This window comes from Falsiphaeobacter marinintestinus, assembly GCF_007923355.1.
Classification (GTDB): domain Bacteria; phylum Pseudomonadota; class Alphaproteobacteria; order Rhodobacterales; family Rhodobacteraceae; genus Phaeobacter_A; species Phaeobacter_A marinintestinus.
In genome coordinates this window covers 279,688-393,333 of the sequence record NZ_VOGO01000002.1, presented here as the reverse complement: position 1 = coordinate 393,333, position 113,646 = coordinate 279,688, and the positions used below count along the sequence as shown (strand labels likewise).

The 113,646-nt window shown below is 59.3% G+C and carries 116 protein-coding genes, 1 tRNA gene and 3 pseudogenes (2 of these 120 cut by a window edge); 54 read left to right on the top strand and 66 right to left on the bottom strand.

Annotation, left to right across the window (positions count from 1 at the left end; all coding sequences use genetic code 11):
- On the top strand, positions 1-489 hold the final stretch of the coding sequence (locus FOY56_RS06230; protein ID WP_146344951.1) for an LVIVD repeat-containing protein. The gene continues 768 nt to the left of window position 1, outside the view; only the last 489 of its 1,257 coding nucleotides appear in the window; its start codon lies off the left edge, out of view; its stop codon occupies positions 487-489.
- Between the two features lie 63 nt (positions 490-552).
- Complete coding sequence (locus FOY56_RS06225; RefSeq protein ID WP_146344950.1) at positions 553-1,605, top strand: MBL fold metallo-hydrolase; 1,053 nt, start codon at positions 553-555, stop codon at positions 1,603-1,605.
- A 34-nt stretch (positions 1,606-1,639) separates the two neighbouring features.
- On the opposite strand, the gene FOY56_RS06220 is transcribed toward FOY56_RS06225, so the two are convergent.
- Positions 1,640-2,575 carry a hydroxyacid dehydrogenase gene (locus FOY56_RS06220; RefSeq protein ID WP_146344949.1) on the bottom strand — a complete coding sequence of 312 codons (936 nt, stop codon included), beginning with the start codon at positions 2,573-2,575 and terminating at the stop codon, positions 1,640-1,642.
- A 33-nt stretch (positions 2,576-2,608) separates the two neighbouring features.
- Positions 2,609-3,313 (bottom strand): cytochrome b561 domain-containing protein, encoded by a 705-nt coding sequence (locus FOY56_RS06215; RefSeq protein WP_146344948.1) that lies wholly within the window; start codon positions 3,311-3,313, stop codon positions 2,609-2,611.
- A gap of 316 nt (positions 3,314-3,629) precedes the next feature.
- On the opposite strand from FOY56_RS06215, the gene FOY56_RS06210 reads away from it, so the two are divergent.
- The gene (locus tag FOY56_RS06210; protein WP_186766259.1) at positions 3,630-4,502 is read left to right on the top strand and encodes a 1-acyl-sn-glycerol-3-phosphate acyltransferase; all 873 of its coding nucleotides are present in this window, start codon (positions 3,630-3,632) and stop codon (positions 4,500-4,502) included.
- A gap of 20 nt (positions 4,503-4,522) precedes the next feature.
- On the opposite strand, the gene FOY56_RS06205 is transcribed toward FOY56_RS06210, so the two are convergent.
- The 12 genes from FOY56_RS06205 to FOY56_RS06150 all read right to left on the bottom strand — a co-directional run bounded on the left by FOY56_RS06205 (position 4,523) and on the right by FOY56_RS06150 (position 17,466).
- A complete protein-coding gene (locus FOY56_RS06205) occupies positions 4,523-5,149 on the bottom strand; it encodes a GntR family transcriptional regulator (RefSeq protein ID WP_281288797.1) in 627 nt (208 codons plus the stop codon).
- Positions 5,150-5,348: 199 nt separating this feature from the next.
- Entirely contained in the window at positions 5,349-5,801 is a 453-nt protein-coding gene (locus tag FOY56_RS06200; RefSeq protein ID WP_146344945.1) for an SRPBCC family protein, read from the bottom strand.
- A gap of 104 nt (positions 5,802-5,905) precedes the next feature.
- Positions 5,906-6,676: an XdhC family protein gene (locus FOY56_RS06195; RefSeq protein WP_146344944.1), complete on the bottom strand. Its 771-nt coding sequence runs from the start codon at positions 6,674-6,676 to the stop codon at positions 5,906-5,908.
- Between the two features lie 11 nt (positions 6,677-6,687).
- The gene (locus FOY56_RS06190) at positions 6,688-7,878 is read right to left on the bottom strand and encodes a vWA domain-containing protein (RefSeq protein ID WP_146344943.1); all 1,191 of its coding nucleotides are present in this window, start codon (positions 7,876-7,878) and stop codon (positions 6,688-6,690) included.
- Complete coding sequence (locus FOY56_RS06185) at positions 7,878-8,729, bottom strand: AAA family ATPase (protein WP_146344942.1); 852 nt, start codon at positions 8,727-8,729, stop codon at positions 7,878-7,880. The genes FOY56_RS06190 and FOY56_RS06185 overlap by 1 nt, the downstream gene beginning before the upstream one ends.
- Positions 8,726-9,211 (bottom strand): RidA family protein, encoded by a 486-nt coding sequence (locus FOY56_RS06180; RefSeq protein WP_146344941.1) that lies wholly within the window; start codon positions 9,209-9,211, stop codon positions 8,726-8,728. Before FOY56_RS06180 ends, FOY56_RS06185 begins: the two co-directional genes overlap by 4 nt.
- A 57-nt stretch (positions 9,212-9,268) precedes the next feature.
- Positions 9,269-11,686, bottom strand: coding sequence for an aerobic carbon-monoxide dehydrogenase large subunit (locus FOY56_RS06175; protein WP_146344940.1), 2,418 nt, complete (start codon positions 11,684-11,686; stop codon positions 9,269-9,271).
- Complete coding sequence (locus FOY56_RS06170) at positions 11,683-12,177, bottom strand: (2Fe-2S)-binding protein (RefSeq protein ID WP_146344939.1); 495 nt, start codon at positions 12,175-12,177, stop codon at positions 11,683-11,685. Before FOY56_RS06170 ends, FOY56_RS06175 begins: the two co-directional genes overlap by 4 nt.
- 16 nt (positions 12,178-12,193) lie before the next feature.
- A complete protein-coding gene (locus tag FOY56_RS06165) occupies positions 12,194-13,057 on the bottom strand; it encodes an FAD binding domain-containing protein (RefSeq protein WP_146344938.1) in 864 nt (287 codons plus the stop codon).
- A gap of 138 nt (positions 13,058-13,195) precedes the next feature.
- Positions 13,196-14,308: an MHYT domain-containing protein gene (locus tag FOY56_RS06160; protein WP_146344937.1), complete on the bottom strand. Its 1,113-nt coding sequence runs from the start codon at positions 14,306-14,308 to the stop codon at positions 13,196-13,198.
- A 113-nt stretch (positions 14,309-14,421) separates the two neighbouring features.
- A complete protein-coding gene (locus FOY56_RS06155; protein ID WP_146344936.1) occupies positions 14,422-15,945 on the bottom strand; it encodes a malonate--CoA ligase in 1,524 nt (507 codons plus the stop codon).
- A gap of 54 nt (positions 15,946-15,999) precedes the next feature.
- Positions 16,000-17,466 (bottom strand): amidase, encoded by a 1,467-nt coding sequence (locus FOY56_RS06150; protein WP_146344935.1) that lies wholly within the window; start codon positions 17,464-17,466, stop codon positions 16,000-16,002.
- A gap of 218 nt (positions 17,467-17,684) precedes the next feature.
- Here FOY56_RS06150 and FOY56_RS06145 point away from each other — a divergent pair, with 218 nt between their 5' ends.
- The 5 genes from FOY56_RS06145 to FOY56_RS06125 all read left to right on the top strand — a co-directional run bounded on the left by FOY56_RS06145 (position 17,685) and on the right by FOY56_RS06125 (position 23,995).
- Positions 17,685-18,344 carry a GntR family transcriptional regulator gene (locus tag FOY56_RS06145; protein ID WP_146344934.1) on the top strand — a complete coding sequence of 220 codons (660 nt, stop codon included), beginning with the start codon at positions 17,685-17,687 and terminating at the stop codon, positions 18,342-18,344.
- Positions 18,345-18,612: 268 nt separating this feature from the next.
- Positions 18,613-19,617 (top strand): TRAP transporter substrate-binding protein, encoded by a 1,005-nt coding sequence (locus FOY56_RS06140; RefSeq protein WP_246139426.1) that lies wholly within the window; start codon positions 18,613-18,615, stop codon positions 19,615-19,617.
- 19 nt (positions 19,618-19,636) lie between these two features.
- Positions 19,637-20,164, top strand: a complete 528-nt coding sequence (locus tag FOY56_RS06135; RefSeq protein WP_146344933.1) for a TRAP transporter small permease — start codon at positions 19,637-19,639, stop codon at positions 20,162-20,164.
- The gene (locus FOY56_RS06130) at positions 20,161-21,450 is read left to right on the top strand and encodes a TRAP transporter large permease (RefSeq protein ID WP_146344932.1); all 1,290 of its coding nucleotides are present in this window, start codon (positions 20,161-20,163) and stop codon (positions 21,448-21,450) included. The genes FOY56_RS06135 and FOY56_RS06130 overlap by 4 nt, the downstream gene beginning before the upstream one ends.
- Positions 21,451-22,318: 868 nt before the next feature.
- On the top strand, positions 22,319-23,995 hold the full coding sequence (locus FOY56_RS06125) for a sulfatase-like hydrolase/transferase (RefSeq protein ID WP_146344931.1): 1,677 nt from the start codon (positions 22,319-22,321) through the stop codon (positions 23,993-23,995).
- Positions 23,996-24,320: 325 nt separating this feature from the next.
- Here FOY56_RS06125 and FOY56_RS23520 read toward each other — a convergent pair whose 3' ends face one another.
- The 11 genes from FOY56_RS23520 to FOY56_RS23515 form a co-directional block, all read right to left on the bottom strand.
- Complete coding sequence (locus FOY56_RS23520; RefSeq protein WP_186766258.1) at positions 24,321-24,494, bottom strand: hypothetical protein; 174 nt, start codon at positions 24,492-24,494, stop codon at positions 24,321-24,323.
- Entirely contained in the window at positions 24,484-24,672 is a 189-nt protein-coding gene (locus FOY56_RS06120; protein ID WP_146344930.1) for a hypothetical protein, read from the bottom strand. Before FOY56_RS06120 ends, FOY56_RS23520 begins: the two co-directional genes overlap by 11 nt.
- On the bottom strand, positions 24,669-24,902 hold the full coding sequence (locus tag FOY56_RS06115; protein ID WP_146344929.1) for a hypothetical protein: 234 nt from the start codon (positions 24,900-24,902) through the stop codon (positions 24,669-24,671). The genes FOY56_RS06120 and FOY56_RS06115 overlap by 4 nt, the downstream gene beginning before the upstream one ends.
- Positions 24,903-24,906: 4 nt before the next feature.
- Positions 24,907-26,292, bottom strand: coding sequence for a phage major capsid protein (locus FOY56_RS06110; RefSeq protein WP_186766257.1), 1,386 nt, complete (start codon positions 26,290-26,292; stop codon positions 24,907-24,909).
- On the bottom strand, positions 26,292-26,531 hold the full coding sequence (locus tag FOY56_RS06105) for a hypothetical protein (RefSeq protein ID WP_146344927.1): 240 nt from the start codon (positions 26,529-26,531) through the stop codon (positions 26,292-26,294). The genes FOY56_RS06110 and FOY56_RS06105 overlap by 1 nt, the downstream gene beginning before the upstream one ends.
- Positions 26,528-26,839 carry a hypothetical protein gene (locus tag FOY56_RS06100; protein WP_146344926.1) on the bottom strand — a complete coding sequence of 104 codons (312 nt, stop codon included), beginning with the start codon at positions 26,837-26,839 and terminating at the stop codon, positions 26,528-26,530. The genes FOY56_RS06105 and FOY56_RS06100 overlap by 4 nt, the downstream gene beginning before the upstream one ends.
- On the bottom strand, positions 26,836-27,390 hold the full coding sequence (locus FOY56_RS06095; protein WP_146344925.1) for a hypothetical protein: 555 nt from the start codon (positions 27,388-27,390) through the stop codon (positions 26,836-26,838). Before FOY56_RS06095 ends, FOY56_RS06100 begins: the two co-directional genes overlap by 4 nt.
- Positions 27,391-27,482: 92 nt before the next feature.
- The gene (locus FOY56_RS06090) at positions 27,483-27,776 is read right to left on the bottom strand and encodes a hypothetical protein (protein ID WP_146344924.1); all 294 of its coding nucleotides are present in this window, start codon (positions 27,774-27,776) and stop codon (positions 27,483-27,485) included.
- Positions 27,769-28,116: a hypothetical protein gene (locus tag FOY56_RS06085; RefSeq protein WP_146344923.1), complete on the bottom strand. Its 348-nt coding sequence runs from the start codon at positions 28,114-28,116 to the stop codon at positions 27,769-27,771. Before FOY56_RS06085 ends, FOY56_RS06090 begins: the two co-directional genes overlap by 8 nt.
- Positions 28,116-28,595 (bottom strand): hypothetical protein, encoded by a 480-nt coding sequence (locus FOY56_RS06080; protein WP_146344922.1) that lies wholly within the window; start codon positions 28,593-28,595, stop codon positions 28,116-28,118. The genes FOY56_RS06085 and FOY56_RS06080 overlap by 1 nt, the downstream gene beginning before the upstream one ends.
- A 282-nt stretch (positions 28,596-28,877) precedes the next feature.
- Positions 28,878-29,054, bottom strand: coding sequence for a hypothetical protein (locus tag FOY56_RS23515; protein WP_186766256.1), 177 nt, complete (start codon positions 29,052-29,054; stop codon positions 28,878-28,880).
- Between the two features lie 284 nt (positions 29,055-29,338).
- Here FOY56_RS23515 and FOY56_RS06075 point away from each other — a divergent pair, with 284 nt between their 5' ends.
- Positions 29,339-29,671, top strand: a complete 333-nt coding sequence (locus FOY56_RS06075; protein ID WP_146344921.1) for a hypothetical protein — start codon at positions 29,339-29,341, stop codon at positions 29,669-29,671.
- Positions 29,672-30,463: 792 nt separating this feature from the next.
- Here the strand turns inward: FOY56_RS06075 and FOY56_RS06070 are convergent.
- The 7 genes from FOY56_RS06070 to FOY56_RS06035 form a co-directional block, all read right to left on the bottom strand.
- A complete protein-coding gene (locus FOY56_RS06070) occupies positions 30,464-32,416 on the bottom strand; it encodes an AAA family ATPase (RefSeq protein WP_186766255.1) in 1,953 nt (650 codons plus the stop codon).
- A gap of 521 nt (positions 32,417-32,937) precedes the next feature.
- Complete coding sequence (locus FOY56_RS23510; protein WP_186766254.1) at positions 32,938-33,828, bottom strand: hypothetical protein; 891 nt, start codon at positions 33,826-33,828, stop codon at positions 32,938-32,940.
- Positions 33,825-34,136: a helix-turn-helix transcriptional regulator gene (locus tag FOY56_RS06055; RefSeq protein WP_146344918.1), complete on the bottom strand. Its 312-nt coding sequence runs from the start codon at positions 34,134-34,136 to the stop codon at positions 33,825-33,827. The genes FOY56_RS23510 and FOY56_RS06055 overlap by 4 nt, the downstream gene beginning before the upstream one ends.
- 83 nt (positions 34,137-34,219) lie before the next feature.
- Positions 34,220-34,786: a hypothetical protein gene (locus FOY56_RS06050; RefSeq protein ID WP_146344917.1), complete on the bottom strand. Its 567-nt coding sequence runs from the start codon at positions 34,784-34,786 to the stop codon at positions 34,220-34,222.
- Positions 34,779-35,819 (bottom strand): tyrosine-type recombinase/integrase, encoded by a 1,041-nt coding sequence (locus FOY56_RS06045; protein WP_146344916.1) that lies wholly within the window; start codon positions 35,817-35,819, stop codon positions 34,779-34,781. The genes FOY56_RS06050 and FOY56_RS06045 overlap by 8 nt, the downstream gene beginning before the upstream one ends.
- Before the next feature lie 222 nt (positions 35,820-36,041).
- Entirely contained in the window at positions 36,042-37,337 is a 1,296-nt protein-coding gene (locus tag FOY56_RS06040; RefSeq protein ID WP_186766253.1) for an FAD/NAD(P)-binding protein, read from the bottom strand.
- On the bottom strand, positions 37,334-38,359 hold the full coding sequence (locus tag FOY56_RS06035) for a TauD/TfdA family dioxygenase (protein ID WP_146344914.1): 1,026 nt from the start codon (positions 38,357-38,359) through the stop codon (positions 37,334-37,336). Before FOY56_RS06035 ends, FOY56_RS06040 begins: the two co-directional genes overlap by 4 nt.
- Positions 38,360-38,518: 159 nt before the next feature.
- On the opposite strand from FOY56_RS06035, the gene FOY56_RS06030 reads away from it, so the two are divergent.
- Positions 38,519-38,998 (top strand): MarR family winged helix-turn-helix transcriptional regulator, encoded by a 480-nt coding sequence (locus tag FOY56_RS06030; RefSeq protein ID WP_186766252.1) that lies wholly within the window; start codon positions 38,519-38,521, stop codon positions 38,996-38,998.
- Positions 38,999-39,160: 162 nt separating this feature from the next.
- Positions 39,161-39,829 carry an imm11 family protein gene (locus FOY56_RS06025; RefSeq protein ID WP_146344912.1) on the top strand — a complete coding sequence of 223 codons (669 nt, stop codon included), beginning with the start codon at positions 39,161-39,163 and terminating at the stop codon, positions 39,827-39,829.
- A 108-nt stretch (positions 39,830-39,937) separates the two neighbouring features.
- Here the strand turns inward: FOY56_RS06025 and FOY56_RS06020 are convergent, their stop codons facing one another.
- Positions 39,938-40,831, bottom strand: a complete 894-nt coding sequence (locus FOY56_RS06020; protein WP_146344911.1) for an AraC family transcriptional regulator — start codon at positions 40,829-40,831, stop codon at positions 39,938-39,940.
- A gap of 169 nt (positions 40,832-41,000) precedes the next feature.
- Here FOY56_RS06020 and FOY56_RS06015 point away from each other — a divergent pair, with 169 nt between their 5' ends.
- A complete protein-coding gene (locus FOY56_RS06015) occupies positions 41,001-41,954 on the top strand; it encodes an SDR family oxidoreductase (RefSeq protein WP_146344910.1) in 954 nt (317 codons plus the stop codon).
- Between the two features lie 413 nt (positions 41,955-42,367).
- On the opposite strand, the gene FOY56_RS06010 is transcribed toward FOY56_RS06015, so the two are convergent.
- The 3 genes from FOY56_RS06010 to FOY56_RS06000 are packed head-to-tail and all read right to left on the bottom strand — an operon-like array spanning position 42,368 to position 46,600.
- Complete coding sequence (locus FOY56_RS06010; RefSeq protein WP_146344909.1) at positions 42,368-43,927, bottom strand: indolepyruvate oxidoreductase subunit beta family protein; 1,560 nt, start codon at positions 43,925-43,927, stop codon at positions 42,368-42,370.
- Positions 43,924-46,074, bottom strand: coding sequence for a thiamine pyrophosphate-dependent enzyme (locus FOY56_RS06005; protein ID WP_146344908.1), 2,151 nt, complete (start codon positions 46,072-46,074; stop codon positions 43,924-43,926). Before FOY56_RS06005 ends, FOY56_RS06010 begins: the two co-directional genes overlap by 4 nt.
- Positions 46,075-46,090: 16 nt before the next feature.
- A complete protein-coding gene (locus tag FOY56_RS06000) occupies positions 46,091-46,600 on the bottom strand; it encodes a MarR family winged helix-turn-helix transcriptional regulator (RefSeq protein ID WP_146344907.1) in 510 nt (169 codons plus the stop codon).
- 218 nt (positions 46,601-46,818) lie between these two features.
- Between FOY56_RS06000 and FOY56_RS05995 the strand changes: the two genes are divergently transcribed.
- From FOY56_RS05995 to FOY56_RS05925, 15 genes are all read left to right on the top strand, one after another.
- On the top strand, positions 46,819-47,754 hold the full coding sequence (locus FOY56_RS05995; RefSeq protein ID WP_146344906.1) for a PDR/VanB family oxidoreductase: 936 nt from the start codon (positions 46,819-46,821) through the stop codon (positions 47,752-47,754).
- Positions 47,755-47,765: 11 nt separating this feature from the next.
- Positions 47,766-49,109, top strand: coding sequence for an aromatic ring-hydroxylating dioxygenase subunit alpha (locus FOY56_RS05990; RefSeq protein ID WP_186766251.1), 1,344 nt, complete (start codon positions 47,766-47,768; stop codon positions 49,107-49,109).
- A complete protein-coding gene (locus tag FOY56_RS05985; RefSeq protein ID WP_146344904.1) occupies positions 49,106-49,585 on the top strand; it encodes an aromatic-ring-hydroxylating dioxygenase subunit beta in 480 nt (159 codons plus the stop codon). The genes FOY56_RS05990 and FOY56_RS05985 overlap by 4 nt, the downstream gene beginning before the upstream one ends.
- A complete protein-coding gene (locus tag FOY56_RS05980; protein WP_146344903.1) occupies positions 49,582-51,204 on the top strand; it encodes an AMP-binding protein in 1,623 nt (540 codons plus the stop codon). The genes FOY56_RS05985 and FOY56_RS05980 overlap by 4 nt, the downstream gene beginning before the upstream one ends.
- The gene (locus FOY56_RS05975) at positions 51,201-52,373 is read left to right on the top strand and encodes a thiolase family protein (RefSeq protein WP_146344902.1); all 1,173 of its coding nucleotides are present in this window, start codon (positions 51,201-51,203) and stop codon (positions 52,371-52,373) included. Before FOY56_RS05980 ends, FOY56_RS05975 begins: the two co-directional genes overlap by 4 nt.
- A complete protein-coding gene (locus FOY56_RS05970) occupies positions 52,370-53,623 on the top strand; it encodes an SDR family NAD(P)-dependent oxidoreductase (protein ID WP_146344901.1) in 1,254 nt (417 codons plus the stop codon). Before FOY56_RS05975 ends, FOY56_RS05970 begins: the two co-directional genes overlap by 4 nt.
- On the top strand, positions 53,623-54,408 hold the full coding sequence (locus tag FOY56_RS05965) for a cyclase family protein (RefSeq protein WP_146344900.1): 786 nt from the start codon (positions 53,623-53,625) through the stop codon (positions 54,406-54,408). Before FOY56_RS05970 ends, FOY56_RS05965 begins: the two co-directional genes overlap by 1 nt.
- On the top strand, positions 54,405-55,130 hold the full coding sequence (locus tag FOY56_RS05960; RefSeq protein ID WP_146344899.1) for an SDR family NAD(P)-dependent oxidoreductase: 726 nt from the start codon (positions 54,405-54,407) through the stop codon (positions 55,128-55,130). Before FOY56_RS05965 ends, FOY56_RS05960 begins: the two co-directional genes overlap by 4 nt.
- 170 nt (positions 55,131-55,300) lie before the next feature.
- The gene (locus FOY56_RS05955; RefSeq protein WP_146344898.1) at positions 55,301-56,332 is read left to right on the top strand and encodes a LacI family DNA-binding transcriptional regulator; all 1,032 of its coding nucleotides are present in this window, start codon (positions 55,301-55,303) and stop codon (positions 56,330-56,332) included.
- A gap of 117 nt (positions 56,333-56,449) precedes the next feature.
- Entirely contained in the window at positions 56,450-57,754 is a 1,305-nt protein-coding gene (locus FOY56_RS05950) for an ABC transporter substrate-binding protein (RefSeq protein ID WP_146344897.1), read from the top strand.
- A 120-nt stretch (positions 57,755-57,874) separates the two neighbouring features.
- Positions 57,875-58,780, top strand: coding sequence for a carbohydrate ABC transporter permease (locus FOY56_RS05945; RefSeq protein ID WP_146344896.1), 906 nt, complete (start codon positions 57,875-57,877; stop codon positions 58,778-58,780).
- A gap of 10 nt (positions 58,781-58,790) precedes the next feature.
- Positions 58,791-59,621 carry a carbohydrate ABC transporter permease gene (locus FOY56_RS05940; RefSeq protein WP_146344895.1) on the top strand — a complete coding sequence of 277 codons (831 nt, stop codon included), beginning with the start codon at positions 58,791-58,793 and terminating at the stop codon, positions 59,619-59,621.
- 12 nt (positions 59,622-59,633) lie between these two features.
- On the top strand, positions 59,634-60,638 hold the full coding sequence (locus FOY56_RS05935; protein ID WP_146344894.1) for an ABC transporter ATP-binding protein: 1,005 nt from the start codon (positions 59,634-59,636) through the stop codon (positions 60,636-60,638).
- On the top strand, positions 60,635-61,408 hold the full coding sequence (locus FOY56_RS05930) for an L-iditol 2-dehydrogenase (protein ID WP_281288804.1): 774 nt from the start codon (positions 60,635-60,637) through the stop codon (positions 61,406-61,408). The genes FOY56_RS05935 and FOY56_RS05930 overlap by 4 nt, the downstream gene beginning before the upstream one ends.
- Positions 61,396-62,865: a mannitol dehydrogenase family protein gene (locus tag FOY56_RS05925; RefSeq protein WP_146344892.1), complete on the top strand. Its 1,470-nt coding sequence runs from the start codon at positions 61,396-61,398 to the stop codon at positions 62,863-62,865. The genes FOY56_RS05930 and FOY56_RS05925 overlap by 13 nt, the downstream gene beginning before the upstream one ends.
- A gap of 41 nt (positions 62,866-62,906) precedes the next feature.
- On the opposite strand, the gene FOY56_RS05920 is transcribed toward FOY56_RS05925, so the two are convergent.
- Complete coding sequence (locus tag FOY56_RS05920; RefSeq protein ID WP_146344891.1) at positions 62,907-63,293, bottom strand: YciI family protein; 387 nt, start codon at positions 63,291-63,293, stop codon at positions 62,907-62,909.
- 84 nt (positions 63,294-63,377) lie between these two features.
- On the opposite strand from FOY56_RS05920, the gene FOY56_RS05915 reads away from it, so the two are divergent.
- The 7 genes from FOY56_RS05915 to FOY56_RS05885 are packed head-to-tail and all read left to right on the top strand — an operon-like array spanning position 63,378 to position 69,241.
- Positions 63,378-64,241: a fumarylacetoacetate hydrolase family protein gene (locus FOY56_RS05915; protein ID WP_146344890.1), complete on the top strand. Its 864-nt coding sequence runs from the start codon at positions 63,378-63,380 to the stop codon at positions 64,239-64,241.
- The gene (locus FOY56_RS05910; RefSeq protein WP_146344889.1) at positions 64,238-64,903 is read left to right on the top strand and encodes a malonic semialdehyde reductase; all 666 of its coding nucleotides are present in this window, start codon (positions 64,238-64,240) and stop codon (positions 64,901-64,903) included. Before FOY56_RS05915 ends, FOY56_RS05910 begins: the two co-directional genes overlap by 4 nt.
- 7 nt (positions 64,904-64,910) lie before the next feature.
- Positions 64,911-65,366: an OsmC family protein gene (locus FOY56_RS05905; RefSeq protein ID WP_146344888.1), complete on the top strand. Its 456-nt coding sequence runs from the start codon at positions 64,911-64,913 to the stop codon at positions 65,364-65,366.
- Between the two features lie 31 nt (positions 65,367-65,397).
- Positions 65,398-66,471, top strand: coding sequence for a C4-dicarboxylate TRAP transporter substrate-binding protein (locus tag FOY56_RS05900; RefSeq protein ID WP_146344887.1), 1,074 nt, complete (start codon positions 65,398-65,400; stop codon positions 66,469-66,471).
- Positions 66,472-66,497: 26 nt separating this feature from the next.
- Positions 66,498-67,058 (top strand): TRAP transporter small permease subunit, encoded by a 561-nt coding sequence (locus tag FOY56_RS05895; RefSeq protein WP_146344886.1) that lies wholly within the window; start codon positions 66,498-66,500, stop codon positions 67,056-67,058.
- Positions 67,055-68,362, top strand: coding sequence for a TRAP transporter large permease (locus tag FOY56_RS05890; RefSeq protein ID WP_146344885.1), 1,308 nt, complete (start codon positions 67,055-67,057; stop codon positions 68,360-68,362). Before FOY56_RS05895 ends, FOY56_RS05890 begins: the two co-directional genes overlap by 4 nt.
- Positions 68,363-68,374: 12 nt before the next feature.
- Positions 68,375-69,241 (top strand): dioxygenase family protein, encoded by an 867-nt coding sequence (locus FOY56_RS05885; protein ID WP_146344884.1) that lies wholly within the window; start codon positions 68,375-68,377, stop codon positions 69,239-69,241.
- A gap of 6 nt (positions 69,242-69,247) precedes the next feature.
- Here FOY56_RS05885 and FOY56_RS05880 read toward each other — a convergent pair whose 3' ends face one another.
- Positions 69,248-69,946 carry a GntR family transcriptional regulator gene (locus FOY56_RS05880; RefSeq protein ID WP_146344883.1) on the bottom strand — a complete coding sequence of 233 codons (699 nt, stop codon included), beginning with the start codon at positions 69,944-69,946 and terminating at the stop codon, positions 69,248-69,250.
- A gap of 112 nt (positions 69,947-70,058) precedes the next feature.
- The gene (locus FOY56_RS05875; protein ID WP_146344882.1) at positions 70,059-71,300 is read right to left on the bottom strand and encodes an acyl-CoA dehydrogenase family protein; all 1,242 of its coding nucleotides are present in this window, start codon (positions 71,298-71,300) and stop codon (positions 70,059-70,061) included.
- Positions 71,301-71,407: 107 nt separating this feature from the next.
- Between FOY56_RS05875 and FOY56_RS05870 the strand changes: the two genes are divergently transcribed.
- Positions 71,408-72,304, top strand: coding sequence for a LysR family transcriptional regulator (locus FOY56_RS05870; RefSeq protein WP_146344881.1), 897 nt, complete (start codon positions 71,408-71,410; stop codon positions 72,302-72,304).
- Here the strand turns inward: FOY56_RS05870 and FOY56_RS05865 are convergent.
- Both FOY56_RS05865 and FOY56_RS05860 read right to left on the bottom strand, forming a co-directional pair.
- Positions 72,301-73,914 (bottom strand): long-chain fatty acid--CoA ligase, encoded by a 1,614-nt coding sequence (locus FOY56_RS05865; RefSeq protein WP_146345151.1) that lies wholly within the window; start codon positions 73,912-73,914, stop codon positions 72,301-72,303. The two genes, FOY56_RS05870 and FOY56_RS05865, sit on opposite strands and share 4 nt — an antisense overlap.
- A gap of 146 nt (positions 73,915-74,060) precedes the next feature.
- On the bottom strand, positions 74,061-74,810 hold the full coding sequence (locus FOY56_RS05860) for an SDR family NAD(P)-dependent oxidoreductase (RefSeq protein ID WP_146344880.1): 750 nt from the start codon (positions 74,808-74,810) through the stop codon (positions 74,061-74,063).
- 103 nt (positions 74,811-74,913) lie between these two features.
- On the opposite strand from FOY56_RS05860, the gene FOY56_RS05855 reads away from it, so the two are divergent.
- Entirely contained in the window at positions 74,914-75,318 is a 405-nt protein-coding gene (locus tag FOY56_RS05855) for a rhodanese-like domain-containing protein (protein WP_146344879.1), read from the top strand.
- 7 nt (positions 75,319-75,325) lie between these two features.
- Here FOY56_RS05855 and FOY56_RS05850 read toward each other — a convergent pair whose 3' ends face one another.
- A complete protein-coding gene (locus tag FOY56_RS05850; RefSeq protein ID WP_146344878.1) occupies positions 75,326-76,276 on the bottom strand; it encodes a LysR substrate-binding domain-containing protein in 951 nt (316 codons plus the stop codon).
- A gap of 4 nt (positions 76,277-76,280) precedes the next feature.
- Positions 76,281-77,069, bottom strand: a complete 789-nt coding sequence (locus tag FOY56_RS05845; RefSeq protein WP_146344877.1) for an aspartate dehydrogenase — start codon at positions 77,067-77,069, stop codon at positions 76,281-76,283.
- 169 nt (positions 77,070-77,238) lie between these two features.
- Between FOY56_RS05845 and FOY56_RS05840 the strand changes: the two genes are divergently transcribed.
- Positions 77,239-79,344, top strand: a complete 2,106-nt coding sequence (locus tag FOY56_RS05840; protein ID WP_146344876.1) for a xanthine dehydrogenase family protein molybdopterin-binding subunit — start codon at positions 77,239-77,241, stop codon at positions 79,342-79,344.
- Complete coding sequence (locus FOY56_RS05835; protein ID WP_146344875.1) at positions 79,341-80,294, top strand: dihydrodipicolinate synthase family protein; 954 nt, start codon at positions 79,341-79,343, stop codon at positions 80,292-80,294. The genes FOY56_RS05840 and FOY56_RS05835 overlap by 4 nt, the downstream gene beginning before the upstream one ends.
- Position 80,295: 1 nt before the next feature.
- Here FOY56_RS05835 and kynU read toward each other — a convergent pair whose 3' ends face one another.
- Together kynU and FOY56_RS05825 are read right to left on the bottom strand one after the other, a co-directional pair.
- On the bottom strand, positions 80,296-81,492 hold the full coding sequence (gene kynU / locus FOY56_RS05830; RefSeq protein WP_146344874.1) for a kynureninase: 1,197 nt from the start codon (positions 81,490-81,492) through the stop codon (positions 80,296-80,298).
- 90 nt (positions 81,493-81,582) lie between these two features.
- Positions 81,583-82,146, bottom strand: coding sequence for a 3-hydroxyanthranilate 3,4-dioxygenase (locus FOY56_RS05825; protein ID WP_146344873.1), 564 nt, complete (start codon positions 82,144-82,146; stop codon positions 81,583-81,585).
- 246 nt (positions 82,147-82,392) lie between these two features.
- Between FOY56_RS05825 and FOY56_RS05820 the strand changes: the two genes are divergently transcribed.
- Positions 82,393-84,642, top strand: coding sequence for a molybdopterin-dependent oxidoreductase (locus FOY56_RS05820; RefSeq protein WP_186766250.1), 2,250 nt, complete (start codon positions 82,393-82,395; stop codon positions 84,640-84,642).
- 9 nt (positions 84,643-84,651) lie between these two features.
- On the opposite strand, the gene FOY56_RS05815 is transcribed toward FOY56_RS05820, so the two are convergent.
- A complete protein-coding gene (locus tag FOY56_RS05815) occupies positions 84,652-85,353 on the bottom strand; it encodes an SDR family oxidoreductase (RefSeq protein WP_146344872.1) in 702 nt (233 codons plus the stop codon).
- A 246-nt stretch (positions 85,354-85,599) separates the two neighbouring features.
- Here FOY56_RS05815 and FOY56_RS05810 point away from each other — a divergent pair, with 246 nt between their 5' ends.
- Complete coding sequence (locus FOY56_RS05810; RefSeq protein ID WP_246139425.1) at positions 85,600-86,682, top strand: alcohol dehydrogenase family protein; 1,083 nt, start codon at positions 85,600-85,602, stop codon at positions 86,680-86,682.
- A gap of 7 nt (positions 86,683-86,689) precedes the next feature.
- On the opposite strand, the gene putA is transcribed toward FOY56_RS05810, so the two are convergent.
- On the bottom strand, positions 86,690-90,097 hold the full coding sequence (gene putA / locus FOY56_RS05805; protein ID WP_146344871.1) for a bifunctional proline dehydrogenase/L-glutamate gamma-semialdehyde dehydrogenase PutA: 3,408 nt from the start codon (positions 90,095-90,097) through the stop codon (positions 86,690-86,692).
- Positions 90,098-90,222: 125 nt separating this feature from the next.
- On the opposite strand from putA, the gene FOY56_RS05800 reads away from it, so the two are divergent.
- Positions 90,223-90,687 (top strand): Lrp/AsnC family transcriptional regulator, encoded by a 465-nt coding sequence (locus FOY56_RS05800; RefSeq protein ID WP_146344870.1) that lies wholly within the window; start codon positions 90,223-90,225, stop codon positions 90,685-90,687.
- A gap of 208 nt (positions 90,688-90,895) precedes the next feature.
- On the opposite strand, the gene FOY56_RS05795 is transcribed toward FOY56_RS05800, so the two are convergent.
- Complete coding sequence (locus FOY56_RS05795; protein WP_146344869.1) at positions 90,896-91,135, bottom strand: Lrp/AsnC family transcriptional regulator; 240 nt, start codon at positions 91,133-91,135, stop codon at positions 90,896-90,898.
- A gap of 167 nt (positions 91,136-91,302) precedes the next feature.
- Between FOY56_RS05795 and hisB the strand changes: the two genes are divergently transcribed.
- The gene (gene hisB, locus FOY56_RS05790) at positions 91,303-91,890 is read left to right on the top strand and encodes an imidazoleglycerol-phosphate dehydratase HisB (protein WP_146345148.1); all 588 of its coding nucleotides are present in this window, start codon (positions 91,303-91,305) and stop codon (positions 91,888-91,890) included.
- A 1-nt stretch (position 91,891) separates the two neighbouring features.
- A complete protein-coding gene (hisH, locus tag FOY56_RS05785; RefSeq protein WP_146344868.1) occupies positions 91,892-92,530 on the top strand; it encodes an imidazole glycerol phosphate synthase subunit HisH in 639 nt (212 codons plus the stop codon).
- Between the two features lie 7 nt (positions 92,531-92,537).
- On the opposite strand, the gene FOY56_RS05780 is transcribed toward hisH, so the two are convergent.
- Together FOY56_RS05780 and FOY56_RS05775 are read right to left on the bottom strand one after the other, a co-directional pair.
- Positions 92,538-92,912, bottom strand: a complete 375-nt coding sequence (locus FOY56_RS05780; protein ID WP_281288803.1) for a DUF2147 domain-containing protein — start codon at positions 92,910-92,912, stop codon at positions 92,538-92,540.
- Positions 92,913-93,006: 94 nt separating this feature from the next.
- Positions 93,007-93,405, bottom strand: a complete 399-nt coding sequence (locus FOY56_RS05775; protein WP_146344866.1) for a DUF2147 domain-containing protein — start codon at positions 93,403-93,405, stop codon at positions 93,007-93,009.
- Between the two features lie 133 nt (positions 93,406-93,538).
- Here FOY56_RS05775 and hisA point away from each other — a divergent pair, with 133 nt between their 5' ends.
- The gene (gene hisA, locus FOY56_RS05770; RefSeq protein ID WP_146344865.1) at positions 93,539-94,261 is read left to right on the top strand and encodes a 1-(5-phosphoribosyl)-5-[(5-phosphoribosylamino)methylideneamino]imidazole-4-carboxamide isomerase; all 723 of its coding nucleotides are present in this window, start codon (positions 93,539-93,541) and stop codon (positions 94,259-94,261) included.
- A gap of 72 nt (positions 94,262-94,333) precedes the next feature.
- On the top strand, positions 94,334-94,816 hold the full coding sequence (locus FOY56_RS05765; RefSeq protein ID WP_146344864.1) for a DUF2867 domain-containing protein: 483 nt from the start codon (positions 94,334-94,336) through the stop codon (positions 94,814-94,816).
- Here FOY56_RS05765 and FOY56_RS05760 read toward each other — a convergent pair.
- Complete coding sequence (locus FOY56_RS05760) at positions 94,813-95,259, bottom strand: DUF302 domain-containing protein (RefSeq protein WP_146344863.1); 447 nt, start codon at positions 95,257-95,259, stop codon at positions 94,813-94,815. The two genes, FOY56_RS05765 and FOY56_RS05760, sit on opposite strands and share 4 nt — an antisense overlap.
- A gap of 120 nt (positions 95,260-95,379) precedes the next feature.
- On the opposite strand from FOY56_RS05760, the gene hisF reads away from it, so the two are divergent.
- The 6 genes from hisF to FOY56_RS05730 all read left to right on the top strand — a co-directional run bounded on the left by hisF (position 95,380) and on the right by FOY56_RS05730 (position 99,719).
- Positions 95,380-96,141, top strand: coding sequence for an imidazole glycerol phosphate synthase subunit HisF (hisF, locus tag FOY56_RS05755; protein WP_146344862.1), 762 nt, complete (start codon positions 95,380-95,382; stop codon positions 96,139-96,141).
- Positions 96,138-96,446, top strand: coding sequence for a phosphoribosyl-ATP diphosphatase (locus tag FOY56_RS05750; protein WP_146344861.1), 309 nt, complete (start codon positions 96,138-96,140; stop codon positions 96,444-96,446). The genes hisF and FOY56_RS05750 overlap by 4 nt, the downstream gene beginning before the upstream one ends.
- 176 nt (positions 96,447-96,622) lie before the next feature.
- Positions 96,623-97,051: a hypothetical protein gene (locus FOY56_RS05745; protein WP_146344860.1), complete on the top strand. Its 429-nt coding sequence runs from the start codon at positions 96,623-96,625 to the stop codon at positions 97,049-97,051.
- A 1-nt stretch (position 97,052) separates the two neighbouring features.
- Positions 97,053-98,495, top strand: coding sequence for an MbnB/TglH/ChrH family RiPP precursor modification enzyme (locus FOY56_RS05740; protein WP_146344859.1), 1,443 nt, complete (start codon positions 97,053-97,055; stop codon positions 98,493-98,495).
- Positions 98,496-98,572: 77 nt separating this feature from the next.
- A complete protein-coding gene (locus FOY56_RS05735; RefSeq protein ID WP_146344858.1) occupies positions 98,573-99,286 on the top strand; it encodes a cytochrome c biogenesis CcdA family protein in 714 nt (237 codons plus the stop codon).
- 19 nt (positions 99,287-99,305) lie between these two features.
- Complete coding sequence (locus FOY56_RS05730; RefSeq protein ID WP_146344857.1) at positions 99,306-99,719, top strand: thioredoxin family protein; 414 nt, start codon at positions 99,306-99,308, stop codon at positions 99,717-99,719.
- 130 nt (positions 99,720-99,849) lie between these two features.
- On the opposite strand, the gene FOY56_RS23505 is transcribed toward FOY56_RS05730, so the two are convergent.
- The 6 genes from FOY56_RS23505 to rlmB form a co-directional block, all read right to left on the bottom strand.
- Complete coding sequence (locus tag FOY56_RS23505; protein WP_186766249.1) at positions 99,850-100,020, bottom strand: hypothetical protein; 171 nt, start codon at positions 100,018-100,020, stop codon at positions 99,850-99,852.
- A 207-nt stretch (positions 100,021-100,227) separates the two neighbouring features.
- On the bottom strand, positions 100,228-100,716 hold the full coding sequence (locus FOY56_RS05725; RefSeq protein ID WP_222434964.1) for a DUF3124 domain-containing protein: 489 nt from the start codon (positions 100,714-100,716) through the stop codon (positions 100,228-100,230).
- Positions 100,717-100,905: 189 nt separating this feature from the next.
- Positions 100,906-101,481 carry a hypothetical protein gene (locus FOY56_RS05720; protein WP_146344855.1) on the bottom strand — a complete coding sequence of 192 codons (576 nt, stop codon included), beginning with the start codon at positions 101,479-101,481 and terminating at the stop codon, positions 100,906-100,908.
- Positions 101,482-101,907: 426 nt separating this feature from the next.
- Positions 101,908-102,378 carry a CoA-binding protein gene (locus FOY56_RS05715; RefSeq protein ID WP_146344854.1) on the bottom strand — a complete coding sequence of 157 codons (471 nt, stop codon included), beginning with the start codon at positions 102,376-102,378 and terminating at the stop codon, positions 101,908-101,910.
- 200 nt (positions 102,379-102,578) lie between these two features.
- A complete protein-coding gene (locus FOY56_RS05710) occupies positions 102,579-103,019 on the bottom strand; it encodes a YHS domain-containing (seleno)protein (RefSeq protein ID WP_146344853.1) in 441 nt (146 codons plus the stop codon).
- 190 nt (positions 103,020-103,209) lie between these two features.
- A complete protein-coding gene (gene rlmB, locus FOY56_RS05705) occupies positions 103,210-103,998 on the bottom strand; it encodes a 23S rRNA (guanosine(2251)-2'-O)-methyltransferase RlmB (protein ID WP_146344852.1) in 789 nt (262 codons plus the stop codon).
- A gap of 119 nt (positions 103,999-104,117) precedes the next feature.
- Here rlmB and FOY56_RS23500 point away from each other — a divergent pair.
- Positions 104,118-104,201: transfer RNA gene (locus FOY56_RS23500), tRNA-Tyr, on the top strand.
- Between the two features lie 186 nt (positions 104,202-104,387).
- Here the strand turns inward: FOY56_RS23500 and FOY56_RS23905 are convergent.
- The 3 genes and pseudogenes from FOY56_RS23905 to FOY56_RS24120 form a co-directional block, all read right to left on the bottom strand.
- Positions 104,388-105,599: a recombinase family protein gene (locus FOY56_RS23905; RefSeq protein WP_246139423.1), complete on the bottom strand. Its 1,212-nt coding sequence runs from the start codon at positions 105,597-105,599 to the stop codon at positions 104,388-104,390.
- Between the two features lie 56 nt (positions 105,600-105,655).
- Positions 105,656-106,072: pseudogene (locus FOY56_RS23900) on the bottom strand (recombinase family protein); the annotation flags it as partial.
- The gene (locus FOY56_RS24120) at positions 106,069-106,398 is read right to left on the bottom strand and encodes a DUF2924 domain-containing protein (RefSeq protein WP_146344851.1); all 330 of its coding nucleotides are present in this window, start codon (positions 106,396-106,398) and stop codon (positions 106,069-106,071) included. The pseudogene FOY56_RS23900 and the gene FOY56_RS24120, both read right to left, overlap by 4 nt.
- Before the next feature lie 301 nt (positions 106,399-106,699).
- Here FOY56_RS24120 and FOY56_RS05690 point away from each other — a divergent pair.
- A pseudogene (locus FOY56_RS05690) lies at positions 106,700-107,249 on the top strand (transposase); the annotation flags it as partial.
- Here FOY56_RS05690 and FOY56_RS05685 read toward each other — a convergent pair.
- The 3 genes and pseudogenes from FOY56_RS05685 to FOY56_RS05675 form a co-directional block, all read right to left on the bottom strand.
- A pseudogene (locus FOY56_RS05685) lies at positions 107,231-107,561 on the bottom strand (hypothetical protein); the annotation flags it as partial. The pseudogenes FOY56_RS05690 and FOY56_RS05685 overlap by 19 nt on opposite strands.
- Positions 107,562-107,708: 147 nt before the next feature.
- A complete protein-coding gene (locus tag FOY56_RS05680; RefSeq protein WP_146344850.1) occupies positions 107,709-108,014 on the bottom strand; it encodes a ParB N-terminal domain-containing protein in 306 nt (101 codons plus the stop codon).
- Between the two features lie 568 nt (positions 108,015-108,582).
- Positions 108,583-109,560, bottom strand: coding sequence for an oxidoreductase (locus tag FOY56_RS05675; protein ID WP_146344849.1), 978 nt, complete (start codon positions 109,558-109,560; stop codon positions 108,583-108,585).
- A gap of 414 nt (positions 109,561-109,974) precedes the next feature.
- Between FOY56_RS05675 and FOY56_RS05670 the strand changes: the two genes are divergently transcribed.
- Positions 109,975-110,538 carry a TadE/TadG family type IV pilus assembly protein gene (locus FOY56_RS05670; RefSeq protein ID WP_246139422.1) on the top strand — a complete coding sequence of 188 codons (564 nt, stop codon included), beginning with the start codon at positions 109,975-109,977 and terminating at the stop codon, positions 110,536-110,538.
- 51 nt (positions 110,539-110,589) lie between these two features.
- Here the strand turns inward: FOY56_RS05670 and FOY56_RS05665 are convergent, their stop codons facing one another.
- The 3 genes in view from FOY56_RS05665 to FOY56_RS05655 are tightly spaced (at most 14 nt apart) and all read right to left on the bottom strand, a layout consistent with a single transcriptional unit that may run on beyond the window.
- Positions 110,590-111,450: a DMT family transporter gene (locus FOY56_RS05665; protein WP_146344848.1), complete on the bottom strand. Its 861-nt coding sequence runs from the start codon at positions 111,448-111,450 to the stop codon at positions 110,590-110,592.
- A 14-nt stretch (positions 111,451-111,464) separates the two neighbouring features.
- On the bottom strand, positions 111,465-113,531 hold the full coding sequence (locus FOY56_RS05660) for an ABC transporter permease (RefSeq protein ID WP_146344847.1): 2,067 nt from the start codon (positions 113,529-113,531) through the stop codon (positions 111,465-111,467).
- On the bottom strand, positions 113,528-113,646 hold the final stretch of the coding sequence (locus FOY56_RS05655; RefSeq protein WP_146344846.1) for a quaternary amine ABC transporter ATP-binding protein. 940 nt of this gene lie beyond the right edge of the window; 119 of the gene's 1,059 nt are visible here — the last part of the coding sequence; the start codon falls outside the window, past its right edge; its stop codon occupies positions 113,528-113,530. Before FOY56_RS05655 ends, FOY56_RS05660 begins: the two co-directional genes overlap by 4 nt.

The window sequence follows — 113,646 nt, the reverse complement described above, 5'->3', positions numbered from 1 at the left end:
CCGCCCTTTGGCGGTGGAACGCACAACTGCCTGCCGTTGCCTGACCGCGACCTGTTAATCGTCGCCGACGAAGCCGTGCTGGACAAGTGTGCCGACGGCATCAAACACATCTGGGTCTTTGACATTCGCGAACCCTCAAATCCGATCAGCATTTCGACCTTTCCAATCCCGGATGATGCCGATTACGTCAACAAGGGCGCGCATTTCGGGCCACATAACATCCATGAAAACCGCCCCGACGGGTTGGTCAGCGATCAACTCATATTCTCGACCTATCAGAACGCCGGCATCCGGGTGCATGACATCTCAAACGCTTATCAACCCCAAGAGGTGGCGGCCTTTGTTCCGCCTGCGCCTGCGCGCATGATGGATACCCGTCCGAACCGCGACCGGGTCATCCAGTCCTGCGATATCTGGGTATCGAAAGAGGGGCTAGTGTATTGCTCGGACTATAACGCAGGGCTGTATATCCTTGAATACGAGGGATAATTTGCCCGTGCCTTGCGGTTCTGAACTGCGCGGATTGATCGAAACACTGGGAGGAGACGGACAATGAACAGAACAACAAAAGCCAGTCTGGCAACAGCGTTGACCATGCTGGCCGCACCCGTTGCAGCCGCGCCCTGCGTTGAAGTCACACTGACGGGAACGCAAGGCGGACCGCCGGTGTTCATGGGACAGGCAGGGTCCGGCACGCTGGTGCGCTATGGCGATACTGAAACCGGATGCAGCGATGTGTTCTTGCAATTTGACACGGGCCGGGGCACGACCCAGCAGCTGAGCAAGATCGGTGTTCCGGTTGGCAAGCTGAACGCGGTTTTCTTCACGCATATCCATTCGGACCATTCCGAAGGGTTGATCGATATGGCGCAGCTGCGCTGGCATTTTAACTCAAAGGGGCCGAAGCTGGATGTTGTGTGCAGTGCCGATGCGCCCTCGCCCGCCGGACACACGATGAGTTGCAGCAAGTTCACATCCAGCATTGGTGATGCGATGATTGCCTCGGGCGAAATGGCGCAGCGGCTGGCGGAAAACCCCAAACGACTGGCGGGTGGACCTGCGGATCTGTTGAACACGGTGACGTTCACGCCGACGGAACAGGTCGCCAAAGTCTGGGAACAGGGCGATGTCGCCGTGTCGGCCATCCGTTCGACCCATGTGCCGGGCCATGCGTCGTACCGGGTCGATACGCCTGCGGGCAGCGTGGTGATCGGGGGAGATGCCGGCAATGACGCGCGCAAACCGCCGCGCGCCAGTTCAACGTCAGCGCAGGTCGAACTATTGGCTGACGGTGCCGACATTTTGGTACATTCGGTCATTCACCCGGTGATGGGGCCGGATGGCACCAGCGGATTTCCTCCGCCGATCTATTTCCGCCAGAGCACAGCCACGGATCTTGGCGGCTTGTCCCAACGGGCCGGTGTTGGCCATCTGATGCTGACGCACCTGATCCCGCCGATGGGCGCGCCCCGGCAAGGGCCCTATGTCATCGAAGGCGGTGGGCTGAGCGAGGCTGATTACACCGATGCGGTTCAGGCCGGGGGCTTTGAAGGCGACGTGACCGTGGGAACGGATCTTGCGACGCATCGGATCGTTCAGCAGTGACGCGTGACGCGGCGGCCATTGCGACCGCCGCGTTTCAACTTTCCGTCAGAACCCGCCGCACGTTGGCGGCGGCAACTTCGGCAATGCGGCGGTTGGATTCCTGGGTGACGCCCGCGATATGCGGGGTCAGGATCAGGTTGGGCGCATCCTTGAACAGCGCCTGCGCTGTTTCGGTGATCGGTTCGATGTCCAGTGTGTCCAAGGCGGCACCGGCGATTTCCCCTGACTTCAGCGCAGTTGCGCAATCGGCTTCGTTCACGATGCCGCCGCGCGCCGAATTGACAAGGATCGCGCCGGATTTCATCCGTTTGAACGCTGCCGCGTCGATCAGGTCGATCGTCTCAGGCAGTTTCGGGCAATGCAGCGTGACCACATCAGACTCGGCCAGCAATGTGTCCAGATCGACGCGCCGGGCCTGCGACCAGGCTTCGGACTCATCTGGCATCACCGCGTCATAGGCGATGACGTCCATCCCCATGGCCGCCGCCTTGGCCCCGACGATCTGCCCGATGGAGCCGAAACCAACGACGCCCATGGTGCGGCCTGCCAGTTCAACGCCACCTGCGAATTTGGGCCGGTTCCATTCCCCCGCCACCACGTCGGGCGTTGCGTAATAGGCCGGACCGCGCAGCAGGATCATCGCCGTGGTGATGACATACTCGGCAACTGAAACCGCGTTGGCTCCGATTGACGGGCACACATCGACGCCGCGCGCCTTGCAGGCTGCAACGTCGATATTGTCCAGCCCAACCCCCATCCGCGCGACGATTTCCAGCTTGGGGGCGGCGTTCAGCAGGTCTTCATCAACTTGCGTGGCATTGCGGACGATAATCGCGCGGGCCGTCGCCATCTGGGCCAAAAGCTGGTCCCGCTTGCCCCACAAGTCCGGGTCCCAATGCACATCGAAATCGTCGATCAGCCCCTGTGCCGTCGGTTCATCCATGAATTCGCTGATCACGACATCTGCCATGGTCTGTTCCTTTTCGTGAGAGCTGAAAGGCGGTTACAGGAACTCGCGTTCCTTGTTGTAGGGGTGTTCGATCCCATAGCCGTGCACGGCGCGATAGCCGTCATAACGGCGTTCATAGAATTCCAGCACGACCCAGATCGCCAGGAAAACAAAGGGAATGGTGAAGACCAGGGCCGCCAGAACCGGCATCGAATACTGCATCAGGCCAGAGCCGACCGCGCCAAGTGCACAGAACAGGGTGAAGTAGCCTGCGGTCTTGTGATAGGCCTCGAAAATCCGGCGGCGCGTGGTGCGGCTGTAATGATCGCCCTTCCAGGTTTCCGGATCGTTCGGGTCTGCGTTGTTGTAATACTTGCCGCCATGCGTGCCGCGATAGATGCCCGCCACGACCTGAATGACCCCCATCAGAATGGTCAGCAACCCGAAGGTGGCATGGATTGATCCGCTGAACCCTTTGCTGACGATCAGGGCGACAAGCGCCCCGGCGACTGACAGGAATATGGCGGTATAAAGCCCGTATTTATGGGCGCTGAACCACCACCATTCGGGGTGGCGCAAACTGACTTTGCGTTGCAGGCCAAGTTTTGTCGGCTTGGGTTTGCCATAGCGCACGATGGTGATGCAGAGCGGCACAAGAACCACCCAGATACTGACCATCAGGATGGCGTGATAGTTCCAGTGAATTTCGAACGTGCGCCCAAGGAGGCCGAAGTAAACCTCTTCTGGGATGTGGGACATTTTTTCGGCCATCTTCGGTGCCTCCCGGAAGCGTTCGATCGTGTTTGTTGCACACTGGCGTGCTGATTCAGATTATCGATAATCGAGTAAATCGACAAGCGGATGGATGCCAAATTCATAGCTTTTTTTGCACAATCCGACCACTCCCCTGCCCGGGATCAGGCATCTGGCACAAAACCATTGATCTGCAGGCCGTTTACCGCTATTTATTAATCACTGATTATTTTATTCACGGACTAAACATCTTTACTAATAGACTGGAAAACCATTGTATTCTGTCATGTCGCCGACCCACCCCTGCCCTGACGCAATGCCAATGAAGGCTGACCGCGCACGGTCCCTGGATCGAATTATCTCAGAGCGGCTGCATCTGCCGCCCGACGCCACGGTCCGGCTGGGGTTGGTCCGCGCAGCCATGAAACTTGCCGATACCGTAAGCCGCGGTCTGACCGGTCGGCCGCTGTTCGATCTTGCCGGGACACAGACCCTTCTTGAGAACCTGAATGGATTGTCCGGGCGCGCGCTGATTGACCAGACATTGCGCCTGAACGGCGGCACGACGATCACACCGCATGGGTTGGAGAATATCCCGACGACGGGGCCAGTCATCATCGCCTCGACACACCCCACGGGATTGTTCGATTTCATTGCCCATGCCAGCGCGCTGCTGGAGCGGCGGCCGGATCTGAAAGTGGTCGCAAACCAGGAAACGGAAGTGTTTCTGGGCGCCGAGATGATGATCTCGGTGAAGATCAGCAAAAACAACCGCGCTGAAACGGCCAAGGATGTGGTGCGCTTGATGCACGATCATTTGAACGCGGGCGGCGCGATCCTGATCTTTGGGTCAGGCCGGGTGCCCAGCGACGTAAATGGCAGGTTGGTTGAACCCGAATGGCGCAGCGGCACAAGCCGGGTATCAAAAAAATGCGCGGTTCCGGTGGTTCCTGCCGCGCTGAACGCTCGCAACTCGCCGTATTATTACAAGCTCAGATCACTGGCAAAACGTATTCGTCGCGGCGATGACAATTTCGGGGCAATGGTCGGGTCGCTTCGCTATTCTGCCGAGTTGATCGAAAAGCTTGGCGGTCAGTATGACGTGCACTACGGGCCACAAAATCCGCCCGGAACGCCGCCGCAGATTTTGAAAACCAAGGCAGAGCAGCTGGTTCCGGGACTGTACGCAGAATAACCGGCACGCACGCGCGTTGGTCAGGGCCGGTTGTCCAAAACATGCGCGATGGCTTCGTCCCGCGCGCGGATGTCGTGGCCGCTTTCCAATGCATCGACGAGCCTCTGATGAGACTCGGTGACGACCATCAGGTCGGTTTTGTGGCGCGCTACATTTAACATTGTACGGGACTTGACGTTCAGCCCTTCCCACAGGCTGACCAGCGTCACATTGCCGGCCGCCTCCATGATCAGGCGGTGAAAGGTCGTGTTGTGTTCGGAAAACGTTTTGGAGTCGCTTTTGTTGGCGGCCCGGCGCATGTCCGCCATCTTCCTTTCAAGGCTGGATTTCAGCGACACCCCTGTGCGTGCAACCAGTTCGGCGGCGTAACCTTCCAGTTGAGAGCGGACGTCATAGATTTCGCGCAACTCATCATCGCTCAGAATCCGGACCCTTGCCCCGCGGTTATGCGCCGTTTCGACCAACCCCATCGCTTCGAGTTCACGCAATGCTTCGCGCACCGGGGCCTGGCTGGTTTCCATTTCAGACGCGATGCGCAGTTCGACCAGACGATCACCTGGCTTAAGCTCACCCCCGACGATCTGAGACACCAATCGGTCCCGGATCTGGGCGGATAGAGACGAGCGAACAAGTTTTCCGGTCTGCACGAGAATCCTCTTTTTGGACGGCGATGGGATTTCACACCAGTATGTACCGAACAGACCTGATCTTTAAACCGAGAAAGATCAAGAAACAGCAAAGGCGCCCTTTCGAGCGCCCTTGCCTCTTCCCGTTCCATCCCCATGGTCCGAAAATTTATCAGATGTTAGTAGTGGCGCCTGCGCGCTTGCACCATCTTTGCCCAGTCTATCCTGCCGCAGAATTCCCAACAATTTCGGCAAATTTCGAAAAGAATTTGCCCGACAGTTTCTTGGCTGTCCCAAGGATCAGGCGACTGCCCAACTGGGCAATCTTGCCTCCGACATCGGCCTTGGCGGTATAGGCAAGAACCGTCTCATCCCCGTCTTCTGTCAGCGTCACCTCGGCCCCGCCCTTGGCGTATCCGGCAGCGCCGCCCTTGCCTTCGCCGGTCAGCGAAAACCCGTCTGGTGCCTTGGCCGTGTCCAGAGTCACGTTGCCGGCAAACCGGGCTTTGACCGGCCCGATCTTCAGCACAACCTTGGCTTCCAGTTCCTCGGGCGAATGCTGGATAAGCTCTTCACAGCCAGGGATACACTGGCGCAGGATTTCAGGGTCGTTCAGGGCCGCATAGACCGCAGCCTTGGGCGCGGAAATTCGGATTTCGTCACTTAGTTCCATTCGGGTTTTCCTGTTGTCAGCAACATTTCGGGAAGACGCGCAGCGCCAGTTCGGCGGCTTCGGCGTCAGTCAGATCGGGGGTTTCGGGGCGCGCGAACAGGTTCTCAAGCCATTTTCTCATCGTGATCTCCGTTTTGCGTTTGCATGTCCTGGTTTCGCCATTTGACGATTTCGGCAAGGATCGACAGGGCGATCTCTTGCGGATCGACAGCTCCGATATCCAGACCGGCGGGCGATTTCAGGCGGTGAACGCTGGCCTCGGTCAGACCGGACCCGATCAGTTTCGCGCTAAGCACATCGGCCTTGCGGCGACTGGCCACCATCGACACCCGGCGGGCCGGGCTGTCGAGCGCCTGACGCAAAGCGGCCAGATCGCCCTGCCCTTGCGAGGCCACGACGACGAAGTCGCGCGGTTCGATATGGTCGAGCCCCTGTTCGCCCGCCACAACGCGCAAGCCCGTCAGCGTGGCGTGGTCTGTCAAAGCCGTCGCAATCGGGCCGCTGCCGAACACGGCAAGGCGTGGCGCGGGTTGATAGGGTTCGATCAACAAATCAACGGTTCCGCCCGAGGGGCAGCCGCTTTTGAACGTCTGGAACCCGTCAGGATCGTGCATTTCGACGACCTTTTCGGACGGTTTCACCCGGATCATCTGCGGCGCGCCCTGGGCCAGAGCAGTTTCAGCGGCGGCCTTGACCGCGCGCTGGACACACCCGCCGCCCAGATGACCATGGATTTGCCCATCGGTTGTAACGGCCGCCTTGGCCCCGGCCTTGGCCGAGGTCACGTCGGCGGTGCGCAGAACCGTGGCGACACAGAAGGCATCGCCATTCTGGCGCAGCGTGTCGAGGGTATCGAAGATGTCGAAACCGGGCATCGGCTGTCCTTTCAGAGCTTGGCGAATTCGGGTTCAAGCGCGGCGAGCGCCTGAAGCGTGTTTGCGGGAAGATGCGCGTCCAGATGCGGCTCAGCCGCCCGGATCGCGGCGGCCACAGGGGCGTAATCCTGCCAGCCTTTCAGGGGGTTAAGCCAGACGATGCGGCGCGCCTTGCGACGAATGAGGGCCAGAACGTCGCCCAGATCATCCGGGGACGAGGTACAGTACCCATCCGACAGGATCACCACGACGGTGCGCCCGTTCAGCGCCTTTGCGCCATACCCGTCGACAAAGCTGCGCAGGCTGCCTGTGATGTCGGTCCCGCCCCCAAAGCCTTCGGCCATCAGGCTAAGCCGGGCTGCAGCGCGCAGGGTGTCGTGGTCTTGCAAGGCATCCGTTACACGCATCAGGCGGGTGTGAAACAGATAGGCATCGGCCTGAATCCCGCTGCCAACCAGCCCTTTGAGAAACGCAAGAAAAACCCGCGCATAAGCTGTCATCGATCCGCTGACGTCGCAGATCGCCACGATGCGCATCGGGCGTGGTGGTTTGGCTTTGCGGAACAGGTCCATCGGCTCGCCGCCCCGCGCGAGGCTGGCGCGCTGAATGCGGCGCATGTCCAATGCCGGTCCGCGCAACGCCTGTTTGCGACGTCTGGACCGGCGGTCTTTTATGGCGCGTGCGATACGTTCTGCGGCCACTTCGGCCTGACGCAAGCTGTGTTCATCCATCAGTTCGCGCAGGTCGCGGCGGTTGAGGTTGATTGTCCGTGTCGCGATCAAGCGGCCATCGGTGCCCTCGGCGTCCTCGGCTCCGGGATCTGGCGATGCGTCTTCGGGCGCAGCTTCGGCATTGCCGTCGCCTGCATCGGGTTCGAAATGCGGTTGCCACAAGGTCGGGCGCGCGGCTTGCACCTGAACATGGGTCGACACGTTGCCTGCCCGCTGACGCCCGGCATTAAACCAGTAGGCGTCGAACAGATCGTCAAATCGGCGCCAATCTTCGGCGTCCTGCGCCAGAAGACTGCACAGGGCGGCGCGGGCCTGTTCCGGATTTGTGGCGTCGACGGCGGCCAGTGCTTGTAGCGAATCTGCGGTTTCTTGCGGGCCAACCCGCACCCCGTTGCCACGCAGATGCGCGACAAACCCGGACATCCGGTCGGCCATCCCTTCGGCGCGGGCGGGAAAGCGGGTAACCTGCATTACGCCACCTTGCCGATCATGGCATCCAGCACTTGGCGCGGGGCGGCGTCGCGGTCGGCGGCAGTTTTGAGAAGGCAGACCAGCGTGGCCTGAAGCATCTCGGGGTCTTGCGCCATATCGTTCAGGCCAAGGCCCGACAGTGCAGCGGCCCAGTCCAGCATTTCTGCAATACCCGGTACTTTTTCGAGGTCTTCGCGCCGGATCTGTTGCACGACACCGACGATCTGACGGGCAAGTTTTGCCTCCAGCCCCGGCATCCGCGCGTTCAGGATCGCCAGTTCGGTTTCGCGGTCGGGATAATCGAGGAACGCGTAAAGACAGCGACGGCGCAGCGCGTCGGACAGATCGCGCGTGCCGTTGGCCGTCAAGATCACCAACGGGCGCGACGTGGCTTTCAACGTGCCGAGTTCGGGAATGGTGATTTGGAAATCGGACAGAATTTCCAGCAAATAGGCTTCAAATTCTTCATCGGCCCGGTCGATCTCATCAATCAACAGAACCGGAGGTATATCCGCGCTTATCGCCTCAAGCAGTGGGCGGCGCAGCAGATATTTGTCCGAGAACAGTTCATCCTCTCCGGTGCCCGCGCGGATTGCCAAAAGCTGGCGCTGATAGTTCCATTCGTAGATCGCGTGCGACGCGTCGAGCCCTTCGTAACACTGAAGGCGGATCAACTGCGTGTTCTTCATCGCGGCCAGGGCCTTGGCGACCTCGGTCTTGCCAACGCCTGCAGGCCCTTCCAGCAACAGGGGTCGGCCCAGCGTGTCGGCCAGATGCAGGGCCATGGCCAGACGGTCGCCTGCCACATAGCCCTGTCCGGCCAGAGATTTTTGAATGCTCTCAAAACTCACGCAGATATCTCCAACTCGGCTTCGACCTCGATCGCGAAGCCCATGGGCAATCCATGCGTGCCGATGGCAGACCGGGAATGTTTGCCGATCTCGGCCCCGAACACGTCAAGGATGAGGTCGCTGAACCCGTTGATGACAAGGTGCTGTTCCTTGAAACCGGGCGCGGAATTGACCATGCCGAACACACGCATCCAGCCGACAACGCGGTCAAGATCACCGATCTCGGCTTTGACGTTCGCCAGGACAGACAGCGCGATGTCGCGCGATGCGTCATAGCCCTCTTGCGTGGTCATGTCGTCGCCCAAGACCCCAAACGGTCCGCCCATACTGCCATCGGCGTTTGATTTGGGATGGCCCGAAATCATCACGCGCGGGCCACGGACATTCACCAAGCTGAACGGCAAATGCACCGAAGGCGGGATCTGGGTGGCAGCCGGAAGGGTCAGGCCAAGGTCAGCCAGACGGGTTTCGATTTTGGACATCAGACGTCTCCTGTGAGGTTTCGGCCGGGGCAAATCACCCCGGCCAAAGCCATCCTATCACCCATGCAGGCCCAGACCGTTGGCGGTTTTCCAGATCCGCCAATGATCATGCGGCATGTGGGTTTGCGTCAGGCCAAAGGACTTGAACGCATCATGCACAGCATTCGAGAAGCATGGCACACCGCCCACATTGGGGCTTTCGCCCACACCCTTGGCCCCAATCGGGTGATGCGGGCTTGGGGTGGTGGTGTGGTCAGTCTGATAGTTCGGCGTTTCCCAGGCCGTTGGCCAGAAGAAGTCCATCAGCGTGCCGGTTTTCACGTTGCCCATCTCATCATAAGCAATCTCTTGCCCCATCGCGATGGCCAGCGCTTCGGTCAGACCGCCATGCACCTGCCCTTCGATGATCATCGGGTTAATGCGGGTGCCGCAATCGTCCAGCGCATAGAACTGGCGTACCTCGGCCTCACCCGTATCAACGTCGATGTCCAGCACACAGACATAGGCCCCGAAGGGATAGGTCATGTTTGGCGGATCATAGTAGCTGACCGCTTCCAGACCCGGTTCGATGCCCGGGATCGCCTGATTATAGGCGGCAAAGGCGATTTCCTTCATCGTCTTGAACCGCTCGGGTGCGCCTTTGACCACAAAACGATCAATGTCGAATTCAACATCGTCGTCGTGGACCTCAAGCAGATAGGCCGCGATCATCTGCGCTTTGGCGCGGATCTTGCGCCCCGCCATTGCTGTTGCCGCCCCGGCAACCGGAGTGGAGCGTGAGCCATAGGTGCCCAGACCGTAAGGCGCGGTGTCGGTGTCGCCCTCTTCCAGCGTGATGTCATCGGCAGGAATGCCAATTTCGGAGGCGATGATCTGGGCAAAGGTCGTGGCATGCCCCTGCCCCTGACTGATCGTGCCCAGACGTGCGAGCGCCGACCCGGTGGGGTGAATGCGGATTTCGCAGCTGTCGAACATACCCAGCCCAAGAATATCGCAGTTCTTGACCGGCCCTGCCCCGACGATCTCGGTAAAGTGCGTCAGGCCGATCCCCATCAGCTTGCGGGTTTTGCCAGCATTGAAGTCCTCAAGCTGTTGGGCCTGCTCGGCGCGCAGGTCGTCATAGCCGACCGCGTTCATCGCCTTGTCCCATGCGGTGTGATAATCGCCGCTGTCATACTCCCAGCCCAAAGCGGACTGGTACGGGAACTGGTCTTTGCGGATGAAGTTGATCCGGCGCAGTTCAGCCGCGTCCATGTTTAACTTGATCGCAAGAACCTCGATCATGCGTTCGATGAAGTACGCCGCTTCGGTCACGCGGAACGAACAGCGATAGGCCACGCCGCCCGGAGCCTTGTTGGTATAAACACCGTCCACCGCCAGATAGGCCGTCGGAATGTCATACGATCCGGTGCAGATGTTCATGAACCCGGCGGGAAACTTGGTCGGGTCGGCGCAGGCATCAAAGCCGCCGTGATCTGCAGTCGTGTGACACCACAACCCGGTGATCTTGCCCTCGGACGTGGCGGCGATCTTGCCCTGCATCCAGTAATCGCGGGCAAAGGCAGTGGACATCAGGTTCTCCATCCGGTCTTCGATCCACTTGACCGGCTTTCCGGTCACGATGGAGGCCACGACTGAACAGACATAGCCCGGATAGGCACCGACCTTGTTGCCAAACCCGCCGCCGATATCGGGGCTGATGACGCGGATGTTGTGTTCGGCAATGCCGGAAATCAGCGAGACCACGGTCCGGATCGCGTGCGGGGCCTGGAATGTGCCATACAGCGTCAGCTTGCCGGTGACCTTGTCCATCGACGCAACGCAGCCGCAGGTTTCCAGCGGACATGGGTGCGTGCGGTGGTAATACACCATCTCTTCGGCGACCACGTCGGCACCTGCGATGACGGCTTCGGTCGCGTCCTTTTCGCCTGCTTCCCAGGTGAAGATGTGGTTGTGATGTTTGCGCGGGCCATGCGCGCCTTCGGTCTGGCCAGCCAGATCTTCGCGTAGAACCACGTCTGTCTTCAGCGCCTCGAACGGGTCGACGACCACGGGCAGTTCTTCGTATTCCACTTCGACCAGTTCCGCGGCGTCGGCGGCCACGTAGCGGTCATCGGCGACGACGTAGGCGACCTCCTGACCCTGAAACAACACTTTGCCATCCGCCAGAACCATCTGCTTGTCACCGGCCAATGTGGGCATCCAGTGCAGGCCAAGGGGTTCAAGGTCTTCTGCCGTCAGAACCGCAACGACACCAGGGATCGCCAGAGCGGCCTCTTTGTTGACGCTGACCACGCGGGCGTGGGCATAGGGAGAGCGGACGAAATCGCCATACAGCATTCCATCCATCTTGATGTCATCGACGTAATTGCCACGGCCTTGCGTGAACCGGACGTCTTCGACCCGCTTGCGGGACGTGCCCATGCCTTTGAGGTTGGCGGTGCGTTCTGCGGGGGTTTGAACTTCGTCCTTCATTCGGCGGCCTCCTTCTGAGCGTTCAAATGATCGGCCGCGGCCAGGATCGATTTGACGATGTTCTGATACCCGGTGCAGCGGCACAGATTGCCGGCCATGCCAAAGCGGACTTCTTCTTCGCTGGGCGTCGGGTTTTCCTGCAGCAGGCGATGTGCGCGGGTGATCATGCCGGGTGTGCAGAACCCGCACTGAAGGCCGTGATGCTCGCGGAACATTTCCTGAATGACGCCGAGTGTGCCATCTTCGTTCACCAGCCCTTCAACCGTGGTCACATCTGCCCCGTTGGCTTGAGCCACAAAAACGGTGCAGGATTTAACCGACTTGCCGTCGATGTCGACGGTACAGGCACCGCAATGGCTGGTTTCGCACCCGATATGGGGGCCGGTGATTTTCAGATCTTCCCGCAGGAAATGGATCAGAAGCGTGCGCGGCTCGGCAAGGGCTTCGACCTCTTTACCGTTCACCGTCATTTTCACATGCATTTTGCTCATGTGCGTTGTCCTCCCTTTACGACGCGCGCGATGCGGCGCGGTCGATGGCACGGCGCAGAATGACGCCCGCCACGTGTTTCTTGAAATCGACGGGTCCACGGTTGTCAGACACCGGATCGATCACATCGATGGCGGCGGCGACAGCGGCTGCGCGTGCAGCCTCGTCCAGTGACGTGCCCACCAGCGCTGCAGCAGCGGCTTCGGCCCAGATCGGCGTGTCGGCAAGGTTCGTCATCGCAATCGAGGCCGATGCACAGGTGCCGCCGTCCATCGTGATCAGAACAGCCGAGGCTGCGGTGGCATAGTCGCCAATCTTGCGCTTCTGCTTTTCATAGGCGTAGCCAGTCCCGGCAGATGGCACCGGGATGTGGATCCGGGTCAGGATTTCTTCGTCATCGCGAGCGGTAAAATACGCTGCCTCATAGAAGTCGCGCGCCGCCACGGTGCGGCTGCCATCTGCGCCGGCCAGTTCGAACTGGGCGTCAAGGCATTGCATCAGGCCCGGCATATCGTTGCCCGGATCGCCATTGGCGACATTGCCACCGACCGTGCCGACATAGCGCACCTGCGGATCAGCGATTTGAAGCGCAGCTTCGCGGATCAACGGAATGGCGGCGGCAAGACCCTCATGGGTGATCATCTCGTGCTGCGTGACCATCGCGCCCAGAACGGCGGTGTCTGCGCCGACTTGAATGCCTTTCATCTCGCCAATGTCCTGAAGATCGACCAGGTGTGCGAGGTCTGCCATACGCAGCTTCATCATCGGGATCAGGCTGTGCCCACCCGCAACGACGCGTGCCTCGTCACCATGTTGTTTCAAGATGGATATCGCCGACGCCACGTCGGCGGGTCGATGGTACTCGAACCCGGCTGGTATCATTTTTGAATGTCCTCCCTTGGGGCCGCTTGTGGCGGTTTACCTCGGCCAAGGGTGCCATGCGGATCATAGCATGCCAGACCGCTTAAACGAGCCTCGCAGCTCGTTTCACGAAATGCGAATTACGCGCACGAGTTGCGATCATAGTCCAAGGGCGTCGCGCACATCGGCCATGCGCGAGCGGCTGACCGGCACCTTGGGCAAGGACGGGGTGCTGTCGAAAAAGCAGGTGCCGTTGTCTTTGTTGCGCTCGAACCCGGATACGAAATGCGGGTTGATCAGGTAACTGCGATGGCAGCGCAGAAAGCCCAGCGGTATCAAACGGCTGTCAGCTTCGGTGATCGACCAGGGGCAGAACAGCTTTTCCTCGCCTACGTAGAGCAACGTGTAATGCCCTTCAGCCCGCAGGGCTGCGACGGCGCTGTGATCGGCAAAAAAGGTCTGCCCTTCCCGCTCATACGGGATGCCTGCGGCAGTCGCGGCAACAGGCGTCGGCTCTGGATCTGTGGCTGGAACCGGAGGGGGCGTTGGCGTTTCAGCGGCGGGATCCGCGCCGATGAATGTGATCCCGGTGAGAAGGAAGGCCGAGCAAATCAGAAAGACCGAGATCGTGACCCCCATCGCCAGCGTCTGGTTGCCGAGTGCCGGGCCACTGGCCCCGGCAACATCGCTGGCCTCAAACGCAGTCAAACCGATGGCGACAAAATGCATGGTGACAACGGCCACGCCGAAACACAGCGTCCCCAGTATGATGTTGCGGTGGGTGCGTTCATCATAGGCGACCCAGATCGCCAGCACCGACAGGATCACCGAAGCCAACATCGACACCACGACCTGCGTGAAGCCATAAACCGGGCGGCACAACTGCATACCAGCCATGCCGATATAATGCATCGCCACGATCCCCAGCCCGACAATCACACCTGACCCAATGATGGTGCCGGGGGTGCGGGGTCGGAAGTGCAGCACCAGCAATGCCAGCCCGACCATCAGGATCGCCACCAGGGCCGACATCAGTGTGATAAGCGCGTCATAATAGAACAGGATCGGCAGTTGCAGGCCCAGCATCGCAACAAAGTGCATCGACCAGATGCCACCGCCCAGAATGATCGCGGCCAATGCCACGACGATCTTGCGGTTGCGTTCATTCAGCGCCGACGCGCCACGGGTGATCGACAGGCCTGTAAAGCCCGCCATCAAGGCAACTGCCAGCGACGCCGCCACCAGCCACCCGTTATGGGTATACTCCAACACTTCAGATCGTCTCCCCTTGGCGGCGAGTCGTAGCAAAGGATCAGGTATCGCGCAAACCTGCAGACGCACAGGGACGGATTTGTTTGCGATCAGCCGGGCCCGACAAAGTCAGATCAGGTGAACAACCCGGCGTAAGTGTCTCGCAATACGTTCTTTTGCACCTTGCCCATCGTGTTGCGCGGCAGCGCATCGACGATCACGACATGCTTGGGTTGCTTGAACCGGGCAAGATCGCCCGAGACGCCGTCAGATATCTGCCCGGCAGTCACGTCAGCGCCTTTGTCGGGAACAACCACGGCCACCACAGCCTCCCCAAAATCCGGATGCGCAACACCAATCACCGCGCTTTCGGTCACGCCAGGCAGGTCGTCGACCAGCAGCTCGACCTCTTTGGGATAGACGTTATAGCCGCCGGTAATGATCAGATCCTTGCCGCGCCCGACAATATGGACATAGCCGTCTTCGTCGATCTTGCCGAGGTCACCGGTAATGAAAAACCCGTCTTCGCGCAGCTCTTCGGCGGTTTTCTCGGGCATCTGCCAGTATCCGGCAAACACATTGGGGCCGCGCACTTCGATCACGCCGATGTCGCCTTGCGGCAGGGTTTTTCCGGTGTCAGGATCGGTCACTTTCAATTCGACCCCCGGCAGCGGGAAACCCACAGTGCCAGCGCGCCGGTCACCGTCATAGGGGTTCGAGGTGTTCATGTTGGTTTCGGTCATGCCATAGCGTTCAAGGATCGCATGGCCTGTCACTGCGCGCCACGTTTCGTGGGTTTCCGACAACAACGGGGCCGAGCCAGACACGAACAGCCGCATGTTTTGCGCGGCTTCGGCCAGCCCGTCGGCCTCAAGCAGCCGGACATAAAAGGTAGGAACGCCCATCAATGCGGTGGCTTGGGGCATGTATCCGAGAATCGCGTCGGCATCAAATCCGGCCATGAAGATACAGGATGCGCCCGCCATCAGAGTGATATTGGTGGCGACAAACAAACCATGCGTGTGAAAGATAGGCAGCGCGTGGATCAGCACATCATCGCGGGTAAACTGCCAGTACTCTTTCAGGGTTTGCGAGTTCGATGCCAATGCCGCGTGAGTCAGCATCGCGCCTTTCGAACGCCCTGTTGTCCCCGAGGTGTATAGAATCGCCGCCAGATCATCGGCTGCGCGGGGCACGGGGGGGAACCCGGGGGATTGCGCGTCGCGCCGGTCAGTCAGGCTGCCGGTTTCATCCGATGCGATGGTCAGGATCTCGGACACACCGCACGCGCGCGCGATGGGGGCAAGGCTGTCTTGCCGGGCGGGGTCGCAAACCAATACCCGGGGCGTTGCATCGCCGAGGAAATACTCAAGCTCTGTCGCGGTATAGGCGGTGTTGAGCGGCAGAAACACGCCCCCCGCCATGACGGTGCCGACATAAAGTTCAAGCATCGCCTGGGTCTTGGGGGCCTGAACAGCGACGCGGTCGCCGGGGGTCAGACCTGCCGCTGTCAGAACGGCGGCCATCTTTTCGGCATTGGCGAAGAACTGTCCATAGGTGACGACTTCCCCGGTCTGGTGGTTGCGCAGAAACGGGCTGTCATCCGCCCCAACGCTGGCATTGCGCAGGCGGGCGGCAAGATAGTTCGCGTCGTACATCGGGGTGTCCTTGTTGATCTTCAGCCGGGGCCAGCGCACCGGTTAGGCCGGTCTTCAGAGATGGGTTACATTCGGGTCAATAGGCCCAAGCGGGCCGCCCACCGCGACTTCTACCGCACGGGCCGCCGCAAGCAAGCCCGCCTCGCCGCGCGGTTTCCCGATCAGTTGCAATCCGACAGGCAACCCACGCGGCCCCAGCCCCACAGGCACCGAGATCGCGGGCAACCCGGTCGTTGTGGCAAGGAAGGCAAATCTAAGCCAATCCATGTATCCGATCAGGGTTTGGCCACCGATTTCATGGACCCATTCTTCGGATTGGGGATGCGGCATACAGCCCACGGTTGGACAGGCCAGCACGTCGAAGGTGTCAAACAAGCCCATCATATTGTTAAAGATCGCCGTCCGGTTCAGGTTGGCATCCGTGATATCATCGACAGTCAGCGACTGCCCGAAAGCAGTGTTGTCAGCCAGCGTTTTCTTGAAATGGCTTTGGATGTCGGCTGGCAACCGTCGCGCTGCCGTCGCCCAGATCAGACCGCGCAAGGTATGATAGGTTGTCTCAAGTCCTTCGATATCCGGGCAAGTTTCTTCGACCTCCGCCCCTTCTTTATTCAGCAATTTCATAGCACTTGCGAGGTGATCTTTGACTTCCATATCAACCGGCGACAGCCCGTTCAGATCGGGCGCATACGCGATACGCAGCTTTCCGTCCGCCTGATCGACCGCCGTTTGAAACGGGGTTGTGGGTTCGGGGTAAGAGATAGGAAAACGCGGCTCAAACCCGGCCATCGCATCCATGAACAAGGCACAATCGCGGACGCTGCGGGCCATCGGGCCCTGGACGCCTTCGATCATGAACCCGTTGTCTTTGGAGCCCCCACCGCACCGCCCGGGGCTAGGCCGCAATCCGACGATGCCGCAGAAGGCCGCCGGTGTGCGCAGGCTGCCGCCATGGTCAGACCCATGGCTTAGCCAGACTTCGCCCGCAGCCAGCGATGCCGCTGCTCCGCCCGACGATCCGCCTGCATTCAACGTGGTGTCCCATGGGTTCAGGGTTGCGCCGAAAACCTCGTTATAAGTGTTCCCTCCGGCCCCGAATTCTGGCGTGTTGGTCTTGCCGACTACCACGCCGCCGCGCGCCTCTAAACGCTCAACCAGCGGATCGCTTTCGGTCGGGATGAAATCGGCAAAGCCAGCCGTGCCAAAGGTCGTGCGCACGCCTTTGACCGGGGTCAGGTCCTTGATGGCAATTGGCAACCCCGCTAACCAGCCCGGATTGGCGGCCTGCGGCGACCCCGCGTCGGGAAGTGACGCATAGGCCCGGTCGCGGCACACCGTTGGGATCGCATTGATCGCCGGTTCCACGGCGTCCATGCGGGCAAATGCGGCATCCAGCAAATCGGTCGGCGTAACCTCGCCCCGTTTCAGAAGGTCGACCACCTCATGCGCCTCTTTGCGGCACAGGTCAGGGCCTGTGAAACCGGGTGCTGGTGGTGTCCCGTCAGTCTTGGCAGATGTCATTATGGCCCCCATGATCGTATCGCCCTGGCAACACGGGCGCGCTGGTCGCGGGGCATCATGTGCATGATCTTCACGCGCCAGGTTTGCCAACAGAGACCTATGAACAATTATTATAATTCTTATTTTTATAATTTCTCAATTGTCAATAATATTTGGAACTCTTTCAGTCACCGTGATACTGACGAGAACCACGGAAAAGCGAGATAAAGGAACCCGCGATGGGCGCACAGGCCGATCAAGTCCGCGAAGATATTCTGAACCGCGTATTGAACCGCACACTCTTGCCTGGCGACCGGATCGACGAGCAGGACTTGCGAGACCGGCACGAGCTTTCGGGCACGCCGATCCGTGAAGCGTTGATTGCTCTGGAAACCGCCGGTGTGATTGAACGGCGTCCTCGCGGCGGTGCCCGGGTGTCGTCATTGGATCTGGAAGGTCTGATGAAGATGATCGAGGTGCTGGCCGAAGCCGAAGGATCAGTTGCCTATCTTGCAGCCCGCAGGATCAACTCGGTGCAGGCCGAAACCCTGACGAATTCGGCCCGGGCCTGCCTTGATTTCGCAAATGGTCAGGCAGATCCGGGGTCGAATTACTATGACCTCAACTTGAATTTTCATCGCGCCCTGATCGATGCCGCCGGAAACGAATTCATGGAACAGGCGGTTCTTCAGACGGCAAACCGGTTGATCGCCTATCTGACCGCACGGCATGCGCTGCCGGGGGAACATTTGCGTTCCGCAAACGATCACGTGGCGATTTGCGAGGCCGTGCTGAACTCATCCGGAGACCGCGCCCGCAGTCTGATGATCGAGCATGTCACATTCAGCGACCGTATCGCGCTGGATATCATGAATGCCATGAAAGAAACCGTCAGGTAAGGGCCGCTTGACCCGAATACACCCCGGAACACTCCGACGTCACGGGCGACACTTTCATTATCGGTTTTGTCGCCCAGTGGGTTAACCACAAACAAAGCCCAATCAGCGACCGCTCGCCCCTACCCCGCAAGTCGCGAATTCGAATCAACCACAGGTTTAGTTAAAACCAGTTTCCCCGGACATATCCACCGGATGGTTTGACACGCGCCGTATTTGCTGACGTTATGGAATATGTGAAGTACTTTAAGCTTCAAAGGGGAGGAAAAAAGTGAAAAAAATTACCACCACAATCGCCGCAACCGCATTGGCATTTGCAGCGTCGGCGGCATCATCGGAAACCGTTCTGACGGTATCGACATGGGCCGGACCAAACCACAACATGAACGCCACCACGTTCCCGAGGATCAACGAAATCCTTAAGGAATGTTCGGGCGGCGATCTGAGCCTGAAACTTGAATACGGCCTTGCGCCGCCCCCGGCGCAGTATGACACCATTCGGGATGGCGTGGCCGACCTGTCCTGGATCGTACACGGATATACGCCGGGCAAATTCGTGACCACCAAGCTGGCCGAACTTCCGGGCATTGGCGGCAACGCCGAACAGATCTCGGTCGCCTACCAGATGACCCACGAGAAATTCCTGGCTGACGCAAAAGAAGCCAAGGGTGTCGAAGTGCTGACCAACTTTGTGCATGGTCCGGGCCTTCTGAACACAGTGAACGAACTGGAAGACGGATACCGGTCGGTCGATGGCATGAAGCTGCGCGTCGGCGGTGGCGTGGCCAACATGGTCGGAACCGCCCTGGGCGTTGCCGGTGTCAATGTTCCGGCGCCAGCGGTTTATGAAACCATTGCATCCGGTGTCGCCGAGGGCGTGTTCTTTCCCGCTGAAACGATGTTCGCCTTCAAGACGGCCGAGTTGACAAAATACAGCTATGTGAACCCGGATGGCATGTACACGACGTCGTTCGGACTGATCATGAACTCGGACACGTATGACGGCCTGTCAGACGCCAACCGCAAATGTGTCGATGACATGCGTGGCGTCGAAATGGCGCGCTGGATCGGTCGTGTCTGGGACGAAGCGGATGATTTTGGTCGTGACAAGGCCGTATCTGAGTTTGGTCTGACGGTCATCGAAATGGACGCTGATCAGCGGGCTTACTTCGCCGAAAAGACCGCTGGCATCGAAGCCGCCGTTCTTGAAGAGGTCGCTGGCCGGGGTGTCGACGGTGCTGCGGCGCTGGCGTATCTCAAGTCGCAAATCAAATAATTCGGAGCTGACTTCGCTTATGCGGAACTTTCTGATCAAGACCGAGAGGCTGGTGGATTCCGCCAGCCTCTTTTTCGCGAATGTCGCCGCGATCATCCTTCTGGCGCTGGTTGCCCTGACCTGTGCTGATGTGGTGGGGCGATATTTCTTTTCCAGTCCTGTCGTGGGCGCGGTGGAACTGGTGCGGATCTGTATGGCTGGCATCATCTTCTTTTCATTCCCGCTGATGTTCCTGCGCAACGATCACATCATCGTTGACCTCATCCCGCTGTTCCGGCGTGGCTGGATGGCCTGGATCAGCACCATCGTGATCCTGTGCGTCACCATCATCGTCGCCTACAAGATCGGTGACCGTGTCGCCGACTATGCAGTGCGCGCGTTCGAAGACGAAGACGTCACCGAATACCTGTTGATTCCGCGCTGGCCGATTGTCGGGTTCATCAGCGTGTCGATCTTTGTCGCCGCCGCCACATCGGCACTGCGGCTGCTGATGGTTCTGTCAACACCGGGGACGATCCCCAAAGAAGACCACGAGGAAGGCATATGACGATTGCACTGATCGGTTTCGCAGCCGTCCTTATCCTTGCGTTCATGCGGATGCCGCTGGGCGTCGCCCTTGGCCTTGTCGGCCTTGTCGGCTTTTCCGAGCTTTCAAATTATCGCGCCGGCATGTCCAACGCCGCGCGTCTGGTCATCGACTCGGGCCAGTCCTATGGCCTGTCGGTTGTGCCATTGTTCATCCTGATGGGCCTGATGGTCGACCGGGGCGGCATGGCAAAAGAACTGTATGCCGCAGCCTATTCGTTTCTGGGTCACCGGCGCGGCGGGTTGGCGATGTCGACCATCGTGGCCTGCGGCATGTTCTCGGCGATCTGCGGATCGTCGCTGGCGACGGCTGCCACCATGTCCAAGGTCTCGATGCCGGAAATGCGGCGTTACAAATATGACGACTCGCTGGCCACCGCGTCGATTGCCGCGGGCGGCACGTTGGGCATTCTGATCCCGCCCAGCGTTATTCTGGTTATCTATGGCCTGATCACAAACGTGTCGGTCGGCAAGCTGTTCATCGCCGGCGTTCTGCCCGGTATCGTGGGTGTTCTGTTCTACTTGGCCGCCGTGCTTTTTGTGGTGACGCGCAACCCGGCTGCCGGTCCTGCAGGCGAAAAGCAGACCTGGGGCCAGCGTCTGATCGCTTTGCGCGATGTCTGGACCACACTGGGCCTGTTCATCTTTGTCATCGGCGGGATTTACGTTGGGGCCTTCACCCCGACCGAAGCCGCAGGCATGGGCGCTGCCGGGGCGATTGCCATCGCCTATTTCCGGGGCGCACTGACGTGGAAAGTGGTGATGGAAGTCGCACGCGAAACCACGCTGACGACCGCCAAACTGTTCGTTGTGGTGTTCGGCGCGATGATCTTTTCGAACTTCGTCAACCGCGCAGGCCTGCCGGATGCGTTGCTGAACCTTGCCCAAGGGTTCGACTTTCCGCCTATGGGCGTGATTTTCGTGATCCTGGCGATCTATCTGGTGCTGGGCTGCGTGTTTGAATCGCTGTCGATGATCCTGCTGACGGTGCCGATCTTTGCGCCGCTGGTCGAGGGGCTTGGTTTTGATCTGATCTGGTTCGGCATCCTTGTCGTGGTCGCGACCGAGATCAGCCTGATCACGCCGCCCATCGGGATGAACGTGTTTGTTCTGAAAGGCGTGCTAAAGGACGTGTCGGTGAAGACGATCTTTAAAGGCGTCACGCCGTTCTGGATTGCGGATATCTTCCGCATCATCCTGCTGACGCTGATCCCCGGGATCGCGTTGTTCCTGCCATCGATGATGTAGCGATGCCCCGCCGGTCAGTTGGCCGGCGGGGTTCCTGCCCCGCGCAGGATTTGCTGCAGCTGCCCGGCATCATATAATGGCATCGCAAAGACCTGCTCTCCGATCACGGTCGTGGCAGGCGACAGATGCCGCAGACCTTTGAGCGTGGTTTCACAGCCCGCTCCAACCTCCACCCCATTGCTGACCGGACAGACACGTCATATTTATAAGGTGTTTTTTTGTACTACTTGCAGTTCTGCTTGCAGGAAAATAGAATCACAGGGCGCGCTTTACAGTTGAGCAGTGAGGAGCGCGCGCCCGATCTGCTGACGTGCAGTCCAGCACGAAGACGGCACAGACCGGGTCCTGCCTCCGAACAGGACCCGGCCTTTTCAATCAGCCGAGCGCTGCAGTCACGACCGCAAACGACACCACACCGCATACCAGTGCCAGCAGGACGCTCGCCACAGGGCTTGTGGGCTGCGGTGGCGGCGTGTCGATCACGATCCGGATCACATGTGGCTCTGGCGCAGCATTCGGAAAGATGGGCGGGTTGCAGTCGTTCGCTGCGAGGACCACCAACGGCAGCTATGCGCAGTTAGTGACCTTTGCAAAGTATCGCCTATTCCCCGACAACGGCCTTTCGTGTGGAGTGCGGCGAAAGTTGGCAATGAGCCCAAAGTGCCAGTTACTGCGAGCAGCACGAACTGGTAGTTTGCCGACCTTGCTGACATCTGACGCAATCGGTCGGATGTCCGGAATGTGGATGGCTTCCCCCGAAATGTGAACTTGCGAATCTGCGCTAATCCGCGTGGCACCCGTGACTATTGTGTTCCCGATGAATTGATCCCATTGTGATCTGGATTTTCTAGGGGCGAGGGAACACGCGATGCGACAGCAATTGGCAGCCAGTATACTTCTTGCACTTCCAACTTTGGTGTCAGCACAGGAAGACCCGATCATCCACGACGCAGAGCACTATATTCTGCTGGAACAACACGGTCAGACGTGGTCGGAGCAAGATGCACGGATAGATGACCGCCTTGCGGAAATTCGCGAGACCAATGGCGGAACGCCCCCGAACATCGTCTACATTCTGCTTGATGATGTCGGCTTCGGCGAGATGGGCATGCCGAACCTGGACGTCATTCGGGGTTACAGCACGCCGCACATCTCAGACCTCGCGGAGGAGGCCTTGTCCTTCCAGCGGATGTACACCGAACCCTCCTGTACGCCCACACGAGCCGCCATGATGACAGGCCGCTATGCCATACGCACCGGGACAACCGAAGCCAAGTCCGTGGTCTCCGGCGACGGCCTGAATAGATGGGAAGTTACGCTGGCCGAGGTCCTGAGCGCGGGTGGCTACGAGACCGTGCATATCGGCAAATGGCACCTCGGCGATATAGAGCAATCCTATGCGTTCAACCAGGGCTTCGACTATGCCGAGCATCCGGTGCACCAGCAGGGTCAGATGGCAATCATGAATGCCGACGCCGAACGCGAAGGGATCTCAACGGGATTGTCTCAAAGGACCCGCGCGAACACCTATGAACTCGACAAGTCCTTTCGCCTGAACCCGCACGCGATGGTCTATGGAATCGTCGGAGAAAAGGGTGGCACGGCGCGAGAGGTGAATTTCGAGGCCGGCGAAGTCTATACGCAGGCGCATTATCAGCGCATGGAGGAAGGCTACAAGGACGCCGTTCTGGATCAGCTTGATCGGCTTGCCGGGGGCGAAAAGCCGTTCTTCCTTAATTACTGGCCTCAACTTCCGATTTCGCTGACACGGAGCGACCTAGATGGCGCGAAGACGTTGAACGGGGGGCCGATTGCCGAGTCTCTGGTTACGGTGGACACTTGGATCGGTGAAATCCTCGCGAAAATCGACGAATTGGGGATCGCGGAGAATACCATCGTTGTTGTCATGGGCGACAACGGTCCGTTCATGCAGTACCGCGAATATAGCGGTCAGAATGACCGGATCTATCGTGGCGGCAAGACAGACCACCTCGAAGGTGGCGTGCGTGTGAATGCCTTCATGAGGTGGCCAGCAGCCATCGAGGGTGGATCACGGGTTCAGGATATCATCCACGTCACCGACCTCTACACAACGCTTGCCCGTCTCGCTGGCAGCGATCAGCACATTCCGCGCGATCGACTGATCGATGGTGTCGATCAATCGCCGCTGATTTTCGTCGGCGACAGCCACGGACGGCGCGACTATGTCTTCATCTACGAAGGCCCGGCATTGCGCTCGATTGTGAAACAGCAGTTCAAGTTTCACCTGCCAGAGCCGGGTGCGAACCCGATCGCTGCACCCGTCTTCGACCTTTACAAAGATAGTCGCGAAGAGCGGATTGATACGGCGAAGACGATCCCGCTGGGCGTTGGGTTTGGTGGGCCGTTCGTCGGGATGATGAAACGCCACCTGGGCTGGAAGCAGAAATACCATGATCGCGATCAGGGACACGACATTCCCTACGGTGGAATTGAGAGCCTTCGTCCGGAAACGCAGGTTCTTGTCGACGGTTTCACCATGGTGCAGGAGTTGATGGGCAAGTAAGTCTTGTCATCCTTTTCGAGCAAATGCCGACATTAGTGAATAGGTCCAAGGTCAGCAATGCGCACGTTGCGGTTGTCGCGGTCACTCTAATGAACGACGGCTTGGTCCGCATCTTATCAGTTCGTGACCTGTGCAGCGAAGGTCAACTATCGCCAATCGGCGTCTGGGACCTTGGGTCCGCTTCGGGCTGGGAGCTGCCGTTAGACGCCTTTTGCATCAAGGGCCATTAAGGGCCATCTCAGAGATTTGGGTGGTCATCCACTTCGACCTTCTTGAGTAAGCCCGGGCCTGCGACTGCAATCGCGGTCCGGGTTGTTTTCATTAGTCACGACGCGAAGTCAGAACGCCCCATCGCGTCAGTCAGCGCGTCCCAGATCTTGGCATATTCGGCCCACGATAGCGGGCGGCCCAGTCGGTTCTGCGCAGCAAGTGCGACTGCATCACGGTCGTACTGTGGGCGTTCGCCTCGTTCGGGCGTTGTTGGTCCATCAAACGGCATCGGTTGTCCTCGCTTCGATCTGTTTGCGCAGCGCGTTGGCTGCAGCATGCATGCCCTCGGCTTCAAGGGTGACCAGACGGGCGCGCAGGTCAGCCAGTGACTCGCTACCGGCGTCAAGCTGCGTGCCTGCCCAAGCCAATTTTGCGACTAAGGTTTCGCGGGTGTCGGCGGTGTTCATACCTTCCCCTTTCGTTTCTTCACGGGTGGTGCTGCGGCCAGAAACTGACCAGCTTTGAGCGTGTCGGTTTTCCCGCGCGCGTCCATCGTGTGCACGGTCTGGTCGGGTGACACACCTGCGTCACGCAGGATCGCGCCGATCTGACTGTCGGTATCAGCCCGGTGAAACGCGCCGTCGATATAGACCGATTTCGGCGCGTTGAAATGTTCTGTGATCGAAACCTGTCTCATGATCTCAGTTCCACGTCACGTTCATGTATTCGACCGCGTCGGGGTGAACCAACGTCCACGACAGACCGTTGTGAATCACGCGAACCGCCTGACCCGCTGTCTGGAACATCGACCTGACTTCAGCCGGGGGTGTCGTAAACCGGGCGTCACTTTCATGGATCGAGTCGGGTTCAGAAACGTGATGATCTGGATTGCCCATCTTCGGCGCTGTGCCCGATGCGCTGGCCATCACGATGGATGCCGTAGCGCTGATATCGACCAGCGGAACCGGCAAGCCCAGATAGAGCGCAGCACAATCAAGAATGGCAATCTGGTTGGGTGCGACCGTGGCGCTGTGGACCACTGGGATACCAAACAGTGTGCCTTTGGCCAGTTCATCGCGGAACAGGAAAGTCCCGTCTTCGACCCACATTTTCAACGTGGTCAGGGTCAAATCGCCCATGATGAAGACCGGGCGACGTGCCCGCCATGAAACCATCTTGCTGATCAGGTTTTTCAGGTCTTCCAGCGGGTGAACGCCTGCGGAAAGCGGCGTCTTGCCGTTGTACAAACCGCTGGGTGATGTGCCCGCGATACCAATGTCAGCCGACAACAACTTTTCGTCAATCGCCACGGCGCTGTCATCAAAGATAAACGATTCAATCACGCTTCGGATGTTCGGAACGCTGGTCTTGGCCAGTTCATCGCTGAAACTGGAAATCGCGGCCAGCTTGAAAGGCAGCAGCATCGACGACGCCAGACGGCCTGACACATGCGGGATCGATGCGCCTTCGGCAATCCATGCCGGGCGCATGGCACCGTCATTGTCGTGCGCCCGTTGTGGCACGACCAGCGAATGTGCATCGCCGAATTGGATCGGTCGGGTCAGACCACGCTCGACAAGGGAACCCGCGACACTGATCGCACTCAGCTTGGACCAGTAGCTTTCGGCATCGGACATGACCAATTCAGCAGCCCAACCTGCGGCAGTTGTTGTTGCTGGGTTTGTCGCCGCTTTCAACATTCCGGTCACGACACGGCGTTGAAACGCCTGATCGTCGCCGGGGTGGTGTTGCTTGATCGTCTCCGCGTGTGCCGTCTGATTAACCCGGCGCATCAGTTCAGCCGCAGTTGCCGTGATCAGGCACTCGGCAACGTCGGGCCGTTTCTGATCGCCTTTCGGCTTTGCCGGGGTCTTCAATGTGGCTGAAAAGTTGACCGGTCGGGCCAGAGCCTTTTCGAGTGAATCGACACGGGCCAAAAGCGTAGGAACCTGTTTCCGGGCTTCGAATGCGTCGGCCAATTCGGCCTCGAATTGATCGAAGGCTTTTGCCGCTTTGGCTTGATCTTTGGCGGCGTCCAGTTTGCGACGGACGGCGGGATCGGTGATGTGTTCGATATCTTTGGGCATCAGATAACTCCTTCGAGTTTGAGGATTGACCGGGCGGTCGATGCCAGCCTCGGATGTTCTTCGGAAAAGGCCCGCAGCCATGTGCGATAGACGCTCCTGTGCGCCTTTTCAGATTGGCGTCCGGCCTCGGCTACTGTCAGACCTTCGGAGACGCCCTCAGCCCTTAACCGGGCGCGGGTACGACGGATCTTGATCGGCAGCTCACGACGCAGGCGGTCGCCTGTGACAGCGCCGCTCATTTGCCCAATGCCTTCTTTTGTGCAGCGGCACGGCGGTTCAATTCGTCCATGTCGCCGATGGGGGCGTCGGCGTCACCGAGGTAGGCATCAGCGGCTTGTCGGATCGCGGCGTCGGCTTCGGCGGTTTTGGCCGCCAAGCGGGTTTCGAGTGCGTCGATCCGGCGTTTCTGCTCGCCGACGAGTTGGGCGATCACGCGGGCAGTGGATTCTCGGGTGGTTTGGCGTTCTGCATCGAGCAACTTCTTGACCTCGGTTCGGGTCATTGCCTTCGCTGCAGGCGCGGCGGGTGCAAACGGGTTTTGACTCATGGGGCGCTTCCTTTTCGGCGTGCAGCTGCGATGGCGCTTGCATCGTGCATGGCGTTTTTCACGGCGCGGATTGTGGGATGATCACGATTGTATTTGACGCCCGGCAGCATGGCCGCGAGTTGGCATTGGAGCGCAACGCTTCGCAGTTCGGGTTCTGCATCGTCGAGGCGGGTCTGCGCTTGCTCAGAGGCGCTCTCAGCGCGGGCTGAGGCGGTCGAAGCCAGTTCTATGGTCGAAGGGGCGCTTTCGCCCATTTCGACCAGTACAGCGGCCAAGCGACTGACCGGGCCAGCGGGTTTCAGGTCGGCTGCTTTGGTGCGCAAGATGATGTGCGCCCGGTCGAAGTCGGCAGCGACAGCGCGGGCTTCGGCAATGGCGTTTTCGGCGGTTCGGAGGTCTCGGGCGAAGGATGCCGTGATCCTTTCACGCTCGGCAGTTGCGCCGGGTGTGGCGGCCTCTTCAGCTTTTGAAATTCGGTGGATTTCTTTGCGGATAAACGGCGCGCGTTTGACGACTCGGCGGGCTTTTGTGGGTGCATCTCGGGCAGTCATTTTCGCGCGTCCTCTACTCAGGTGGCGCGATTATGCGTCAGATCTGCTAATCTGCAAAGCCTTATCTGCAAAGATGCGAATTCTGGGTTTTATCAGGGGGTGGCAGCCCGGCGGTATTTGGCCCAGCGTACCAGTTTTGTACGGCAGGATTCGGACCCGCAGAAAGTCGCTGATCCGTGTTTGTGAGTCTGATCGCGGGCGATCAGGCGTCCACAACTTTCGCATGCGACTTTTGATCGGATCGCGGTGCGGGCAGCTGCTTGAGAAGTTGCCGGGCGCGCTTTTGCGACGGTGTTGTCGGTCATCACTCTGCGCATGCGTTGATTACAGGTTTTGGCGTCGTCGATCATCAGGCTGCGCAACAGATCCGGATCAGCGTTATGCATCGGCGACCTCTTGTCGGGCTGCCCCGGTCAGGGCTTCGAAGTCGGTTGGCAAGCCTGCAGCTTTTTGGGCGCGGTACCATGCGCCGTTTCCGTGCTCGGCCTGTTCCAGCCAGCGCGAGGTTTCAAGGCTGCCGATCCCGCCAGAAACAGTGACTTTGAACATTCTTTCGTCGGAAAAGGTTTCGCGACAGACCCGGCGGATCGTATGCGCCAACCATCGCGCTGAGATCGGGTAAACGGCAGGGTCTGGCAGATCCAGAGTCTCACAGCCGAGTGCGGCGAGGATCTCGAAATCCTGAATGAACAGGTCGGAAGTATCCCGGACCAAATAGCGCGGCATCAAAGGTCACCGTTGCGCAGCATCGACAGCGGGGTGCTTCCACGGGGGGCGCTGGAACCGGTTGCCGATTTGGCACGGGCCTTGGCCGGAACCGGGTTTTCGTCTTTTGATCTGCATCCTAAGTCGCGTTGTAAGCGTGCCAGCTGATCCAGTTGTTCGCGCACCGCTTGGTGAATCGGGTGGCGGGTCAGGTCGCCAAACCGGTTTTTCGTGAAGCTGGGTTCTCGGGCTGCACGCTTACGCAGGCGGTGCAGTTCCTGACTGGTCAGACCCAATTGCACAAGCAAATGAAGGTCGGCATCGGTCCAGCGGCTCGGCTGAGAGCGATAGACGCGAAGCGTGGCCGCCATTCCACTTTCATTCAGCAACTCGACCCCTTCGACATCCGGAAACTCGGCTCCAGTGGTGTCACCGGTTTGCGCGGAGATGATTTGACCTCGCAGGCCGTCGATACGTGGTTTTCGGGCTGATTGGCTCATGACCGCTCCTGTTCCGTCGTGATCTGGAATTTTCAGATGGTACCATTTGTTCTGACTCATAACAATCCGGGTCCGGAGAATCAGGGGGGCCAAAATCGAGTTATACGTTGAAGCTTTGAACCCCGCGCGGTGAGACGGCCCCTATCAAAGTTTCCGCCCACCCCCCCCCGCACCTCGGCTGGTCCGAGCCGGTTGGGCTTACTAGTCCCAGCGGACAGGAGGTATTGGGCACTTGGGTTTTTCGACGCATCTCAGCGGAGCGGACGGTTCACGACACGACCGCTAATCATCCCGGCGTTGTTCTGCGCCGCGCATGGCGTCAAACGCGCCGTCATCGGCAGGCTGATACACGATCCGATATTCGGTGATGCCCTTCGCACCACACTGGCTGCACCGCACCCGGTCAACAAAATCAGCAACAGTTTCAGGCGGATTGTCAGCATCAAGCAAGTCAGTCACTCTCACAGGCGCTTTCCGCCCGCAGATGCATTCCAGCCAGATAACGTGGCTTGTGATTGTCGCTAACCGTGTACCGCCGCGCTTGAGTTGTGTCACCATAGCCCAGCAGTACCACAGGGCTGGAGACAGGAAAGCCGTTTAGCGGCCTGCACCAGCGCGCAAGGCATAGCACCAAGTACCCTTGGTTCCGGCTCTGGCATACGAAAAGTCAGTTTTATTTTCGGTATTGACGCTAATAAATGATTTGATCAAGGTCAGACCAATAGATTTGGAAGGTTAAAAACATGAAATCGTTAATGCTTATTGGTGGACTAATTCTTATTGCTGGATGCGAACCTGTGCCTCCTCAAACACCAGTCCAACAGGCAGCTAATCAATGGGCGGGAGCCAATGTGGCTTTAACGCAATGCGCCCCATACATCGGCGGCTTCAGCGATGCGCAGGCCCTGAAGGAAGAGCGCGAACGAGACCTTGAGCGAGCAAGATCACTTGGGGCGACTGACGCGATGTTTAGTGAGGCAACGACACTGGTGACTAGTCAACTAAATGGGGCTATTATTCTTGTCGGGGCGAGAGATGCGTGTAGCATGTTTGTTTCAGCTTTGGGCGCTGCTTAAAGTCATCAAACCAACCCCAAGGACTCTCCGCGAGAGTGGAGGAAACTTGGGGTTCAGGTCAGCCTTTAAACAGCCATTTTCGGGCCTCTGGCTGAGGCCGGAGCGGTCTTAGGTGTATGGTATTGTCCATAGGTTAGCCTCCGCCTGTTTCGTCGATTGCCAGCGAAATTCAGACGCAAACATTAATTCACATGTCATAAATAGAAATCCCAAGCTTACTTCCAAACTTGAGGACTGCTTTTGAAGCCTTATGCGAGAGCTTCGGAGGTGACCATCTGTAAACCGACATTCCCGGAGTTGAACGTTATCCCGCGCCCCCACGAGTCCAGGTGGCGCTGTCCCAACTTGAGACGGGTAGCGGTAGGCGCGGTGCCGGTTACCAGTCGGCCCAGAAAATTTCCGGACCGGGTTCGCAGATCCGGTGCTAAAAAATTCCGGGGAGTTCGGCGCTCGGGCTGGCTGAGCTGTGAGGGCGATTACGCGATGAGGTCAGCTGCCTATCATGGCTCGGCGGGGCTGTTTTGGCGTCAGAGTCACAAAACCCACATTGCCTATTATAGCTCGGACGGCGTCGGGTTGGTGGGTGTGTGCGCTGCGGTCTGAGGTATCCGGGCCTGAGGCTGGAACTGCTGTCCCCATAAAGAACTCTCCTGAGTCCCGGTTTGAGTCCCCATAGGCCCAACGGGGACTCAAACCGGGACTCAGGGGGGGTTTTTATGTACGCGCGCGAGAAAGTCCTTATTTTGCTGCTCCAACCGGGACTCAGACCGGGACACAACGGTTCTGACCCCCTCATTTCGCTTCCGGAAGGGCGTAGTGTCCCGCTCCGGCGGTGACGATAAAGCCATCCTCCAGACTGCGCAGGATCGCCTTTTTGATCGCCTCAGCCGACTTCCCGTATACAGTCCGCAGCTCCTCCTTGAGATCCGCTCGGGACATTTTGAAATCCTCGGCCTCGGACAGGATCTTCTGGATATCCCGACCTGCGCCTTCCCGCATGCTCGCTCTCCGGTCCACTGCTGCCGCCGCAACGACATGCATCTCCTGAAACATGCCGCCTTCAAGAGCGCTCTGCTGGATCTTGATGCTTCTGTCAGTCCGGACATCACGCCCGGATATGTACAGGTCCGCTGCTACGCTCTCACGCTCGCGTGTCAGCCGGAGCATGTTGTCCGCCGTTGCAGCCAACCCAGCGCTACCTGAGATTGCGTTGTAGGGGTCGCCCGTGTGCTTGCTGCCCGCCTTCGGTTTCCGCTCGTGGAACGTGCCGACAATCGCGACCCCGAACTCCTCGGCCAGTCGCTTAAACGGTGTCAGCATTTCAACATCCGCCTCATAAGCGTTTGCGTCGGATTTCTTCCGCGCGCCCGTCGCCATCTTGAACGTATCGATCAAGATCAAACCCACATCCGGAAACGCCTGCATATCCGCCCTCAGCATCGCCACCAGCTCGTCCGAGTCCGCTCCTCCCTCGAACGAGAACTGCAGGAGATCCAGATCCGGGTTAAACTTTCCTGTCTCCTGCAGCCCGCGTGCCCGCCTTGCGATCCGGGCCTTGCCATCTTCCACAGCGTAATAGAGCACCCGGCATCGCTTCGTATCATGCCCGAACAATTGCGCACCCGTCGTCACAGCTTCCATCAACTGCATCATCAAGAACGACTTGCCCGTTTTCATCTGCCCGACAAACAAGGTCAGACCCGGCGAGATCATATCGTCCACAACCCAATCCACCGGACCCGGATCATAGGCAAACACGTCCGCACCTGAGACGGTCCTTGCGATGGACTCGCCGCCACCCTCAAGGAACAGCCTGTAATAATCGGTGTCCTGCAGCCTACCCGGCACAGGCAAGTCCGCTCCGATGCAGATCTCGATTCTTGCGTCATCGATTTCCTCATGACGCTGTGCCAACGGGCCGCCGATCAGATCGACGACTGCCTCATATTCAGCCAGATCCAACGAGCAGTCCGGGCGATGGTTGAAACCCGCGTAATGGAAACGCCCGAGAATTCGCATTGCCGCTAGCTCGTCTTCGGCATCAAGACCCGAGTGATCGAACACACACGGGTGTTGCGCCTCCAGATACGTCGCCAGCGACGTCGGGGTCGTTTCGATCAGCACGGGCTGCTTCGACGCCTCCACCACTTTCTTCGCGCCTTGCCGTTGCTGGGTAGGGATCACGGGCGCGAACCCGTCGCCTTTATGTTCGATCCAATCGCATACGCTGAAAATGCTTTCCGGGTAGCGTTCGTGCCATCGTGCCGTGTCGCGCTGCGAGCTCTTTTCCATCGCGTCCAGTAGCAGAAACTCGACGTCCTCACGGGGCATCCGCAAGCCTGCAGCTCGGGTCGCAACAGCCAGAATGGCCGGGTGAAACGCTGCGCCGGTCGCGATGTCCTCCAGTGCGGCTGCGATTCCCTCTTCGGCATGCGGATAATCATCAGGCGTGCTTTCGCCCCTGTGGACCTTTTCACCTTCGATCCGCCAGCTCCTGAACACGAGGGCCGAGAAATCCTGAGGCATCGGACCCGCGACATCCGGACAGTCCGGAAGCTTGCGGCCCGTCATCGTGACGAATTTTTTCACATTCGCACCGTAGAAACCGATTCCGTGCCTCTCGTGGCCATGGGTAGGCAGATCCGGGTCTGCACTTGTGAAGATCATCCGGATGCCGGTGCCTGACGGGCTGGTCTCGCAATAGGTCGAGGAGGCGTCGACGAACGCCTGCGCCCACGGCAGCAAAACCCCATCTGTCACGCAGCCATCGAGGTCCGCAAACGTCAGGCCTGTAGGGGGTGCAAAGACGCCCAGACCGACCCCAAGGGTGTCTGCAGCTGCTACCGCCTCTGAGAAGGTCATGGTGCCTCTGTCCGCTGCTGTATTGGGCGCATGAGGTACGCCATCACGCGGATCACATGGTACCTTCTGAGCGCCGGACAGGGTCCAGCACAGGAAGCCGGGTTCCCCGGCGTGGTCGCCAAGCGCACGGGCAAGCACCTCAGAATCGAAAGCGGTGGTATAGGTTTTTGTTGGAGTATCTTTGGCCACAAGCAGCGGTCCCTTGATAAAGGGTCGCCCACCGTCATAAAGTAACGCTATTGGCTAGCGGTTTTCTGTGGTGGAGACCGAAAATGGAAGCCCCTGATCACCGCATGTGGTCAGGGGTTTTGCTTTTTTCGCGTGTTCGCTTGTTCATCTGGCAGATCGCGCGTCGGGGATCTTAAGTCCGGTTTGGGCAGCTTACGCTGGCCAGCCACTCGAGTCTAATCCGGCGGCGTCTCGCCTTTAGCGATTGCTGCCTGCCGGGCGTTCCAAGCTTTGACCGCTTCGACGCCCTTAGGCGGGGCGGCCACAAAACGAGCCAGCTCGTCACCGTTGACCGGTACCTGAGGTTCTGCCCAGCGCGATAGTCCGGGGATCAAGACCAGCTTCAGCCCCTCTACCATATCGCGGGCCTCAGCGCGTGCCTCCGGCGTCGCGTCAGGCCCGAGGGCCGCTGTCAGGGCCTTGTACTGCTTTCTTGAGAAAACACCCCTGTAAGTCCGCCTGAGCGTCTCGGCGTCGCGCAGGATATCCGCGAAATGAGCTCGGGCCGCCTGCATCCGTTTTTCGACTTCAGCCGCGATGGTGGCTTCCTGCGTCGGTCCGGGCTGCGGCTTTGGCCGAGGCGCTGGATCTGGCTTTGGCCGAGGCGCTGGATCGGGCTTTGGCGCTGGATCTGGCTCGGGCTCAGGCGTTGGATCGGGCTCGGGTACGCCGATCAGGGCCGCGACTTGCGCGCCAGTCAGTTTTCCCTCTGCGCGGGCGGCAATCTGTTTGGCCTCGGTCTGAATCGCCTCGGGTTGGCTTGCAAGTCGATAACAATTTGTGCGCCCGATTTTGGCAATCGACTCGACCGGCAGATCTCCGAAATGCTCAAACAGAGTCCGATAGTTCCGCCCGGTGCGTTGGTCGATGCGGTCGGAAATTTTTTCCGACCACCATTCGCCGAAAGCGTTATCGGACTTTAGCAGCTTCCGAGCCTTGGAAAGCCTTTCGCCTTGATTCAACGCATGCTGGATCGCGCCTTCGTAAGCCGTCGTTTCAGCTTCGATGATCTCGCGCGCCAAGGCGTTCAGGCTTTCCGCGTGCTTGGTTGCGACAGCGCGGGTCATGCCGTCGCCTCTGCACCATCGCGGTGCTGCTTGATCCAGCGGGCCACGTCGGTGCGATCATAGAAGATTTCGCGGGCGATCCGGATCGGCACCGGGCCGGTACCCTTTACCCGCAACCGGGCCAGTGTATCGGCGCTCTTGTCGAGCAACGCGGTCAGGTCGGTGTCGTCATAAAGCTGCAGGTCGTTTTTCAGGCGGCACCGGGTTTCATGGGGTGTTTCACCCGGAAACGGGATTCCGCGTAGCAGCAGCTGTGCGCGGGTTTCAGCAGACAGGGTCTGCCAGTTTTCGACGGTTTGATCGGTCATCAGAATCACCTTTGTTTCGTGGTGATTCCCCTCATAAGCACATTTCTGAGAGCACAAACCAAACTGCATAGCAGTTCGGTTTTTTAGTTTCTTGGCGGCCTCAGATCCCTGACCCAATCGCGCAGGCTGTTTTCGCTTGGAACCGGGTTCGGCCTGCCATGCTTATCCGTGCCAAGCGCGTCAGCCCCTTCGCTGGTCAGGGCGTCCGCGACCAAGTATCCGACCGTGGCCAGCGACCGAGTTGGATCTTCCTGCCATGCATCATTGGCGAGCTTGCGCACATAGGGCCGCAGGGTGGCCGGAAACCTGCTTCGGGTGGACTTCGTCGCGGCGGCAGCTCTGGCCATGTCAGCGGCGCGCTGACGGGCCATCAGGGGCACCAGCTGGTCAACCATACCCTCGGCGCTTTTGCCCTCTGCCCACAGGGCCAGCAAGGCAGGTAGCCACTCGCCAAAGGTCGCGACATCGTCGGCGGTCACGACACGCAACGCGCCATTGGCGTCCCGGATCGCGGAATACCCGGTCTTGCCAATCGGGGCCGGATCTTGCCCGACGTCCGATCCTTTGGCGCGCAAAAACCCGGTGATCCGTAGCTGGATCATGAACGGCAGCTCAGGCAGAAACCGCAGGGTTTCGTCGAGGTCAGTCACGGTGCAGCGCCTCCGGTGAAAGCTGCGTGTATCGCCGCAGCATGTTCCAGTCACGGTGGCCGGAAACCAGCGCCACTTGCTCAATCTGGTAACCGGCTTCAAACAAGCGACTGACGCCGTCATGCCGCAGATCGTGAAACCTCAGATCATCGATCCCGGCCTTCTTCACGCTTCTAGTGAACAACGTCGAAACCGATCCCGGATCGAACGGAAAGATCTGGTCAGCCTCGCGCGGCATACTCGCGATCAGGTGCATAGGGTCGATTGTCTCGCCAGCGATCACGACAGGCCCGCGCAATAGCGGAACGGTCTGGTTGTTGCCTGCCTTGGCGCGCGGGTGTTTCCGGTCGCGTATGACGACGGTGCGCGCATCGGCGTCCAGATCGTGCCACCGGATGCGGCAGATCTCACCAAGGCGCATCGCTGTGCAGATCGCAAACTGAGTCAGATTCCACAGCGGGACGGCCCGGCGCGGGCCTGCCCATGCGTCCCGCAAGGTGATCAACTCGGCATCTGTGGGGCGTCTGTGGCGCTCTGCCGAGGGTCTGATGGCGTCGGCTGCACTCAGGATGGTTCGGGCCTGTTTGACCGCTGCAATCGCCGCTGACGTGTCCACACCGGCAAGCGGGCCACCATGGGTCAGAACGGTCTGGATGTGTGTTAGGTCCATGCCGATTGTATTCGGGCCGGGCGTCGTCTCGCTGTTGCGCCGCTTGGTCACAAAGTCGCGTATCAGCGCGACGTCGATCTCGGCGACAGGCACCCGGCCAATCAGCTTATTGATAACCGCAAGCGCGCTGATCTTGCCGCGCCCGACTTCTTTGGTCTCGCTGATTGCGCTGATGTACTCGGCGGTCAGTGCGCCAAAGGTCATGTTGGTGGTCGGCTTTGCACCTTCGTCGATCTGGGTTTCCAGATGCCGCGCCCACCGGCGGGCCTCGATCTTGGTCGGGAATGTTTTGGATCGGCGCTTGCCGCCTGCATTGACTTGGGCGGTCCATTTTCCGTTGCGGGCTGGGTAAACACTGGCCATAAATCGGGTGTCCTTCTTTCATCGTTGGATGGCCCCGCTTGCGGCATTGTTTTGCGGCGATAACGCAGGCGGGGCGCTTGCAAATTGATACTCTGCTTGCACATTGCTTGCAATCCAGATCCCAGCGACTGCAATTCAGGCCACATTCAGACTACAGCCAGACCCAGACGAGACACAGGCAAGCCGTTGATTGATTAGGGAAATCTGTGTGTTTTCAACACCTCAGGCGCTTACGCCTTGCCCATTGCTGACCGGACAGATCGATACCCAACCCCGGTTGATCAGAGATGTCGTCAGGGGATCGAAATTGAAACCTCGCCCCGGACCCGCGCAGTTGAGGACGATGTCGGCCTTATGCGTCAAAGGCGCCCCTGTCGCGTCTTCATAGTGCACCACAGCCCCGTCTCGTCCCGTTTCGATCTGATGCACACGGGCCGTGATGATCCGGGTCTGACCGGTTTTTGTCAGCCTGTCGAAATCTTCGATGGCGTCGCGGGTGCCGCCCAACAGCCAGGTTGAGATTGGACCGATGGCTTTGCGGGCCTCATCGTGATCGGGCAGAAACGTCGCCAGCCCCTGTTCCATGAACACCTTGCGAAACCCTGCGCGCATTTCGGCCATCCGGTCACCGGCCCTTTCGGCCTTTTGCATTTCGCCCCGGACGGCCGCCAGAAAGCCTTTGGCCGTTTCATATGGCCCGCCCAGATCTGGTTCGGTCATCATCCGACGCGGATAAGGCGCGTAAAGTGCGGCGGGCAACTGGCCTGAAGTCGACAGGGCGGTGAACCGGATGTCAGGTTCGTCCAGCACCGCCTGACACAGACGCAGCGCGTCGAGCATTGTTGCGTTGGACCCGATGCAGCAGACCGACAGCCCGGGGCGCAGACGGTCAGCGATGTCTTGTTCATTGCCCGAAAGCTGCGGATAGCGGTTTGGCCCATCGTCGCCCTGAAAGCGCTGGTTGGACGGCCCGCCGATTGCCACATCAACCGTTTCCGCGCTCAGCACGTCGCCGCTGTGCAGCAGCACGTCAAAGCCGTACGGTGAGACCTTCAGATCAACGACAGTTTCCGAGACCTGACTGACTTGCACTCCGGTCCTTTTCAGCCGGTCCAAAACACCCTGCGCCTGTTGCCTCAGATAATCGCCATAGATCTCTCGCGGTGGATTGAGTGCGCCGATGTCATCGCGGGCAAGGTACGGTTTGGCCGAGGCCAGCCAATCCGGACGGCGACCGTGCATTGTATCCTGAATGTCACCCCAGCGGTCGCGCATCCAGTCGGTAAACTCCGGGTCCAGCCCATCTGAAGGGGAGTTCAGCAAAAACGCATACCGCCAGGCCGCATCCTTGGGCGCCTGCGCATAGGCGATGCCCCGCCCCAGTTGCACCACCTGCGGGCCGATCACGCTCAGGCGATCGCCCCGACGTAAGGACAGGTTGGACACGAACTCTAGCGCCACCAACCCGTCACCGATCACCACATGGTGGTGCGTGCCATTGCGGGTCCCGGCGGTCACAACCGGATCTGTGTCTTGCCGGCCCCCAACTTGACGCCGCCCTGCCATTGCATCGAATAGGCCGTGCGATGGCGCAGATCCGGGTTCATCAGCCAGAGCCGCCACAGCAGTCGTTTCCGGGCCGGATCGTTGTGATCCTGATATTCGGATCGCGTGTGCAGAGCGACATAGTTGTTCACGAACTGCATATCGCCCGCTTCCATTGTCATCTCATAGCGCTGCTCATGGGCGATCTCTTCGGCCTTGCGGATGGCGTCACGCTGAACGTCACTCAAAGGCGGTGTTCCGGGCAACTTGTGCCCCTTCTCGATGTGCTTGGGTCCGAAGGATGTGCAGATCTGCCCGTCAAAGAAGTTGAACACCGGGCTTTGGTAATAGGGAAGCTCCCGCTCGCCATGTTCACCATGTTTCGACCAGCACAGCGGTTCGGTCAGCGCCCTGGCTGCCTGAGGGTGGCGATCCAGCAATTCGTTATACATCGCGACCGAACTTGAAACCATCGACACGCCGCCTGATTTGGCGGTGCGGATGCACAGCAGGCCGACAATATCGCATTGGTCACAATGGTAATCCATCAGCTCGCGGGTTTGGTATCCGCGGCTGTTCGCGTCCTTCTGGGTTTTGCCCAGATCGGTGATGTGCCCCAGCATGTCACCTTCGGGGTTGTTCGGCGTGGCAGCGCCCAAGTGACATCCGACACCCCAATAGATGATCGCCGCATCAAGCGGGTCGAGCGTTTCAATCGGCAGCCCGCGGATCAAAGCGATGCCCAGCCCGGATTTCAATTCGGTGTAGACCCGGGCCAGCGTGTCCCCAAAAGGCCCAAGGTCGAACTGATCGCGGGTCATTGCCAGCAACGCATTGGGGTCACCGTTCAGCACGGGGCGAACCTTGGCCGCCATGCGCGTTAACCCTTGGATTTCGGCGTCGTCCAGAGCGAACAGCCACCCGCCGCCCGACGCGATATCGGCCCCTGTCCAGTTTGCGTGGTCTGTCATCGGGGCAAGCTGATCAAGGCTCATCTGGGTGTCCTCCTAAACTGGTCAGAGATTTGGTCTGGTGCCTGAATATCGTCAGACATCAAACAATATATCGTCATATGTCAAACGAATTTGCTGGTCGCGATCGCGCGACTGTGCTGAAATGGCGAAGCAACAGGGTGAGCCATGCAGGAAAACCGGATGAAAACAAAAGATAATCCAGTCAGGGCCGATCACGCGCGGCATCTGGCCAAGGCCAAGCAAAGCCTGCGCAGTCGCCCCGGGTATCTGTTGCGACGCTGCCTGCAGAACACATCCAGCCTGTTCGAAGACGCCTGCGCGGACACCGGAATCACCCTGCGCCAGTACGATGTTCTGTTCGTGCTGGGACAAGTCGGCGAGATGACCCAGGGAGAGCTGTCGCAGCTTCTGGACATTGACCGTTCGACCAATGCGCTGGTTATCGGGATACTTGAGGAAAAAGGCCTGATCGCCCGCTGGGGGCATCCCCGCGACACACGCAAGAAATGCGTTGGCCTGACGCCCGAGGGGCAGACCACGCTGAACACGATCAAGCCACGCGCACAAATTGCGGCCAATGCCCTGCTTGAAGGTCTGGACAGCGCCGAACAACAGGCTTTGCTGGCCACGCTCAACAAGATCATCGACGGGGTTGGTTAAGGGCGTTCAGGGGCTGGTCCGGATGACACAACAGCCGCTCAACGCGCCCACAACCCCCCCCGAGCCGGACGACAGGTTTGAGCGCGAATTGACCGCAGTTGCTATCTGAATGAATGTCCGCTTTTCTGAAAATGAAATGGCGCGAAAGCTAGGGACGTCGCAATGACATGGGCAATCAACGAGCCGAAAGGTGAAGGTGAGTTTTGGGCAAATGGCGACTATGTCGGCTGGGAAGAAGCCCTTCAGCATCATTATGATACCGACATGAGCGACGCTGAACGTGAGGCGGTCACCTTTGGCGGGCGGATGATGCCGTCTTACCCTTCAGAGAAATTTACCAAAGATCTGGGGCCTCTTACGCCGCAAGAACAGCCCAAGACGTTTGGGTTTCAGGGCAGCCCACCGCGCAAGCTTTTGGGGTCATTGATCAAATTGACAAGCCGTCTTTTGGCCGTGGATCAGGCATTGAAGACGATCATCGAGACGATAGAACCGGATAAACACCAGATGTGGCCCATTCGGCTTCAGTACAAAAATGGTGATCCCTATGAAAAGAACTTCTTTGGTCTTGTCATAGGAAAGCATCTGAACGCGTTTGATCCAGATGCAAGTGACAAAGAGGTGTGGCACGAACGCAGAGGACGCTTCAACGTCCGGGACGATACGAAAAAGTATATTTCAGGCCTCGCATTGAGAACCGACAACTCTGCCCATCTTTGGCGCGAAAAGAAGCTTAGGTCGCCAAATGTTTTTATCTCGGACGCTCTGCATGATCGCATAGTGGAAGCAAAGTTACGACTCCCGAAGATGTATCGCGTAAAGGATATCTGAGGTCAGGGTTGAACCAAAGACAAAACACCCAATGGCCCGCTCACCCTGCCGTTCGGCATTTCCACATAATTGTCCGACTTCTGGCCGACCCGGCCCGCAAGAACAGTCTCAAACAACTCCCATCGGACGGTGCTGAGCTTCGCCCCATTGCCTTGGCGACTGGCCATACATGCGTTTGAACTCGCGGCTGAATTGGGACGGGCTTACATAGCCGACGTCGATCGCGGCTTCGTTGACTGGCATGCCGCCCGCGATCTTCATCGCAGCGTTGTTGAGACGCATGGATTTCACGAACTGGATTGGAGCCATCGTTGTGACCTGCTTGAACTTGCGATGAAAGACGGCCCGGCTCATGCCTGCGCGGTTTGCCATGTCGTCAACGGAGATCGGTACATCAAGATTTGAAGACACATGCGCGATGGACCGCGCAATGGCATTTCCGGCACCAAAGGCTTGCCTTGCAAAGATACCCGCCTCGCCCTTCAGGATCGCGTAACACACCTCCCGCAACCGTGCTTCCCCAAGGACCGCCGTATCCGTATTGCTGGCCCCAAGCTGCAACAGCCGCAGCAGCGCTTCGGTGAAACTTTCGTCCCAACGGGCGAGCCTGATCCCCTGCGTTCGCAAGTCGCCTTTGACCGTTGGCCGATCGCCTCCCGCGTTTTCCATCTCCATCGTCATTTGCGACATCACACGCGGGTCCAAAGAAATTAACACGCCATAGAGAGGATTTTCGGGGGATGAATAGGGCGCGCCCGCTTTGACCGGCATCGACATCGGGCAGCACAGGTATTGGCTGTCATCGTAGATATATCTCTGTCCATCCAAAATCGCTTCTTTTGCCCCACTTGCGATGGCTACAACGCAAGGATCATAGACGGCCGGGACGCACGGAATTGCATGCGTGGCGCGAAACAGGCGCACGCCCTTGATTCCCGTCTCCGTCAGGCCGTCCGTTTCGGTTCGGGTTGCGATAAGACGTATGATCTGATCCTTGCTCATCTAAGCGATCTAAGGACCAACAAACGGCCTTGGCAACCACCTTGAGACGATCAGGCAAGTATTCGCGACGATCTCGCCTGTGCGAGTGCGGCGATGAGAGTTATCTGCAAAACCTCAAAGGAAACACATATCGTGCGGCTTGTATGCCGATGCCAACCGGAGAATGACAATGCCAGACACCACTTTCGGATCGAAAGGCTGGACCCCCGACCGCCTAGGCAAGCTTGATGGCAAGACCTACCTGATCACAGGCGCCAATTCAGGCGCCGGATTTCAGGCGGCGCGGACGCTGCTCAAAAAAGGTGCGAAGGTGGTAATGCTGAACCGCTCGGTTGAGAAGTCCAAGGCGGCGGTCGCGCAACTGAAGACAGAATTCGGGGACCGGGCCGATGTGAGTTTCGTTCGCATGGACCTCGCCGCTCTCGCCAGCGTGCGCGAAGCTGCATCAGAGGTGCTGCAGAATTTCCTCCGGATCGACGCGCTGATCTGCAACGCCGCTATAGCCCAGGTGCCGACGCGCAAACTGACTGTTGATGGGTTCGAAAGCCAGCTTGGCACGAACCATTACGGTCATTTCCTGCTTTGCGGTCTGCTGTTTGACCGGATCGCGAAATCCAAGGGCCGGATCGTTGTCGTGGCCAGCCTAGGCTACAACATGGGGCTGAAGACGATCAAGTTCGACGACATGAACTGGAATGAGGGCTATAGCCCGAACACCGCCTATTCACAAAGCAAGCTTGCGCAAATGATGTTCGCTTACGAATTGCAGGATAGGCTGGCAGCCGCCGGGCGAACCGATGTCGAAGTCTATGTCTGCCACCCCGGCTCCTCAGCGACGTCCCTCATCACAACCAGCGGCAGCCGGACGATGAGGTTCATCTGGTGGCTTATGACCAAGACACCGATGGTTCAGACCGCAGAGCAAGGATCTTATCCCGAGGTCATGTGCGCGACCGAAGAGGCCTTGACGGATCAACGCGCCCTCTATGGACCGACAGGTCGGATGGAAGCTGTCGGTCCGGTCGGCAAGGGCACACTGAACCCCCACGCTTATGACAAGCCGGTCATGACGAAGCTGTGGCAAGCATCCGAAGGAGCAACCGGGTTTGACTGGAAGCTTTGATCTGACCAAGAGCGATGCCGCTACCAAGGCTCCTCCCTGAAACTGACATGGGTCGCATTGCAGCAATCTGTTGGCTTGAGCTCAGACCAGCCCAGTGCATCTACGGCGATTCCAGAGGTACATGCCGTCAGACATCAGTCACTTGTTCAACCACGATACTGAGCGGACAGCGCGGCGCTGATGTCTAGCGCGGCGAAAGGTTGGCTTGCAGTCCACCGGGTTTGGGCGCATCGAACGATTGCTTGGACGACACGGGCTCCATTGCAGTGGTAAACTTTCTGCGATTGCAACGAAATGCTGCGTCAGCAATGGCTGCAAATGCATAAGCCGGCTTTATCCCTCAGTCCGGACCATCAGAACCATCTAACCAAAGACCGGTATGTGGGGCAGCTTTGGTCACGCCCTGCGTCGGTTTACAGGTCAGATGTCTCAGTAAAACTGTGCACGGTCTCCATCGCACCATCCAAGGCTGTCCCCGCTTCATCCTGAAGCGCGGCCTCGCGCAGGCGGCGAACCCAGTCGGCGGCGTCATCCCGGCCATTAACCAGATCGGCCCCCGCCAGAACGCGGTCAAACTTGGACAGCCCACGCGCATGTGTATCGGAATAGCCCTTGATCAGCCGACGGCATTTGACGATTTCGACCGCCAGCGCATAGTCGCGGTCTGCGGTTTCGCGCACCCGCTCCAGCCAGCTTTCGATATGCTCAACCTCTATCGCGTGTCGGAGCGAGCCAAGGCGAAACCGGCGCAGCCCCGCGACGGCATAAAGCATGCCAAACCCGATGATGCCGTCAGAACGGATCCGCCGCCCCCGGTTGAACAGCCAGTCGACACCACCCATCACCTTTGGGCGTGCCCCGGCCCAGTGTCCCAGCCGCGCCGGCATCAGGCCGACGATTTCCTCGGCACGTGGGTGCATGTATTCGGTCAACTGCATCACCTGGGTGTTGGTCTGGCGCATTTCGGTGTCAATCCGGTCGAACCGGGATTGCCGGGTCTTTTTGTCGGCCACGCCGATGACATCATCATAGGCCATGGCGTTCGCGATGTGTTTGGCGGCCTCCTGACTCAGAACCGGGTCTGCGTGCGCGCCCTCCAAAGCCAGGATCGTTTCAAACCGGTCCAGATAGGTCGCCCCATAGTCTGCGTCCTGAAATTCAACGACCTTTCTAAGCCCGGCCATTGTGATGTCTTGGATTGGTCCGGGATACCCGGCCACACGCGCAACCAACGCCTGCCATTTGTCAATCAGCGCATCCGGGCCCTGTGGCTGTGTGCTGGCACTTGGCTTTGGTGACGCCAGTGTACCGTCCGGATCGGCCAGCGCCGCATCAAACCCTGCTGCGAATGCCGCAAGGCTCGCGTCGACGCCTTTTTGCGCGTTCCTGATGGCGGTTTCATAGGTCTCGCGCGCGAAAGGCAGCGCGCCTGAGGCCGCCAAAGCGCCCAGCAAGCTGGCCGAGATCACCGACCCCGCCGACACGGCCAGCCCCTCCATATCCGCCATGATCAACCGGGCGGAGGCGATTTCGGCGGCGCCGCGCACCGCATCCGACTGCGCAACCCCATCCCCCGGCACGACCTTTTCCGACACGGCCAGCGCCCGGTGTGTCGAGGCAATCAGAGTGGTCCGGTCCGGGGTGACGAAACCGCGTTGGATCGCCCGTCCGGCTTCCATCATTTCCGCCGCAATCAGCACGTCGACGTCACCCGCCGCCGGAGCAAGCGAAAAGACCGGGATGTCCGACCCTTCCGGCGCGATTTCGATGTAATAGATCGTGGCACCCGTGCGTTGCGCGACACCGGCAACCGAAGTCATCTGCACCGCGCGCCCATCCAGACGGGCCGCAGCCTCGATCCAGCCGCTCAGCACACCGCCGCCCTGCCCGCCTACGGCCATGATGACCACTTTCAGAATGGCCCGCGATGTATCGGCGTCGGCGGGCGCGATGCCAAGCGATTGCACGTTCATTCTGTGGCCCCCGAAAAACTGAGCCGCTTGCGATCACGGCGGGCTTGCAGCCAGCTGCGCACCCCGGCCCGTCGGTCGGCCATCCAGCGTTCCAGACCGCTCGGATTATGCACCACATCAGCGCGATAAAAAGACGGGCACAGGATCGCCGCATCGGCAACTTCGCCGCAGTTTCCGCATCCGACACAGGTGTGATCAATACTGGCAACCGGGTCGTCGCGCAGCGGATCGTCCAGTGTTTTAAGACTGAGAGAAGGACAGCCCGACAGGCGCATACAGGCGTGATCTCCGGTGCAAACGTCCTCATCAACGCCAAACCTTGGCACATCGACCCGCCGCCCATCCCGGATCGCAGCATTGCGCAACGGGCGCTCGCGGCGCTGTTTGTTCAGCATGCATTCCGAGGACGCGATGATCACCTTGGGTCCGTCATAAGGCGTCGTCAAAGCCTCGTTCAGCGTGGCGCGCATCTTGCCGACGTCATAGGTATCGTCCAGCTCGCGCACCCATTTCACGCCGATGCCGCGCACCGCGTCAGCAATAGAGTTGTTGGTGGATCGGGACGCATTGTCAGCCCGCGACGACAACACATCCTGCCCACCTGTGGCGGCGGAATAATAGTTGTCGATGATAACCGCGACCGCGTCGGATTTGTTGTAAACCATGTTGCCGATCGAACTGGTCAACCCGTTGTGCCAGAACCCGCCATCGCCCAGAAACGAAATCGCGCGCTTTTCGCCGCCGCCGCTGAACGCTGCGTTTGACGCCGGGCCAAGCCCATACCCCATGGTCTGCCCCCCGATCTCGAACGGCGGCAGGGCCGAGAACAGATTGCACCCGATATCACCAGAGATCTGATGTTGACCCAGATCTTCTTCGACAAGCTTCATGGCGGCAAAGATCGGGCGTTCCGGGCATCCGGTACAAAATCCGGGCGGGCGCACCGGCACTATGGGGGTCAGATCAGGGATCTGGGGCAGTTCTGCATTGGGCGCGCGAACCGGGCCCGGCAACAGTTCGGGGGCTTCCAGTTTCAGGCATTCGGTGATCGCATCCAGCATGACCGCGCCCGTATATTCGCCCGCCATCGGGAACACGTCTTTGCCATGCACCGGCAGGGTTCGACCGGCGCGAAACAGTTCAGCCGAAAAAGCCTGTTCGATGAATTCAGGCTGGCCTTCTTCGACGATCAGAAGCGACGAAACACCGTTGGCAAAGTCCAGAAACTCATCCGGAACAACCGGATAGGTGACGTTCATCACGTATAGCGGGATGGCGGTCTGGCCGCTGATATCTGCCAGCCCAAGTCGCTGAAGCGCACGGATCACGCCATTGTACATGCCGCCCTGAATGACCAGACCGACCTTGCCGGTTTCGGGACCAAAGCGTTCGTTCAGCCCGTGGTCGCGGATATAGGCCCGTGCCGCAGGCAGACGTTTGGTGATTTTTTCCTGTTCGTGGATGTAGGAATATGGCGGCAGCACAACCCGTTCAAAATTACGCTGCGGGTTGGCCAAAGCGTCGGCCACTGACAAGGTGGGCCGCTGATTGTCGCTGGCCTCGAACGCCCCGGTGACATGGCAGGCACGGATGCGCACCATCAGCATGACGGGCGTATTCGACGCCTCGGACAGCTCAAAACCCTGTTTCACCATGTCGACGATGGACGGTAGGTTCGGGCGCGGATCCAGCAGCCAGATCTGCGACTTCATCGCAAAACCGTGGCTGCGCTCCTGCATGATCGAAGATCCTTCGCCGTAGTCTTCGCCCAGGATCACCATTGCCCCGCCTGTCACACCCGACGACGCGAGGTTGGCCAAAGCGTCCGAGGCCACGTTAACCCCGACGGGCCCTTTGAAGGTCACAGCCCCACGGATTGGATAGTGGACTGACGCCGCCAGAGTGGCCCCTGCAGCGGCTTCAGACGCGTTGGCCTCGAACCGAACGCCCAGTTCGCCCAGGATGTCCTCGGCATCGGCGAGCACATCCATCAGATGCGAAATCGGCGCGCCCTGATAGCCTCCGACATATCCGACGCCGCTTTCCAGCAAAGCCTTGGTGATCGCAAGAATACCCTCGCCGGTGAACGTCTCACCGGCCCCCATGCGCAGTTGCTGAACTTCTTTTGTGAAAGACCGTTCGGCCATCTGTTCCGGGTTCCTTTCAGAAGTCGTGCTGGCGCACGTTGGTCAGGATCTTTTGCAGGGTGGCGACGAACACGCTGCGCTCGGCATCCGAAACGCCATCAAACATCGCCTGATACCCGGCCTCCATATGTGGCCAGATCTGCGCAAAGGTTTCGCGCCCCTCGCGGGTGATGAAAATCCGGCTGACCCGCTGGTCGTCCGGGTCGGTTTCCCGCCGCACCAGCCCGTCTGCTTCCAACGCGTCCAGCGAACGTGACAGGGTTGATTGTTCGACCACGGCATACACGCTGAGACGCGACATTTGCAGACCGCCAATCACAGACAGGATCGCGAGCGCGCGCATCTTGGGCGTGGACAGCCCCAGCGACGACATCTGGCGCCGCAAATCGTCATTATACCGCCCCATGATCCGGTTCATCAGATACGGCGCAAAGGTATTCAGGCCGATCTCACCCAGTTCCTGAATCGGCAGTTCGGTGACTGGATCGACCCCGTCATTTGCAGCATTTGAGAGCGATTGAGCCATGAAACATCTGTTCCCTGAACAACGGCGCATCGGATGACGCCTTTTGCAATACTGACTCTTTTACATGCATTTGCAAGTTATTTAGTGATGCGGTGTCGACAACCTGGCCGGGCATCAAACACTGTGACCGTTGGTAAATGATGTTTCTCATTTGAATGAAAGCGCAGCCTTGACGGCATGTACATGCAAATGCAAGCTTATGCCGGTGGGAGTGTAATATGCAGACGTACAAGATAACCAGCATCACCGACGTGACAGACCGCGTGCGCCAGTTTGACCTGTTGGTGGCCGACAATACCCCGCTTCCCGCGCATGATCCCGGCGCGCATCTCGATTTCCAGATCCCCAATGTTGGTGAGCGATCCTATTCACTGATCGACTGGCCCGGGAACACGGACACCTTCACAATCGCCGTGCAACGCGAAGACGACGGCGATGGCGGATCGCAGGCAATGCACGGGCTGACCGTCGGCGACACACTTAAGGCCAGCGGCCCGATCAACGATTTCAAGCTGAATGAGGGTGACACACCACGCCTGCTGATCGCGGGCGGCATCGGCGTGACTCCGATCATTTCCTTTGCCACGCAACTGGCCGCACGGAACGCGCCCTTCCAGTTTCATGTTGCCGCGCGCAGCGCCGGTATCTGCCCGTTCCGAGAAACTTTGGAGACCACGTTTGGCCCCCACCTCACCTTCTGGTTCGACGACACCAATCAGATCGACCTTCAGACCCTGATCGCCTCTGCCACGCCGGAGACCCACATTTTCTGCTGCGGCCCCAAAGGCATGATCGAAGCCGTGCGCGAGCGGGCCGAATCCGCTGGGTTCGCAAAGGATCAGATTCACTTTGAATTGTTCACCTCGCCCGCCACCCACGTCGGCGACACCCCGTTCGAAGTCGAAATCGCCGACAGTGGGCAGGTGTTTACCATCCCGGCGGATAAAACCATCATCGAAGTTCTCGAAGCCGAAGGCGTCGATGTTATGTATGATTGCGCCCGGGGCGATTGCGGCATCTGTCAGACCGATGTGATCAGCGGCACGCCCGACCATCGCGACGTGGTCCTGTCTGATGCCGAGCGGGCGTCAGGCAAGGTCATGCAAATCTGCGTCAGCCGGGCCAAATCGGCGCGGCTTGTACTGGATCTTTAGAAAGGCTGGATATGGGACGATACACCGACAACCCCGCCGCCGTGGCAGCGCTTGTGCAGCCTCATCAGGTACATCGCGACACCTATGTCGATCGGGAAATCTTTGACCTTGAGATGAAGCACCTGTTTGCCAACACGTGGGTGTTCGTCGGCCATGACAGCCAGACGCCAAAAAAGGGCGACTATATCACCACACAGATCGGCACCCAGCCGGTCATCATGGTGCGCCATTCGGATAACGAAATCTACGTTCTGCTCAATCGCTGCCCGCACAAGGGCACCAAAATCGCCATCGATCGGTCAGGCAACACCGGCAAGTTCTTTCGCTGCCCCTATCACGCGTGGAGCTTCAAGACCAACGGCTGCCTGCTCGCCATCCCGCTCAAAAAAGGCTATGCCGAGACTGATTTCAAAGAGGGCGAAGCCAGCCACGGCATGAAGCCCGTCGGTGCGGTCAAGAACCATCGCGGGTTTGTCTTTGCACGGCTGGCCCAAGACGGGATCGGATTTGACGAATACTTTGGCAATTCGCTGAGCTCACTCGATAATATGGTCGACCGCTCACCCGAAGGGCGGCTTGAAGTTGCCGGTCCTCCGCTGCGCTATATGCACAACTGCAACTGGAAGATGCTGGTCGACAACCAGACCGACACTTGCCACCCGATGGTTGCGCATGAAAGCTCGGCCGGGACCGCCGTGCGGTTGTTCGAACAGGCGAACTGGCCCGAGGATAAGCCAAAACCGATGGCGATGGAGATCATCGCGCCCTTCATGTCACCCTACGAATTCTTCGAAGAAATGGGCATCCGCACATGGCCCAACGGGCACGGACACACCGGCGTGCATCATTCGATCCATTCCGATTACTCGATGGCGCCTGAATACTGGGATGCGATGGTCGAAACCTATGGCGAAGAACGCGCGGGTCAGATCCTTGGCGAAAGCCGGCACAACACGGTCTATTGGCCCAACATCATGATCAAGGGCCCGATCCAGCAGTTGCGCAATTTCATCCCGATGGGGCCCGACAAGACGCTGGTCGAAAGCTATATCTATCGTCTGGTGGGCGCGCCCGACATCCTGCTGGAACGCACGGCGATGTATAACCGGTTGATCAATGCGCCAACCTCTATCGTCGGCCATGACGATCTGGAAATGTACGAACGCGCGCAGGAAGGTCTGCATGTGGACGGTCTCGAATGGATCAACATCCAGCGCCTGCATGTCGAGGATGAGGATTTTGACGAAGAAGCGGTCGAAAACGGCACCACCGAACGCCAGATGCGCAACCAGATGCACGCGTGGTCCAAGTTCATGACCATGTCGATGACCTCCTCGCAGGAGGCCGCAGAATGACTGTCACACGCGACGACGTCATCGATTTCATCTATGACGAAGCCCGGATGCTGGACGAAGGCCGGTTTACCGAATGGCTGGACCTTTGGTTGGCCGACGGGTTTTACTGGATGCCGCTGGATTACAAGCAGGACAATCCGCATGACATGACCTCGCTTCTGCATGAGGACGATTTCATGCGCCGGTTACGGGTCGAACGCTTGAACGGGGAACGCACCTTCAGCCAGAAACCCAAAAGCCGCTGCCACCATGTGATCCAGCGCCCGTTTGTTGATGAGTTCGATCCAGAGGCGGGTCGGTTCGTCACCAACACGTCAATGCACTACGTCGAAACCCGGCTGGATGAGCAGTTCCTGCTGGCGCTGACCGCAACCCACGAATTGAATCTGGTCGACGGGCAGTTGAAGATCGCCAACAAGCGGGTCGACTTGCTGAACTCGGACGCGGCCTTCGGAAACATCCAGTTACTGCCATGACCCTGACACAGCACCCAACAGTTTACGCGGCGTTTGAAGCCACGGCGCAAACCTGGCCTGACCGGCCGATGCTGTGCACGTTAGAGGAAACCGCCGATATCTACGGCATCCCGTCCATGGAGCTGACCTATGGCGAAGCCCTGACGCGGGTCAACGCACTCAGCGACAGGTATCAGGCGGCAGGGTACGGCCCGCGAATGCGGATCGCCCTGTTGATGGAAAACCGGCCTGACTTCTTCCTGATCTGGCTGGCGTTCAACCGGTTGGGCGCATCTGTGGTGCCGATCAACCCGGATCTGCGCGCAAGCGAGCTGGAGTATCTGATCGGGCACTCCGAACCCGCGCTGATCATCGCAATCCCGGCTCGTCAGGCTGAATTGCGCACGGCGGCCAAAGCGGCGGGCATCGACCTGACTGTCGTTGGCCCGGAGGAAACCCCGCCTGCCCCGCGTTCTGATGCTGGTGTTGGCGAGGCTCAGGACGGCCCCGCGCTGGAAGCGGCCGTGCTTTATACCTCGGGAACCACCGGCAAGCCCAAGGGCTGCGTGTTGGCCAACACGTACTTTCTGATGGCTGGCGAATGGTATGCCCAGATGGGTGGTATCGGTGCGCTCAACACCGATGGCGAGCGGATGATCACCCCCTTGCCGATCTTCCACATGAACGCGATGGCCTGTTCTTTCATGGCAATGATTGCGGTCGGCGGCTGCCTGATCCCGCTGGACCGGTTCCATCCGAGCACATGGTGGGCCAGCGTGCGGGACTCTGGCGCGACCTGTCTGCACTATCTGGGCGTCATGCCCTCCATGCTTATGACGGCCCCTGCAGACCCGCAAGATCGCACACATTCCATTCGGTTCGGATTTGGCGCAGGGATCGACCCAAAATTGCAGGCCGCGTTTGAGACCCGCTTCGGATTTCCGGTGATCGAAGGCTGGGCGATGACCGAAACCGGCGCGGGCGCCGTTGTTTCGGCCCATACACCTGACCGGCTGATTGGCAAAGCCTGCCTCGGCAAGCCCGAGCCCGAAGTTGAAACCCGCATCATTGATGACGCAGGCAACGATGCCCAGACAGACACGCCCGGCGAATTGTTGGTGCGCCGCGCCGGAGATGATCCGCGCCGGGGCTTCTTTTCGCATTACTACAAGAACCCGGACGCCACAGCTGAGGCTTGGGAGGGCGGCTGGTTTCATACAGGCGATCTGGTGCGCGCCGATGATCAGGGCCGCCTCTATTTTGTCGACCGCAAGAAAAACATGATCCGGCGGTCTGGCGAAAACATCGCTGCCGTTGACGTGGAATCCGTGCTGATGAAACACCCCAGGATCAAAGCCGCCGCCGTGGCCCCGGTGCCTGACGCCCTGCGCGGTGACGAAGTGTTTGCCTGCCTGATTGTTGATGATCCTTCGGCCAAACTGGCAGAGCAGATCGCCCGATGGGGACTGGAGCAAATGGCCTATTACAAGGTTCCGGGGTACATCGCCTTTGTCGATGAACTGCCGCTGACGGCCACGCAAAAGATCCAGCGCGCCTCGATGAAAACCCTGGCAAAATCGCTTCTGGAAGACGGGTGCGCCCATGACATGACGCGCTTCAAGAAACGGCAAACCGCATGAGCCGCCGTCAGTCCTATGACGGCGTCGTACTGGTCGCGCCCTATTCCGAACCCTATCAGCGCTATTCTATCGAAACCGCCCATTGGTGGATCGCGCGTGCGCTGCGGGGGTCACTGCAGTCGGCAGGTTTGAAACCCGGCGATCTCGACGGGTTCAGCGTGGCCAGCTTTACCCTGTTTCCCGACACCGCTGTCGGCCTGACCCAGCATCTGGGCCTATGCCCGCGTTGGCTGGACCATATCCCGATGGGTGGTGCTTCGGGCGTGGTGGCCCTGCGTCGAGCCGCCCGCGCAGTTCAGGCCGGAGACGCCGATATCGTGGCTTGCGTCGCCGGTGATACCAACCACATCGACAGTTTCCGCAATATGCTGTCCAGCTTTTCGCGTTTTGCGATGGATGCGTCTTACCCCTATGGCTATGGCGGGCCGAACGCGAACTTCGCCCTGCTGACAGACCGTTACATGCAGACCTATGGCGCAACCCGCGAAGATTTCGGGCGGATCTGCATCGCCCAACGGGCCAATGCTTTGAAAAATCCGGGCGCGGTGATGAAGAAACCGCTGTCGTTGGACGACTACATGGCAGCCCGCCCCATCGCCGACCCGATCGCCCTGTTTGACTGTGTCATGCCCTGCGCCGGGTCCGAAGCGTTTCTGGTCATGACCGAGGATGAGGCCGTGAAACGCAACCTGCCCTTTGCCCGCATCGCAGGCGCGATCGAGCGGCACAATGCGTTTCCGGACGACCCGATCCAGTTGCGCGGCGGCTGGGTTATGGACATCGACGAACTCTATGAACAGGCGCGCACGACCCCTGACACCATTGACCTGCTACAAACCTATGACGACTACCCGGTGATCTCGATGATGCAGATCGAAGACCTGGGGTTCTGCGCCAAAGGCGACGCCGCCGCATTTGTCCGCGCCCATGATCTGACCATCACCGGGGACTTCCCGCATAACACGTCCGGAGGTCAGCTCTCCGCAGGTCAGGCAGGCGCTGCGGGCGGGTTCATCGGTTTGGTCGAAGCCATCCGGCAGGTCACCGGCACCGCTGGCCCGACGCAGGTGGCGGACGCGCGCCGCACCATGGTGTCCGGGTTCGGCATGATCAATTATGACCGCGGCGTCTGTTCTTCGGCTGCCATCATCACGTCGGAGACCGCATGACCACGCCGCTCACGCCCCCACCCCGCAAGGATCCGCAGAAACGCACCGTCAGCCCGACGCAGCCACCGGGGATGCGCAGCCGCGCCAGTCTGGGGCTCAGTGCCGCTGCCGCTGAAGGCCGCTTTGCCCTGCAAGCCTGCGCCGAATGCGGCAAGGTTCAGTATCCGCCACGCGATGCCTGTTCGGGCTGCTTGTCGACCGACCTGCCGTGGCGCGATGTGTCGCCATCCGGCACGTTGCTGGCCGAAACCACCATCCGGACCTCGGTGAACCTCTATTTCCGCGAACGCGCGCCGTGGCGGACCGGATCTGTGCAACTGGACGCAGGCCCGGTGATCCTGTGCCACGTGCACAACGATTGCGACCGCAATGGCCGAGTGGTGATCTGGAACAGGTTGGACCGCTCGGGTCAGGCTGTCCTGCTGGCCGTCCCCGAAGAAAGGACACCCGTTATGGAAGACGACCCGCAACTGCGCGCCATGACCAGCGATCCGAAACATCGACGCGCCCTGATCACCGATGCCCGCAACCCCAACGCGCCTGCGTTGGCGGCGGCGTTGAAACAGGCCGGCGCTTCGATGATCTTCGTGGCCGAAGCCGAAAGCTGGCGCCCCTACCCCGGGCGCAAGGCGCTGGAGGGCATCGGCGGGATCGAGTTTCTGCAGATGGACGTGACGGACACAAGCTCGGTCCAGCGGATGGCGGGGGAATACGGCGGTAAGACCGACATTCTGATCAACAACGCCCGCTTCATCCGCCCCGGCGGTGCCTTGGCACGGGGCGACGTGGCCTTTGCCCGGGACGAGATGGAAGTGAACTATCTGGGCCTGTTGCGACTTGCGCAGGCCTTTGGCCCGGCCATGTGCGGACGCGCGGCGGATGGCGTGAACTCGGCTGTGGCATGGGTCAACATCCTCTCGGCCTGGTCTTTGTCCAACAATGCCGAATTCGGCTGTTTCTCGGCGTCAAATGCGGCCGCCTATTCGCTCAGCCAGAACCTGCGGGCCGAGTTTCGCCCGTCGGGGCTGCGCGTGATGAACGTCTTTACCGGCCCCACCGAAGACAGCTGGTTTCAACCCGTCCCACCGCCCAAGGTCACGCCGCAGGCCATCGCGCGGTCCGTCATCGGCGGCCTGCGCGACGGTCTGGAAGATGTCTGGTGCGGTGACGTTGCCAAGGACATGCACGAGCGGTTTTTGCAGAATCCCAAGATCCTGGAACGCGAAATGACCGGCGGAGGGCAAGGCTGATGTCCGATGCTCTGATACAACTGGCGCAGGCTTTGGCCGATGGCTCGGTCAAGGTCGTTGACCTGACCCACACGCTGGACCCCGATTTTCCTGTCATCATCCTGCCACCCGAATTTGGCCAGTGCGCCCGGTTCCGGATGGAAGAAATCAGCGCCTATGATCATCGCGGTCCGGCGTGGAAATGGCACAACATCACCATGTCCGAACACACCGGCACCCATTTTGACGCGCCCAACCACTGGATTTCCGGCCGCGACGTACCGCTGAACGCGGTGGATGAAATACCGGTCGATATGTTTGTCGGCCCGGTTGTTGTCATCGATTGCTCTGCCGAAGCCACCGAAGACGAAGATTTCACGATGGACCCCGATTTCATCCGGGCATGGGAAGATCAACATGGCCGGATCCCCGAAGACGCGTGGGTGTTGATGCGTACGGACTGGTCCAAACGCAGCGGCGCGCCCTATCTGAACATGCGCGAAGACGGCGCGCATTCTCCCGGGCCATCCGGCGATGGCATCCGTTTTCTGGTGGAAGAGCGCAACATTCGCGGGTTCGGCACGGAAACGGTTGGCACGGATGCCGGTCAGGGCATGCATTTGTCGCCGCCCTACCCGGCGCATTTCACCCTGCATGGCGCGGGAAAATACGGGCTGCAGTGCCTCAGCAATCTGGACCAGCTGCCGCCGACCGGCGCTGTACTGATGGCGGCGCCTTTGAAAATCAAGAACGGCACTGGCAGCCCGCTTCGCGTGCTCGCCATGGTCGGAAAGGACGCGACATGACCGATCTGACAGCCGTGATCACCGGCGGAAACAAGGGCATTGGCGCAGATCTGGCGCGGGCACTGCTGGATAACGGGTATCGCGTGATCTCGGTCGCGCGCCATGCGCCCGAATTTGCGCATCCGATGTTGGAAAGCGTCGAAGCTGACCTTTTGAAACCCGATGAGGTCACAGCAGCAGCAGCCGACATTGCCAGCCGCCACCAGGTGACGCACCTGATCAACAATGCCGGGCTGATCTGGCCGAACCTGCTGGAACAGGCCAAGCCCGAGGATATCACCGGTCTGGCGCAACTGCACTTGGGCGCGCCTTTGCTGTTGTTGCAGGCGTTTCTACCGGCGATGAAAGAACGTCAGTTTGGCCGCGTCTTGTTCAATTCCTCCCGCGCCGCACTGGGTGTGCCGACGCGCACCGCCTATTCCGCGACCAAGGCCGGGATCATCGGCATGGCCCGAACCTGGTCGCTGGAGCTGGCACCGCATGGCATCACAGTAAACGTCGTCGCCCCCGGCCCTGTCCGAACTGACAATTTCTGGGGTATCGTCGAAAAAGACAGCGACGCAGAAGCCGCGCTCGCCGCCCGTATCCCGGTCAAACGACTGGGTGAAGTGCGCGACGTGACCAACGCCTTCCTGTTCTTCTGTCATCCTGACAACGGCTTTGTCACCGGGCAGACTTTGTATGTATGCGGCGGCGCCAGTGTCGGGACGTTGCAAATCTGACAGCCGCACCCAGTTATTGCTTCCATTCGAACCACATACGGCCCGACCGTTACGCCACGCACTTCTGGGGCACTCAATAGTGACCTTGGGGTTGACGTCGGATTGACAGTTTCGCTAGCGTAAAGTTTGAATGATTGGCGCGCGTATTGTTTTGGCATCACGGGGAAAGAATGAGTCAACGAAAGATCCGAAACATGGAAGAATTCGCGTCGGTGAGCGGGATATCCCGACCGACGTTGTCCAAGTTCTTCAATGATCCCGACAGCGTTCGGCGCACGACCCGTCAACGTATCGAAATGGCGCTGGAACAGCACGACTATCGCCCGAACGTCTATGCGATGAACCAGAACCGGCGGAAGACCAAGAACATCGGCATCGTTGTTCCGTTCCTTGCCGACCCGTTTTTCACCGAGATCGGTCGCGCGGTTGAGCTGGCCTGTATCGACGCCGGGTACAGCCCGATCCTGCTAAGCTCACATGGATCGCTTGAGCATGAGACCGACAATCTTGAGTCTCTGCGCTCGCTGAAACCGGCAGGCGTTCTTTTGGCACCGTTCGGGCGGGCCTCTGACAAAGACGCCATCTGCGCGTTCGGCAAAGACGTGCCTTTGGTGTTGTTTGACGCCAATATCGAAGACGCGGGCGAGGCGTTCATTGGAACGAACAATTTCCAAAGCATTGACCTGATGGTCGACTATCTCTGCCGCAGCGGCGAACCGCCCTGCCTGTTTGAAATGAAATCACCATCAAATCCGAACGCCAACAAACGCCGTCAGGCCTATCTGGACAGCATGGCCCGTCAGGGGCATGAGGCGCATATCTTTCAGGCCGATGGTGAAGGCTGGAACTTTGAAGAAATCGGCAGCCAGGAAGGCGGGCGGATGCTGGCTGAAAAGGTGTTCCCGACCAACACGATCCTGTGCAGCAACGACCGTCTGGCGATCGGGATGCTGTCGGCGGCATACGGTTTGGGCATTCGGGTCGGACATGGTGCAGACTGCGCCATGCGGATAGCCGGGCATGACGACCACCCGTTTTCGCGGTTTACCTGCCCGCCGCTGACGACCATTGCACAGGATTATACATCGATTGCGGACCGGGCTGTGAACACGCTTTTCCGGGTTATGGAATCGGAAGAACGCCTTTCAGCGCGCGAAGAAACCCTGTTTGACGGCAGACTGGTCATGAGGGACTCCGCCTAAATATCTGGCACTATTTAAAAAATAAGATTTTCTTTGCGCGCGTTAAATTTTATTTGACTTCGAGTATCCCTGATCAGTACGCTGGACCACATCATCCAGATACTAGGGAGGACTGGTATGTCTCTTAAGAACACACTTTATGCCGCGACGGCGTTGTCGTTGGTGGGGGCGTTCGGCGCAGTTGCTGAAACCATCACCATTGCCACCGTGAACAACGGCGACATGATCCGTATGCAGGGCTACACCGACAAATTCACTGCCGCGACCGGCATTGATGTCGAGTGGGTCACCCTCGAAGAAAACGTGCTGCGTCAGCGCGTGACGACGGACATCACCACCAAGGGTGGCCAGTTCGACATCATGACCATCGGTATGTACGAAACCCCGATCTGGGGCGCCAATGGTTGGCTCGTTGCTCTGGATGACCTGTCCGCCGAGTACAACGCGGCTGACATCCTGCCTGCCATGGCAGGCGGCCTGAGCCACGACGGCACGCTGTATGCGGCTCCGTTCTATGGCGAAAGCTCGATGATCATGTATCGCACCGACCTGATGGAAAAAGCAGGTCTTGAGATGCCAAAATCCCCGACCTGGGACTTCATCCGTCAAGCGGCTGCGGCGATGACCGATCGTGACGCGGAAATCAACGGCATCTGCCTGCGTGGCAAGGCCGGCTGGGGTGAAGGCGGCGCGTTCATCACCGCGATGTCCAACTCGTTCGGCGCACAGTGGTTCGACATGGACTGGGGCGCGACCTTTGACCAGGAGCCGTGGAAGAACACTCTGACCTTCTTCAAGGGCATGATGGATGAATCCGGCCCGGCCGGTTACGCCACCAACGGTTTCAACGAAAACCTGTCGCTGTTCCAGCAGGGCAAATGCGGCATGTGGATCGACGCCACCGTGGCGGCCTCGTTCGTGACCAACCCCGACGATTCGACTGTTGCTGACAAAGTTGGCTTTGCTCTGGCGCCGAACACCGGCATGGGCAAAAACTCCAACTGGCTGTGGGCATGGGCACTGGCCGTTCCAGCTGGCACTCAGAAAGAAGCAGAAGCCAAGCAGTTCATCGAATGGGCCACATCCACGGACTATATCGACCTGGTTGCTGCCAGCGAAGGTTGGGCAAACGTTCCTCCCGGTGCCCGGACTTCGCTGTACGAAAACCCCGAGTACCAGAAGGTGCCGTTCGCTCAGATGACCCTGGATTCGATCCTGTCGGCTGATCCGAACGACTCGACCGTGAACGAAAGCCCCTACGTTGGCGTTCAGTTCGCTGCGATCCCCGAGTTTGCAGGCATCGCGACTGAAGTGAGCCAGGAGTTCTCTGCAGCTTACGCCGGTCAGCAGACCATCGAAGAAGCTCTGGCCAAGGCACAAGCCCTGACCAACGACGCAATGGAAGCCGCTGGCTACCGCTAAGCGCTTCAATTCAAGAGGCGGCCCACGCGCCGCCTCTTGTCTCTTCACTGTCTAGACAGTTCCCTAATCACTATCGGTCGATCCAAGACGGCGGTGCCGTCAACAGGAAAGTTGTATCCAATGGCTACTCAGCATTCCCGATCTGCTGCCCGATTGATGATGGCACCTGCCGTTTTCCTACTGCTTGTATGGATGCTGGTGCCACTTAGTCTGACACTGATCTTCTCATTCAAGAAATTTCTGCCGCTGCGCGGCGACCAAATCGAAAGCGGTTGGGATTGGGTTACCTTCTTTCCCAGTCTCGATTGGGTCGGGTTCGCCAACTATGGCCGTTTTGTAAGCTCCAGCGCCTTCTGGCCCGCTGTCAGCACCACGCTGATCCTTGTCGGTGGCGTGCTGATTGTGACCGTTGTTTTTGGCATCTTGCTGGCGATCTTGCTGAACCAGCCGATGTGGGGCCAGGGCTTTGTCCGAATTCTGGTAATCGCCCCGTTCTTTGTCATGCCCACCGTTTCGGCGCTGGTGTGGAAGAACATGTTCATGGATCCCAACAACGGGCTGTTTTCGCATCTGTGGAGGTTCTTCGGTGCCGAACCGATATCCTTCCTGTCCGAGGCCGCCATGCCGTCGATCATCCTGATCGTCAGCTGGCAGTGGCTGCCCTTTGCGACGCTGATCTTGCTGACCGCGATTCAATCGCTGGACGGCGAACAGCTGGAAGCCGCTGAAATGGATGGCGCCCCGGTGCTGAAACGGTTCTGGTACATCATCCTTCCGCATCTGGGTCGCGCGATTACCATCGTGATCCTGATCCAGACCATCTTTCTGCTGGCGATCTTTGCCGAGATCTTCGTGACCACAGGCGGTGCGTTTGGAACCCGGACGTTGTCCTACCTGATCTTCCAGCGTGTGCTGGAAAGCCAGAACGTGGGGCTCGGATCCGCCGGTGGGGTCTATGCCATCATCCTTGCCAATATCGTTGCGATCTTCCTGATGCGCATCGTCGGCAAAAACCTGGACGCATAAGGGAACGATCATGGCACGCTCAGTTACAACACAACGTAAAGCGATCAACACGGCCATTGCTTGGGCCATTGGTTTGCTGATTTTCTTCCCGATCCTGTGGACAATCCTCACCAGCTTCAAGACCGAAGGACAGGCCATTGCCAGCCCTCCGATCTTCCTGAACTTTGACTGGACACTGGAAAACTATGCGATCGTTCAAGAGCGGTCGAACTATATGCGGTTCCTGTGGAACTCGGTGATCATCGCTGGCGGGTCCACCCTGCTGGGGATCGTCATCGCGGTTCCTGCCGCCTGGTCGATGGCTTTTGTCCCCGGCAAATGGACCAAGGACATCCTGCTTTGGATGCTCTCAACCAAGATGCTGCCGGCAGTTGGTGTTCTCTACCCGATCTACCTGCTGTTTGTTCGGATGGGAATTCTGGACAGCCGGGTCGGCTTGGTCATCATCATGATGCTGATCAACCTGCCGATCATCGTCTGGATGCTGTACACCTACTTCAAGGAAATCCCGAGCGAGATCCTTGAGGCCGCCCGGATGGATGGCGCGACCCTGAAGGACGAGATCATCCATGTCCTGACACCGATGGCCATTCCCGGGATTGCATCGACTGTCCTGCTGAACTTCATTCTCGCCTGGAACGAAGCGTTCTGGACCTTGAACCTGACGTCCGTCAACGCAGCCCCGCTGACAGCTTTCATTGCCAGCTACTCTTCGCCCGAAGGTCTGTTCTACGCCAAGCTCAGCGCGGCTTCGACCATGGCGATTGCACCGATCCTCATCCTTGGCTGGTTCAGCCAGAAACAACTCGTCAGCGGCCTGACTTTCGGCGCTGTTAAGTAAGGGAACTGAACTATGGGACAAATTCAACTGAACCAGGTGACCAAAAGCTTCGGCGATGTTCAGGTCATCCCGCCTTTGGACCTGACCATTGAAGACGGTGAATTCTGCGTCTTCGTTGGCCCCTCGGGCTGCGGCAAGTCCACCCTTCTGCGCCTGATTGCCGGGCTTGAGGATGTGAGCTCGGGCCATATTGCCATCAACGGAAAAGATGCGACCATGACACCGCCGGCCAAACGCGGCCTGGCAATGGTGTTTCAGTCCTATGCGCTTTACCCGCATATGACGGTACGCAAGAACATCGCGTTTCCGATGAAAATGGCCGGCATGTCTGAAGACGAACAGAAACGCCGGATCGATGCCGCTGCGACGGCGCTGAACCTGACCGACTATCTGGACCGTAAACCGGGCCAGCTTTCGGGTGGTCAGCGTCAGCGGGTCGCCATTGGCCGCTCGATCGTTCGCGAACCGGACGCCTTCCTGTTCGACGAACCGCTGTCGAACCTGGATGCGGCATTGCGGGTCGGTATGCGCCTTGAGATCAGCGAACTGCACGAACGTCTGCAGACCACGATGATCTATGTGACTCATGATCAGGTCGAAGCTATGACAATGGCCGACAAGATCGTGGTCCTGCGCTCTGGCTACATCGAACAGGTTGGCTCGCCTCTGGACCTGTATCATGCCCCGCGCAACAAGTTCGTGGCCGGGTTCATCGGCTCGCCGAAAATGAACCTCATCGAGGGCCCCGAAGCCGCCAAGCATGAGGCGCATACAATCGGGATCCGCCCTGAACACATCGACGTCAGCAAGACGGAAGGCACCTGGAAAGGCGTCGTCGGGGTTGCCGAACACCTTGGATCGGACACGTTCATCCACGTTCACGACACCGGCCTTGCTGACATGATCACCGTGCGCATCATCGGCGATATCGAAGCCAAGCATGGCGATACCGTGTACCTCACGCCGCAGCTCGATCAGATGCACAGGTTCGACGACAAGGGCCTGAGGATCGCCTGATGCGATTGGCGGGTAAATCAGCCCTTATCACTGGCGCCGCCCGAGGAATCGGGCGCGCCTTTGCCGAATCTTACCTGCGCGAAGGCGCGCGGGTGGCGATTGGCGATATCGATTTCGACCGCGCCCAGACAACCGCGTCCGAACTGCGCGCGGGGGCGATGGCCGTCAGGCTTGATGTGACCGATCAGGACAGCATCGACCTCGCCGTTGCCGAGACCGTCGCATGCCACGGGCAGATCGACATTCTGATCAACAACGCGGCGGTGTTCACTGCCTCCCCCATCGTCGAAATCACCCGCGAAGACTATGACCGGGCCTTTGACGTCAACGTGACCGGCACGCTGTTCACCCTTCAGGCTGTCGCGCGTCACATGATCACCTCGGGCATCCGGGGCAAGATCATCAACATGGCCAGCCAGGCTGGTCGGCGGGGCGAACCGCTGGTCGCGGTTTACTGCGCCACCAAGGCCGCCGTGATCAGCCTGACCCAGTCTGCCGGGCTGGACCTGATCCAACACGGCATCAACGTCAACGCCATCGCACCCGGTGTGGTGGATGGCGAACACTGGGACGGCGTCGATGCGTTCTTTGCCGAATACGAAGACAAAGAACCAGGCCAGAAAAAACAGGAAGTCGGAGATGCCGTCCCCTATGGGCGCATGGGCCGCCCCGAAGACCTGACCGGAATGGCCGTGTTTCTGGCCAGTGACGAGTCCAACTACATCGTTTCTCAATGCTATAACGTGGATGGCGGACAATGGATGAGCTGATCTCCCTTTCCAACGCAACGCTGGATCAACTCGCAGTCGAGCATCCGCGCTATGACCGGTCGCGACTGAGCCCGGGTATCGTGCATATCGGCGTCGGAAATTTTCATCGCGCGCATCAGGCCTGGTATCTGCACCGGCTGATGCAGGACGGGCTGGCACAGGATTGGGCCATCATCGGCGCAGGCGTGCGCCCTTACGACGCCGCAATGCGCGAAAAACTGTTGGCGCAGGATTGCCTGACGACCCTGATCGAACTTGACCCCGATTCAACCTCGGCCGAGGTGATCGGATCGATGATCGACTACCTGCCGATTGACACGGACAATGCGTCCCTGATCCGGCAAATGGCCAACCCTGCGATCCGCATTGTCTCGCTGACTGTCACCGAGGGCGGATACTATATCGACCCGGTTGACAAATCCTTTGATGCCCACCACCCCGACATCCAGCACGATGCGGCGCACCCGGATACGCCCTGCACCGCATTCGGTGCCATGGTCGCAGCCCTGCGCCAGCGCCGCGCAGCAGGTCACGCCCCCTTCACCGGGATGAGCTGTGACAACCTGCAAGGCAACGGCAAGATCCTGCGTCAGGCCGTGGTGTCCTTGGCCCGGATGAGTGATCCGGGCCTTGCCGAGTGGATCGATACGCAAGGTGCGTTTCCCAACTCAATGGTCGACAGCATTGCCCCGTCGACTGGCCCGGTTGAAATGGCTCTGGTGCATGACCTCGGCATCAACGACGCCGCCCCGGTGACGCATGAACGCTTTCGCCAGTGGGTGATCGAAGACAGTTTCTGTGCCGGACGCCCTGACTGGGACAAGGTGGGCGCGACGTTCTCGGACGACGTGCATGCTTATGAAACCATGAAGATCCGCATCCTGAATGCCGGTCATCAGGTCATTGCCAACGTCGGAGAAATCCTGGGGCTGGACACAATTGCCGATTGCATGGCGCATCCGCTGGTATCACGGCTGTTTCAAAAGGTTGAACGCGAAGAAATCGCGCCAACAGTCGACCCGGTTCCCGGAATGACACCACATGCCTATGTCGATCTGATCGAACGGCGCTTTGCCAACCCCAAGATCGTTGACACCACCCGGCGTGTCGCCTTTGACGGCTCGTCCCGCCACACCGGTTTTGTCTTGCCAATCCTGCGCGATCAGCTTGCCGCAGGCGGATCCGTTCAGGGGCTGGCGCTGGTCGAAGCGCTTTGGGCGCGGATGTGCGCAGGGACCCGCGAAAACGGGGCCGTGATTGTTCCGAACGATCCGTTCTGGGATGACCTGAACCGGCACGCCTTGTCCGCGCGGGACTATCCCGCCGACTGGTTGTCACAAAAACAGATCTACGGCGATCTGAGCACGGCCCAACCTTTTGCCGAAGCCTTTGAAAGCTGGCTGGCCCTGATCTGGTCCGAGGGCTGCGAAGCCGCCATTCAGACCTACGTAAAGTGATAGATTACGGATCGGGCCTGCCCCGATCCGTGATTTTCACATCAGCTGAGATCGACTGTCCCGGTCGACAGCCCCACCGACAGGTGCACCGACCCTTCGTTGACCAACCAACGACGCAGCACATAGGTGCGTGCGCCCCGCGCGTGCATCGGATCGGCTTTTGCGATGGCCTGAGCTTCTTCAAACGACGCCGCGCGATAAATCATCAACCCCGCCCCTTCCATCATCTCGCCGCTCAGATCCGACATCGGGCCGGCCAGAACCAGCTTGCCTGTGATTTCCAGATCGCGCTGATACGCCAGATGGTCGGCCAGAACATCCGGAACCGCAGGCCCCGATTCGGACGGTGTGCTTTCCACCGCATAAAGCTCTAATGCCAGCGCGCCGCGCTCTTTGGCGTGTTGTTTATAGTCGTCCCATCTGGGCATGGCGGTTTTCCTCCAAAAAAATCGATATTAATTGACACTCTACAGAATAATCGGCAAAGATGGTAAAAATTTCTGGGGGACAGCATGCGATTCATAGTTGGAAGCGTGGATGGAAACACAGGCGTGTTTCTGGTGAAAAATGAAGTCGCAAAGCGGCTTCCGGGCGATGCCCAGGACTTGATGCCACTTATCACGGGCGAGTACGGCCCGGTCGCGGAGTATGCCGATGTGGCTGGACCCGAGATTGCGGTCAGTGACATCGTGCCCGCCCTGCCGGTTGAACGTCCCGGCACAATCATCTGCCTTGGTCTGAACTATGTCGACCATATCAAGGAAGGCGGATACGACATTCCGGACTACCCTGCCCTGTTCATGCGCGGGCGCCATTCGATCATGCCAGCCGGTGCACCGATGGTGCGCCCGACCTGCTCGGAAAAGCTGGATTACGAAGTCGAACTGATGTTGATCGTCGGCAAGGGCGGGCGTCATATCAAAGAAGAAGACGCACTGGACCATGTGTTCGGCTATACCCTGTTCAACGACGGGTCGGTGCGCGACTACCAGCGCAAGACGCATCAATGGACTCCGGGGAAGAACTTCGACGATACCGGCGCCGTTGGCCCGGTCGTCGTGACCCCGGATGAGTTACCCGAAGGCGCGACAGGTCTGAAGATCGAAAGCCGCGTCGGTGACGAGATCCTGCAAAGCGCAAACACCGGCGACATGATGTGGTCGGTCGCGCGCACCATCGCGACGATTTCCGAATACACCACGCTGGAACCCGGCGACCTGATCGCCATGGGCACGCCTCCGGGTGTGGGTCACGCCAAAACCCCGCCGCGCTGGTTGCGCCCCGGCGAAACTGTCGAGGTCGAGATCGAAGGTATTGGCATCTGCGCCAGCCCCATCGTGGACGAAGCAGATCTTGCATCGGGTGCCGCAGAATGACCGCGCCTGTCGGCAAAGACCTGGAACGGGTGCGTGCAGAAGCGCAAGAAGCCGTGCGCAGATTGCGTGAACAGCGCCCCACTCTGGACGATCTGTCGATTGACGTGATCCTGACCAATGCCCGGTCGCACTATGCCTGGCAGGACAAGCCGGTTTCGACCGAATTGCTGCACCGTTTGTACGAAATCACCGCCGGTGGCCCGACCAGCATGAACACCTGCCCGGCCCGGTTCATCTTTGTGACCTCGGACGCAGGCAAGCAACGGCTGGCCAAATCGCTCAAGGCCAAGAACATCGACAAGATGATGGATGCGCCGGTCACGGCGATCATCGCGCATGATCTGGAATTCTGGCGCGACCTGCCGTTCCTGTTCCCGCACGAAGACCGCCGCCCGCATTTCGAAGGCAAGCCCGAGCATTCCGAAACCACTGCGTTTCGCAATGGCACCCTGCAAGGCGCATACTTCATGATCGCCGCCCGGGCGCTTGGTCTGGATGTCGGCGCGATGAGCGGCTTTTCGAACGAGATCGTCGATCAGGAATTTTTTGCCGGCACAACGCTCAAGTCGAATTTTTTGTGTAACCTTGGCTATGCTGACGAGTCCGCGCTGTTTCAAAAACTGCCGCGCTTCCCGTTCGACAAAGTTTGCAGTTTCGCGTGAGGGCATCATGGCAATTAGACAAAAATCCAAGGTAACGATCAAAACCACCGGAGAAACATCCGGCCACGCCCGCACCGATGTCGCGGTCCGCGATCTGACCGTGATCATCGACGAACCCGTGGAACGCGGCGGCACCAATCTGGGCGCCGCGCCAACCGAATACGCTTATGTGGCGTTGATGGGTTGCACCACGTCCATCGGCAACAAATGCGCCAAGGCGTTGGGCGTCGATATCGGCAAACTCAGCTACGAGATGGAGGTCGATTTCGACCGCCGTGGCGTGTTGCTGATGGAAGAAGTCGACGTACCGTTCCCCGCCATTCGATTGCTGGTCACCGTACATGGCCCCGCCAGCGCCGAGGAAATCGAACAAGTGGCGGCCGAAACCGCGAAATACTGTGCCATTTCCAAGCTGTTCGAAGCAGCGGGCACGAAACTGGAGGTTCACTGGCGCAAAGCGTGAGCCACACATCAACCATCCAAGGGAGGAAACGATGGCTGTATTTTCAAAAGGACTGGCGTTTGGCGCGCTGTTGGCGACACTGACCGCCATACCCGCCTATGCCACCGAAACCATCAAGGCCGTGGTCATCGACGGCTATCCGGCACGCGCACTTTGGGTCAAGGAATTCTCGGAATTCTTCATCCCCGAAGTCGACAAGAAGCTAGCCGAAACCGGCAACTACAAGATGGACTGGCAAGAAAGCTATGGCGGTTCCATCGTCAAACCCAAGGGCGTGCTGGAAGGCGTGAAACTGGGCCTTGGCGACATCGGCATCGTCACTACGATCTTCCACTCGTCCAAACTGCCAAGCCAGGCAATTTCCGCTGTGACCCCGTTTGTCGCTGCTGATTCACGCGCCGTGGCCAAAGCGGTGGATGAAATCGCCAAAGAATTCCCGACCATGCAGAAGGAATTCGAAAAGCAAAACCAGGTCTATCTGGCGACCGGCGTTGTGCTGGACACCTATCAGGTGTTCTCGACAGCCCCGATCACCTCGCCCAAGGACATGGAAGGCGCCAAGGTTGCCGGTGCGGGCATGAACCTGCGCTATCTTGAAGGCATCGATGGGGCGGCTGGTGTGCGTGGTGGTCTGACCGACTTCTACAACATGCTGCAGACCGGTCTGGTCGACAAAGCCATGCTGTGGCCCGAAGCCGCCAAGACCTTCAAGATCGCTGAAGTTGCGCCGCATATGCTGAGCGTCGATCTGGGTGCTGTGAACTCCAAGACCGTGACAGTCAACGCGGACTTCTGGAAGAAACTGCCCGATGAGGTCAAAGACGCCTTGCAAGAGGTCGCCGTAATGTACCGTGATCACGTGGCCGGACTGGCCATGGACCGCGCAGCGGCTAGCCGCGAGGCGTTTGTCGCAGCCGGTGGCACCATCACCGAAGCCAGCGCCGAAGACCGCGCAGCCTGGGCTGCAGCGATGCCCAACATCGCCGCCGAATGGGCTGCCAACCTGGATGCCAAGGGGGAACCCGGCACCGAGATGCTGCAAGCCTATCTGAGCAAGCTGGAAGCCGCCGGATACACTGGTGTGCGCGACTGGACTGCCGAATAATCACTACGTGAAAGGGCCGGATCGGGATGATTTCTGCACTTAAGAAAACTGTTCTGGCCCTCTCCAGACTAAGCAACGGGGTTGCCATCGGCGCAAACGCCATTGGCACCCTTGTTGTTCTGGGGCTGGTCGCCATCGTGAACTTCGACGTTGTCGCGCGCGGTGTGTTCAATGCTCCATTTCTGGGCGCGGTCGAGGTCGTCCAGTTCTCGATGGTCCTTATCGTGTTTCTGCAATTGCCGGATGTCGTGCGGGTCAACCGCCTGACCCGGTCGGATGGGTTTTTGGTGGTCATCGGAACCCGGTATCCACGCGTGGCGGCAGGTTTGCGGCATGTCATCGACAGTATCTCGGCCGTATTCATGGCGCTGATCGCCGTCGCGATCTGGCCCGAGTTTCTCGATATGTGGGATACCAAAGATTACTTTGGCGTGCCGGGCGTGTTCACCGCGCCCTGGTGGCCGATCAAGCTGGTCATTTTCCTGAGCGCCGCCCTGTGTGTGGTGATCTTTTCGCTCAAGGTTCTGACCCGCGCTGAAAAACCCGAACTTGTGCGGGTGCCTGAACATGAGGACGACGCCACATGAGCCCCTTTGAACTTGGCATGTGGTCCGTCGGGGCCATCGTCTTCCTGATCTATATGGGGGTCTATATCCCCATCGCGCTTGGGGTCGTTTCGTTCGTTTCCATCTGGCTGATGCGGGACAATTTCGACCTTGCGATGAACCTGCTAAAGATCGCTGTCGGCGACAGCGTCATGGAATACACCTTTGCCACGGTCCCCCTGTTCACCTTCATGGGGTTGGTGGTCTCCAAGGCCGGTCTTGGCAGCGATGTGTACGAGGTCATGAGCTCGGGCTTCCGCCGTGTCAAAGGCGGGATCGGCATGGCAACCGTGGGCGCAAACGCGGTGTTTGCCGCCGTGACAGGGTCATCCATCGCTTCGGCTTCGGTGTTTTCCAAGGTCTCGGTGCCGCAGATGCTGCAATACGACTATAACCCGCGCTTTGCCGTGGGCGTGGTCGCCGGGTCCTCGGTTCTGGGCATGATCATTCCGCCCTCTGCGATGCTGATCATCTATAGCTTTGTTGCCGAACAATCGGTGGGCGAGATGTTCCTGGCCGGGGTCGTTCCAGGCCTGATGCTGGCCTTTGCCTATGTCGCCGCGATCTGGTTCATGGGCCGGTTTTTCCCGGACTTTGTCGGCGGTCGCCCGGCGTCGGATTACGAAATGCTGCCATGGGGCGAAATCGCGTCCAAAACCCTCCCCATCATCGGTCTGATCGTCGTGGTTCTGGGCGGCATCTATACCGGCTGGCTGACCCCGGTCGAAGCGGGCGCAACCGGTTCTGTCGTCGCCCTGCTGATCGCGCTGGTGCGCCGCCGCATGACACTGCATTCGTTCTGGGAAGCGTTGCTGGAAACTGGTCATATCACGGCCTCGATCCTGTTCCTGATCACAGCCGCCTCGATTTACAGCCGGATGCTGGGCCTTGCCGGTCTGCCCAATGAACTGGGTGATCTGCTGGCCGGATCCAACGCCAGCTTCTTTATCATCATGCTGCTTTACGTGCTGATGATGCTGTTCCTTGGTACCTTGCTGGACACCGCCTCGATCATCCTGATCGTCGTGCCGCTGTTCCTGCCCCTGATCGAACCGATGGGCCTCAGCCTTGTCTGGTTTGGCATCATCACCGTGGTTGGCGCCGAAATCGGACTGCTGACGCCGCCCTTGGGCATCTCGTGCTTTGTCATCAAGGCTACGCTGAACGATGACCGCATCTCGCTTAAGGACGTGTTCCTTGGCGCCCTGCCCTTTGCAGGCGTGATGCTGATCGTCCTTATCCTGCTGATCCGCTACCCCGCGCTCAGCCTTGCCATTCTGAACTAAGAGGCACACCCCATGCGCACCGTCACCAAAGACAACATCACCGACGTCTTCACCGCCTATTTCGGGGACGACACTGACCCGCGCGTGCGCGAGGTTCTGGCCGCCCTTGCCCGCCACATCCATGACTTCGCCCGCGAGGTGAACCTGACCCATGAGGAATGGAACGTCGGCATCGACTTCCTGACCCGCGCAGGCGACATCACCACGCCAGAACGGCAGGAATTCGTTCTGTTGTCAGACGTCATGGGCCTGTCGTCACTGGTCGACATGCTGCATTCCACCCCCGAGGCGACCAGCTCATCCGTGCTGGGCCCGTTCCACGTGTCAAATCCGCCGCCGCTTGCAATTGGTGGCGATATGAAGGGCGATTTCGAAGGCGAAGTTCTGCTGGTCGAAGGCACCGTGCGCGATACTGACGGTGCCCCCATCGCCGGGGCCAAGCTCGACATCTGGCAAACCGCGCCCAACGGCCTCTATTCCAGCCAGGACGAAAATCAGCACATCCATTCCTTCCACGGCTTGATGACAACAGACGAAAACGGGCGCTATGCGTTTACCACCGTGCGTCCGGTCAGCTACACCGTGCCCGATGACGGACCCGTTGGCGATATCCTGCGCGCCGCCGGACGCCACCCATGGCGCCCCTCGCACCTGCATTACATCGCCTCGGCAGACGGTCATAAAACCCTCGTGACCGAGGTCTTTCCCGATGACGATCCCTATCTGGATCAGGACACGGTGTTCGGGGTGCGTGACGATCTGGTCATGACCTATGTCGAAGAACCGGCGGGCAGCTTCCCGGACGGGTTCGACCTGTCGGGTAAGGTGGACGGACCCTATTCGCGCGTCGATTTCGATCTGGTTCTGGCCAAGGCCTGATCCGGATCAGTCGCGCGGCTGGCCGTTGTCATCCAGCAGGTCGGTCAGAAAGGCCCCTGTCTGGCGATAGTGGTCGATCAAACGCCGCGCGGCCAGATCAGCATCCCGTTCAATCGCGGCAGCCAGAATGTCGGCGTGTTCCCTGGCGATATCGCGTTTCTGATACCCAAGCGCCCTGCCGGCCAGATACCGATAGCGAATGTTAAGATCATACAGCTGATTGCAGAACTTCATCAGAACGGGTGAATCGCAATTGTCCAGCAACGCCATGTGAAACGCCTTGTGGCGTTCTTCAAACGCTTCGTCATTGTCCCGCCCTTCACGCACCATCCGATGATGGGCCAGCACCAGCCGTTCTTCCCATGCATCATCCCCGTTCGCGACGCTCTTGCGCAGCGCCATGTCTTCCAGATGGCAACGCAGTCCAAGGATCTCTTCGAAATTGGCCTTGCTGGTGGCCGCCGCGCGAAACCCGCGTTGATCAATGCGTTCGACCAACTGGTCTGACGTCAGCAGGCTCAGCGCCTCGCGCACCGGCGAAGCACCGGTATCCAGCACTTTGCGCAGCGTGTCGATCTTAAGCTTTTCGCCGGGCGAAAACTCCCCAATCAGGATCATGCGACGCAGGGCAGCATAAGCTTTGTGAGTGGCAGATGACGGGGTGACCGGCAGCGGCTCAGCTGCTTGCTTAGTGATATGATCCATACACCTGAAAATATCGAGTTTTTACAACTTTTCAACAAAACCATGCAGAAAAGCTGTAAAAACGATTTTACTTGCCAGATACCACGACCGGACTAGCGCCAAGTTTCGGAAATCACCGATCCGGTGGCGTCAGATAGGCCAGCGACGTGCCCGGCGTGTGGTCGCGCAGCTCCAGCCGCCCGATGGCCTGCAGATGCACCTCGTCCGGACCGTCCGCAAACCGCAGCGCCCGCCCCCAGGAATAAATGTCGGCCAACGGCGTGTCCGGCGTCAGCCCCATCGCCCCGAACGCCTGAATGGCGCGGTCCGTCACCCGCGTGTGCAATTGCGGCGCAATCACCTTGATCATCGAGATTTCCTTGCGCGCCGCCTGCGCCCCGACCTCATCAATCATCCACGCGGCTTTCAGAACCAGCAAACGTGTCTGTTCGATTTCGATCCGGGATTTGGCGATCCATTCGCGGATCACCCCCTGTTCGGCCAGAAACTTGCCAAACGTTTTGCGCTCCTGCACCCGCTCGACCATCAGTTCCAGCGCAAGTTCGGCGGCCCCGATCGACCGCATGCAGTGATGGATCCGTCCCGGCCCAAGCCGCGCCTGGGCCAGGGCAAAGCCCGAGCCTTCTTCGCCCAGAAGATTGGTGGTCGGTACCCGCACGTTCTTGAACACGATCTCGGCGTGCCCTTCAGGGGCCGTGTGGTTCAGCACCGTGGGGTTACGCACGATTTCGACCCCCGGCGTGTCCTTGGGCACGATGATCATGCTTTGCTGCTGGTGCCGGTCCGCGTCGGGGTCGGTCTTGCCCATCACGATGAACACCTTGCAGTTCGGGTGGCAGGCATTCGTGATGAACCATTTGCGCCCGTTCACCACGTATTCATTGCCATCAATCCGGATCGACGTGGTGATATTGGTCGCATCCGATGACGCCACATCGGGTTCGGTCATCGCAAAGGCCGACCGGATTTCACCGTTCAGCAGCGGCATCAGCCAGGCTTCGCGCTGTTCGGGTGACGCGAACATGTGCAGAAGTTCCATGTTGCCGGTGTCGGGCGCGTTGCAATTGAACACTTCGGGTGCCCAATGCACGCGGCCCATGATCTCGGCCAGTGGCGCGTATTCCAGATTGCTCATCCCCTGCCCGGGTTCGTCGTCTGCCAGCGATGGAAGGAACAGATTCCACAGCTCTTCTTCGCGCGCCAGTGCTTTCAGATCTTCCATGAAAGACACCGGAAACGTCCCTTCATGGATCTCACGATTGTACTGCCCAATGCGCGGGATGATATGCGCGTCCATGAAGGCCAACAGCTTCTGGCGCATGTCCTCGGTGTGTTGGGAATAGGCAAATTGCATGGACGTATCCTTTCTTCGCTTCGGGCGCGCGTCTTCGCAGCCGTTGCTAGCGCAGGAAAAGTCATTTACAAACTTTATATTAAGAATATCTATCATTCGGATATGACATGATCGAAAAACTCACCCAAATCGATCTCAACCTGTTTGTCATTTTCGACAGGATCTATTCCGAGCGCAATCTGACCCGCGCGGCCGAACAACTGGCGCTGTCCCAGCCAACGGTCAGCAATGCCTTGGCGCGGCTTCGCAAAACGCTGGACGATCCGCTTTTTGTCAAAACCCAGACCGGGATGCGCCCGACCGCTTATGCCGAAAGCATCCGTGACAGCGTCAGCGAGGCCTTGAGGCTGCTGACCACATCGGTTCAGGAAACCGCGCAGTTTGACACCGCCCGATCCAAACGCGTGTTCCGGATGTCGATCATCGATCTGCTGGACGCGCCGGTTCTATCGTTTCTGACCTATCTCACTGACCCGCAGACCACGCTGGGGTTCCGCAGCTTCAGACTGAACCGGAAAGAGATCCTCGGGGCCCTGTCATCGGGCGAAATCGACGTTGCAGTCGACATTGCATTGCCCGAAACCGGGGCTTTGGTCAGAACCCCTTATGCAGTCGATCAGTTTGTCTGTGCCATGCGCCCTGATCACCCTTTGGCCGACCAGCCGCTGACGTTAGAGGCCTATCTGGCGGCCGCCCATATCCACGTCTCTGGCCGCAAGAATGGCGGCGGCCCGGTCGACATTGCGCTCAGGCGCAAAGGGTTGAAACGCCGGATCACGGCGCAACTGCAAAGCCATGTCGCGGCGCCCGCTCTGGTACAATCCTCGGACTACCTGATAACGGCCCCATCGGCCTGGGCGGCAGGCCACGGCCTGTTGCTCAAGCCCCTGCCCCTGCCGGTCGACCCATTGGCGACCTACCTCTATCGGCACCGCCGCAGCGACGGCGATGCCGCTATTTTATGGCTCTATGACCAGATCCGGTCACACAGCCCACTGGTTTAACCCATCAGGCAGTCGCCATGGACCTCGCGCAGCTTGTTTTTCAGAACCTTGCCGGTCGCCCCCAGCGGCAGTTCATCGACAAAAATGACCAGATCCGGGGTTTGCCACTTGGCGATCTTGCCGTCGTACCATTCAATCAACTCGCCTTCGCTGACCTCACCCGCCTTCACCGCGATCAGAACCGGGCGTTCATCCCATTTGGCATGACGCGCCGCGATCACGGCGGCGTTGGCAATCGCCGGATGGCCAATGGCGATGTTTTCCAGCTCAACCGTTGAAATCCACTCACCGCCCGATTTGATGATGTCTTTGGAGCGGTCGCGGATCACCATATACCCGTCCGGATCGATGGTCGCCACGTCGCCAGTGTCGAACCAGCCATCATCCGTCAGGGCAGGTTCGTCCTGACCGAAATAGGTATCCACAATCCAATGGCCGCGAATATGCAGCTCACCTTGGGTTTCGCCATCATGCGGCAACGGTTTGCCCTCTTCATCGACAATCCGCAAATCAACACCCATCGGCGGACGTCCCTGCCCAAGACGCAAGGCCGACATATCTTCGGGTGACAGATCGGCATGCTTGGTCTTGGGTTGGTTCAACGTTCCCAAAGGCGACGTCTCGGTCATGCCCCAGGCGTGGATCAGTTCGATCCCATGTGCATCGCGGAATTCGGCGAACATGCTGGGTGGCATGGCCGAGCCACCAACGATGGTGCGGCGCATGGTCGGCGCATGGGTGCCGCGTTTTTTCAACTCGGCAAGCAGGCCCAGCCAGATGGTCGGCACGCCAAGCGAGATCGACACTTTTTCACCGTCGATCAGATCGACAAGGCTGGCCCCGTCCATACCCGGACCCGGCAGCACCAGTTTCGACCCCATGATAGCGGCAATATAGGGCACACCCCAGGCAGAGACGTGGAACATCGGCACCACCGGCATCACACAATCGCGCGCCGACAGGTTCATCCCGTCCGGATTGTTGCCCGCCAAAGCGTGCAACATGATCGAACGATGGGTATACTGCACGCCCTTCGGGTACCCCGTTGTACCGGATGTATAGCACAGGCTGGCCGGGCTGTTTTCATCGATCTCGGGCCAGTCGAAATCCGGATCTCCGGTTTCCAAAAGCTCGTCATAGAACACCAGCCCCGGCACGGCGGCAGCGGCCTCTTCATCGCGCGGACCCATCAGGACCACGGCCTTGACGCTTTCCAGCTTGGACCCCAGCATCGCGGCGACCGGCAAAAACGTCTTGTCCAGAAACAGGACCCGGTCTTGCGCGTGGTTGATGATATACGCCAGCTGTTCAGGGTGCAGGCGCGGGTTGATCGTGTGGCAGACCATGCCACCGCTTGAGACACCGAAATAGATTTCAAGATGGCGGATGTTGTTCCATGCGATGGTGGCGCAGCGATCCCCTTCTTCAATGCCCAGCTTGCTCAGCGCCGAGGCCAGACGGCGGGCGTTTTGCTCAACACCTTTCCAGGTCGACCGGCGGACCCCGCCCGAGGTTTCAACCGACGCGATTTCGGTATCGCCGTGAAACTTGCCTGCGTGTGTGATGATCGATCCAACAGTCAGCTGTTGGTGCATCATTTTGCCTGTGATCATGGGGATCTCCTCCGTAAACGATTGTGTTGGCGCACTCATACGAACTTGGCCCGGTCCAGACACCGCAAACGCTGCGTTACTTTCGCGTGGCCGAATTATGGTCCAGACAGAAGCCTTGTGGTGAAGCGGCGGTCCGCATCGGGTCAGCAGGTATAGTTCTGCCCCAGACGTCCCCCATCAACATAGATGGTTTCACCGGTAATATAGCTGGCTTTGTCCGACGCCAGAAACGCGACCGTATTGGCGATCTCAGTTGCGCTGCCCAACCGTTGCAACGGTGTGCGTGACATGGCGATCTTCATGGCTTGCGGGTCGGCGTTGACGCCCGCCATCATCTCGGTATCGATTGACCCGGGGCCAACCGCGTTCACCCGGATACCATGCGGCGCCAGCGCCAGCGACGCCGATTTGGTCAGTTGGTTCACCCCGCCTTTGGATGCGCAATAAGCCGGAATCGTCGGAATCGCCACCACCGCATTGATCGAAGACATGTTGATGATGGCCCCCTTGAGGCCCTTATCGACCATGGTGCGGGCCGCCCGCTGCGTGGCAAGAAACACGCCAACCACATTCACATCCAGCACTTTGCGAAAATCGTCCGGGCTATAGTCCAGGAAACGACCCGGCAGTGCGATCCCGGCATTGTTGACCAAGGTATGAACCGGACCAACCTCGGTTTCGATCTGGTCAAACAGCGCCGTGATCTGATCACCGTCGCTCATGTCACAGGCAATCGCCACGGCGGTCCCGCCCAGAGTTTCGGCGGCCTTGGCAACACCTTCGGCATTCACATCCGACAACACGACGCGAAAGCCGTCGTCAGCCAGCGCCTTGGCGCAGGCATAGCCGATGCCCTGAGCCGCCCCGGTCACAAGCGCAATCTTCTGAGTCATTTTCGACTTCCCTCAATCTAGAGCCACCAGAAAGATTGAAGCACACTCCAATTTGCGCCAGTTATCAATATGCATCCTTCACATATCAACGGGGACACCTCTGATGCCCAAACTGAATACCTCGGTCAAAGACATGGTCGCTACCGCACGCGCCCGCATCGAAGAAGTGGAAACACCTGACGCCATCGCCATGGTCGGTGACCCAAACGTGGTCATCGTCGATCTGCGTGACGTGCGCGAACGTCAGCGGACAGGGTTCATCCCCGGCAGTTTTCACTGCCCGCGCGGCATGCTCGAATTCTGGGTCGATCCGCAAAGCCCCTATTACAAAGACGTCTTTGGCCAGGACAAAAGGTTCGTCTTCCATTGCGCCAGCGGCTGGCGGTCGGCGTTGTCGGTGGCCTTGCTGCAAGACATGGGGTTTGACGCCGCACATCTGAAGGAAGGGTTTTCAACCTGGGAAAAGCAGGGCGGCCCGGTCGAACACGCGGCACCGAAAAACGGCTAAACAGCCGTTACATCACCTTCGACGTGTCTCGCAACGCTTGCAAAACCGCCAGTCCTGCAGGCGACAATTGACCCTGTTGGCGATACGAAACGCCAACGGGCCCCTCGCCAAAGGGCACCGACCAGTCAAGCCGCTGCAAGGCCCCGCCAGAGATATCCTGCGCCGCCACATGCGCAGGCATCACCCCGATAAAGTTCCGCGATTGCAGAAGACGCCTGTTGGTCAGATAAGACACGGATTCCAGGGCTGATGGCGGCACGTATTGGTCCTGCGCCAGAAAGAACCGGTCAATCTCACGGCGCAGGCTGGTTTCGGTTGGAGGTAAAATCCAGCCAAAAGGCTGCAGCATCTGAAACGAGACATCCAAGACACCAACCAGCGGATGATCCGGTCCGACAACCGCAACAATGCGTTCGTCAAACAGCTTTTCCTGCACAAGATTGCTGCGATGCCGATGCGTCGAGAGCCGCCCGACCACAAGGTCGATGTCGCCTGCGTGCAGATCCGGCATCAGCACGTCGTTGGTGCCTTCGACAACCTTGATCGCAATCCGGGGCCGGTCTGTCAGTACACGTTCAATGGCCATCGGCAGCAACCGGGATGACGCAGCCAGCAATGTGCCAATCACCACCCGCCCGCTGTTGCCCTCGACCAGATCGTCCAGTTCCTGTGCTGCATTCGACACTTGGGCAAAGATCAGTTTGCCATGCCGGATCAGCGCGTCACCAAACGCCGTCGGGATCACGCCGCGATTGGTGCGTTCAAACAACTGAACCTCGAAATCAAGCTCAAGATCCTTGATCATCTTGGTCGCCGCCGGTTGCGACACGTTCATCTCACGCGCCGCGTTCTGGATATTTCCGTGATCGCCTACCGCCACCAGCAACCGAAGCTGCTTGAACTTCAGCCGCGTGATGACCCGGTCGATGATACGCGTATGTCTGGACGGGACAGTCACGGCGCTAGAACCGCATCGGGCTGACGATCTGTTCAACCGTGCTGATAACACTCATCGCAGCCAGCGCCGAACTGCGCGGGTTTCCCGGCAGCGCCTGCCCGGCGATGCGAATGTCAAACCTGCCAAAATCACCCGTCGCCTGAACCTCATGGATATTCGCAGACACCCCGGGATCCGCGATCAATTCCACCTGCGTTCTGTCAAACCCGATCCCGGCCAAAGCCACCGCAGCGGCGACATTGGCGTTTTTGGGATACGCCAACGCGGCCTGCCGCGCGGATCCGGTGAAATGCGTCTCGGGCCGATCCGTGATGGCAGCCAGATCAAGCAGATCTTCAGCCCGCGATCCGACCCACCCCTTGGGTGGTTTGCGCCCGACATAGCGAACAGACGTCAGGGTTCCGGCATTCGCCGCCCGCAAAACATCCAGACCGCCAATCGCTCCGCTAGCCAGATGCAGAGTTGCCCCGCCCTCACCTGCGGCCTGAAGCAATTCGTCTGCCACCTGCTGATCCGCCATTGCCCCAATCGAAACGGTGACCAGATCCCGACCAGATCGCAAAAGACCGGGCCCGTGATCGCGCAATGCGACATGACCCGCGCAGTCGATCATCAGATCAAGATCCGCCGGCAGGTCGGATATGGCCGCCACACGCGGCACCGATTGCTCAGCATCAGGTTCGGCCACTCTTTCGGGCCTTAGAAGAAGCGCGCCCAACTGATGCCCTCGCTGTTCCAACCCGTGCCGCACATACGTCGCGATAGCACCATTTCCGATCAGACCAAATTTCATACGCTCCCCCCCTTGAGCCAAGGTATCAACAACCAAAACCGCCACTGGTATTCCCCTGTGTTATATCTGGATGCGGTGTTTCGGGTTGGATTTCAACTCAAACCTTGATCATGTAACGGCAGTGCAGGCGTCAGGCAGGTCATCAGTGGTGCGACGGAAACAGGGTCACATGGGGACATCCCCTGCCAAGCGGGAAGACCGGGTTCTTGTCACAGGCAAGGGCTGTTTTACCGATGATGTCGCCCTAACCGATCCCTTGCACATCTGCTTTGTCCGCAGCCCCGTGGCGACCGGTGACATCAGCCATGTCGATTGCACCGATGCGCAGCACCAGCCCGGTGTCGTGGCGGTGCACACAGGCGTCGACGTCGCGCATCTGGGAAACTTGTCGGTGAACCCGGTCATCCCGGTCGATACCGTGCCCGACTTCCCGGTTCTGGCCCACAAGACGATACGCGCGACAGGTCAGCCGGTTGCAGCGGTTCTGGCCGACACGCGGGATCTGGCACAGGATGGCGCCGATCTGGTCGACCTTAGCATCGATGATCAAACCGCACGCGACGTTCTGGTCGCCAGCCAATGCTGGAGCACCGGCGATTTTGACACCGCAATCGCCACGGCTGCACATGTGGTCACCTGTTCGATCCGCCATCCCCGTCTGGCCCCCTCGCCCATGGAGCCGCGCGCCATCGCGGTGGCCTATGCCCCGGACACAGATACAGTCACGGTGTGGCATTCGACCCAGACTCCCCACCGGACCCGGTCCGAGCTGGCCGCGATCCTGAACGTCAACGCAGATCGTATCCGGGTGATCGCGCCCCATGTCGGCGGGGCCTTCGGTATGAAAGCGTCGCTGTACCCAGAAGACGTATTTGCGGTCTGGGCGGCGTTCCGGCACAAACGGGACGTGAAATGGACGGCCTCTCGTTCCGAAGAGTTCCTGTCGGCCACACATGGTCGGGGCGTTGTCAGCCATGGAACCCTGGCAGTCGATAACACCGGGGCCATTCTTGCCCTGAAAGCGGATATACACGCCCCGCTGGGGGCCTGGGTCCCCAATAGTGGGCTGGTCACTGCCTGGAACGCAGCACGGGTTTTACCATCCGGCTATCGCGTTGCGTCTTTGGAGATCTCGACCAGAGCCATTCAGACAAATCATGCCCCAACCGGAATTTACCGCGGCGCAGGCCGCCCAGAAGCCAATTGCCTGATGGAACGGCTGGTGGACAAAGCCGCCCGGGCAGTGGCGCAGGATCCCGTCGCGTTCCGGTGCGCCAACTTGCACAGCGCCACCGATCTGCCGCATGACACGGCCACTGGCAACACTTTGGATTCAGGCGATTATGCCCGGGCGCTGACCCTGCTGCGGGACAAGGCTGACTATGCCGCGCAAACAGCTGAACGTGACCGGCGACAGGCCGCAGGTGAGCTGGCGGGTCTTGGCATTGCCTTTTATGTCGAACCGTCCGGCAGCGGCTGGGAAAGCGCGACTGTCACGCTGCACGAAACAGGCGCTGTGACAGTTGCCAGCGGCAGTTCTTCGCAAGGGCACGGGCGCGAAACCGCCTTTGCCCAGATCGCCGCCGATGCCCTGGATGTTGACATGAATCAGGTCGCCGTCCGGTTTGGCGATACGGCAACCGCGCCCGAAGGCATCGGCGCTTTGGCCAGCCGTTCTACCCCCATCGGCGGCAGTGCGGTGCTGGCAGCCTGCACGGACATCGCCAAACGCCGCGCAAAAGGTGAAGGTTTGCCGATAACCGCTAGTGTTTGTTACGAAAACACCGGTCAGGCCTGGGGGTATGGGGCCTATCTTGTCACCCTGTCCATCGACCGCGACACCGGTGTGCCAACCTTGGAGCGGATCATCTGTGTGGATGACACCGGAACCATCGTGAACCCGCAACTGGTCAAGGGCCAGATCCTTGGCGGTATCGCGCAAGGGATCGGTGAGGCGATGCTGGAAAACGTGGTTTATGACGCGGACGGCCAGTTGCTGACCGGGTCGTTCATGGATTACGCCATGCCCCGCGCCACAGATATGGCCCCGACCGCACTGCACAGCTTTGAAATACCAAGCCCGACCAACATTTTGGGGGCCAAGGGTGTTGGCGAAGCTGGCACAATTGGCGCGCCTGCCGCGATCCTGAATGCCGCCATCGACGCCCTCAGCCCCTTGGGCGTGACCGACTTGCAAATGCCACTCACCAGCGAAACGCTCTGGCGCGCAATCCGCACCGCCGAACCGGGACATGAACAGGGAACAGACCAATGAAATACACCAAATCCCAAGCCAAGGAATACGCCCGCGACCACATGCGCGGCATCTGGGCAGCGGCGCTGAACCCTTTCGCAGACAACGGATCGCTGGATGAAGCCGGTTTGCGCAGCAACATCCGCCACTGGATCGACGATCTGGGCATTCAGGGCCTGTTCATCGCCGGCAAGCAGGGCGAATTCTGGTCAATGTCGCTGGACGAACGCAAACGCAACATGACCCTTGCCGCGCAGGAATGCGGCGACAAGGCGGGCACGATCATGTCGATCTCGGATCAGAACGCGAATACCGTGCTTGAGCTTGGTCTGCACGCGCAGGCCTGCGGTGCGGATTACGTTGTCGTGCACGCGCCCATGCTCAGCTTCTGCCATGACCGGGACGAGGTTTTGTATAATTATTACAGCTACCTGTGCGACAGACTTGATATCGGTATCGCGATGTGGAGCCATCCTGACAGCGGGTATCTCATGCAACCTGACACCTGCGCCCGCATTGCCGACCTGCCCAACATTGTTGCAATCAAATACTCGGTCCCGCGCGAGATGTATGTCCGTCTGACCCATCTGGTCGGTGACAAGATCCAGGTCTCCACCTCGGCCGAAGATGACTGGCTGGATAACATCGAAGAGCTGGGTTGGCAGCTCTACCTCTGTTCTTCGCCGCCTTACCAATTGCAGACCACAAACGACCAGCGCATGAACGAATACACCGAACTGGCTTTTGCCGGAAAATTCGACGCCGCCCGCCGTGTCCGCGACAGCCTGACCCCGGTGCGCGAGGCGATCAAATCCACCAAGCCCGGCGGCAAACCCACGGCGCATGGCAAATACTGGCAGGATCTGTTGGGTCAGGTCGGTGGCCGCGTCCGTCACCCGATGCTGGAACTGACCGACAGCGAAAAGGCCGCCACGCGGGCGGCCTTTGAAAGCTGCGGTTTGAAACTGTAACCTAGGTGACGGCGGCGCGGTTCTGAAACCGCGCCTCTTTCCACGTCTCATTGGTCAGAATGTCTTCCAGCGCATCAACCGCCGCCATGATGTCGGCTTCACCGATGAACAACGGCGTGATGCCGAACCGCATGATATCGGGCGCGCGGAAGTCGCCGATCACGTCACGCGCGATCAACGCCTGCATGCAGGGATAGCCATGTTCGAACCGGAACGACACATGGCTGCCCCGTTCACTCGCCGCGCGCGGACCGGCAAAACGCACGCCCGGACAGCGCCGCTCGACCTCGGCGATGAACAACTCGGACAATTCCACCGACCGGGCGCGCAGTTCGTCCATGTCGACCCCATCCCAGACATCCAAAGCCGCGCTCAGCAATGAAAACGCCGCAACCGACGGTGTCCCGATCCGCATCCGTTCAATCTTGCCCGGCATCGGGCGGTAATCGGTATCAAAGGCAAACGGCGCCGCGTGCCCATACCAGCCCGACAGAACCGGTTCGACCGTCTCCAACAGACGCGGCGCAACATAGATGAACGCAGGCGCTCCGGGGCCGCCATTCAGGTACTTATAGGTACAGCCAATCGCGAAATCCGCGTCACACCCGGCCACATCCACCGGGATCGCGCCTGCCGAATGCGCCAGATCCCAGACAACAATGGCCCCGACCGCATGCGCCTTATCGATGATCGCCTTCATGTCGTGCTTGCGCCCCGTGCGGTAATCGACCTCGGTCAGCATAACCACCGCGACCTCATCCGTGATGCCCGCCATCACATCCTCGGGGTCTGGGAGACGCAGGTCATACCCGTCATCCTTCAGCTTCATCAACCCTTCGACCATGTAAAGATCGGTCGGGAAATTGCCGTTGTCCGACAAGATCACCTTGCGATCCGGCACCAGCGCCAGCCCGGCAGCCACCGCCTGAAACACCTTGATCGACAGGGTATCGCCAACCACGGTCGTGCCCGGCGCGGCCCCGATCAGCCGCCCGACCCGGTCGCCAAGCGAATTGGTCTGCATGAACCAGTTGCAGGTGTTCCACCCCTTGATCAGTTCGGTCTTCCATTCGTCATTCAGGAACCGGTTGATCGCCTCGGGCGCGGCCTTTGGCATTGGCCCCAGCGAGTTGCCGTTCAGATAGATCATCCCGTCCGGGATATCGAACATCCCGCGGGTCTTGGAAAAGTCGGTCATCCCGGCCTCATTTTGCATGAAAAGAAACCGCCCTTTGGACAGGACGGTCTGATGTGGTGTCTCTCGAAACGGACCCTACCGGAATCGCGGTCAGAGTTGAACCCAGCCCTCGGGCGCCTGCCCCTTGCCGGGATGCACTGTCCCGCAGTTCGGGCAGGTCCGGGCTTCGATATCCGCGTGAAACGCGTCATAGATCTTTGGCAGTTGCGAAACGATCCCCTCGGCCCCGTCAAGACTGACCTCGGCCCGATGCACCAGACCTTCACAGTCAAAGCAGTACCACTCAAAGCCTTCTTTCATGCCCGGCTGGCGCGGCGCTTCCACCACGATGCCAATCGACCCTTCCTGCGGCCTTTGCGGGGCGTGACGCACGTGGGGCGGCAACAGAAACACTTCGCCTTCGCGCACCGGCACATCATAGATTTTACCGCCGTCCGCGATCTTCAGCATCATGTCGCCCTTCTGCTGAAAGAACCATTCCTCGACCGGATCATCGTGGAAATCCATCCGCGTATTGGGCCCGCCAACCACCATGACGATCATGTCGCCTTCCTTGTGGAGCAACTGGTTCCCCACCGGAGGACGCAGCTTGTCGGCGTTGTCTTCCACCCATTTCTTGAAATTGAACGGCTTCAACGTCGGATGTTCAGACATGGCTTCCTCGACAGACAAGTTGCAGGACAGATGAGTTCCCGCAAAGGGTGACGTGACACTGCCCAAAAGAAAAGCCGAAACTTCGCAATCTGCTATCGACACAACGAATACCCAATCCGCCAGATCCGCCTGTCTGGTAACGCAAATGCCCTTTCGACAAGTGATGACAATCGGGATGCAACGGGTAACACTGCTGCGGTCGGGCCGGGTGCCACCGCGGCCGACTCAGTGATGCAGGGGACGATCATGCACGACCACACAGACCGCCAGATCCGGGTGACCACCAGCCATTGGGGCGCGTTTGAGGTTGTGACCGAAGGCGACCGCATCATCAAGACCCGCCCCTTTGCCCATGATCCCGAACCGACCACCCTGCCCGATATCCTGCCCCAGGCGGTGCACCACAAGAACCGGGTCGCCCGGCCCGCCATCCGGCGCGGCTGGCTGGAAAACCGCGACCGCGACGGTCGTGGAACAGATGACTTCGTCGAACTGCCCTGGGACGAAGCACTGGACATCGCCGCCGCCGAAATCGACCGTATCTGCAAGACCCACGGCAACGAAGCGATCTTTGGCGGATCTTATGGCTGGGCCTCAGCCGGTCGGTTTCACCATGCACAAAGCCAGGTGCACCGGTTCCTGAACCAGATCGGCGGCTATGTCGCGTCCTTCGGCAGCTATTCGACCGGTTGCGCGCAATCGATCATGCCACATGTTTTTGGCGAACCGTTTCTGTCCTATGTATATACCGCGCAGGACGGCTGGCAGACCATCCACGACAATACCGAAACGCTGATCATGTTCGGCGGGATCAACCCCAAGAACTCGATGGTCAGCATGGGCGGCATCACCGAACACCAGACCGCAACATGGTTTGACCGGTTCCACAGCAAAGGCATGCGCTGTATCAACATCGGCCCCCAGAAAACCGACGCCTCCCCGACCTGCGAATGGCTTCCCGTGACGCCAGCTTCGGACACGGCGCTGATGCTGGCGCTGGCCTATGTGCTGGAAACCGAAGGGCTGACTGATCACGCGTTTCTGAACCGCTACACCACCGGCTTTGACCGCTTCCGCCCCTACCTGATGGGCGACGCCGACGGCCAGCCAAAATCACCCGACTGGGCCAGCCCGCTTTGCGGCGTTCCTGCGGAAGAGATCACAGCTCTTGCCCGCCGCATGGCCTCGACCCGGACGCTGATCACGGTGTCCTGGTCGATCCAGCGCGCCGAACATGGCGAACAACCCTATTGGATGTCCGCCGTTCTGGCCGCGATGCTGGGCCAGATCGGCCTACCGGGCGGCGGTGTCGGATATGGCTATGGCGCCATCGGCGGGGTCGGAAAGCCGATGAAACCGCTGGGCGGCGTGACCTTCGATCAGGGCCGCAACCCGGTGAAAAAGATGATCCCGGTGGCCCGCATTTCCGACATGCTGCTGAACCCTGGGATGGAGTATGACTTCAACGGTCGCCGCGAACCCTATGCCGATATCCGGCTGGTCTATTGGGCCGGTGGCAACCCGTTTCACCACCATCAGGATCTGGGCCGGCTGGACGCGGCGTTCAAACGCCCCGAAACCATCATCGTCAACGAACCCTGGTGGACCGCCACCGCCCAGCGCGCCGATATCGTGTTCCCGGCCACGACGCCGTACGAACGCGAGGATATCGGACGCTCGGATCTGGATGACTACCTGTTCAACATGCCACAGCTGATCCCGCCGGTCGGCGAGGCGCGCAATGACTATGACATCTTCAGCGGCCTCGCCCAGCGCATGGGCATCGGTGACACGTTTACCGAAGGGCGCGACGCCGAAGGCTGGTTGCGCCATCTGTATGACGGATACCGGGATCGCGGCGTTGCGATGGGCATCGACGTTCCCGATTTCGACGCATTGCGCGTACAGAACTGGGTGCAGTTGCCGGTCAAATCCGACACCCCAAAAAATCTGTTCCTGCGCGACTTCCGCGCAGATCCCGAAGGCAAACCTCTGACCACGCCCTCAGGCCGGATCGAGATTTTCTCGGAAACCATCGACAGCTTTGGCTATCCCGACTGTCCCGGCCACCCGGTCTGGCTGCCGCCGCAGGAATGGAAGGGAACCGCCACACCCGACACGCCTTTGCACCTGACCTCGCCCCAACCCGGCGACAAGCTGCACAGCCAACTGGAATGCGCGCTTGCCGATGTCGAAGGCGCGCGGCCGGAATCGCTTGTGATCAACCCCACCGACGCGGCCGCGCGCGGCATCGCCTCGGGCGATCTGGTGCGCGTCTTCAACACCCGTGGAGCCGTCCGGGCCCGCGCCCTTGTGACGGATGACATCCTGACCGGAGTCGTCGCCCTGCCCACAGGCGCATGGTATGGTGCCACCGGCGACAATATCGACCCTGACGGCAACCCGAACGTTCTGACGCTGGATGTCGGCACGTCCCGGCTGGGTCAGGGGTGCAGCGCCCACACGGCGCTGGTGAATGTGGCCAGGCTTGAGTAACGCCGCCCGTCACATAGCCCGTGTCACACCGCCATCAGCGCGCAGGCTTTGCCCGGTGATAAAGCTGGAATCATCCGTCAGCAAAAACGCCGCCGCCTTGGCCTGTTCCTCGGCCCGGGCAAGACGGCCCAGCGCAGACATGTCAGCGAACTTCTGCGGCAGGTCCAGACTGTCGGTAAAGCCCGGCAACAGGCAGTTCATGCGGATGTTGGCCGGACCGTAACGATCCGAGAACAGCTTGGTAAACGAGGACACCGCGACACGATAGACGCTGGACGTCGGGAATGTCAGCGACGGTTCAAACGCCGAGAAGGTCGTGATGTTGACGATCGACCCGCCCCCCTGCGCCTCCATCACCGGTGTGACCAGCTTGGCCACACGGATCACCGGCTTCACCACCATCGCGTTGGCCTTGTCCCAATCGTCTTCTGATATCTCCAGCAGATCGCCCTTGGGCGGACCGCCGACATGGATCAGCACCGCATCGATGCGCCCATAGGTCTTCATCGTCAGATCGAACACCGCCTGAACGTCATCACCATTCTCGGCCACACCACGATGGGCGACACTGCCCAGTTCCGCCGCAAGGGCCTCACAGCTTTCCGAAGGCGACATCAGGGCCAGCTTGTAGCCACGCCCATGCATCTCCCGCGCTGTCGCAGCCCCCATGCCACGGCCACCGCCGATGATCAGGCAAACCTTGTCCGTCATGATGTCATCTCCCCTTGTGTTCGACTTGTTAAGTCAAGATCCGGCTTGTCCCGGTCCGATCACGATGGGGCCGGGCACAGAGATTGTAAAGTTACTCCGAACCTGCCACCCTGGGCCTCCTCCCACAAACCCCCGGGGTCCAACCAGCAAGCTTGCCGCACAAGACCTTGACGATGGCCCAGCCTTGCCTGTGTATGGACGCAGATTGCGACCCTTGCAGATCACCAGCCAACCGGAGACCGCCCTATGTCCCTCCCGTCAACAATGCGCGCCATGGTCACGATGGGCCACGGAGACCTTGACCAGATCGTGCTCCATGAAAACTGGCCCCGTCCCGACCCTGCCGCAGGTGAGGTTCTGGTGCGTGTTCTTGCCTGCGGGCTGAACAACACCGACGTCAACACGCGCACCGGCTGGTATTCGAAAACCGTCACCGACCGCACCACCGGAGAGGCCTTTGAGGGCGTCGGTGAAGAAGACCCGACATGGGGCGGCAAGCCGCTGACCTTCCCGCGCATTCAAGGCGCGGATGTCTGCGGTGAAATCGTCGCTGTTGGTCCCGGCGTCGATGCCAAACGAATCGGAGAGCGGATCATTTCCGATAACTGGCTGCGCGACCCGGACGATCCCCAGAACAAGGACAAGACCGGGTATTACGGATCCGAACGCGATGGCGGGTTTGCACAATTCACCACCCTGCCCGCGCAAAACGCGGTTCCGGTGGTCTCGGACTTCTCGGATGCTGAACTCGCCACGTTTTCCTGCTCGTATTCCACCGCCGAAGGCATGCTGACCCGCGCCCGCGTAACAGCCGCCGATACGGTTCTGGTGCCCGGCGCATCGGGCGGCGTCGGCGGCGCCCTCGTGCAACTGGCCAAACGCCGTGGCGCACGGGTGATCGCGCTGGCGTCCGAGGCAAAGCACCCGGACGTTGCCAAACTTGGTCCCGACCGTATCCTGCCTCGCGCGCCCGAAGATCTGCGCAAGGCACTGGGGGATGAGAAAATCACCGTTGTCGCCGATGTGGTGGGCGGCGACGACTGGCCTAACCTGATCGACAGCCTCGAACGTGGCGGGCGCTATACCTGTTCGGGTGCGATTGCCGGACCAATGGTCAACTTCGACCTGCGCACGTTTTATCTGCGCGACCTGACCTTCACCGGCTCGACCGTCATCGACCCCGAGGTGATGCAAAACCTTGTCCGCTATATCGAGGCAGGCGAGATCAAGCCGGCGCTGGCAGCCACCTATCCGCTAAGCGAGCTTCACGCCGCGCAGGCCAGCTTTATCGCCAAACAGCATACGGGAAACATCGTCGTTGTGCCGTGACGCCATATCAGCCCGCCAGCAGTTTCGCATTCCCACCCGCTGCTGTCGTATCGATACACAGGTGCCGCTCATGCGCCACATGCCCCAGATCCGGCATATCGGCAATCAGGGGCAGAATGGCCCCTGAGCGGGCCGCCAGCGCCTGCGCATAGGGCCTTGCATCATCCCCCCACCAGATGGCTCCCTTGATCCCCTTAAGATCCGACAGCGCCGCCGGGCGAAGCCGGCCTTCGACACCAATCGCAACACCGCCCAGCGCCTGGACTTGTGCGATCTGAGCGCGCATCGCCGCGTCGCCCGGCCCCATGCACAGGATCGGACCCCGGGCCAGAGTGGTCAGAGTGTTTGCCTCGCCTGTCGGGCCCGGCAATTCGATCTGCGACAGCCGACCCGGAAGTGACACCTGCGCAATCCGCGCCTCAAGCCCGGCCAGATCGCATCGCTCTTGCCACGCCCCGGCCGCCCCCCCCGGTTGTGAAGCCGCAAACCGGCTCAGATACAGCGGCCCGCCCGCCTTGGGACCTGTGCCCGACAACCCTTCTCCGCCAAACGGCTGACTGCCCACCACCGCGCCAATCTGGTTGCGGTTCACATAGATGTTGCCTGCATGGATACCGTCGGCAATCTCTTGCACGCGGTTGTCAATCCGCGTGTGCAGACCAAAGGTCAGACCAAAGCCCGTCGCATTCACCGCCCCGATGACCTTGTCGATCTCGGTGCCCCTGAACGTCGCAACATGCAAAACCGGCCCAAACACCTCGCGTTCCAGCGCTTCGATCCCCGGCACCGCGATCAGGGTCGGCGCAATGAACGTCCCAGCATCAGGCGCTGCCACCTGATGCAGGATCTTCCTGCGCGCCCGCGCAGTTTCAATGTATCCGGCAATCCCCGCCCGCGCGTCCCCGTCGATGACCGGGCCCACATCAGTGGACAAACGCCACGGGTCCCCCACAGACAGCTCATCCATCGCCCCCCGGATCATATCGATCAAATGCGGCGCAACATCCTCCTGCACATACAGGCACCGCAAAGCCGAACACCGTTGCCCCGCCGACTGGAAAGCCGAGGCCACGATATCGCGCACCGCCTGTTCCGGCAGCGCTGTCGAATCCACGATCATCGCATTCAGCCCGCCAGTTTCCGCAATCAGCGGAGCCGAGGGCGACATGTGATCTGCCATGGCCCGCCGGATGACCAGCGCCGTCTCGGTCGATCCCGTGAACACAACACCCGACACCCGCGCATCCGACGTCAGCGCCGCACCCACCGTGCCGCCCCGACCGGTCAGCAATTGCAACGCCGACACCGGCACACCGGCCTCATGCAACAACCTGACAGCAATGGCCGAAATGATCGGAGTCTGCTCGGCCGGTTTGGCAAGCACAGCATTTCCCGCGGCCAGTGTCGCCGCGATCTGGCCAGTAAAAATCGCCAGCGGAAAGTTCCATGGCGAAATCGCCACAAACGTGCCGCGCGGCTGAGGTTTCGACCGCTCGGCCTCATCCGCATAATAGCGCAGGAAATCGACGGCCTCGCGAAGTTCCCCCACCGCATCCGGCAACGTCTTGCCCGCTTCACGCGCAAGGGCTGCAAAGATCACGCCAAAGTTCGCTTCATACAGATCCGCCGCCCGACGCAACACTGCTGCCCGGTCGCCAACATCGGCTCCCCAAACCTGCGCGTCGCCAATCGCTTGGCGCGCGGTGTCGGCATCGGCCTCGGTCACATGTCCGACGATTGCACCCGTCGCGGGGTTGCGAACCGGACCTGTCTTGCCGCTGGCAGGGCTTACCGTGATCGGGGCCGCATCCGGCAATGCCACATCCCGGGCCATATCGATCTGAACAAGCGTGGCTTCATCGCTCAGATCGAAACCTTTCGAATTAACACGCCCCGCCCCGAAGATCGCAGCAGGCGCATGCAACCCCGATGGCGCCGAAGCCGTGGCAAGCGCATCAAACGGATCTTGTGCAACTTCCTCTGGCGATACGCTTTCATCGACGATCTGATGCACAAAGGATGAATTTGCCCCGTTCTCCAGCAACCGCCGGACCAGATACGCCAACAGATCACGATGCGCGCCCACCGGCGCATAAATCCGGCACCGGCCATTGGTATCAGCCAGAACGATGTCGTGCAGACGTTCCCCCATGCCATGCAAGCGCTGAAATTCAAACCGACGACCCCCGGCGATCTCCAGAATGGCCGCAACCGTATGCGCATTATGCGTGGCAAACTGCGGATAAATCCGGTCGGAACAATCCAGCAGCTTTCTGGCATTGGCGATATAGCTGACGTCCGTCGCCGTCTTTGACGTGAACAGCGTGAAATCCGATAACCCTTCGACCTGAGCAAGCTTGATCTCGGTGTCCCAATACGCGCCCTTGACCAGCCGCACCATGATCCGCCGATCCAATCGCGTCGCCAGCCCATGCAGCCAGTCAATGACCAACCCGGCCCGCTTGCCATAGGCCTGTACGACAACACCAAACCCGTCCCACCCGGCCAACTCAGGGTCAGACAAAACAGCCTCAATGACCTTCAGCGACAGCACCAGACGATCCTGTTCCTCGGCATCAACATTCAGCCCCATCCCCGACGCCTTGGCCTGACGCGCCAGATCACGCACCACCGGGACGATCTCGGCCATCACCCGGTCTTCCTGCGCCACTTCATAGCGCGGGTGCAGCGCCGACAGCTTGATCGAAATCCCTGGGTTCGCTTCTACGGATCCGTGGGTACAGCCCCTGGCAATCGCCTTAATCGCATCCGCATACGATCTGGCATACCGATCCGCGTCAGCGCGCGTCATCGCCGCCTCGCCCAGCATGTCATAGCTATAGGTATATCCCTTGGCTTCCATGCCCGCCGCCCGGTCCATAGCCTTGCGAATGGTTTCGCCCAAGACAAACTGGCGTCCCATCTCTTTCATCGCCCGGCTCACCGCCGCGCGGATCACCGGCTCGCCCAGCCGCTTGACCGCGCCGCGCAGCAACCCGGCCACTCCCGGCGGCGTGTCGTCCAACACTCGGCCAGTCAACATCAGCGCCCAGGTCGACGCATTGACCAAAGACGACGATGCTTCGCCCAGATGCCGCCCCCAGTCTGATGGCGCAATCTTATCCTCGATCAACGCATCAATGGTGTCCGTATCCGGCACCCGTAACATCGCCTCGGCCAGACACATCAGCGCCACACCCTCGCGGGTCGACAACCCGTACTCGGCCAGAAAATGCTCCATCAGACTGGGGTTCGCCTCGGTCCTTATCCGCGCAACCAGCGTCGCCGCACGGGCCGACATCCGTTTTCTGACCTCAGCGTCCAGATCGGCCTCGGCCACCAGCGTCTTCAGGATCTCGCCCTCAGGCGCAAATTTGGCGTCAGGCGTAAAGCGGTCAAACGAAAGCGTGGCCATTTCTCACGGTATCCATCATGTCAGAGGTCTCATTCGATCATTTTATCTAACTAAGGCTGGTCCGTGCGCCCAAAACTTGGCAAATTGATAGTGCAAACGTCCAAATTTCTGGAGTTCTTCAGGCCATGCGCGTACAAATTGATGATATCGACCGAAAAATCCTCGCCGAACTGACCAGCAACGCCCGTGTGGCGATCTCGGAACTCGCGCGCCGTGTTGGTTTGTCAAAGACACCCGTGGCCGCCCGCATCCGCCAAATGGAAGACACGGGCCTGATCACCGGGTACCGGGCGATCCTGTCGCCGCTGAAACTTGGTCTCAGCCATGTCACCTATGTCCAGATCCGATTGGACGACACGCGGGAAAAATCGCTGACCGCTTTCAATGCGGCTGTGCGCCAGATCCCCGAGATCGAAGAATGCTATATGATCGCAGGCGGGTTTGATTACCTGTTGAAAGTGCGCTCCCATGATATCTCGGATTACAGACGCATCATGGGTGAAACACTGTCGACGCTGCCGCATGTCAGCTCGACGTCAAGTTTCGTTGCGATGGAAGCCGTGATCGAAGACACGGCCATGCCGCTTTGACGCTTTCACTAAGCCGAGAGAGAGAGAATGGGGGCCAGCCCCCTCTGGCCTTTGGCCATTCACCCCCGGGGTTTTTATAAACAAGAAAGAAGCAGCAAATTGGCTATGCTTCTTTCTTGTTCCAAAATACCCAAGGGAGTTTGAGGGACAGCGTCCCTCATCCAAAGTATCGCATGCGCCGCAGGCGCACCTTAGAACAGCGCTCGGCTCAGAAGACTTTGAACGTCATCGTCGTCAAAGACCGCTCTATCCCGTCGATGATCAGCAGATGGTCGTTGATGTACTTCCCAACATCTTCTCCGTCCGGAATGTACAACTTCATCAACAGGTCGAAGTCACCACTCGTGGAATAGAGTTCTGAATGAATTTCGTGCAATGCAATCTCTTCGGCGACCTTATAGGTGGTGCCGGGTTTGCAGCGGATCTGGACGAACACGCAGGTGGTCATTGTTTGGGGTTCCCGATGTCTTTTCACGCAGGCTGTCACAACCGGACCGGGCGCGCAATCCCGCAACCGCCTGGGCAGATCTGCAACGCGCCTGCATGCGAACGGCACAGCGGCTTGGCCTTGACGCAGTGCCCGCCTATAAGGGCGGCGACAAAGGATCGGACAAGATGCGACAGGCCCAGATTACCCGCAAGACGGCAGAGACCGACATTTCGGTAACCATCAACCTTGATGGCTCCGGGATCTATGACAACCGGACCGGTGTCGGGTTCTTTGATCACATGCTGGACCAACTGGCCCGGCACTCGCTGATCGACATGACGATTCGTGCGACCGGTGATTATCACATCGATGATCACCACACCGTCGAAGACACCGGCATTGCGCTGGGTCAGGCGCTGACGGCCGCCCTTGGCGACAAAAAGGGTATTCGGCGCTATGGCGAATGTCATCTGCCGATGGACGACGCCCAGGTGCGTTGCGCACTGGACCTGTCTGCCCGCCCGTTCCTGATCTGGAACGTCGATCTGCCAACCCAAAAGATCGGCGCGTTCGACACCGAACTGGTGCGCGAATTCTTTCAGGCCTTCGCGACTCATGGCGGCATCACGCTGCACGTCGATCAGATCCACGGCTTCAACAGCCACCACATTGCCGAGGCCGCCTTCAAGGCCGTCGCCCGCGCATTAAGGCTGGCGGTCGAAACCGACCCGCGCAAAGCCGATGCGATCCCGTCGACCAAAGGCGCGCTCTGAGATGCTGACAGCGATCATCGATTACGAAAGCGGCAATCTGCATTCGGCTGAAAAAGCGTTCCAACGCATGGCCCGCGAGGTGGATGGTGGCACCGTTGTGGTCACAGGCGACGCGGACGTCGTGGCGAAAGCCGACCGGGTGGTCCTGCCCGGCGACGGCGCCTTTCCGGCCTGTTCAGCCGCGTTGCGCGGTCATTCCGGCCTGTTCGACGCGCTTGTCGAAGCGGTCGAAACCCGCGGTCGCCCCTTTCTGGGCATCTGTGTCGGCATGCAGCTGATGGCCAGCTGGGGGCGCGAGTACGAAGACACCCGAGGGCTTGACTGGGTCGATGGCGAGGTTGTCAAAATCATCCCGAACGATCCTGCGATGAAAGTCCCGCACATGGGCTGGAATGATCTGGTGATCGACCATGATCACCCGGTGTTCGACGGAGTGAAAACCGGCGATCACGCCTATTTCGTGCACTCCTACCAGTTCCACGTGATCAACCCTGATGACCGGCTGGCGCATGTCGATTATGGCGGCGACGTCACCGCGATCATCGGCAAAGGCACAATGCTGGGGATGCAGTTCCATCCCGAAAAAAGCCAAAGCACCGGGCTCCGGCTGATTGGAAACTTCCTGAAGTGGGCGCCCTAGATCAGGCCTAGTCCACCCGCTTCCACGTTTGCTTCTGGCAAAGCGGCGTGCCTTCAATACACGCTTTCAGTTGAAGCTTTCCGTTTTTCTTCAAGCGAACCGTCGCCGGATAGGTTTTACCGTTGCTGGGGCGCCAGAGGGTCCCTGCATATGCCCCTTTCCCATCCGGAACAAAGTCAACCAACATCGTTTTACCGATGTTGGGGGATGTGTATTCGCCGTTAAACCCAAAGGCCCGCGTCATCTTTCCGCACAGCGCCGCCCCGCACGGGGCGATGTGCACATGCACATAGGCTTTGGATGACGCCAGTCCACTGGTGCCCGTATCCATCCCGGTTTTCCAGGTTCCTTCAAGGGGATCAGCTGCAACCGGACCTGCAATCCCGGTCAGACTGAGGGCCAGCAGCCCCCAGAAAACTGACCTGAGCGGCCCGAAACGGCCCCCAAAAATATGCGCCCGCATTGGGAATGAACCCCTAGTTGACCCGCTTCCAGTTCTGTCCCCGGCAGATCATCCCGCCAGCAACACAGCCTTTGACCTCCAGCGTACTGCCGCTGAGGCTCATTTTGGATTTATAGGTCTTGCCGCTGTCCGGAGCCCAGATCTTGCCGCCGCCATAAGCGCCGCCGCCCTCCGCATTCATATCCCAGAGCAGCTTTTTGCCCAGATGTTCATAGTCCGGCGACCCTGCGCCATCCGCATCATAGGCCGAAACGATGGTGCCGCAAATCGCACTGCCACAAGCCGCGATTGACACGTGAAGATATCCGCCATCTTCACCTTCGGCTGTTTTCCATGTGCCATCGACCGGATCGGCCAACGCCGCGCCCGCAAGGCCCAATCCAAGGGCCGCGCCGATAATATAATGTTTCATGACTTGTTCTCCCTATTTTGCACACACCTTGAAGCGCTCTGACGACTCGATCAAGGTTGACTTGAGGTCGCGTTGCATTTCCGGCCCGGCCCATGCAAAAGACCGCGACCGAACCAGCAAAAGGCCGCGCCCCATGATCCTTTATCCTGCCATCGATTTGAAAGACGGCCAGGCCGTGCGCCTGCTGCGCGGCGAAATGGAAAAAGCCACCGTGTTCAACGACGACCCCGCAGCCCAAGCCCGCGCCTTTGTCGAGGCTGGTTGCGAATGGCTGCATCTGGTTGACCTGAACGGCGCGTTTGCCGGCGAACCCGTCAATGCCGCCCCGGTCGAGGCGATCCTGGCCGCCTGCCCTGTTCCCGCCCAGCTGGGCGGCGGCATCCGCGATATGAACACCATCGCCACCTGGATCGAAAAGGGCCTCGCCCGTGTGATCCTTGGCACCGTGGCCGTCGAAAACCCCGATCTTGTGCGCGAAGCCGCGCATGAATTTCCCGGCAAGGTTGCCGTCGGTATCGATGCCCGCGGTGGCAAGGTCGCGACCAAAGGCTGGGCCGAAGAAACCAATGTTGATGCCACTGATCTGGCAAAATCGTTTGAAGACGCTGGCGTGGCGGCGATCATCTACACCGACATCAACCGTGACGGGGCCATGCAGGGCCCGAACGTCGAGGCCACAGCAGCGCTGGCCCGCGCCGTGTCGATCCCGGTGATTGCCAGCGGCGGCGTGTCTTCGCTGGACGACCTGATTGCCCTGCGCGACTGCGGCGTGGCGCTGGACGGCGCGATCTCGGGGCGCGCGCTTTATGACGGGGCGCTGGATCTGGTTCAGGCCCTCAAAACGCTCAAGGCGTGACAGCCGGTCTCATGTCCAGACCATCCCGACGGTGATCTAGTGTCGGCGCCATCAACCGAAAGGGGCCCGCACATGACCAATGGCGTGGAACGACAGGACCTGGCCAGCGACAGCGCGTTGCAGGACTATGTCAAAGACGGCGATTTCCTGGACTGCTTTGCTGTCACATCCGATATGCCCGCACGGCAAGCTGCTGAAATCATAACCACGTTCCCAAGATGGGCTCGCGGGCTGGTTTCCCTTCGCAACCTGATCGTGCGCCCCTTCGGCCTTGAAACCGAAGGGCCGAAACACAAAGACGTGATCGGCATTTTCCCGGTCGTTCACGAAACCGATCACGAGATCATCGCGGGTTTCAACGACCGTCACCTTGATTTCCGCGTGTCCGTCCTGTCGCGCAATGGCCGGGTGTCACTGGCTACCTGGGTGCATCGCAACAACATCGGCGGTCGGCTGTATCTGATGCTGATCCTGCCGTTTCACATCCTGATCGCACGCAATGCGCTGGCGCGGGTCAGCCAGACCGACCCGCGCCACGCCCCAAGCAACGCTTAATTGGCGGCTGCTTCCGTCAGTTTCTTTAACGCGCCCTGCATCTTGCCAATGATCGGATTGTCATCAAGACCGTCCAACTCATCCAGCGTTTCTTCAGGGTCTTCATACGCCAGCCAGACCTGACCATTTGCATCCTCATAGGCCTGAACCTTCAACGGCAGAAACAGACCTGCCAGCGGGTCGACCTTCATCGCAGGCGTGCCCAGCTTGGGGTTGCCAAAGATCAGCACCTCATTGTCGGGGATCTCATCGCCAATCGCCTTTGCCCCGGCGGCATGATCCACACGCGCAAACACCGTCGCCCCGGCCTTGCCTGCCACGGCTTCCAGTGCGTCCAGCGCCTCGGCCACGGACTTGTCGGTTTTGACCCTGATGATATCGTCCGCAAAAGCAGGAAGGGCACCGCTGAGCGCAACAGCACCTGCAAGAATAAGTGATTTCATATCAAAGTCTCCTCGGTTGTTTTCCGACAAATCGCCACACAGACCCCCCTTGTGCCAATCACATCTCTGGCATCGGCGCGAGTTTGCCGCTAGGACAACGCCAAAAGTACCGGAGCTCCCATGCTGAAGACCCGCATCATCCCCTGCCTTGATGTCGCTGATGGCCGCGTGGTCAAAGGCGTGAATTTTGTCGATCTTGTCGATGCAGGCGATCCGGTCGAATCCGCCAAGGCCTATGACGCCGCCGGCGCGGATGAGCTGTGTTTTCTCGATATCCACGCGACCCACGAAAACCGCGGCACCATGTATGACGTGGTCCAACGCACGGCCGAGCAATGCTATATCCCGCTCACCGTCGGCGGCGGCGTGCGCACAAAGGAAGACGTGCGGGATCTGCTGCTGGCCGGGGCCGACAAGGTCAGCTTCAACTCCGCGGCCGTCGCCAACCCCGATGTCATCGCCCAGGCCGCTGACCAGTTCGGCAGCCAATGCATCGTCTGCGCCATCGATGCCAAAACCGTTTCTCCGGGCAAGTGGGAGATCTTTACCCACGGTGGGCGCAAGTCCACCGGCATCGACGCCGTGGACTTCGCCAAGACCGTGACCGCAAAAGGCGCCGGAGAAATTCTGCTGACCTCGATGGATCGCGACGGTACCCGCGCCGGTTTCAACCTGCCGCTGACCAAGGCCATCTCGGACGCCGTCAATGTCCCCGTCATCGCCAGCGGCGGTGTCGGCACGCTTGACCATCTGGTCGAAGGCGTCACCAAGGGCGGCGCCAGCGCCGTGCTTGCCGCCTCGATCTTCCATTTCGGCGACTACACAATCCGCGAGGCCAAGGAACATATGGCCGCCGCTGGCATCCCGATGAGGCTTGAATGACCATCCTGCACGACCTTGCCGCCACAATCGAAGACCGCAAATCGGCTGATCCCGACAGCAGCTGGACCGCCAAGCTGCTGGCCAAGGGCCCTGAAAAATGCGCCGAGAAATTTGGCGAAGAAGCCATCGAAGCCATCATCGAAGCGGTCAAGGGCGATACCGAAAAACTGACGTCCGAAGCTGCCGATGTGCTCTATCACCTGCTCGTCATGCTTGCCGCCCGCGACGTCCCGCTGGATGACGTGCTAAGCGAACTTGCCCGCCGTCAGGGCACCAGCGGCATCGCCGAAAAAGCCGCGCGCTAACACCGGACTGCGCCCAGCCCGACCACCAACTTCCCCCGCCACAACCGTCTTAGGGCCGCCTGGCCCCGCCCAACGGCGCGCAGGTTTTCGCGCAGCCGGGGCGCATGCGTTGGCGACTCAGCACAACCTGTGATATAGTTGCCGCATTGAAGTAAACATTTAGAGGAGACGACCTCATGCTTGATCACGAAAGCACTTCTGTCCCTGTTCGGGTGTCCATCCCTGCCTCGGTTGCCGCCGACATCGGCTCATTCCGCAAGTCTGTCACGTCCATTCTCGACAAGCTCGGGTGCGGTGCCTGTTGTTCGGGACATGATCTTTATTTCGAACTTCAGCGCGACATCATGCTGCCGGAAAAACTGTCAGCCCGGGCCGAACTTGCCCCCATGGTGAAGATGACCAAAACCACCCCGACAACCGTGGCCGGACTGCATCCCGAATTGGGTGCGAAAATCGACGACGTATTCTCCGCCATAGACCGCATTGCCGAACTAACCGGTTGTAATACCTGCTGTTCTGGCCACGACCTGTGGCTTCGAATGGAGCGCAACATGGTTCTGGACGCAAAACTGAACCTGCGCGAAACGGTTCTGCGCGTCGGCTGACATGTCCGCATTCCGCCCGCCAAAGCTGGGCACCGGAATGATCTTCTCACCGTCGCTCAAACCCTTTCTCGAGCGGCGGCCAGATGCCATTGACGTGCTTGAACTTGAACCACAAACCCTGTGGATCGCGGACAGCCCGTATGCGGGTCCGTTCTTTGAACTCACTCCGGCGATGGACTATTTTGCAGACCTCCCCGGACACAAGCTGGTGCACTCTGTCGGGATGCCGCTGGCCGGAACCCGCGCGCCGGACTCTGCACAGCTTAAGATTGTATGTGCGACTGCCGAACGGCTGAACGCGCCCTGGGTCAGCGAGCATCTCAGCATCGCCGGAACGCCGCATGAATCCGCCGGTTTCCTGCTGCCCCCGCTCCAGACCGAGGCCGGGCAGGAAAACGCCGTGCGCAACATCCGCAGCTTCAAGGACGGGGTGAACCGACCGGTCGCCATTGAAACCGGCGTCGCCTATCTGGCCCGCAAACCGTTTGAAATGCCCGACGGGACGTTCCTTGCCCGCGTCGTGCAAGAGGCCGATTGCGGCATCCTGCTCGACATCCACAACCTCTATTGCAACATGCGCAATGGTCGGGTCGATCTTGACGACTTCCTGTCACAAATCCCACTCGACGGCGTCTGGGAAGTCCACCTTGCGGGCGGCATGGAAATGGACGGCTATTGGCTGGATGCCCATTCCGGCGAAATGACCGACGACATAGCCGGACTAAGCCGCGAAATCATACAGTCTCTGCCCAATCTCGGCGCGCTGAATTTCGAGATCTACGACACTTTCCTCGCCGACATGTCTCTGGCCTCTTATGATCGGATCACCGACCAGCTGCGCGATTTCTGGACCCAGGCTGGCCATTCGGTGTCCGATGCCCCTCCCCTGAAAACCGCGCCCGAACCGACCCGCCCCCTGCCTCCGACGCCCGAAGACTGGGAACAGGCGATGGTATCGGCCGTCTGGCGCGCGCGGCCCGATCTTGTCTTGGACCCTGACGACAAGGACCCGCTTGCGCTGTACGCCAAGCTGGCCCGCAGCTTTCGCGGCTCGATGATCACCCGTGTGTTCCCACGACTGCTGCGGTATCTGTTGTTGCGCGACCGTCATGCTGTCGATGGTCGGCTCAAACGGTATTTCGGATCCATCGCGCCGCAAATGTTCGCCCCGCTCGAAGCCCGCGCCTTTGCCGGCTGGCTGAGGTCCGACGGCGAAACCGATCCTCTGGCGCTGGCCTTGATGGACTTCGACCTGGCCCTGATCCAGATCGTCCGGGACGGTGCTGCACATTTTGTTCAGTTTCCCGGTGATCCGGGGCCGGTTTTCGAAGCATTGGCCGAGCGTCGCTTGCCCGCCTGCCCGGCCCCGCCGGTATGGGAACTCGAAATTCTGCCAGACAGTTTTTCAGTTCCCGAGTTTTTATCCCACTCCGGCAGCAGCTGATTTAGATTACAGTTGCCTCGCAACGACGTGAACGGGACTTTATTCCTGACATCAGCCGGTTGCGCTACACAGCGGCTATGGATTTGTTACTTGCCTACATTGCCGGTCTGCTGACCCTGATCAATCCCTGCGTTCTGCCGGTCTTGCCCATCGTTCTGGGCACCGCGCTGCAGGCAGATCGTCGTGGCCCCCTTGCGCTTGCCTTGGGCATGAGCGTGTCTTTCGTTCTGTTCGGGATGCTGATCTCGACCGTTGGATACTCCATCGGCCTCACGCAGGAACGGCTCGCACAAGTCGGCGCGACCCTGATGATCGTGTTCGGTCTGATCCTTCTGGTCCCGGCCTTTGCCACCCGGTTCGAACTGGCCTTTTCCGGTGTCGCCGCGCACGCCGACAGCACCATCACCCGCGCTGACACAGGCGGCCTGTCCGGCCAGTTTCTTGGCGGCCTGCTGCTTGGCGCGGTCTGGAGCCCCTGTATCGGTCCAACTCTGGGCAGCGCCATCGCCCTCGCCAGTCAGGGACAGAACCTGTTCTGGTCGTTTCTGGTCATGTGCTTCTTCGCCGCTGGCGTCTCAACCCTGATCCTGGGTCTTGGCCTTGGCGGGCAACATCTGATCCGCCAGCGCGCCACCCAGCTCAGAGGCCTCGCCGCGCGCTCCAAACCCATCCTCGGCGCCACCTTCGTGATTGTCGGCGTCGCCATCCTGTTCAAAGTCCACCACATGTTAGAGGCCTGGGCCGTGCGCAATCTGCCCACTTGGTTCAACGACCTGTCCATCGCGATCTGATCCAAAAAAGGAGTTTCCCATGAAACGCAGAACCGTCCTCGCCAGCCTTGCCGCCCTGCCGGCCCTGTCCCTGCCCGCCCTGGCAACTGGCACCGATTACACACCCGGCCTGATCGAAACCGCGCTGGCCGAAGGCAAGACCGTATTCGTCGATTACGCCGCCGATTGGTGCTCAACCTGCGCCAAGCAGGAACGCGTCATCAATGCCCTGCGCGATCAGAACCCGAAATATGACGCCAACATCCTGTTCGTCCGCGTCGACTGGGATGCATACGGCAACGCCCCCGTCAGCACCTCGCGCAAGATCCCGCGCCGCTCGACCCTGATCGTACTGAAAGGCGACAAAGAACTGGGCCGCATCGTCGCCGGCACCTCCGAAGCTGACATCAAAACCCTGCTCGACACCGCCCTCACAGCCTCGATGGGCGCCTAAGGCTCTCGGCTTACGCGACAAAGCCCCATGTCATCGCTGCAAACGCGGTGATCGCTCGACCAACAATCCCCGAGGGCCTGCCTCGGGGATTGCCTTTTTGCCCCCCAAGGACTGACACGGCAGAGCCAGGTCAGGAGACACCGCGCAGATCAATGCTCGACGAGTTCCACTGTCGCTGATGACTGGCCTTTTCGCCCCACGCATATTCAGCTTTTTCAAAAAGCTCGTCAGAGAATTTGCGCTCCGCAAGCGTTGCGAGTGCTCTCAGGCGATTACGGCGAGCTATTTCAATCAGCGACATTGTTTCCCCCTGTCCTGTCTCCTCCGATAAACGTGGCCCATAACGGGACCCTTCGCAGCAACTAGGGCGAATAGATTGAATGGCGGAAGCATTACGCAATCTATCCAGAAGTATAACCCGGCTAGCCTGTCGCTCCCGAAAACTCAGTGATATGTCGCCAAACAGGGTCGGCTTTAACCAGGCGGCTCTTCCGCGACAGCCGCGCCCTTATTGGGCAGGCTCGGTGATCCGATCGATGACGTAGCCATCGGTCCGAAAGGACAAACCCTGTGTCCCTGTCCCGCCCGTCATCAAGGCATTGGCAACCGGTTCGACAACCGGCACCTCAGCACTCCATTCGACAATGAAATTCGCGCCCGCGCCGCCGACGTTCTCACGAAGTCCGATGGCAAAATCGCTGGACTGAAACGTCGTCAGATCAATCGGGGTATCCTCAAACGTGCGGATCAACCCCCCGTCGCTGCCATAGTAACGGACAGACGTCAGTGAAATGCTGCTCTTTGGATCAACATTGTGAACCACAAGGATCGTCGCCAGCGGCTGCTTGTTGCTTTCGCTGACAAACGCAGTCGAAAATGCCGGGACGTAAATCGTTCCGCCAACCGACCTGATCAACGTGTTGTCTGCCCACGCTTGGGTCACACTCACGCCCGTCACCGCAAGCCCAAGCAGAACCGCCGGTAAGAAATGTTTCATCATGTTGCCCTTGCTGCCCTGGTCAGGTTTCCAAAAGTCGGCTGAAATACTGCGCGACACGGCATTCACCGCCGCAGCCAGTGCCTGATTCCAATCCCGACTTCCCGATCATACTCGCACAAACAGGGATCTTGCATCTACAGATCCCCGTTCATGCCCGTCAGCCAACAATGTAACGGATTGCCCGCGCTATTCGCTCCAGGGGTGCACGTGCACGTCATGCCCCGAATGGCCCTTCATGATCTTCACGGCCAGATCCTCGTGGTCTTTGTCACGTGTACGCACCCACATCAGGATACCGCCGTGACGGATCTGGTTATCGTAATATTCCTTGTGCTTTTGGTCTGCACGGCGCGCCAGCAATGTGCCGATCACGGCCGCTGGGCCTCCGCCAATTGCAATCGCAGCAATCGAAGCCGCCACGGTGCTTACCGGAGTCAGCATCGCCGCCATCGCGATATAAGACCCAACAAAGAAAAATCCGCCCGCAATGGCCCCCTCAAGTTCCCCCATCGCCTCTTCTGACACAAAGTGCGCTCTGGGTGCTCTGGGATCGTCTTCCAGATCGGGTGCGCGCCAATAGGCCTTGCCAAGCTTGCCTTCAAGCGCCTCCTGGCTCCCCAGAAGGCTGATGTCGGAATGATGAAATCCTACACTCCGCAGGTCGTAGAACGCCGCCTGCAAGGCTTCGAACGTATCAAAAACGCCGACGGCTTCGGGCACTTTGATGATCGTGACTTTTTGCTCATTACTCGCGTCTGTCATTATTCTCTGACCTCCGTACTACGCTAACCATCGTCCATGTTCCCAACTTTCATGCTGCCAGGATCATCCGGACACTTTGATCAGGATCAGGTGGGGATCGACGTCCGGCTGGCGGTTGCGGAGCACATGACATCGGACCTGAAGTCCCGCAGAAATGGCATGCTCTGGGTAACCCATGTTAACGGCACGCGCGGTGCCTCGCCCGCTTGCCAGGGATCAATCGTACGAAATCGCATGCAAACGAGCCATTGCGGGTAAAAGGCACCTGCTTCAGGCAACCACATCCGTACAAAGAGGCGGATAAACTGTCCGATCCGAACGGATGATCCCGGCCCAAAAACTGCACCGGGACATACCATCAAGGACAGGCACCGAAATTCACCCTGCCTTAACGCAACGGGCGCCCCCTTGTTGCGATACGGGGAATCACAGCTTGGATGAGATAACCCCGGTGGCAAATCCGCCCATCCGAAGTTCGCCAAACAGGCGCTGGTATTCGATCTTCGGACAGCGGTTCATCACCACATCCACCCCACGCGCTTCGGCCTTGGCCGCAGCGTCCGGATGTTCGACCCCGATTTGCATCCAGATCGTGCCAAGGTCAGGAAACAGATCTAACGCCTCATCGACAATCGGCGGCACAGCCTCGGAGCGTCGAAAAATATCGACCATGTCCACCGGACCGTCGATATCAGACAAGGATGCCACAACCTTGCGCCCGAACAGCTCTTTGCCCGCATGCCCGGGATTCACTGGAAAAACCGTGTACCCTTTCAGCGTCAGATACCGCGCGACGTAATAGCTGGGGCGCACTGGATTCGGTGACACTCCGACCACGGCCACCGTGCGTGTCCGGGTTAGAATGCGTTTCAGGAAGTCGTCGGAATAATTGGTCATGCCGGCACCCTAACCGCTGTCCCTGAAAGAAAAAAGCGCTCAGGACACGAAGCCCTGAGCGCAGGTATGGAACGAGGGACAGTGAAATGACCCACGGCAGTTCCGGGCCGCGGTCACCATAAGATTTAGGCACGTTTTCATGTCATTAAAGGGGCTGATCGCGCGTTTGTGAAAAACCGGCGGGAAATCGCTCGCACTCTTCAGTCGAACAGAACAGACGGCCAGTTCGTCTCGCTCATCACCAGGTTTCCATCCAGATCCGTCAACCAGCGCGACAGCACCGAAGCGTTGTGGATCAGGTACAGCTTGCCATCAATGATCCGCCAGATTTCGGGATCGGTTCCAACTGTGTACCCCTGCGACACCGCAAAGGCACAATAGCCGCCATACTGCGGCGCATAGGCCCGTGGGTTGGCCTCAAACGCATCGCGGTGGCTTTGCGACGCAAACTGCCAGACCACACCCTTCCACATGACAACGATCTCAGGCGTGCCCGGTACGGCCGCGCCGGTCGTGAAATAGGCCACGGTGTCATATCCGCCAATGGCAGCGCCGTCGCGGGCGTGAAATATCGGCGTATCGGCCCGCACGGGCCCCAACACAGCGAACATCAAAATGGCAGTGGCAAACAGAAGGCGCATGATGGAGTCAGGACTTTCAAAAGTTAACCTGTTCAAAATGCCCTGTCTTGGTGGGTTTTGTTAAGTCCTCTGACGCGGATGTGATCGAAACTTCGGATCGATAGCCCAAATCCTACGACAGGAACCTTTGCGTCCCGTTAACGGGGCGACCTGTACTCCCAAATACAACCCTCGCCGACCGTCAGCCCCGTCAATCGGGACCGACCGAGCGCGGCAAAGATGCATAGAGCGAGATCGCAGCCGCATTCGAAACGTTAAGAGATCCAAAAGCGCCCGCACTGTCGATTTTAACCAGTTCATCAACAGTTTCACGCGTTTTCTGCCGCAACCCCGGCCCCTCTGCCCCTAAGACCAAAGCCACAGGTTGGTCCTTTCGCCCCTCCAATGCGGCCTCAACCGTCCGCTCGGCCTCACCGTCCAGTCCAAGCACAAGATACCCCATGTTCTTTAACTCGACGATGGTATCCGCCAGATTGCGCATCCGAAGATACGGCTGACGTTCCAACGCGCCGCTGGCGGTTTTTGCCAATGCGCCGGTTTCGGGCGCCGAATGATGGCGCGTTCCGATCACGGCACTTGCCCCCAACACCTCGGCAGACCGCAGGATAGCACCCACGTTATGCGGATCCGTCACCCGGTCCAGTAGAATCACCCGAGGGGTTTCCGCTCCGATACACACATCGCTCAGACTGCCCCAATGCAACGGTTTGACCTCAAGAGCCGCGCCCTGGTGGACCGAGCTCGGATCGAGAGGGGCTGCAAACTTCCGGGTATCCTGCATCTCAGGCTCTATCCCGGCTTCTGCAATCGCGTCGGCCAGCTTGTCCTGTGCATTACGGGTCACCAACAGGCGCAGTTTTTCACGATTCGGGTTCAAAAGAGCATCCCGCACCGCGTGCAGACCGAACAGCCAAACCGTTTCGGACGCGGTCGTTTTTCGAGCCTGCTCTTTCTCAACCACCCATTTGGGTTTCTTCATGGCAGATGCCTTTCGCACGGATCTTGTCTGTCGGACACAAACAACAGTTTTTCCTGTTGACGCCCCTTTGGCGCGCTAGTAATCACGCCTCCACGTCAGGCGCAACAGTGCCTGTCAGTGGGCGACAGGCCGCAAGGTGTGGCAGGGGACTGTAACTCCCTCGCGGAGACGCACGCCTGGTTCGATTCCAGGGTCGCCCACCACTCAGTCTTCCTAAAACCACTGACAGTACACACGAATTGAATAGTGTCGATGTTTCCGCTGGTTACGGGAATACAGAGCGCTAAAGACCTCTCAATTGGTCTCTGAACTTAGCCATTTCGGGGCTGGTTCGAGTAAAGTCTCAGCAGCGTAACTGCGTATGAGGTCTTGGGCCGCTCTCAGCGATCTCAATGATGTGCAAATCCAAGGATCTGACGCTGCTTCACCCAATCCAGTGGAAGCTCAGGAAGGCTGCGCAGGGTTTTCGAGCTAAGTTGCGGCGGTTGACGGCCTTCGAGGATGGCCCTGGATATGTCCGGGGCCAGCCTGGCGAGCGGAAGGATGCGGCTGACAGTACCGCTGCGCAGACCTTCTCGTTCAGTAATCTGTTGGACGGACGAGGCTTTCCCCAAAAGGAGTTCGTTCACCCATCGTCTTGCATCCGCAACCAGTGCGATCAGACCCGGATCTTGTTGCGGAGCATTTTCTGCCGTGATGATGATCGGCTTGGTGCGACCGTTCTGACGCCTTTGGAAAGGGATTTCGAAGGCTGCCAATGTTGGATTGTCGGCTGCATCCGGCTCCAACATCCCAGCGAGATTTACCGAGATGCGCAATCGGTCCGCCTTCGCATCAATACGATCAATGATAATGGCGAAGATTGGGACCAGTGCGTCATCGCCAGATTTATCCGCATCAACCGAACGCCTTTCAATTGCCTGTAGGATGTCGGCGACCTTAGTTGCGTTTCTCTTGTGCGCTCTGATCTGATCTGCCAACCAGGACGTGTTGGCCAACCGCTTTTTGAGCCCGTTCAGAACAACGCGTTCGATCTCATCCGCCGATAATCGCTCGACCCAGGTTCCATCTTTTGAACCGGGCACCCTCGTTGCGCAGTACCAATATCGCTTCGTACGGGGTGTCCCGTCCCTGCGCACTGACTTGTTGGCGTAGGTCGTACGCATCGCCCGGCCCTTTGAATCAAACAGAACGCCATCCAGAAGACGCTTGGCAAGTCGCCGAACCGATCTGATCTTCTTGCCGCCATGATCCGCCAATTGTGCTTGAGCCATCTGCCAAGTTGCATCGTCTATGATCGCGTCGTGTAGCCCCTCGTACAGCTCCTCTTTGTGGCGCACCTTGCCGATGTAGATCGGATTGCGCAGAATGTTGTAGAGTGCGCCACGCGAGAAGGATGCGCCTCCACTGACACGCCCATGCCGATTGGTCCGCCGTTTGCTGACAACACCCAACGCGTCGAGCTGCGCGGACAATTGGCGCACTGACCCAAACGCGAGATACTCAGCGAAGATTGTCCGGATCGCGGCGGCTTCTCCAGCGTGCACGACCAGCGCTTTGTTTTCCACGTCGTAGCCAAAGGGAATGGCACTCCCATCCACATGCCTTTTCGTTTGGAGGCGGCGACCTTTTCGCGGATGCGTTCGGCCGTCACCCCGCGCTCGAACTGCGCGAAAGACAGCAGCACATTCAGAGTCAGGCGCCCCATCGACGAAGTGGTATTGAACGCCTGTGTGACCGACACAAATCACACCCCTGCCTCATCGAACACATCGACCATCTTCGCGAAGTCCACCAGCGACCGCGTCAACCGGTCGACTTTGTAGACAACAATGACATCAACGCGCCCGGCCTGCACATCGTCCAGCAGCGCCTTAAGCCCTGGCCGTTCCATGGATCCACCAGAGAACCCGCCGTCATCGTACAGCTCAGTAAGTTCTGCCCAGCCTTCGTGTTTCTGACTAAGAATATAGGCCGCACAAGCTTCCCGTCGCGCATCAAGCGTGTTGAAGCTCTGCTCAAGCCCCTCCTCGGTCGACTTGCGGGTGTAAATGGCACAACGCTGGCGGATCAAGGTGTGACGCCCTCCCGCAAACCGAAGAACTTCGGACCGTTCCGGTTTGTGCCCGTCATCGCTCGTGCTACAGCTGATAGGGAGGAATAGCTCTCGCCATTCCAGGTGGCGGCACACTCAATGACTATCACCTCATGGGTAGCACCGCCCCATTCCTTTAGCAGACGAGTGCCGACACCGGCCGTTGAGTGTGGCGCGATTCCGGCCTGTTGGAAGGGTCCGCCTCCGTCTCTTCCCTTCACAATCCGGTTCCAGTCTCGCCGGACCTCTGTCGTCTCACAGCCCTCACTGGCGGCTTGCGCGTCCCATGCCAGCACCAGGCGCATCAAGCGGGCCGTGAAAGTCTTCGGTGGTGCAACCCTCTGGATTTAGTCCAAAGCCGTCGAAGCGTGGCCGCATCGGCCTCTTGCAGATGTCTGAGATCCAGTTGTTCCATGGCCATGCTCATTTATCCACGTCTGCGGACATGGCTCGATAGCGAGCAACTTTACCGCACCGATCAAGTTCAATTGTCACGCCGGACGTCCGCAACCGCGAGATCGCTTGAGCCTCCCCCACTGAACTGGTCCACCGCTATGTTTAGGAAACGGAGGGCCGAGAATGGCAAACAAGATGTAGCGAAGCGGACTGAAGCCCGAAGAGATTGCCTCGAAGTTACGGCAGGTTGAAGTTCTGATGGGTCAAGGAATGTCCCGCCTCGATGCGATCCGCCAGATCGGCGTTGTTGAACAGACCTATTACCGCTGGCGCAAGCAATATGGTGGAATGGGTTAGATCAATTGAAGGAACTGAAGCGGCTGCAGAAAGAAAACGAGCAACTGAGGAGAGCTGTCTCCGATCTGACATTGGATAAAGTGATCCTGAAGGAAGCTGCTCGGGGAAACTTCTAAGCCCCGTTCGTCGTCGCGCTTGTATCGATCACGTCCGAAGCCAGTTCAAGGTGTCAGAACGCAGGGCCTGTCGGGTTCTTGGGCAGCATCGCTCCACACAAAGGCATATCCCGAAAGGCCGTGCAGATGAGGATCGCTTGGTTGCCGACATGATCGAGCTGGCCAGACAGTTTGGCCGCTACGGCTATCGTCGGGTCGCAGCTTTACTCAGAGAGGCAGGCTGGCCCCCTCTCGGCAGATTGCTGTGCAGTCGCCTGCCGGGCAATGGACGACGAGCGGGGCTAAAAAGTTTCCCTTTGCGGCTTCGGCCAAGATCAGCTTGTCCAGCGTCAGATCTGAAACAGCTTTGCGAAGCCGCTCGTTCTCTTTCTGAAGACGCTTCAGCTCCTTCAATTGGTCCGTGCCCATTCCACCGTACCCTCAGCATCGCGCTCGGACCAATGGCGCTGCGACGCTTCGATCTTCCAGCGGCAGAACGTTTGTTCAGTCACGCCAATCTGCCGGATCGCATCCAGACGCGCCATGCCTTGCCCCGTCAGGATCTCAACCTGCCGTAACTTCGTGACAATCTCTTCCGGTTTCGGTCGCTTGTTGGCCATGTATCTCCTCCGTCTTCCCAAACATAGCGGAGGACCACTTCAGTGGCGGAAGACCAATGCGATTTCCACCTGTAGAAGTTCAGTGTTCCAGGTTGAGTTTTCGGCAAGTTTGTTGTCCGCCAGTCGCTAGGCTCAAATTTCCGTTTCTCAAAGGTGCGTCGTTTGAATGACGGGGACATGACGCAAGCCCAACTCTGTTGCCGCAATGAGCTTGCCATGGCCAACGATCACTTCATTGCACGCCCCCACCAAGATCGGGTTCATGAACCAAAAAGCTTCGAGCGAACTTTTGATCTGAGCGATCTGTCCCGGAGAGTGTTCACGTGCATTGTCATCGTATGGTACAAGCTCAGACGGCGCCATCATCGTCATTTCCGGATGACGTGTCTTCGCGTTCTTTACAGCCCTGATCCGGCATCTCCGGGCGCGTTCTAGTTGTTTTGGCTGGATCATCGCCAGTTCCTTTCAGATTAAACTGGCCTCTTATGATGCGCATAAAACCCGGCGGAACAACAAGAGATGCAAGGTTGCCGGGTTATCAGACATTGCACTGTTAAACACTTTAAACCTCCGCACTCGGGTGCGCAGATAAGATACGTGTTTTCAATGCACTATAGATTTCTTGGCATGGGAAATTGCTGTGAACTCAAAACGGCTTCCAGACAGCGCCACAGCTGCGCGCGATCGAATACACGTTTGATACGCAATCCCTGATCGGGCGCTGGAAATTCGCAGAAATTCGACTGGTATTCCCTGTTCCTGGGTTTAGGGAAATTGGCGCGTTTGGGCCCTATTTTGTTGAGTGGAACGGCTTCTGAAAATCCCATTTTGACATAATACTCGGCCGATTGACCTGTTCTTTCCCTGTAATGCAGGGAAAGTCAGCCTGAGACCGGTTCGCTGGAGACTGGCTCCACCACCACTTCAAAACCAAGACCTTCCACTTGCTTTCCACCGCTGTTGCGGTGCCAAGCGCTACATTGGGTTGGGCATTGATGCTTGCCAATTCGCCACCTGAATCTCAGGCCTCCGCCAACAATTTTTCACTGACCGACCACAGTCGATCTGCAGAGTCGTCACTGCATGCATGGGGATCGACCCCCATATAGCGTGCAAACGGGCTGTCGGGGTCTGTGGCCGCCGCGATATCGCAGTTCTCACAATACACGCCGGGTTTGCCGTCAAGCTGAGGCGATGTTGCGGCCCATAGCGTTGTCGACGCGCCTTGTTCCGGGGTCTTGAACCCTTGCTTGGCAAGCTCAGAGGGCTCGCCATCGTCACCAAGCCATCCCAGCGCGATCATTTCTTCCTTGGGCAGATGCCTCTGAAGCGGCGTAAAGATCCCGCCGGGATGCACCGAAAACGCAAGCCCGCCGCTGTCACGCAGGCGTCTGGACAGGCCATTGGCAAAAAGCGCGTCGGCCGTCTTGGACTGGCCATAAGCTTTCCACTTATCGTAATCGGTTCTCTCAAACTGAATGTCGTCCCACTGGATGTCAGATAACTTGTGACCCGTCGACGACAACGCGACCACGCGTGTTCCAGCCGTCGCCTTCAGAAGCGGAAGCAAGCCTTGGCACAAAGCAAAATGGCCCATGTGATTGACGCCGAACTGCGATTCCCACTCTGGGCCAACCCGCGCCTCGGGGCAGGCCATGATCCCCGCATTGTTGATCAGCAAATCCAATTGTGAAACGGATTCGAGGATCGAGGCCGCGAACTGCCTCACAGTCGACAGATCGGCCAAATCCATTGGCGCTGTTTGCACGTCCCCTGCTATACTGGCCAGTGTCTCGCGCGCTTTGTCGGGTGACCGCACCGGCACAACAACGGTTGCGCCCCGGCTTGCAAGGCCCCGCACAGTTTCCAGACCAAGGCCGCTATACCCCCCAGTGACAATCGCGGTTTTCCCGGACAGATCGATGCCTGAAAGAACCTCAGCGCCAGTTGATTTGGCGTGAAAACCAGACTGAATTGGGACTTGATCGGCGACTGACATCGGCCTCTCCTGTTCATCTATTTGGATTCAAATGTCTCTTCAGAGTCGACCGTCGCTGTGTCGTGGTTCCGACATGGCCATCGTGATCAGACCACAGAACCGCAAACGAATAAAGGACCGTGTATCGGTCCGAGGGTCGGCACAGCTATACGGCAAAACTGTGGCACGATTCTTGTCTGTTATCTCTGGACTGGAAACGGTCGAGACTGCAGCTATGACAGTGTTTCCCATAAAGGGTCCAATTTACCTTAGTTTTGCCCGATTTAGCGAATTTTCGACAAATTTCGCAAAACACGTCCCATATAGGATTTGTCCCGCATCGTGAGGCCAGACACCGTCCCTGCCCCGCAATGCAACCCGGATTTTAAATGTTAATCCCGCTGTTGGTCCGCGCCGACAGCGACCAGAGAAGATGTGAGCAACGACATGATTGGCCATCGTCTAACCCGATTTCTGAAGGTCTTCGCCAAGGACAACTCTGGCGGCGTCACCATTGAATTCGTTATGGTAATGCCCTTTCTGTTCTGGGCCTTCATGGCCAGCTATGTCTATTTCGACGGGTACCGGCAGAGCGCAACCAATCTGAAAGCGGCGTTCACGATCAGTGATCTGATCTCGCGCGAAACCAACGCGATTAATGACGAATACATCGACAGCATGCACAATTTGCTTGAGCTGATGACCCGCGCCACGTCACAGACCGAACTTCGCATCAGCGTGCTGCGGTGGGACGAGGAAGACGACAGGTACTATGTGTCGTGGTCCGAGGCGCGCAACATGGAAGACACCTGGACGGATGACAACGTCGACAAGATCGAAGCAAAGCTGCCCATCATGTCGGATCAGGACCGTCTGATTCTGGTCGAGACCGGCAACACCTTTGTTCCGCTGTATAATGTCGGAATGGAGAACAAGAAGCTTAGCAACTTTGTCTATACCCGCCCCCGGTTTGCGCCGCAGGTGATCTGGGAGTCCTGATCCCGGATTACCAATGGGGAGCAACGCGGCTGCGCCCCGAACCCTGTCCTGCTAAGTCGTGTTCTGGTTCCTAAGTCGCATCAGCGTCGGCAACACTTCGGCAATGGCGCCCAGAACAATCAGGATCGCCCCGGCGACCTGCAATGGTCCAAATGGTTCGCCCAGAAACACCACACCGGAAATCACACCGGTCAATATCTCGGCCGTCAGAAGAAAGGTCAGCGTGGCAGGCGGCAGCTTGCGCGCGCTCCACAGGGTCAACAGCAGCATTGGCAACACGTACAATGCGCCGGTGCCCATGCCCGCCGCAAATGCGCCGGGCGCGTTCAATGCTAGCCCGCCGGTCGTGAGCAAGCCAAAGAGCAACCCAAAGCCCACGGCGCTGGCCGATGTGACCATCGTCAGTGACAGGGTCGGCCCGCCGCGCGTGAACACCAGCGTTGCGCCCGCCGCCCATGCCACGCCTGAAACGATTGCCAGCATGTCACCCAACCGGATGTCATCCAGCGTGACATCGCCCCCCAGAAACAGAACCGCGCCCGTCAGGGCGGCGACCAATGCAAAGGTCGATGTCCAGCGCCACGGCAAGCCCAGAAAGGCCCATTCGATGATCTTTGCCCAGGCCGGCGCCATGTAAAACAGCAAAACCGCACGCACAACATCCGTCGTTGTCAGAGCCACGGAATAGGTTGAAACCGCAGCCCCGACCAGCACGGTCCCGACAATGGCCAGCCTGTCCAGCCGCAGCGGTGACCTGCGCAGCGCCATCCAGATCAGGCTGCCCGCCAATGCGCCCGCATTCATCGCAACGCCCGCCATGGCTCCGGTCAGACCCTGCGCTTCCAGAACCCGGATCGGCACCCACCACAGGCCCCAGATCGCCGCCGCGACAAAGGCCAGCGCAACCGGCATGAGCTCATCCCGGCTCAGAGCCCCAGCGCCTTGCGCCGTTCCTCGGCAAAGCCTTGCACGATACGGTCGGCAATCATCGCCAAAATCGCCATGGCCGCCCCGGCAGACACGCCCAGCCCTACATCCGCCTGCCCCAGTGCAAGATAGATAGACTGCCCCAACCCTGTGGTACCGATCAGTGCGGCGATCACCAGCATCGAGAACGCATAGAGGATGGTCTGGTTCAACCCGAGCAAAAGACTGGGCGTGGCGTATGGAATGCGGATGTCTTTCATTATCTGCACCGACGTCGCGCCCGAAGCGGTCGCCGCCTCGATCAGGTCATCGGGGGTCGAAACCAACCCGAACCGCGTATAGCGGATCATCGGGACGATGGCATAGGCGCAGATCGCCAGAAAGGCCGAGAACTCACCGATCTGAAAGAACATCAAAACCGGGATCAGAAAGACAAACAAAGGGATCGTCTGCAGCATATCGCATATCGGTCGCACAATGCGCCACGCCCACGGGCTGACCGCACACAGCAGCCCAATCGCACCCCCCAGCACGGCGCAGGCAAACACAGCCGCCCCCGACAGGTACAACGACAACAGCGCCCTCTCCCACAGCCCCGACAACAGAATGGTCAGTAGCAACAGCACTGAAATCAGCGCCAGTTTGCGTCCGCCTGCGATCCAGCACAGCGCCGCCGTACCGGTCAACACAAAGGGCCAGGGCAGATTGGCAATCCCGGTTTCCAGAATTCCGACTGCGATCATCAACAACAGACCACCAACCACCGATCCACGCGCAATCAGGACCAACCCGGCAGCAGCCCCGGCAGCGAACAGCCAAAGGCTCATCGTCGGGGTCCACATGAAGCCCCAGGTGAATGGCAGAACCGCCTGATCCAGCCCGATGCGAAGCGGCAGAAGCACATAGAACATTGCACCATTCTTGACACTGTCCAGCCAGGCCCCACTCGCCACGGTAAAGGCCGTCAGGCCCGCGTCCACAGCATCGGCGGTTGGGTCCAGCAGGGCAAATCCTGATGGATCTGGCAGGCGGCCCCAGAACACCAGGGTCACAAGCACAGACACCGCCAGCACGCCATAGGCGATACGTGGATCATGGCGTTTGCGTTCAATGGCCAGTGCGCCGCTCATCCGGTCGATGACGATGGCGAATACGACGATCACCAACCCCGCCAACAGCGCGGCACCGAACTGCGCCTTGCGCATGGTCAGCAGAACTTCCCAGCCGATATCGTTGAATCCGCCGATCACGGCGGCGATGATCACCATCGACAGGGCGGCCATCAGACATTGGTTCACGCCAACCATGATCTGTGATGCGGCCGAGGGGATCTCGACCTGAAACAACTGTTGAAAGCGGGTGCCACCAGCCATCACGGCAGCTTCTTTGATCTCGGGTTCGACGCGTTCAAGCCCCAGCATCACATTGCGGGCCATCGGTGGGGCCGCATAGATCGCCGAGGCGATCAAGCCCACGACGGGGCCAAACCCGAACAACAACAACAGCGGTGTAAGATAGGCAAAGGTCGGAACGGTCTGCATCACGTCCAGCAGCACCTGCACGGCGGATTTCACCCGGGGGACTTCGTTTGCCAGAATCCCGATCGCGCCGCCCATCATCAGGGCCAAAGGCACCGATACAGCCACCAGAGACAGCGTCGTCATGCTTTCGATCCAATAACCCGAGGCCAGGACAAACCCCAATCCCAAAGCGCCCAGCAACGCCATGCGCAGCCCGCCCAGATACCAGCCCAGCGCCGTGGTAACGCCAATCACCAGCGGCCATGGTGTTCGGGTCAGAACAAAATGCGCGCCATCCATCGGGTATCGCAACAGAGATGCTAACATACGCGCAAAGGGCTTAAGCGCGCCTAACACGGCTTCCAGAACTGCACCGACCCAATCGGTCGCCGGAAAGGTCCACGCGGCAGGCCATTTGACCAACCACGCAAACGCGGGCTCCAGTGCGATACAGGCCGCGCCGACAAGCAATGTGATCAGCGCGGCAAGGGCACCCGGTGACAGGCGGTTTGGCAATGCCGGTGAAGTATCCGGGATCGCAGTCATGCGTCCTCGACCTGCAGCGCAGCAGCCAGATCAGCCGGATCTACGACACCGACACAAGCACCTGCATCGTCCCATACGGGCACAGGTTCATACAGCGACATGCATTTGGCCAGGG

Coding starts and splice junctions, on each gene's coding strand:
- FOY56_RS06225 (WP_146344950.1), top strand. CDS start 553: ATGAACAGAACAACAAAAGCCAGTCTGGCAACAGCGTTGACCATGCTG.
- FOY56_RS06220 (WP_146344949.1), bottom strand. CDS start 2,575: ATGGCAGATGTCGTGATCAGCGAATTCATGGATGAACCGACGGCACAG.
- FOY56_RS06215 (WP_146344948.1), bottom strand. CDS start 3,313: ATGTCCCACATCCCAGAAGAGGTTTACTTCGGCCTCCTTGGGCGCACG.
- FOY56_RS06210 (WP_186766259.1), top strand. CDS start 3,630: ATGAAGGCTGACCGCGCACGGTCCCTGGATCGAATTATCTCAGAGCGG.
- FOY56_RS06200 (WP_146344945.1), bottom strand. CDS start 5,801: ATGGAACTAAGTGACGAAATCCGAATTTCCGCGCCCAAGGCTGCGGTC.
- FOY56_RS06195 (WP_146344944.1), bottom strand. CDS start 6,676: ATGCCCGGTTTCGACATCTTCGATACCCTCGACACGCTGCGCCAGAAT.
- FOY56_RS06190 (WP_146344943.1), bottom strand. CDS start 7,878: ATGCAGGTTACCCGCTTTCCCGCCCGCGCCGAAGGGATGGCCGACCGG.
- FOY56_RS06180 (WP_146344941.1), bottom strand. CDS start 9,211: ATGTCCAAAATCGAAACCCGTCTGGCTGACCTTGGCCTGACCCTTCCG.
- FOY56_RS06175 (WP_146344940.1), bottom strand. CDS start 11,686: ATGAAGGACGAAGTTCAAACCCCCGCAGAACGCACCGCCAACCTCAAA.
- FOY56_RS06170 (WP_146344939.1), bottom strand. CDS start 12,177: ATGAGCAAAATGCATGTGAAAATGACGGTGAACGGTAAAGAGGTCGAA.
- FOY56_RS06165 (WP_146344938.1), bottom strand. CDS start 13,057: ATGATACCAGCCGGGTTCGAGTACCATCGACCCGCCGACGTGGCGTCG.
- FOY56_RS06155 (WP_146344936.1), bottom strand. CDS start 15,945: ATGTACGACGCGAACTATCTTGCCGCCCGCCTGCGCAATGCCAGCGTT.
- FOY56_RS06150 (WP_146344935.1), bottom strand. CDS start 17,466: ATGACATCTGCCAAGACTGACGGGACACCACCAGCACCCGGTTTCACA.
- FOY56_RS06145 (WP_146344934.1), top strand. CDS start 17,685: ATGGGCGCACAGGCCGATCAAGTCCGCGAAGATATTCTGAACCGCGTA.
- FOY56_RS06135 (WP_146344933.1), top strand. CDS start 19,637: ATGCGGAACTTTCTGATCAAGACCGAGAGGCTGGTGGATTCCGCCAGC.
- FOY56_RS06130 (WP_146344932.1), top strand. CDS start 20,161: ATGACGATTGCACTGATCGGTTTCGCAGCCGTCCTTATCCTTGCGTTC.
- FOY56_RS06125 (WP_146344931.1), top strand. CDS start 22,319: ATGCGACAGCAATTGGCAGCCAGTATACTTCTTGCACTTCCAACTTTG.
- FOY56_RS23520 (WP_186766258.1), bottom strand. CDS start 24,494: ATGCCGTTTGATGGACCAACAACGCCCGAACGAGGCGAACGCCCACAG.
- FOY56_RS06120 (WP_146344930.1), bottom strand. CDS start 24,672: ATGAACACCGCCGACACCCGCGAAACCTTAGTCGCAAAATTGGCTTGG.
- FOY56_RS06115 (WP_146344929.1), bottom strand. CDS start 24,902: ATGAGACAGGTTTCGATCACAGAACATTTCAACGCGCCGAAATCGGTC.
- FOY56_RS06110 (WP_186766257.1), bottom strand. CDS start 26,292: ATGCCCAAAGATATCGAACACATCACCGATCCCGCCGTCCGTCGCAAA.
- FOY56_RS06105 (WP_146344927.1), bottom strand. CDS start 26,531: ATGAGCGGCGCTGTCACAGGCGACCGCCTGCGTCGTGAGCTGCCGATC.
- FOY56_RS06100 (WP_146344926.1), bottom strand. CDS start 26,839: ATGAGTCAAAACCCGTTTGCACCCGCCGCGCCTGCAGCGAAGGCAATG.
- FOY56_RS06095 (WP_146344925.1), bottom strand. CDS start 27,390: ATGACTGCCCGAGATGCACCCACAAAAGCCCGCCGAGTCGTCAAACGC.
- FOY56_RS06090 (WP_146344924.1), bottom strand. CDS start 27,776: ATGCATAACGCTGATCCGGATCTGTTGCGCAGCCTGATGATCGACGAC.
- FOY56_RS06085 (WP_146344923.1), bottom strand. CDS start 28,116: ATGCCGCGCTATTTGGTCCGGGATACTTCCGACCTGTTCATTCAGGAT.
- FOY56_RS06080 (WP_146344922.1), bottom strand. CDS start 28,595: ATGAGCCAATCAGCCCGAAAACCACGTATCGACGGCCTGCGAGGTCAA.
- FOY56_RS06075 (WP_146344921.1), top strand. CDS start 29,339: ATGAAATCGTTAATGCTTATTGGTGGACTAATTCTTATTGCTGGATGC.
- FOY56_RS23510 (WP_186766254.1), bottom strand. CDS start 33,828: ATGACCCGCGCTGTCGCAACCAAGCACGCGGAAAGCCTGAACGCCTTG.
- FOY56_RS06055 (WP_146344918.1), bottom strand. CDS start 34,136: ATGACCGATCAAACCGTCGAAAACTGGCAGACCCTGTCTGCTGAAACC.
- FOY56_RS06045 (WP_146344916.1), bottom strand. CDS start 35,819: ATGGCCAGTGTTTACCCAGCCCGCAACGGAAAATGGACCGCCCAAGTC.
- FOY56_RS06035 (WP_146344914.1), bottom strand. CDS start 38,359: ATGAGCCTTGATCAGCTTGCCCCGATGACAGACCACGCAAACTGGACA.
- FOY56_RS06030 (WP_186766252.1), top strand. CDS start 38,519: ATGAAAACAAAAGATAATCCAGTCAGGGCCGATCACGCGCGGCATCTG.
- FOY56_RS06025 (WP_146344912.1), top strand. CDS start 39,161: ATGACATGGGCAATCAACGAGCCGAAAGGTGAAGGTGAGTTTTGGGCA.
- FOY56_RS06020 (WP_146344911.1), bottom strand. CDS start 40,831: ATGAGCAAGGATCAGATCATACGTCTTATCGCAACCCGAACCGAAACG.
- FOY56_RS06015 (WP_146344910.1), top strand. CDS start 41,001: ATGCCAGACACCACTTTCGGATCGAAAGGCTGGACCCCCGACCGCCTA.
- FOY56_RS06010 (WP_146344909.1), bottom strand. CDS start 43,927: ATGAACGTGCAATCGCTTGGCATCGCGCCCGCCGACGCCGATACATCG.
- FOY56_RS06005 (WP_146344908.1), bottom strand. CDS start 46,074: ATGGCCGAACGGTCTTTCACAAAAGAAGTTCAGCAACTGCGCATGGGG.
- FOY56_RS06000 (WP_146344907.1), bottom strand. CDS start 46,600: ATGGCTCAATCGCTCTCAAATGCTGCAAATGACGGGGTCGATCCAGTC.
- FOY56_RS05995 (WP_146344906.1), top strand. CDS start 46,819: ATGCAGACGTACAAGATAACCAGCATCACCGACGTGACAGACCGCGTG.
- FOY56_RS05990 (WP_186766251.1), top strand. CDS start 47,766: ATGGGACGATACACCGACAACCCCGCCGCCGTGGCAGCGCTTGTGCAG.
- FOY56_RS05985 (WP_146344904.1), top strand. CDS start 49,106: ATGACTGTCACACGCGACGACGTCATCGATTTCATCTATGACGAAGCC.
- FOY56_RS05980 (WP_146344903.1), top strand. CDS start 49,582: ATGACCCTGACACAGCACCCAACAGTTTACGCGGCGTTTGAAGCCACG.
- FOY56_RS05975 (WP_146344902.1), top strand. CDS start 51,201: ATGAGCCGCCGTCAGTCCTATGACGGCGTCGTACTGGTCGCGCCCTAT.
- FOY56_RS05970 (WP_146344901.1), top strand. CDS start 52,370: ATGACCACGCCGCTCACGCCCCCACCCCGCAAGGATCCGCAGAAACGC.
- FOY56_RS05965 (WP_146344900.1), top strand. CDS start 53,623: ATGTCCGATGCTCTGATACAACTGGCGCAGGCTTTGGCCGATGGCTCG.
- FOY56_RS05960 (WP_146344899.1), top strand. CDS start 54,405: ATGACCGATCTGACAGCCGTGATCACCGGCGGAAACAAGGGCATTGGC.
- FOY56_RS05955 (WP_146344898.1), top strand. CDS start 55,301: ATGAGTCAACGAAAGATCCGAAACATGGAAGAATTCGCGTCGGTGAGC.
- FOY56_RS05950 (WP_146344897.1), top strand. CDS start 56,450: ATGTCTCTTAAGAACACACTTTATGCCGCGACGGCGTTGTCGTTGGTG.
- FOY56_RS05945 (WP_146344896.1), top strand. CDS start 57,875: ATGGCTACTCAGCATTCCCGATCTGCTGCCCGATTGATGATGGCACCT.
- FOY56_RS05940 (WP_146344895.1), top strand. CDS start 58,791: ATGGCACGCTCAGTTACAACACAACGTAAAGCGATCAACACGGCCATT.
- FOY56_RS05935 (WP_146344894.1), top strand. CDS start 59,634: ATGGGACAAATTCAACTGAACCAGGTGACCAAAAGCTTCGGCGATGTT.
- FOY56_RS05925 (WP_146344892.1), top strand. CDS start 61,396: ATGGATGAGCTGATCTCCCTTTCCAACGCAACGCTGGATCAACTCGCA.
- FOY56_RS05920 (WP_146344891.1), bottom strand. CDS start 63,293: ATGCCCAGATGGGACGACTATAAACAACACGCCAAAGAGCGCGGCGCG.
- FOY56_RS05915 (WP_146344890.1), top strand. CDS start 63,378: ATGCGATTCATAGTTGGAAGCGTGGATGGAAACACAGGCGTGTTTCTG.
- FOY56_RS05910 (WP_146344889.1), top strand. CDS start 64,238: ATGACCGCGCCTGTCGGCAAAGACCTGGAACGGGTGCGTGCAGAAGCG.
- FOY56_RS05905 (WP_146344888.1), top strand. CDS start 64,911: ATGGCAATTAGACAAAAATCCAAGGTAACGATCAAAACCACCGGAGAA.
- FOY56_RS05900 (WP_146344887.1), top strand. CDS start 65,398: ATGGCTGTATTTTCAAAAGGACTGGCGTTTGGCGCGCTGTTGGCGACA.
- FOY56_RS05895 (WP_146344886.1), top strand. CDS start 66,498: ATGATTTCTGCACTTAAGAAAACTGTTCTGGCCCTCTCCAGACTAAGC.
- FOY56_RS05890 (WP_146344885.1), top strand. CDS start 67,055: ATGAGCCCCTTTGAACTTGGCATGTGGTCCGTCGGGGCCATCGTCTTC.
- FOY56_RS05885 (WP_146344884.1), top strand. CDS start 68,375: ATGCGCACCGTCACCAAAGACAACATCACCGACGTCTTCACCGCCTAT.
- FOY56_RS05880 (WP_146344883.1), bottom strand. CDS start 69,946: ATGGATCATATCACTAAGCAAGCAGCTGAGCCGCTGCCGGTCACCCCG.
- FOY56_RS05875 (WP_146344882.1), bottom strand. CDS start 71,300: ATGCAATTTGCCTATTCCCAACACACCGAGGACATGCGCCAGAAGCTG.
- FOY56_RS05870 (WP_146344881.1), top strand. CDS start 71,408: ATGATCGAAAAACTCACCCAAATCGATCTCAACCTGTTTGTCATTTTC.
- FOY56_RS05860 (WP_146344880.1), bottom strand. CDS start 74,810: ATGACTCAGAAGATTGCGCTTGTGACCGGGGCGGCTCAGGGCATCGGC.
- FOY56_RS05855 (WP_146344879.1), top strand. CDS start 74,914: ATGCCCAAACTGAATACCTCGGTCAAAGACATGGTCGCTACCGCACGC.
- FOY56_RS05845 (WP_146344877.1), bottom strand. CDS start 77,069: ATGAAATTTGGTCTGATCGGAAATGGTGCTATCGCGACGTATGTGCGG.
- FOY56_RS05840 (WP_146344876.1), top strand. CDS start 77,239: ATGGGGACATCCCCTGCCAAGCGGGAAGACCGGGTTCTTGTCACAGGC.
- FOY56_RS05835 (WP_146344875.1), top strand. CDS start 79,341: ATGAAATACACCAAATCCCAAGCCAAGGAATACGCCCGCGACCACATG.
- kynU (WP_146344874.1), bottom strand. CDS start 81,492: ATGACCGACTTTTCCAAGACCCGCGGGATGTTCGATATCCCGGACGGG.
- FOY56_RS05825 (WP_146344873.1), bottom strand. CDS start 82,146: ATGTCTGAACATCCGACGTTGAAGCCGTTCAATTTCAAGAAATGGGTG.
- FOY56_RS05820 (WP_186766250.1), top strand. CDS start 82,393: ATGCACGACCACACAGACCGCCAGATCCGGGTGACCACCAGCCATTGG.
- FOY56_RS05815 (WP_146344872.1), bottom strand. CDS start 85,353: ATGACGGACAAGGTTTGCCTGATCATCGGCGGTGGCCGTGGCATGGGG.
- FOY56_RS05810 (WP_246139425.1), top strand. CDS start 85,600: ATGTCCCTCCCGTCAACAATGCGCGCCATGGTCACGATGGGCCACGGA.
- putA (WP_146344871.1), bottom strand. CDS start 90,097: ATGGCCACGCTTTCGTTTGACCGCTTTACGCCTGACGCCAAATTTGCG.
- FOY56_RS05800 (WP_146344870.1), top strand. CDS start 90,223: ATGCGCGTACAAATTGATGATATCGACCGAAAAATCCTCGCCGAACTG.
- FOY56_RS05795 (WP_146344869.1), bottom strand. CDS start 91,135: ATGACCACCTGCGTGTTCGTCCAGATCCGCTGCAAACCCGGCACCACC.
- hisB (WP_146345148.1), top strand. CDS start 91,303: ATGCGACAGGCCCAGATTACCCGCAAGACGGCAGAGACCGACATTTCG.
- hisH (WP_146344868.1), top strand. CDS start 91,892: ATGCTGACAGCGATCATCGATTACGAAAGCGGCAATCTGCATTCGGCT.
- FOY56_RS05775 (WP_146344866.1), bottom strand. CDS start 93,405: ATGAAACATTATATTATCGGCGCGGCCCTTGGATTGGGCCTTGCGGGC.
- hisA (WP_146344865.1), top strand. CDS start 93,539: ATGATCCTTTATCCTGCCATCGATTTGAAAGACGGCCAGGCCGTGCGC.
- FOY56_RS05765 (WP_146344864.1), top strand. CDS start 94,334: ATGACCAATGGCGTGGAACGACAGGACCTGGCCAGCGACAGCGCGTTG.
- FOY56_RS05760 (WP_146344863.1), bottom strand. CDS start 95,259: ATGAAATCACTTATTCTTGCAGGTGCTGTTGCGCTCAGCGGTGCCCTT.
- hisF (WP_146344862.1), top strand. CDS start 95,380: ATGCTGAAGACCCGCATCATCCCCTGCCTTGATGTCGCTGATGGCCGC.
- FOY56_RS05750 (WP_146344861.1), top strand. CDS start 96,138: ATGACCATCCTGCACGACCTTGCCGCCACAATCGAAGACCGCAAATCG.
- FOY56_RS05745 (WP_146344860.1), top strand. CDS start 96,623: ATGCTTGATCACGAAAGCACTTCTGTCCCTGTTCGGGTGTCCATCCCT.
- FOY56_RS05740 (WP_146344859.1), top strand. CDS start 97,053: ATGTCCGCATTCCGCCCGCCAAAGCTGGGCACCGGAATGATCTTCTCA.
- FOY56_RS05735 (WP_146344858.1), top strand. CDS start 98,573: ATGGATTTGTTACTTGCCTACATTGCCGGTCTGCTGACCCTGATCAAT.
- FOY56_RS05730 (WP_146344857.1), top strand. CDS start 99,306: ATGAAACGCAGAACCGTCCTCGCCAGCCTTGCCGCCCTGCCGGCCCTG.
- FOY56_RS23505 (WP_186766249.1), bottom strand. CDS start 100,020: ATGTCGCTGATTGAAATAGCTCGCCGTAATCGCCTGAGAGCACTCGCA.
- FOY56_RS05725 (WP_222434964.1), bottom strand. CDS start 100,716: ATGAAACATTTCTTACCGGCGGTTCTGCTTGGGCTTGCGGTGACGGGC.
- FOY56_RS05720 (WP_146344855.1), bottom strand. CDS start 101,481: ATGACAGACGCGAGTAATGAGCAAAAAGTCACGATCATCAAAGTGCCC.
- FOY56_RS05715 (WP_146344854.1), bottom strand. CDS start 102,378: ATGACCAATTATTCCGACGACTTCCTGAAACGCATTCTAACCCGGACA.
- FOY56_RS05710 (WP_146344853.1), bottom strand. CDS start 103,019: ATGCGCCTTCTGTTTGCCACTGCCATTTTGATGTTCGCTGTGTTGGGG.
- rlmB (WP_146344852.1), bottom strand. CDS start 103,998: ATGAAGAAACCCAAATGGGTGGTTGAGAAAGAGCAGGCTCGAAAAACG.
- FOY56_RS24120 (WP_146344851.1), bottom strand. CDS start 106,398: ATGCGCCTGGTGCTGGCATGGGACGCGCAAGCCGCCAGTGAGGGCTGT.
- FOY56_RS05680 (WP_146344850.1), bottom strand. CDS start 108,014: ATGATCCAGCCAAAACAACTAGAACGCGCCCGGAGATGCCGGATCAGG.
- FOY56_RS05675 (WP_146344849.1), bottom strand. CDS start 109,560: ATGTCAGTCGCCGATCAAGTCCCAATTCAGTCTGGTTTTCACGCCAAA.
- FOY56_RS05665 (WP_146344848.1), bottom strand. CDS start 111,450: ATGCCGGTTGCGCTGGCCTTTGTCGCGGCGGCGATCTGGGGCCTGTGG.
- FOY56_RS05660 (WP_146344847.1), bottom strand. CDS start 113,531: ATGACTGCGATCCCGGATACTTCACCGGCATTGCCAAACCGCCTGTCA.